This window comes from Pseudomonas sp. AU12215, from assembly GCF_001675465.2.
Taxonomy (GTDB): Bacteria; Pseudomonadota; Gammaproteobacteria; order Pseudomonadales; family Pseudomonadaceae; genus Pseudomonas; species Pseudomonas nitroreducens.
This window is the reverse complement of record NZ_MACM02000140.1, coordinates 1-113,472: the sequence shown is the minus strand read 5'-3', so window position 1 is coordinate 113,472 and position 113,472 is coordinate 1. Positions and strand designations below refer to the sequence as shown.

Here is a 113,472-nt window from a genome sequence, read left to right as displayed (position 1 = left end):
GGTCACCAGGGTCACGCGGGCGCCGGCCTCGGCGGCCGCCTCTGCCAGGGCGAAGCCCATCTTCCCGGAGCTGTGGTTGGTGATGTAGCGCACCGGGTCGATGTTTTCCTGGGTCGGCCCGGCGGTGATCAGGATGTGCTGGCCGGTCAGTGCCTTGAACTCGAAGCAGTCGGCGGCCAGTTGCGCCAGCTCCTCGGCTTCGAGCATGCGCCCGGGGCCGACGTCGCCGCAGGCCTGGCTGCCGGCAGCGGGGCCGAAGAAGTGCAGGCCACGGCTGCGCAGCAACTCGGCGTTGACCTGGGTGGCCGGGTCGCGCCACATGGCCTGGTTCATTGCCGGGGCGAGGGCAACCTGTGCATCGGTGGCCAGTACCAGGGTAGTCAGCAGATCGTTGGCCACGCCCTGGGCCAGACGCGCCATGAGGTCGGCGGTGGCGGGGGCGATCAGGACCAGGTCGGCCCAGCGGGCCAGCTCGATATGCCCCATGGCCGCTTCGGCGGCGGGGTCGAGCAGGTCCAGGTGCACTGGATGACCGGAAAGGGCCTGAAGGGTGAGCGGGGTGATGAACTCGCGGCCGCCCTGGGTCATCACGACACGCACCTCGGCGCCCTGGTCGCGCAACCGGCGGACCAGTTCGGCGCTCTTGTAGGCGGCGATGCCGCCGCCGACGCCCAGAACGATGCGTTTACGATAGAGCCGCTGCATAGGCCAGCCTTAAATACGGAAATGGATGACGCGCGCTGAAGCCGACGACGCCTCCCCAGGCCTCCGGCTGCGCGAAGCGAGGGGGCTAAGATAGCACAGCGCCTGCGCGGGAACAGCGGGCGGCCTGACCGGGAGGTTCCTTGAGTATTCGTGACTGGCCTGCGGCGGAGCGCCCGCGGGAAAAGCTTCTCGAACGGGGCGCGGCGAGCCTGAGCGACGCCGAGTTGCTGGCGATCTTCCTGCGTACCGGCGTGGTCGGCTGCAGTGCCGTCGACCTGGCGCGGCGGCTGCTCAGCGAGTTCGGCAGCCTGCGGGCCCTGCTGGAGGCCGACCTGGAATCGTTCTGCAGTCACCTGGGGCTGGGCGTCGCCAAGTTCGTGCAACTGCAGGCCGTGCTGGAAATTGCCCGGCGCCACCTGGCGGAACAGCTCAGTCGCGATTCGGCGCTGGAAAGCCCCCAGGCCGTGCGTGACTTTCTCAAGGCGCGGTTGCGGCATGAGCACCACGAGGTGTTCGCCTGCCTGTTCATGGACAATCGCCACCGGGTGCTGGACTTCGAAGTGCTGTTCCACGGCTCCATCGACAGCGCCAGCGTCTACCCCCGGCAGATCGTCAAGCGCGCCCTGGCGCACAACGCCGCCGCGCTGATCCTGGCGCACAACCATCCCTCGGGGATCTGCGAGCCGAGCCACTCCGACCGCCTGCTGACCCGCCGCATCATCGAGGCGCTGGCGCTCATCGACGTACGCGTGCTGGATCACTTCATTGTCGGCGACGGCGAGCCGCAATCAATGGCCGAGTTGGGGATGGTCTGAGATGCGCCGCTGGATGTCGCGCAGCAGGCGTCGGCGAATCAGCCCGCTGACCGGGCGGATCGCCAACCAGTAAGGTGTGAACAGCAGGCGGCTGCGGCGGTCCGGGCAGTGCACGCGGGTTTCCGTTCGGACCTGGGTGTAGCCGTCCCGATCCGCTGGCTCGCAGGAAAAGTGCAGCATCAGCCTGGCTGTGCCGGGCTCGGCGAAGCGCCGGAAGGCTTCGCCGTCCGCGCACGAACGCAGGCCGAAGTCGCTGCGCCAGAAGCGTCCAACCAGCCCATAGCCGATTTCCCGGTCGGCGTGGCGACCCAGCAGGGTGAACTCGTGCAGGCCGAAGCGCGGGCGATCAGCCAGCGCGTTTCGTAACCCCAGGCGCAGGGCGAGCCGCGCCGGTGCCTCGCGGATCTGCAGAAAGCGCTGTACCAGCGGGTCCTGCTCGGCGGTGAGCTGGGTCACTGCGTCCAGCACCTGGCCGGGTGACGCCCGCATGTTCAGCGTGTGCCGCTCGGAGAACTGGAACTCCGGTAGCAGATGATTGAGCAGGACGTCGCTCAAAGCTGCACCTTGGAGAAATCCTGGCGACCGAAGGGGCTGACTGAATAACCCTTCACGTTCTGGCGGGTGAGCGCCGAGGCGGTCGGATGTGCCAACGGCAGCCACAGCGCCTGGTCGTGGATGATCTGCTGGGCCTGGTGGTACAGCGCGCTGCGCTTGGTCTGGTCGGCGACTGCCTTGCCCTGGCTGATCAGGCCGTCGAGCTTCTCGTCGCAATGACGGGCGAAGTTGAGGCCGGACTTCACGCTGGCGCAGGAGAATTGCGGGGTGAGGAAGTTGTCCGGGTCGCCGTTGTCGCCGGCCCAGCCCATGAACAGCAGGTCATGCTCGCCGGCCTTGGCGCGGCGGATCAGCTCGCCCCATTCGATCACGCGGATCTCGGCCTGGATGCCGATCTGCGCCAGGTCCGCCTGCAGCAGTTGTGCGCCGACACTGGGATTGGGGTTGAGCAGGCTGCCGGAGGGGCGGGTCCAGAGGGTGGTCTTGAAGCCGTCCTTGTGTCCGGCTTCGGCCAGCAGCGCGCGGGCCTTGTCCAGGTCGCGCGGGTAGCCGGGGATGTCCTTGGCGTAGCTCCAGGTGTTGGGGGGGTAGATGCCGTCGGCGACGGTGGCACTGCCGGCGAACACGCTCTTGAGGTAGGTGCCCTTGTCGAAGGCAAGGTTGATCGCCTGGCGCACCTTGGGGTTGTCCAGCGGCGGGTGCTGGCTGTTGATGCCGACGAACGCGGTCATGAAGGCCGGGGTCTGCTCGACCTTGAGGTCGGCGCTCTTGGTCGCCGCCTCGACGTCCAGGGGCTTGGGCGACAGGGCGATCTGGCATTCGCCGCGCTTGAGCTTCTGCAGGCGCACACTCGCGTCCGGGGTGATGGCGAACACTAGGTTATCCACAGCCGGCTTGCCGCCGAAGTACTCGGCGTTGGCGCTGTAGCGCACCACGGCGTCCTTCTGGAAGCGCTTGAAGACGAAGGGGCCGGTGCCGATCGGCTGGGCGTTGAGCTTCTCCGGGGTGCCGGCCTTCATCAGCTGGTCGGCGTACTCGGCCGAATAGATTGAGGCGAAGCCCATGCTGAGCATTGCCAGGAAGGTCGCGTCCGGATGGTTGAGGGTGAAGCGCACATGGCGCTCATCGACCCTCTCCACGGCTTTTACCAGGCTCGGCAGCTGCATCGACTGGGCATGGGGGAAGCCGCTCTGCGCGACCTTGTGCCAGGGTTGGGCCGAGTCGAGCATGCGCTGGAAGCTGAACACCACGTCGTCGGCGCTCAGCGTGCGGCTGGGCTTGAAGTAGTCGGTGTGATGGAAGGCTACGCCGTCGCGCAACTGGAAGTCGTAGGTCAGGCCGTCATCGGAGACCTTCCAGCTTTCGGCCAGGCTCGGTACTACGGCGCCCTTTGCAGCATCGAAGTCCACCAGGCGATTCATCAGTACGTCGGCCGAGGCGTTGGTGGTGGTCAGCGAGTTGTACTGGACCACGTCGAAGCCTTCGGGGCTGGCTTCGGTGCAGACACTCAGCGAGGCGGCACTGGCGAGGGCGGGAGAAAGAAAGAGGGCGAGAAGGGCAAGACGCATGACGGACTCCGTGTAAGCTGGCAAGATGCCCATCCGCGAGGCTGGGCGGGTCATGCAAGGCTGTTGGCAGCCTCGAAGGAGCTACCCTAGACCAAGCCGCTGCCCGTCACAACGATGACAGGCGACGAACGGCACCAGTGCCGCGGCCCGCGGGGGCTGGCGTCGGCTTTTCCGAGTCATGCTTTCCCTTGCAGCGTGAAGTGACTTTCTGATATAAAGCTGCGCTCTTTTCTGGGGCCCTGCCTGATCCTGCGACTCGATCGCGGCGAAGCGGCAGTTAAGACCCCGGTGAAACTGAGAATCCTATTGAGTTAAGCAGCCAACCCATGCCGGGTTTGGCATGTGGTTTACAGAGGGCTGAGCCATGTCGAGAGTTTGCCAAGTGACCGGTAAGGGTCCGGTTACCGGGAATAACATTTCCCACGCACACAACAAAACCCGTCGCCGTTTCCTGCCGAACCTGCAGCATCACCGTTTCTGGGTTGAATCCGAGAAGCGCTTCGTGCGTCTGCGCGTTTCCGCCAAAGGCATGCGTATCATCGACAAGCGTGGCATCGAGGCCGTTCTGAACGACCTGCGCGCCCGCGGCGAAAAATTCTAAGGAGCTGCAGTCATGCGCGAACTGATCCGTTTGGTGTCCAGCGCCGGTACCGGCCACTTCTACACCACCGACAAGAACAAGCGTACCAAGCCTGAGAAAATCGAGATCAAGAAATACGATCCGGTTGTTCGCAAGCACGTGATCTACAAGGAAGCCAAGATCAAGTAATTGATCTTCGCCCTTGTGAAGAAACCCGCCCCTTGTGGCGGGTTTTTTCTTGCCCGCGGTTTCTGACGGAACCGCAGGCAAAAAAAGCCCGCCGATCGGCGGGCTTTTTCATGTTCGGTGGATCAGGCCTTCTGCTCGAAGATCACGTAGACCTTGCGGCATGGCTCCAGCACTTCCCAGGTGCCACTGAAGCCGGCGGGGATGACGAAGCGGTCGCCGACGCGCACGGTCTTGGCGCCGCCATTGGCGTCACGGATCACCGACACGCCCTGAAGAATCTCGCAGTACTCGTGCTCGGTGTAGCTGACGTTCCAGTGGCCGGGCTCGCCTTCCCAGATGCCCACGTTGAACTGGCCGCAGTCGCTGGCGTAGTGGTTGCGCACGTTCTGCGCCGGGTCGCCCTTGATGATGCGGTCCGGGGCGGGGCGGTAGTGTTCGGGGGCGGTGGTGGCCTGGGCGAAATCGACGATCTGCTCGACGTTCATGGCGGTCTCGGTTCTTTAGAGTTGTAGGCGAGAGTGCGTGCGGGCACGCGCAGCGCTGTTGGTTATTTACTCCGAAGCGGCTGTCGGAAAACCATCAGCCGACGAATCAGGGCAGTCTATGTTTAATAAAACGAACGTGACAAGGCCATTTGGCCGCTTAGTGTAAAAAATATTGAAAATTGGCTGCCTCCGGTTTAGGGTTGCCAACAGCATGCGTTTGCTCCGCCTTGCGGAATATTTGACAGCGCGCCCACGCCGGGCGCCTGCACCTGAATAAGTACATTAATAAGAGGACACGTTGTCATGGGTACCCTCACTCGCGCCGATTGGGAAGCTCGCGCCAAGGACCTGAAGATCGAAGGCCGCGCCTTCGTCAACGGTGAATACGTCGACGCCGCATCCGGCGCCACCTTCGACTGCATCAGCCCTGTGGATGGCCGCTTCCTGGCCAAGGTCGCCAGCTGCGACCTGGCCGATGCCGAAAGTGCCGTGCAGGTTGCCCGTGCTGCCTTCGACTCCGGCGTGTGGTCGCGCCTGGCCCCGGCCAAGCGCAAGAAGGTCATGATCCGCTTCTCCGAGCTGCTGCTGGAGAACGCCGAGGAACTGGCCCTGCTGGAAACCCTCGACATGGGCAAGCCGATCAGCGACTCGCTGAGCATCGACGTATCCAGCGCCGCCAACAGCCTGCGCTGGAGCGGTGAGGCGATCGACAAGATCTACGACGAAGTCGCTGCCACTGCCCACAACGAACTGGGCCTGGTCACCCGCGAGCCGGTCGGCGTCGTCGCCGCCATCGTGCCGTGGAACTTCCCGCTGCTGATGACCTGCTGGAAGCTCGGCCCGGCGCTGACCACCGGTAACTCGGTGATCCTCAAGCCTTCCGAGAAGTCCCCGCTGACCGGTATCCGTATCGCCCAGCTGGCCATCGAGGCCGGCATCCCGAAAGGCGTGTTCAACGTCCTGCCGGGCTTCGGCCACACCGTAGGCAAGGCCCTGGCCCTGCACATGGACGTCGACACCCTGGTGTTCACCGGTTCGACCAAGATCGCCAAGCAGCTGATGATCTACGCGGGCGAATCCAACATGAAGCGCGTCTGGCTGGAAGCCGGCGGCAAGAGCCCGAACATCGTCTTCGCTGACGCGCCGGACCTGAAAGCCGCTGCCGAAGCCGCTGCCAGCGCCATCGCCTTCAACCAGGGCGAAGTCTGCACCGCTGGCTCGCGCCTGCTGGTAGAGAAGTCGATCAAGGCCGAGTTCGTGCCGATGGTCGTCGAAGCCATCAAGGCCTGGAAGCCGGGCAACCCGCTGGACCCGGAAACCAACGTCGGTGCGCTGGTCGACACCACCCAGATGAACAACGTGCTGAGCTACATCCAGGCTGGCCACGACGACGGCGCCAAGCTGGTGGCCGGCGGCAAGCGCACCCTGGAAGAGACTGGCGGCACCTACGTCGAGCCGACCATCTTCGACGGCGTGACCAACGCCATGCGCATCGCCCGTGAAGAGATCTTCGGCCCGGTGCTGTCGGTCATCGAGTTCACCGATGCCGAAGAAGCCGTGCGCATCGCCAACGACACTCCGTACGGCCTGGCCGCCGCGGTGTGGACCAGCGACCTGTCCAAGGCCCACCTGACCGCCAAGGCGCTGCGCGCCGGCAGCGTGTGGGTGAACCAGTACGACGGCGGCGACATGACCGCTCCGTTCGGCGGCTTCAAGCAGTCCGGCAACGGCCGCGACAAGTCGCTGCACGCGTTCGACAAGTACACCGAGCTGAAAGCCACCTGGATCAAACTCTGATCCTCGGCTGAAGCAGGTCGGCCCCGATCCAGGGGCCGGCTCTGACAAAGAGCCACACCCGCGGCCGGGTTTCCCTCAGGGAAACCCGGCCGCTGTGCATTGCGCATCGGGCACCCTCGCGCCTGGCGTGCGCTCCGGATGGAACGGGAGAAAGACAATGCGTTGGGGTCCTTATTTTGCTGTGTGTGCTGCCGTGATCAGCATCGGTCTGGCCCTGGGCCTGACCATGCCGCTGGTTTCTCTGCGCCTGGAGAGCTGGGGTTACGGCAACTTCGCTATCGGCGTCATGGCGTCCACGCCTGCGGTGGGCGTACTGCTGGGCGCAATGATCGCCGGCCGCCTCGCCGCGCGTGTCGGTACACCGCTACTGATGCGCATCTGCCTGATTTCCGGGGCCTTCTCGGTGGGCCTGCTGGCGTTGCTGCAGAGCTATCCGGTCTGGCTGATCCTGCGCCTGCTGATCGGTGTGCAGCTGACCGTCGTGTTCATCCTCGGGGAGAGCTGGATCAACCAGCTGGCCATCGAGAAGTGGCGCGGCCGCCTGGTCGCCCTCTATGGCACCGGCTATGCGCTGAGCCAGCTGTCCGGCCCGGTGCTGCTGACCTTCATCGGCACCGCCGACGACCGTGGTTTCTGGTTCAGCGTCTGCCTGCTGGTGGGTGGTTCCCTGTTGCTGCTCGGCCGCACCGGCGCGCCCAAGGTCGACCCGCACAGTGCCAACGGCCGCGGGCTGTTCAGCTTCTGCGCCCAGCTTCCGGCGATTGCCTGGGCGGTGGTGCTGTTCGCCGGCTTCGAGGCCATGATCCTCACCTTGCTGCCGGTGTATGGCATCCAGCAGGGCTTCACCCAGGCCGTGGCACTGGCGATGGTGAGCACCGTGGTGGTCGGCGATGCACTGCTGCAACTGCCCATCGGCTGGCTGGCCGACCGCATCTCCCGGCAGACGTTGTTCAAGGGCTGCGGCATCGTGCTGTTCCTCAGCAGCCTGGCCATGCCTCTGCTGCTGCAGCACATCGCCATCTGGCCGATCCTGGTGCTTTTCGGTGCCAGTGCAGGCGGGCTGTTCACCCTGTCGCTGATCCTGATTGGCGAGCGTTATCGCGATGATGCGCTGGTTCGCGCCAACGCGCATGTCGCTCAGCTGTGGGGGATAGGCTGCCTGATCGGCCCCCTGGCGACCGGCGCGGCCAGCCAGTGGATCAGCGGCCATGCACTGCCACTGGTGATGGCGCTGGGCGCTGCGGGGTTCGTGGTGCTGGTGTCCTATCGCGGTTTGCCGCCGGTGATGCGCGCGACCGACGCCGAGCTGCAGCAGGAGCGCTCCTAGAGCATCTTCTCCAGCCCGATGGCGCCGGCGATCCATACGTTGAGCCGGCGCCAGACGTTGCCCGGCTCACGGTCCAGCGCCACCCGCTTGCCGCCACGCTCCTCGATCCAGATCAGCTTCGGCGGCTCGCTGCCCGGCGCTATCTTCACCTGGTAGCTGACGCTGGGCGACATGCTCGCCAGCGCCAGGCGGCGCACCTGGTCGGCCAGTTCCGGGCTGTCGACTATAATGCCGACCTCGGTGTTCCACAGCACCGAGCGCGGGTCGAAGTTCAGCGAGCCGACGAACACCTTCTGCTGGTCGAACACCGCCGCCTTGCTGTGCAGGCTGGCACTGCTCGACCCGCGCACCATCCACGGCGCTCCGGAGAGGCGCTGGTCCGGGTCGGCGCGCAGCTCGTAGAGCTTCACCCCGTGCTCCAGCAGCTCCAGGCGGTAGGGCGCGTAACCGGCGTGCACGGCCGGCACGTCGGTGGCTTCCAGCGAGTTGGTCAGCAGGCGCACGCTGACGCCGCTTTCGGCACGCTGGGTCAGGTAGTCGACGCCGGCGCTGGTCGGCACGAAGTAGGCCGAGACCAGGATCAGCTCCTTCGACACTTCGTCGAACAGCGGTTGCAACTGGGTGCTGAGCAACTGCTCGCCTTTCGGATCGCCCTGGTCGAGTACCTTCAGTGGCGTATCCCAGACCGCCTTTCCCGGCGCCCAGACCAGGTCGTCCAGCCAGTTCTGCAGATGCGGGCGGTCACTGTTGCGATTCAGCCGGGCGATATAGCTGGAGCTCTTCACCCGCTCCTTCGCCAGGTAGTGATCCAGCTTGCGGCGCATGCGATTGAGCTCGTCGAGATCCGGCTCGCCCCACAGGTAGTCCTCGATGGGCCGGCTGATGCGGCTGTTCCAGTACTGGTCGAAGCTCTGCCCCAGCGATTGCGCTACCGGGCCGACACCCATCAGGTCGAGGTCGCTGAAGTTCATCTCGGCCTTGGCGTCGAAGTACTCGTCGCCCAGGTTGCGGCCGCCGACGATGGCCACGCTGTTGTCCGCCAGCAGCAACTTGTTGTGCATTCGCCGATGCTGCTCGGAGAGGTTGAACAGCCGACCGAGGTTGCGCGTGACGCCGGTACTGCGGCCCAGGTGCAGCGGATTGAACAGGCGCACCTGAATGTTCGGATGGGCGGCGAGGGCGCCCAGTTCGTAGTCCCAGCCATCGCTGCTGGTGTCGTCGATCAGGATGCGCACGCGCACGCCGCGATCTGCCGCGTGCAGCAGTTCGCGGATCAGCGCGCGGGTGGTGAGACCGTCGTGGACGATGTAGTACTGGACGTCGAGGCTGCGCTGGGCCTTGCGGATCAGTTCGGCGCGGGCGAGGAAGGCGTCGACGCTGGACGCCAGCAGGTGGAAGCCGGACTGGCCGGGATGGGCGGCGGCGCGCTCGCTGATCTGATTGTCCAGCCGCGTGCCCTGCACCGGCAGCACGTGCGAGGGCTCGGGCGGCGGCGCGCTGGCGCAGCCACCCAGGGCCAGAAGGATCAGCAGGAGCAGGCGTGGAAGCAAAGAGGAGTCTCCGACAAGCCCGCCGGTGACGGGCTGCGGAAGATTCTAGCCGCTGCAGCGCGCAGGGGTCAGCCGCCGAGGGTTTCCTTGAAGCGGTACCAGGCCATGCCCAGGGCCAGCAATGGCGAGCGCAGCAGCTTGCCGCCGGGGAAGGTGATGTGCGGCACCTTGGCGAACAGCTCGAAGCCGCTGCCCTGCTGGCCGGCAATGGCCTCGGCGAGCAGCTTGCCGGCCAGGTGCGTGGCGTTCACCCCGTGGCCGGCATAGGCCTGGGCGAAGTACACATTGGGCTGGTCCGGCAGGCGGCCGATCTGCGGCAGGCGGTTGGCGCCGATGCCGATCATGCCGCCCCACTGGTAGTCGATGCGCAGGTTTTCCAGGTGCGGGAAGACCTTGAGCATCTTCGGTCGCATATAGGCGGCGATGTCCGCCGGGTCGCGCCCGGAGTAATGGCAGGCGCCGCCGAACAGCAGGCGGTTGTCGGCGGAGAGACGGTAGTAGTCCAGCGCCACACGCTGGTCGCACACGGCCATGTTCTGCGGCAGAAGCGCATGGGCCTGTTCGGCGGACAGCGGCTCGGTGGCGATGACGTAGCTGCCGGCAGGCAGCACCTTGCCGTCGAGGTAGGGATTCAGACGGTTCTGGTAAGCGTTGCAGGCGATCACCAGGGACTTGGTGCGCACACTGCCCTGGGCGGTACGCACGCGCACTTCGCTGCCGTAGTCGATGCCGGTGACGGCGGAGTTCTCGAACAGCTTCACGCCCAGGCTCTGCGCCGCGGCCGCTTCGCCCAAGGCGAGGTTGAGCGGGTGCAGGTGGCCCGAGCCCATGTCCACCATGCCGCCGACATAGAGGTCGGAGCCGACGATGGAGCGCATTTCCTCCTTCGGGACCATGCGCAGTTCATGGCGGTAGCCGAGGCCCTTCAGTTCGTCGAAGTCTTCCTGGAAGCCTTCGACGTCGGAAGGCTTGTTGGCCAGGTCGCAGTAGCCCCAGGTCAGGTCGCAGTCGATGGCGTACTGCTCGACGCGGCGACGGACGATTTCCACCGCCTCCAGGCCCATCAGCTTGATGGCATGGACGCCTTCGGCGCCGATCACCGGCTCGAATTGCTCCAGGCCATGGCCGACGCCGCGGATCAGTTGGCCGCCGTTGCGGCCGCTGGCGCCCCAGCCGATCTGGTGGGCTTCCAGCAGGATCACCGAGAACCCGCGCTCGGCCAGTTCGATGGCCGTGTTCAGCCCGGAGAAACCTCCGCCGATGATGCACACGTCGGCCCTTTCCTCGCCGGCCAGGGGCGGTACTTCGAGGCGCCGATTGACGCTCGCGGCATAGTAGGACGGGGCGTGGCGGTCGGTGTGTACCGGCTGGTGAACGCGGGCGTTCATGTGCGATATCCTGATTTTTGTGTTGTTAAAATTTTACGCAGGATAAACGCCGACTTCCCGCCCAGCCAATAGGCAGCGGCGCAAAAAACGCCGGGAAGTCGTAAATAAACTCGATGAGCCTGCCGCGAACGGCGGGGAGTCAGTCCGGCTATTTAGTCGGGGATGGGCAGGGTGAGGCTTTCCTTCACCTCTTCCATCACGATGTAGCTCTTGGACTCGCGGACATGGGGCAGCTTGAGCAGGATGTCGCCCAGCAGCTTGCGGTAGGAGGCCATCTCCGAGATGCGCGCCTTCACCAGGTAGTCGAAGTGGCCTGACACCAGGTGGCACTCCAGCACGTGGGGCAGCTTGAGCACCGAGCGGCGGAAGTCCTCGAAGGTGTCTCCGGATTTGTAGTCCAGGCTGATTTCGACGAACACCAGCAGGCTTGCCTTCAGGTATTGCGGGTTCAGCCGGGCGTTGTAGCCCATGATGATCCCCTCGCGCTCCAGCCGGCGCACGCGCTCGGTGCACGGCGTGGTGGAGAGGCCGACGCGCTCGCCCAGTTCGGTGAAGGAGATGCGACCCTCTTCCTGCAGGATGCGCAGGATATTGCGGTCGATCTTGTCCAGTTCGCGGCGGCTTTGGTGCTGGGTTCTCATGGGAAAGACTCTGGGATGAGCTTTGGGGGAATATCGGCAATATAGTCGGTTGTGTAGGGAATATCACTGGCAACCCTTGAACTTCCCGCGCCGGGCGGCCAGCCTGTAGGCCAGAGTTCTGCCGTTTCCGGCTGCAATCGCCTGTTTTTTCCGGAGCCTTCGCATGTCGTTCCCCCGCCTGCGCACCGCCCTCCTGCTGCTGTTGCTGCTCCTGGCACTGGCGGTTGGCGCGGCGTGGCTGGCGGTTCCGCGGCTGCTGGCCAATGCCGGGGTGAGCATCGAGCAGTGGCAGGGCCTGAGCGTTTCGCGACAAGGGCTGACCCTGGAACAGATGGCTCTTCAGCGGCAGACACCCGATGGTGCGCGGTTGGCCATCCAGTTGCGCGAGGTCCGTGTCGGCTGGCCCGAACATGCCGATGGCCGCTGGCGCTTGAAGGAGCTGGCCGCCGGCAGGATCGATGTCCGCCAATGGCCGGGAGAGCGCGCGGAAGGCGAGGACGCCGCGCTGCCGGACCTGGCCCAACTCAATCGCTGGCTGGCGTTGCTGCCCGGACGGCTGGCGCTGGAACAGGTTTTCCTCGAGCTGCCCTGTGCCCGCGAGCAGCGTTGCACCCTCAACGGCAGCGCCCACTGGCAGCAGATCCCGGGCGGCGCCGCGGCGCTGGGCGGCGAGTTGCGCCAGGGCGGGCAGCAGCTCGCCTTCAATGGCCTGTTGCAGCCCGGCGACGGGCAGTGGCGCCTGCAACTGGACAGCTTCCTCGACAACGAACAGCTGCTGTCGCTGGATTCGATCTGGGCGCCGGGCGCCCGCCAGCTCAGCGGCAGCCTTGCCAGCCCCGCCGTGCCGCCGGTGCAGGCGGTGCGCAACTGGCTGGGCATGTGGTTGCCAACGCCGAACCTGCCGCTGCCTATCCCCGAAGCCGGCCGCCTGCGCCTGAGCTGGAATACGCAGCTGGCTGGCAACGCCGCGTGGCCGGACTGGCCCGGCCTGCGCGATGGCCGCGGCAACATCGATCTTTCCCTGCAATTGCCGCAACCCTGGCCGCTGCCGGGCCTGGGCAACCTGCAGGGCGACCTGCGGCTGATCGCCAGCGGCACCGACCTTGGCTGGCGGCCCTCGGTGCTCAGCGGCGATCTGCGCCTGTCCGACCTCTACGGCGACTGGCTGCAGGCGCTGCCAGTGGGCCTGCGCCCGGCACGCCTGACGCTGCACATGGAGCCCGGCGTGGATGAAGAGGCCGGTAGTGTTCGCGCCGACCTGCACGCCGTGGGCGCCGCCGACTTGCGCCTGCGTTCCCGCGTGGCATTGCTGGAAGCGACGCCGCTGGCGCTGCAGCTGATGGATTCGCGGCTCGAAGGCAAGGTCCCGCACCTTGAACTGGCCGGCTTGCGTGGCGACAGCAGCCGCTTCGACCTGCGCTTCGAGGGGCGCATCGACCAGCAGTCCGCCAACGTCGCCTTCGCCGATGGCGCGCAACTCCAGGTCGGCACCCTGGCCGGGCCGCAGTCGCTCAAGGCGAGCAAGCTCAGCGCCGTTCTCGGCAAGGGCGCACTCGACCTGGGCTATGCGGCCGACGCGCCGGCCACCCTGCAACTGAATGCGCCGCTGAAACTGGCCGTGGGCGAACTGCGCCAGCCCCACGTCAAACCGCTTTCCTGGAATGCCCTCGGGACGCTGGCGGCGAGCCTCGACAGCCAGCAGTTCAAGGGCCGCCTGCTGAACAGCGGCGGGCTGAATGCCGAAGTCGATCTGAACAATTCCGCCAAGCAGGGCGTTGCGCTGGTTGCGCGCCAGCTGGAGTTCTTCCTGCGCACCGGCAACCCGCTGGAGAAGTCCCTTGGCGACTGGCCGGCGCTGCTCAGCCTGAACAACGGCAAGGCCAGCTTCGACCTGAACTGGCGCCTGCCACCGGGTAGCGCGCCGCAGAGCCTGGGCCTGAACGTGCGCGGGCAAGGTCTGGAGGGCGTGTACGACCGCAGCGAGGTCCATGGCCTCGACCTGCAGGCGAAGTTCGCGCTGAACGGCTCGCAGATGGGGCTGCAGTTGCCGCAGGTGAAAGTCGCCTCGCTCAACCCCGGCGTGACACTGGGGCCGCTGTCGCTGCAGGGCAACTACAGGGGCTCGCTGGACGCACCGCTGGCCGGGCGGGTCGACTGGCAGCAGGCGGAGCTCGGTATGTTCAACGGTCGCGCATGGCTACCGCCGGGGGCCGTGGATCTTTCCGCGCGCCGCGAGGGTCTGACGCTGAAGCTGGAAGGGTTGGCGCTGGAGGCGATCCTGGCGGCCTACCCGGCGGAAGGGCTGTCCGGCAACGGCGTCATCGACGGCAACCTGCCGCTGGGCCTGCGCGAAGGCAAGCTGGTCATCCACGGCGGGGAAGTCGCCGCACGGCAGCCGGGCGTGCTGCAGTTCCGTTCGGAGAAGATCTGCTCCCTGGGCCAGAGCAACCCGGCCATGCAACTGGTGGCCACGGCCATCGACGATTTCCGCTACGACAAACTGAGCAGCCGCGTGGATTATGATGAATCGGGCAAGCTGCTTCTCGCCCTGAGCCTGAGCGGGCGCAACCCGGCGCTGGAGCAGGGCCGGCCGATCAACCTCAACGTCAACCTGGAGGAGAACGTGCCCAAGCTGCTCACCAGTCTGCAACTGAGCGACCGGGTCAGCGACACCATTCGCAAGCGCGTGCAGGAACGCCTGCGCAACGACCCGGCCGCCGCGCCATGACCGCAAGGAGAACCCCGATGCGCCTTCGCGCCGTTTTACCCTTCCTGCTCCTGGCAGGCGTCGTCCAGGGCTGCACGCCTACCGTGCAGTTGGCCGCGCCCAAGGAGCCGATCAACATCAACCTCAACGTGAAGATCGAGCACGAGATCTATATCAAGGTCGACAAGGCGCTCGACGGCATCATCAACGAGAACAGCGGCCTGTTCTGAGAAGGAGCCTTTGCATGAGATTGCACCGCAAACTGGGCGTCGCGCTGGTCGCCCTCTGCCTGAGCCTGCCGGTCATGGCCCTGAGCCTGGAACAGGCGATGTCTGCCCTGGGTGGCGCCAAGTCTCAGGGGCTGGTCGGTGAACAGACCGACGGCTACCTGGGCGTCGTGAAGAATGGCGGTGACGCCGCCGATATCGCCGCGCAGATCAACGCGGCACGCCGCGCCGAATACCAGAAGGTTGCCGGGCAGAGCGGCGCCAAGCTGGCTGACGTCGAAGCGCTGGCTGGCAAGAAGGCCATCGAACGTACGCCATCGGGGCAGTACGTGCAGGTCAATGGTCAGTGGGTACGCAAGTAGCCGCGCCAAGGGGAATTTCCTGCTCGCCGCCACCTGTGGCGGCGAGTTCGGGGGCTTGCGGCGGGAGCAGGTAATTCCCGTCGGGGAATGGTCCGGCGCGAGAAGTTCTGGCCAATCCCATTTCGTTCGCTATTTACTCTGGATCTGATGAAATTTTCACCAGATCATCGACCATTCGGTCTCGGCTGAAAATGCCGTAATCCTGGTGGATGTCCCTCCGTAAAAGCGACTTTTGCCAGGAATTTTCGTCAAATACCGCATCGCAATCAGTGAATATCGCTGAGCCCGACTTCCTATACTGCGCGCATCTACGTTCAGAATAAGAAACGTCTGCGCCCCTGGCGCGACGTAGGAGGCAAAGATGCGCGTTCTGGTGCTTGGCAGCGGTGTGATCGGTACCGCCAGTGCTTACTATCTCGCCCGTGCCGGCTTCGAAGTGGTCGTCGTCGACCGCCAGCCCGGCCCGGCCCTGGAAACCAGCTTCGCCAACGCCGGCCAGGTGTCGCCTGGCTACGCCTCGCCCTGGGCCGCCCCGGGCATCCCGCTCAAGGCCATGAAATGGCTGCTGCAGACCCACGCCCCGCTGGCCATCAAGCTGACCGGTGACCCCAGCCAGTACAGCTGGATGTGGCAGATGCTGCGCAACTGCAACGCCAAGAGCTACGCGGTGAACAAGGAGCGCATGGTGCGCCTGTCCGAGTACAGCCGCGATTGCCTCGACGAGCTGCGCGCCGAGACCGGCATCACCTACGAAGGCCGCTCTCTGGGCACCACCCAGCTGTTCCGCACCCAGGCGCAGCTGGATTCCGCCGCCAAGGACATCGCCGTCCTGGAAAGCACCGGCGTTCCTTATGAAGTGCTGGACCGCGCCGGCATTGCCCGCGTCGAGCCGGCCCTGGCCAAGGTGGCCGACAAGCTGGTCGGCGCCCTGCGCCTGCCCAATGACCAGACCGGCGACTGCCAGATGTTCACCACCAAGCTGGCCGAGATGGCCAAGGCCCTGGGCGTGGAATTCCGCTTCGGCCAGGACATCCAGCGCCTGGACTTCGCCGGTGACCGCATCAACGGCGTCTGGGTCGATGGCCAACTGGTCACCGCCGACCGCTACGTGCTGGCGCTGGGCAGCTACTCGCCGCAGATGCTCAAGCCGCTGGGCATCGATGCCCCGGTCTATCCGCTCAAGGGTTACTCGCTGACCGTGCCGATCACCAACCCGGACATGGCGCCGACCTCGACCATTCTCGACGAGACCTACAAGGTCGCGATCACCCGCTTCGACCAGCGCATCCGCGTCGGCGGTATGGCGGAAATCGCCGGCTTCGACCTGTCGCTTAACCCGCGTCGCCGCGCTACCCTGGAAATGATCACCACCGACCTCTATCCGGAAGGCGGCGATGTCAGCCAGGCGGAATTCTGGACCGGCCTGCGCCCGGCTACCCCGGACGGCACCCCAATCGTCGGTGCCACCCGCTATCGCAACCTGTTCCTCAATACCGGCCACGGCACCCTGGGCTGGACCATGGCGTGCGGCTCGGGCCGTTACCTCGCCGACCTGATGGCCAAGAAGCGTCCGCAGATCAGCACCGAAGGTCTGGATATCTCCCGCTACGGTTCCACTTCGGAGGCCCAGAATGGCCATCCAGCGCCTGCACACTAATCAGCGGATGAGCCAGGTCGTCGTCCACAACGGCACGGTGTACCTCGCCGGCCAGGTGGCGGACGACCTCACCGCCGACGTCGAGCAACAGACCCGCGAAGTCCTCGCCAGCGTCGAGCGCCTGCTCGACGAGGCCGGCACCGACAAGTCGCGTGTCCTCTCGGCAACCATCTACCTCAAGGACGTCGCCGCCGACTTCGCCGGCATGAACGGCGTCTGGGACCAGTGGGTCCCGCAGGGCTGCGCCCCGGCGCGCGCCACCGTCCAGGCGGCGTTGTGCTACCCGGAGATCCTCGTCGAGATCTCCATCGTCGCCGCACTGCCCTGATCGTTTTTGCGTGGCCCGGCCGGAGCGCCGGGTTTTTTTCGTCTGCAGTTTCGTACCACGTTGATAAAAAGAGAGCCTCGCCATGCGTCCCGCCCGTGCCCTGATCGATCTCGCCGCCCTGCGCCACAACTACCGCCTGGCCCGTGAAGTCACCGGCGCGCGAGCGCTGGCCGTGGTCAAGGCCGACGCCTACGGCCACGGTGCAGTGGTCTGCGCCCGCGCCCTGGAAGGCGAGGCTGACGGCTTCGCCGTGGCGTGCATCGAGGAAGCGCTGGAGCTGCGCGAAGCCGGCATCCGTGCGCCGATCCTGCTGCTCGAAGGCTTCTTCGAGGCCAGCGAACTGGAACTGATCGACGCCCATGATTTCTGGTGCGTGGTGCACTCGGCCTGGCAACTGGAGGCCATCGAGCGTGCCCGCCCCAGCAAGCCGCTGACCGTCTGGCTGAAGATGGACTCGGGCATGCACCGCGTCGGCTTCTTCCCGCAGGACTACGCCGCCGCGCTGGCGCGCCTGAAGGTGCTGCCCCACGTGGCCAAGGTCGTGCTGATGAGCCACTTCTCCCGCGCCGACGAACTGGACTGCGTCCGCACCGAAGAGCAGGTCGCCGCTTTCCAGACCGTGCGCGAAGCCGCAGGCCAGGGGCATGAGATCAGCCTGCGCAATTCCCCCGGCATCCTCGGCTGGTCCGAAGTGCCCAGCGACTGGGTGCGCCCCGGCATCATGCTCTACGGCGCCACTCCGTTCGAGCAGGCCCATCCGCTGGCGGACCAACTGCGTCCGGTGATGACCCTGGAATCCCAGATCATCAGCATCCGCGAGCTGCCGGCCGGCGAGCCGGTGGGGTACGGCGCGCGCTTCATCGCCGACCGCCCGGTACGCGTCGGCGTGGTCGCCATGGGATACGCCGATGGCTATCCGCGCCATGCGCCGGATGGCACGCCGGTGTTCATCGAAGGCAAGCCCAGCCGCATCATCGGTCGCGTGTCCATGGACATGCTCACCGTGGACCTGACCGACCTGCCGCAGGCAGGCCTGGGCAGTCGCGTCGAGCTCTGGGGCCCGAACGTCCCCGCCAGCCAGCTGGCTTCCCTGTGCGGCAGCATTCCCTACCAGCTGTTCTGCAACCTCAAGCGCGTCCCGCGGGTCTATAGCGGCGAGTGACGGATACCGCCCGTAAAGTTTGCGCAGGATCGTCGGGCGATCTGTTGTAAATACTGAACGGTGTTGCCATGATACGTGGCACTTGGAACCCGCTCGGCTCAAGCCGCTGCGGGTTCTGCCTTTCAGAGCCTGCCTGATCACAAGAATAAGGAGGACCCCACCCTTGGACGTCGGTGCTCGTCTGCAAGCCATCCGTAAGCTCAAAGGTTTGTCCCAGCGCGAACTCGCCAAACGGGCGGGTGTGACCAACAGCACAATCTCGATGATCGAGAAGAACAGCGTCAGCCCCTCCATCAGTTCGCTGAAGAAAGTGCTGGGTGGTATTCCGATGTCCCTGGTCGAGTTCTTCTCCCTCGATCTTGAGCAGAGCAGCAACACTCCTGTGGTCTACAAGGCGGACGAGCTCAGTGACCTGTCCAGTGGCTCGATCATCATGAAGCTGATTGGCAAGGACTACCCCAGCCGCGCCATCACCCTGCTCGACGAGACCTATCCGCCGGGTTCCGACACCGGTGACGACATGTATGCCCACGAAGGCGAAGAGACCGGCGTGCTGGTCGAAGGCCGCCTGGAACTGACCGTCGGCGACGAGACTTTCGTCCTCGAATGTGGCGACAGCTACTATTTCGACAGCACCAAGCCGCACCGCTTCCGTAATCCGTTCGAAGCCCCGGCACGACTGATCAGCGCGACCACACCGGCAAATTTTTGAACAGCCGGTAGGACCGGCCAGATCAGCTGCGACCTAATGCCGCAAAGGCCGGCAAGGTGGCGCAATTGTTTCGAGCTTCCCGGCTTTGCCGTTATACTTGCGCCCGCTCGCGCGGCCCGAGACTGTGACTGCACCGCGACCGGGCGTGATAAGCCACGATGAGGGTGAAAGGGTGAACCTGATTAGAAAAATCCTGGCAGCCCAAGCTGCCGTGCTGGCCCTGTGGGCAGTGAGCGTTCAGGCTGCGACCAATGATGACGCCATTGCCAAGCGTCTCGAACCTGTCGGCAAAGTCTGCGTCCAGGGCAAGGAATGCGAAGGCGTTGGCGCCGTCGCTGCTGCCGGTGGTGGCGGTGCCCCGCGTTCGGGCGAAGAGATTGTCGGCAAGGTCTGCACCAACTGTCATGGTACAGGCCTGCTGAATGCACCGAAGATCGGTGACAAGGCCGAGTGGAGCAAGCGGGCGAAAGAGCAGGGTGGTTTGGATGGCCTGCTGGCCAAAGCTATCTCCGGCTTCAACGCCATGCCGCCCAAGGGTACTTGTGCTGATTGCTCCGATGACGAGCTGAAAGCTGCGATTCAACACATGTCCGGCCTGTAACAGCCGACCTGTGCGAAAAAGCCGCCCAAGGGCGGCTTTTTCATGCCCGCGATTTGTCACCTCGTGAGTCGCGGGAGCAACTTTTGCGTAAAGCCGGTCCAAACTCCTGTCGTGGACAACGAACCCGGAGGGATGCCCGGTGCAATCCTGCTCGATCGAAACCGCTGTCGAAGAACTGCTGCACCGCCTGGACGGGCACATCCGTCTCGGGCTTCCCCTGGGCCTGGGCAAGCCCAACCGACTGGCCAATGCGCTGTATCGGCACATGCGCGAGAACCCGCGCCGGCAACTGACGTTCTACACGGCGCTGTCCCTCGGTCGCCCGCAGGCCGGCGGCGAACTGCAGCGGCGCTTCCTCGACCCCTTCGTCGAGCGCATCTACGGCGACTACCCCGAACTGGACTACCTGCACGACCTGCGCAGCGGCAACGTGCCGGAAAACATCCGCGTCGAAGAGTTCTACCTGCAGCCCGGCAGCCTGCTGGACAGCGCCCCGGCACAGCAGAACTACATCAGCTGCAACTACAGCCACGTGGCGCGGGACATCAACGCCAAGGGCGTCAATGCCGTTGCCCAACTGGTTGCGCGCGACCCGGCGCGGCCGGGCAAGCTGAGCCTGGCGTGCAACCCGGACATCACCCTCGACTTGCTGCCGATGTTGCAGCGTCGCCGCGCGGCGGGCGAAACCATCGTCATTATCGGTGTCGTCCACGACCAGTTGCCGTACATGCCTGGCGATGCCGAAGTGGATGAGGATTTCTTCGACCTGCTGGTGGATTCACCGGGCGACAACAGCACGCTGTTTTCCACCCCCAACCTGCCAGTGGGCCTTCAGGACCACTGTATCGGCCTGCACGCCAGCGCCCTGGTGCGCGACGGCGGCACCCTGCAGATCGGCATCGGCTCCATGGGCGATGCCCTCACCTCGGCGCTGCTGACCCGCCAGCGCGACAACGATGGCTATCGTGCGCTGCTCGACGGCCTCGACTCCACCGCCCGTCACGCCGGGCTGATCGAGCGCGACGGCGGGCTGGGCGCTTTCCAGCACGGGCTGTATGGCTGCAGCGAAATGTTCGTACCCGGCCTGCTGGCCCTGGCCGAGGCGGGTGTGCTCAACCGCCGGGTAGCGGCGCGCCCCGGCGCCGCACCGACCGAGCCGGGCGTCTGGCTGCACGGCGGCTTTTTCCTCGGTCCGCAGGCCTTCTACCGGCGCCTGCGCGAGATGCCCCGCGAGGAGCGGGCCGGTATCGGCATGACCGGCATCGGCTTCGTCAACAACCTGTACCGCGACGAGGAGCTCAAGCGCGAGCAGCGCCGGGATGCGCGCTTCATCAACAGTGCCTTCACCGTCACCCTGCTCGGCGCCGGCGTGGCCGACCAACTGGAGGACGGCCGGGTACTCAGCGGTGTCGGCGGGCAGTACAACTTCGTCGCCCAGGCCCATGAGCTGGAAGGCGGGCGCTCCATCCTGATGCTGCGCAGCTGGCGCGAGTCCGAGGGTGAGCTGAGCTCCAACATCGTCTGGAGCTACGGCCACACGACGATTCCCCGACACTTGCGTGACATGGTGGTGACCGAGTACGGCGTCGCCGACCTGCGCGGCCGCAACGATGCCGAGGTGATCGCCGCCATGCTGTCCATCGCCGACTCGCGCTTCCAGGATGCGCTGATCGCCCAGGCCCAGGAGGCCGGCAAGCTGCCGAAGGACTTCGAGCTGGACCAGCGCTATCGCGACAATACCCCGGAGCGCTTGCGGGACGCGACGCGACAGTATCGTCATCTGCTGCCGGAGTTCCCGTTGGGTTGCGACTTCACCGAACAGGAGCGCGAGTTGCTGCGCGCGTTGGGTTGGCTCAAGAGCAAGCTGAAGCTGAGCGAGATTCTCGAGCTGGGCAGGGCGACCCTCGATGCGCCGGCGCCGGAGGCCTACCCGGCGCACCTGGAACGCATGGGGCTGGCGAATCCGGAGGGGCTGCGCGAGGAGCTGTACCAGCGTCTGGTGCTGGCCGGCCTGAAAGCCAGCGACGAACAAACCTTGTAGGACGCGCTGAACTGTCAGGCATGAAAAAAGGCGGGCCCTGTCGGCACCCGCCTTTTTACAGCGCAGGATCAGTCTTCGAGGAATTCGACCTGACCGTTGGCCAGGGACTTCACCCGGGCCAGGGATTCCACGCGGTAACCCTCGCTTTCCAGCAGGGAACGGCCTTCCTGGAAGGACTTCTCGATGACGATACCCAGCCCGGCGATGCTGGCGCCGGCCTGCTGGATCAGGTCGATCAGCGCCTTGGCGGCGTGGCCATTGGCGAGGAAGTCGTCCACCACCAGCACGTGGTCGGCGGCGGTCAGGTGCTTGGCCGAGATGGCGATGGTGCTTTCGGTCTGCTTGGTGAAGGAGAACACCTTGGAGATCAGCAGGTCGTTCTTCAGCGTCAGCGACTGGAACTTGCGGGCGAAGATCACCGGGATGCCCAGCTCGAGGCCGGCCATGATCGCCGGGGCGATGCCCGAGGCCTCGATGGTGACGATCTTGGTGATGCCCTGGCTCTTGAAGCGTTCGGCGAATTCATGGCCGATCTGCTTCATCAGCGCCGGGTCGATCTGGTGGTTGAGGAAGGCGTCTACCTTGAGGACCTGTTCGGAAAGAACGATGCCTTCGCTGCGAATTTTGTCTTTGAGAGTGTTCACGGGGGTGCTTCCGGAGCGGCTGTCGCTGATGAAGCGCGTAATTCTACAACGCTAGTGGCCATCTGCGCGACGTTCCGACCAATGCAATTGCTGATCGAATGGACAGTTTTTCGATGGGCGGGAAGCGTGGGGTTGCCTGCCGCGGAATCTGTCCTGGGGCTTGGCCCTCTCCCTAACCCTGGCTGCGCGCCCCGCTCCGAAGGGAGAGGGGACAGTTCGGCATCAGGGGGGAGTGGTGGTGTCAGCTGGCTCGGATAGCTCCCTCTCCCTTGAGGGAGAGGGTAGGGGAGAGGGGGCCCGGCACAAAACCGACCGGTAACACCCGGCAAGATCAGCGCTTGAGCATCGCCCGGATATCCGCCAGCGCCGAATTGCCCTTGGCCACCTTCACCTCCTGCGGCGCGTCCTCCTGGCCTTCCCAGACCAGGTCTTCGGGCGGCAGTTCGTCGAGGAAGCGGCTGGGCGAGCAGTCGATGATTTCGCCGTACTGCTTGCGCTTGGCGGCGAAGGTCATGGCCAGGTTCTTCTTCGCCCGGGTGATGCCCACGTAGGCCAGGCGCCGCTCTTCCTCGATGGTGTCGGCTTCGATGCTGGAGCGGTGCGGGAGGATTTCCTCTTCCACGCCGAGAATGAACACGTAGGGGAATTCCAGGCCCTTTGAGGCGTGCAGGGTCATCATCTGCACGCCGTCGGCGCCTTCTTCCTCTTCCTGCTGGCGCTCGAGCATGTCGCGCAGCACAAGCTTGGCGATGGCCTGCTCGATGGTCATGTCGCCTTCTTCGTCGCGCTCCAGGGTGTTCTTCAGCGCTTCGATGAGGAACCAGACGTTGCCCATGCGGAAATCGGCGACCTTGTCGCTGGAGGCGTTCTGCCGCAGCCAGTTCTCGTAGTCGATGTCCATCACCATGCTCCGCAGCGCGCCGATCGGGTCGCTGCCGGCGCATTGCTCGCGGACCTTGTCGATGAAGCGCTTGAAGCGCTGCAGGCGCTCGATGTAGCGGGCGTCCAGGTGTTCGGACAGGCCGAGTTCGCCGGAGGCGTTGAACATCGAGCATCCGCGCTCGGTGGCGTAGTTGCCGAGCTTCTCCAGCGTGGTGGAGCCGATCTCGCGGCGCGGCACGTTGATCACCCGGAGGAAGGCGTTGTCATCGTCCGGGTTCACCAGCAGGCGGAAATAGGACATCAGGTCCTTCACCTCCTGGCGTCCGAAGAAACTGGTGCCGCCTGACAGGTGATAGGGAATCTGGTGATGCTGGAGTTTCAGTTCGATCAGCTTCGCCTGATAGTTGCCCCGGTAGAGGATGGCGAATTCGCTGTAGGGCCGCTGCGTCTTCAGGTGGATGGTGAGGATTTCCATCGCCACCCGCTCGGCCTCGGACTCCTCGTTGCGGCAACGGATCACGCGGATCGGGTCGCCCTCGCCCATCTCGCTCCACAGCTGCTTCTCGAACACGTGGGGATTGTTGGCGATGAGGATGTTGGCGCATTTGAGGATACGGCTGGTGGAGCGGTAGTTCTGCTCCAGCATCACCACCTTCAGCGAGGGAAAGTCATCCTTGAGCTGCATCAGGTTTTCCGGGCGCGCGCCGCGCCAGGCGTAGATCGACTGGTCGTCGTCACCCACCACGGTGAAGTGCGCGCGCTGCTGCACCAGCATCTTCACCAGCAGGTACTGGCTGGCGTTGGTGTCCTGGTATTCGTCCACCAGCATGTAGCGCACGCGGTTGCGCCACTTGTCGAGGATCTCCGGGTGCTCCTGGAACAGCTTCACCGGCTGCAGGATGAGGTCGTCGAAGTCCACCGCGTTGTACGCCTTGAGCGTGCGCTGGTAATGCAGGTAGACCATGGCCGCGGTCTGTTCCTTGGGGTTGCGCGCCTTTTCCAGCGCCTCTTCCGGAAGGATCAGGTCGTTCTTCCAGCTGCCGATCAGGTTCTTGATCTCGTCCAGACCGTCATCGCCGGAATATTCCTTCTGCATGATGTCGGTCATCAGCGCCTTCACATCGCTCTCGTCGAAGATCGAGAAGCCGGGCTTGTAGCCCAGGGCCGCGTGTTCCTTGCGGATGATGTTCAGGCCCAGGTTGTGGAAGGTCGAGACGGTCAGGCCCTTGCCTTCGCCCGGGCGCAGCAGGGTGCTGACGCGCTCCTTCATCTCGCGGGCGGCCTTGTTGGTGAAGGTCACGGCGACGATGTACTGGGCGCGGATGCCGCATTGCTGCACGAGGTAGGCGATCTTGCGGGTGATCACGCTGGTCTTGCCGGAGCCGGCGCCGGCCAGCACCAGGAGCGGGCCGCCGACGTAGTTCACGGCCTCTTGCTGCCGGGGATTGAGTCGGGACATGAAGGCGGGGGTCTTTAGTGAAGCGGGGGCGTATTCTAGCAGGCCCTGCCGGGCGTCGGGGTGCCGCTCGGAATAGCGGCGATCTGTGACACGATCGTACTTATGTGTTTTGGATAAATCTGTACATGTATTAGGCTTGTGACAGCATTACTTGAAGAAAACTCTTAAGAGTTTCTCTGAAGTTTCGTCTACATCCACTGGATGTCCGGATGGCGTTGCTTCAAAACCGGGGGAAATGGGCGCAGGGATGGTGCCTGGAGTTTCCCCTCTTTCTAGAGATACATGGGGGTCGCTTGGCAGCGTCGGTCGAACCAACGCGCCTGCTCCTGCTGGCGGAAGCGCCGCAGTGGGCCCAGCTACTGCGCGGGCATCTGGCCGCGTTGGGGCCGGGCTATTCGCTGATCACGGCCCCGTCCTGGCAAGCCGCCAGCGCCCTGTTCGACGAGGATCAGGTCGGCCTGGTGCTCGCCACGCCCGCCAAGTTGCCGTCCGCCCACCAGTGCCACCTGCCGCTGATCCTGCTGCTGGAGCGCGAGCCCGCGGAAGAGCCCGTCGGCGTCGCCGACTACCTGGTGGCCGAATCCCTCGGTGTCGAAGTCCTGCGCCGTACCCTGCGCTACGTGCGCGAGCGCACTTCGCTGCAGAACACCCTGCAGAGCCTGGCCGAGCAGGACCCGCTGACCGGCATCGCCAACCGCCAGGGTTTCCAGACCCTGCTCGCCGCCCGGCTGAGCGAGAGCGAAGGGCGCGGCCTGGCGCTGGGCCACCTGGACCTGGACAACTTCCGCCACGTCAACGACGCCCTCGGCCACCAGGCCGGCGACCGCCTGATCCTGCAGGTGGTGGCACGGCTGAAGGCGCACCTGGACAACGGCGACCACATCGCCCGCCTGGGCAGCGACGAGTTCGCCCTGCTGCTGGACACCCGCCGCGATCCGGCACGGATGGATAAGGTCGCCGAACTGATAGTCGAGTCCCTGGGCGAACCCTACTGGGTCGAGGGCGAAAGCCTGCTGCTGGGCTGCAGCCTGGGCATGGCCCACGCCCGCGCCGGTGAAGCCGCCGACCCGTTGCTGTGGCACGCGCACATCGCCATGCAACAGGCCAAGTCGCGCCAGGGCTGCACCTTCCACATCTTCGATGAGCGCATCAACCGTGGCGCCCGCAGCCTTGCCGACCTGGAGAGCGAACTGCGCCGGGCGCTGCGTCGCGACGAGCTGGAGCTGCACTACCAGCCGCGCCTGGACCTGCACAGCGGGCAGATCGTCGGCCTCGAGGCCCTGGTGCGCTGGCGCCATCCCGAGCGCGGCCTGCTGACGCCGGGCGACTTCGTGCCGCTGGCCGAGGAAAGCGGGCTGATCGTGCCGCTGGGTTACTGGGTCATCTCCCGCGCCCTGCGCGACATGCAGTGGCTTCGCGGGCGCGGCCTGCCGCCGCTGCACATGGCGGTGAACCTGTCGTTCCGCCAGTTCCAGGACAGCCAGTTGCTGCCGACCCTGGAGCGACTGATCCGCGAGCGCGGCGTCGACGCCCAGTGGCTGGAGTTCGAACTCACCGAGACCGCCGTGATGCGCCGCAGCGACCAGGTCCTGCAGACCATGCAGGCCCTCGGCCGGCTGGGCGTGCGCTTCTCGCTGGACGATTTCGGTACCGGCTTCTCCTCCTTCGTGCACCTCAACAGCCTGCCGATCACCCTGCTGAAGATCGACAAGAGTTTCGTCGGCGGCATGCACGTGCGCCCGGAAAACCTGCAACTGGTACGGGCCATGATCAACCTGGCGCACAACCTGAACCTGGAAGTGGTCGCCGAAGGCGTCGAGACCGCCGCCCAGCAGGATGAGTTGCGCCAGTTCGGCTGTGACCAGGTCCAGGGTTACTGGATCAGCCGCCCGCTGCCTTTGCCGGAGCTGGCGCGTTTCCTGGTCTTTGGCGCTAACCGTGCGCTGCGCCTGCAGGACTCGGTCAGCTAGCGACCAGCTCCGCGGCCGGCAGGCTCGGACGCAGCAATCGCGATGTCTTCGTCTCAAAGGCCAGCGTCAGCCCGATGGCCGCGCAGGCCAGGCCCGACGCCAGGCCCCACCATACGCCACTCGGTCCCCAGCCCAGCGGGAAGGCCAGCAGCAGCGCCATCGGTACGCCCACCAGCCAGTAGCCGGCCAGCCCGACCAGGAAGGTCGTGCGCGCATCCTTCAAGCCACGGATCGCCCCCATGGCGATGCATTGGGTACCGTCGAACAGCTCGAACCACGCGGCGATGGCCAGCAGGCCGACGGCCAGTTGCACCACGTCGCGGTTGGCTGGGTCGTTGTGGTCGATGAACAGGCCGATGACCAGCTCCGGGGCCAGCCAGAACAGCGCGGCGAAGGCAAACATGCAGCTGGCGCCGAAGCCGATGCCCAGCCGCCCGGCGCGTCTCGCCTCGAACAGCCGGCCCGCGCCGTAATGCTGGCCGATGCGGAAGGTCACCGCGTAGGAAAGCCCCATGGGCACCATGAAGGCCACATATACCGACTGGATGGCGATCTGGTGCGCCGCCAGCGCGGTGCTGCCGATCACGCCCATGCACAGCGTCGCCACGGTGAACATGCCCGACTCCACGGCGTAGGTGCCGCCGATGGAAATGCCCAGCCGTAGCGATTCGCCGATCACCTTGAAGTCCGGCTTCGACAATCCCTTCAGCAGCGGGTAGGGCGCGTACGCCCGGTGCCAGCGCAGGTACAGGGCGAAGATCACCGGCAACGCATTCATCACCACCGCGGTGACCATGCCGATCCCCGCCAGCCCCAGGCGCGGCAGGCCGAACAGTCCTTCGATGAAGGCGTAATTGAGGGCGAAGTTGGCCAGCGCGCCGATCAGGCTGATGGCCATGACCGGGCCGGGCCGCTCGATGGCGCTGGTGAAGCCGCGCAGCACCATGAAGGCCATGTAGCCGGGCAGGGCGAAGACGATGCTGTGCAGAAAACTCATGGTGCCGGCGACCGTTTCCGGGGCCTGGCCGAAGGCGATCAGGATCGGCCCGAGGTTCCACAGCAACAGGCCCGCCAGCAGCGCCAACGCGGCGCCGATCCACAGGCCGGCCTGGGTGGCTTCGACTACGCCGCGGGCGTCTTTTGCGCCATGCCGGATCGCCACCAGGTTGCCGGTGGCCGCCACCACGCCTACGCAGAAGGTCGAGATCAGCGCATAAGTAGATGCACCCAACCCACCGGCGGCCAGCGCCTCGCGGCCGAGCTTGCCCATCATCACGGTGTCGGTGAACACCATGGCGACGTAGGCCAGTTGGGCGGCAATCAGCGGGCCGGCCAGGCGCAGGATGGCGGCGAGTTCGTCACGGTACGGGCGTTTCATGAGTCAGGCTCAGCAAGCGGCAGGCGCCGCATCGATAGGAATGGCCCATTCTCCGGCCGTTATGGACGCGGGCACAAAAGGAAAAATGCGATGCCATCCATGAGTCATACTCATGTTTAAGACAGCCGGAGCCCGCCATGAACCGCCAGTTGCCGCCCCTTTACGCCCTGCGCGCCTTCGAGGCTGCCGCGCGGCACGCGTCCTTCACCCGCGCCGCCGAGGAACTGGCGATCACCCAGAGCGCGGTGAGCCGGCACATCAAGACCCTGGAAGAACACTTCGCCTGCCGGCTGTTCCAGCGCCGCGGCCGCCAGCTGGAGCTGAGCGAAACCGCACGGATGCTGCTGCCCGGCCTGCGCGACGGCTTCGATGCGCTGGAGCGCGCCTGTGCCAGCCTGCGCGCGGACGAAGGCGTGCTGCGGCTGAAGGCGCCGTCGACCCTGACCATGCGCTGGTTGCTGGCGCGGCTGAGCAAGTTCCGCATGCAGAACAGTGATATCGAGGTGCAGCTGACCAGCGCCTGGATGGACGTGGATCGCGTGGACTTCGTGCATGAGCCCTTCGATTGCGCGGTGCTGCTGAGCTCGGGGCACTTTCCGCCGGACTGGGAGGCCGCCTTGCTGTTTCCCGAATGGCTGATTCCCGTCGGCTCGCCTGCGCTGCTGGCGGATGGCGCCTGGGACGCCGAGCGGCTGGCCGGCGCCGAACTGCTGCACCCCACCCCCGACCGTCGCGATTGGCGGCGCTGGTTGCAGCGCATGGGCCTGGGGGAGCAGGTCTCGCTCAAGGGCGGACAGGTATTCGATACCCTCGAGCTGGGCATAGTCGCCGCGACCCGCGGCTACGGTGTTTCCATCGGCGACCTGGTGATGGTCGCCGAGGATGCCAATCAGGGCCGCCTGGCACTGCCCTGGCCCAGTGCCGTCGCCAGTGGCGAGAGTTACTACCTGGTCTGGCCCCGCGCACGCCGAGACCAGGGGCGCCTGCGGCGGCTGCGCGAATTCCTCCAGGCGGAGATGCAGGCGATGCAGATGCCAGCGGTGGACTACTTCGAATGACCTGTCGCTGCGGATAATCTGTCAGCCGTTGCCTTCGCCGGGAATCCCATGAACTCCATCGACCACCTCATCCAGCTCGCTGGCCTGCGCGGCAGTCTCGACCTGCGTTGCCGCTTCCTCGGCGACTGGGCGCTGGACCACGAGCCCTTGCCCGAGGGGACGGCGCAGTACCACGTGGTGCTGTCCGGCAGCTGCCGGGCGGAAATGCCCGACGGACAGGCCCTGGACCTCAAGGCAGGCGACGTACTGGTCCTTCCCGACGGTGCAGCCCACCTGTTGCGCAGTCAAGGCGCTCGTGTGGCCGCGCAGTCGCCGGAAGTCCACGAGGCGGGCCTGTTGCCGGTCCATCGCCTTGGCACGGGCGAAGGCGAGCTGGACATGCTTTGCGGCAGCTTCCATTACCAGCGCGGCTCGCTGCTGATCGGCTCCTTGCCGAGCGTCCTGAAGGTGTCCTGCCAGGACAATGGACTGGGCGATGCCGTGGCCGCGCTGGTCGGCCTGCTGCGCGCCGAGGCGGACGGCAACCAGGCCGGTGCGCGCTTCCTGGTCGATGCATTGTCCTCGGCGCTGTTCACCCTGATCCTGCGCGTCTACCTGCAGGAGCACACCCCCAGCAGCGGCACCCTGGCATTGCTCGCCGACAGGCGCCTGAGCCGCGCCTGGCAGGCGATGCTCGACGAGCCTGCCCACGAATGGACCATCGAGGCCCTGGCCGAACGGGCGAACATGTCCCGCGCCACTTTCACGCGCCTGTTCACCCAGGTTGCCGGGCGGTCGCCCTGGGCGCTGCTGACCACAGTGCGCATGGAATTGGCCTACCGCCTGCTGAGCACCTCGCAGCTGCGCCTCTGCGACATTGCCGCCCAGGTCGGCTACCAGTCCCAGGCCTCCTTCACCAAGAAGTTCAGGGACACCTACGGCGAGGCCCCCGGCCGCCTGCGCCGTGCGGTGAACTAGACCAGTCGTCGCTGCCGGCAAAGCCGCGTGGCGCGTATGGATATGTCCTGCCGCCTTCGCGACGGTTCGCGTCGCTGCCGTCGCAGAGCTGAAACAGCGCTTTGCTAGGGTCATTGCTGGACTAGTCCAGCGAGGGCCCGTTTCGGGCCTTCCCCATTCCAACAACACCACTCGGGGGAATTCCATGAAGCCCATGCGCACCTTGCTCGCCGGCCTGATCCTGGCCGGCCTCGCCAGCACCACGTTTGCCGCCACTGAGCTGAAGCACTGGCCGGCGCCCGCCGCCAAGCAGCTCGACGCCTTGATCGCTGCCAATGCCAACAAGGGCGCCTTCGCGGTCTTCGACATGGACAACACCAGCTACCGCTACGACCTCGAGGAATCGCTGCTGCCCTTCCTGGAAATGAAAGGCGTGCTGACCCGCGAGAAGCTCGATCCCTCGCTCAAGCTGATCCCCTTCAAGGACGTGAACGGCCACAAGGAAAGCCTCAACAGCTACTACTACCGCCTCTGCGAAGTCGACGACCTGGTCTGCTACCCCTGGGTCGCCCAGGTGTTCTCCGGCTTCACCCTCAAGGAGCTCAAGGGCTATGTCGACGAGCTGATGGCCTACGGCAAGCCGGTGCCCAGCACTTATTACGAAGGCGATGTGGTCAAGACCCTCTCGATCAACCCGCCCAAGGTCTTCACCGGCCAGACCGAGCTGTACAACAAGCTGATGGAGAACGGCATCGAGGTCTATGTGATGACCGCCGCCCATGAGGAACTGGTGCGCATGGTCGCCAGCGATCCCAAGTACGGCTACAACGTGAAGCCGGAGAACGTCATCGGCGTCACCACCCTGCTCAAGGACCGCCAGAGTGGCGCGCTGACCACCGCGCGCAAGCAGATCAGCGAGGGCAAGTATGATCCCAAGGCCAACTTGGACCTGGAAATCACCCCCTACCTGTGGACTCCGGCGACCTGGATGGCCGGCAAGCAGGCGGCGATCCTCACCTACATCGACCAGTGGAAGAAGCCCATCCTGGTCGGCGGCGATACGCCCAGCAGCGACGGCTACATGCTCTTCAACGGAACCGCCGAGAACGGCGTGCACCTGTGGATCAACCGCAAGGCCAAGTACATGGACCAGCTCAACGGCATGATCAAGAAGAATGCCGAGGCCCAGGCCAAGCTCGGCCAGCCGGTGACCGCCGACAAGAACTGGGTGATCGTCACGCCCGAAGAGATTCAGTAAACGCCTCCGCAGCTATGACCGGGCTACCGCAGAATTGAGCCAGCGCGGGTCGGATTCACACCTGGTAGGTCCGGGGATGCAACAGTGAATGGCAGCAGGTCGAAAAGCAAACGCCCGACAGGTACTGCCGGGCGTTTGCCTGTTGCCGATGCTACGGCGTCATGGCCCCGGTCTTACACCAGTGCAGCCTCATGGTGCAGCGGCAGGACCGACTGCAGGTCCAGCGAGCTATTGAAGACTGAGTGGTAAGACCCGGTATCCGACTGGTTCTGAACGTTGGCCGCATGATTGGCGGAGAAGCTCAGTGAGTCCTGGCCGATCTGCAGCAGGTCGGACATCTTGAGGGAGGCAAGCTTCTGCGCGTTCTGAACCGATGTGGTCAGGTCAGACTGCGCGGTGGCCCCGGACTTGTCGGCGCTGAACAGCGAGCTGTGACTGAAGTCGAGCACCTTGCTCAACCCATCCTGCAGCTTGACGTCCAGAGCGGACTGGCCGGCAGCGCCGTTCTTGCCAATGGCGGCAATACCATCGAGCACGGAGTTGGAGGTCTTGTTGCCGTCCTGGGTGGCAACGCCGAGGTCGGTCTGGGCGGYAGCACCCGTTTTGTCAGCGGTGAACAGCGAGCTGTTGGCGAAGTCCAGAGCCTTGGTCAGRCCATCCTGCAGTTTCACACCGAGGGTGGATTGGCCGGCGGCGCCGTCCTTGCCGATGCTGGCGATGCCATCGAAMACGGARCTGGAGACCTGGGTGCCATTATGAGTGACTACGCCGAGGTCGGAWTGGGYAGCAGCGCCGTTCTTGTCGATGGTGAACAGCGAGTTGTTGGCGAAGTCCAGAGCCTTGGTCAGGCCATCCTGCAGTTTCACACCGAGGATGGACTGGCCGGCGGCGCCGTCCTTGCCGATGCTGGCGATACCGTCGAATACGGAGCTCGAGGCCTTGGCGCCGTCCTGAGTGGCGACGCCAACGGTGGTTTGCGCCACGGCGCCCTCTTTGCTGGCAGTGAAGACTGAGCTGGTTGCCATATCAACGATCTTGCTCAGGCCGTCCTGCGCCTTGACCGCCAGGTCCATCTGGCTGGCAATGCCTGTCTTGCCGGCATTGACGACACTCTCGAGCACAGTCGTGCTGGTCTTGGTGCCGTTCTGGGTCGTGACACCCAGGTCGATCTTGCCGGCGGTACCCGTCTGGCTGGAGTTCACCAGGGAGTTCAGCGCCAGGTCCAGAACCTTTCCCGCGGCGTCTGTGGCCTTGACTGCGACGGCGACCTGGGAGGTGCTGCTGCTCTTGTCAACGGCGGTGCCGATGCTGATGTCTGTTGTTTTGGTCGAAACGCTGATGTTCAGCTTGTTCGAGCCGGAGCTCGAGGTGTTGCTTCCCAGACCAAAAATGCTGAGCAGTCCCATTTATCAATTTCCTTTCAGATAAAGCGAAAAAGCCGTAGGACGAAGAGTTCGTCTTGCGGCGGCGCGTCGATTTCAATGGCGCTTCGCCTATCGTAATGAGACTCCCCCAGGGGTATCGCATCGCGCGGTAGAAACAGAAGATTCCTAATCTTACAGTCAAGATTTCGTGGCGTGGAGGTAATTAAAAGGTGTGCCTGTCGCTGTCTTCCATCGATCGAAATCTGTTGTCGTGACGTTTGGAGAGGAGATTGCGGTGAGTCGATGAAGGGGCTTCGTTGTCTATCCGGCCTGCTCGCCTGTTCCTTCTCCAAGACGGTAGCGCCCGGCCTGCGCAYCGGCTGGGTGGTRCCGGGCGYTACCTGGATCGCATCCTSCACTTCAAGTACATCGCCAGTGGCACCTGCGCGCCGCAGCCGCAGATGGCCCAGGCCAAGCTCGGCCAGCCGGTGACCGCCGACAAGAACTGGGTGATCGTCACTCCGTAGAGCATCCAGTAGCACGGAGGTGTGCGGCCTGGAATCAGCTGTCGTATCAGCCTTGGCGGATGTTCGATGCCTCCAGCAAACGCCTGGCATCTTTCACCAGGCGTTCGCTTTGGGGGAACAAAGCACCCTTATCAGGCAATGACTACTTCGTGGTTCAGTGGCAGGATAGATTGAAGCTCTTGGATGTCGGCAAATGGCACCACATGGTGTGAACTGCCGGCATCCGTCTGGCTCTGGCTGACCTGCCCCTGGGGGATTGGTAGCGAAAGGGCTTCCTGACCGACTTGCAGAATGTCTGCAAGGCTGAGCGAGGTCAGTTTAGATGCGCTGGTTTGAGCCGCCGTGTCGCTGCTGTCCGCGAGGGTGAGACCGTCGCCGCTGAACAGATGCTCCAGTAAGCCGCCTGCGTATTTGACCCCGCCCTGCCCTTTGCCGTCCAACTCTGACTGAGCATGGGGGCCCTCTTTGCCAATGAGGTTATCCATATTACTCAAGGTATCTTGGAATGCTGTGCTCTGGTCGGTCGGTACAAGGTGGCTGATCGTGCTCTGCAGGGCAGCGAAGTCGTAGTGAGTCTGGGAGCCCGGTTCGGACAGGTCGAAGATGGTGCCGTGCCGCAGGTTTTCCAGGTGATTCAAGCTATCCTGAATTGTGGCCACCAGGTCGGCGGGCGTGAGTAAGCCGATCTTGCCGCGGAGGAGGGAGAGATAGTCGTTGAGTTTATCAGTCAGTGCGTTTGGGTCGAGTATCGGTCCATTGACGATGCTGCTGTTCAGATGGTTCAGGCTGTCCTGAAAGACAGTACTCAGCTCGGTCGACCAAGTGTTGATCTTGCTCAGTAGGGTAGCGAGAGCGTCATGAATCTGAGTGGCCGGATCGGACAGCTCAAAGAAGGTGCCGTTGCCCAGATGATTCAGGTGGTCCTGCATAGTGGCAACCAGGTCGGCGGGAATAAAGGAGCCGATTTTGTTGCGGAGGAGGGAGAGATAGTCGTGGAGCGTGCCGGCGAGTGCGTCCGGGTCGAGCGTCGGCCCATTGACGATGAGGCTATTCAGATAGTTGAGATTGTCCTGGAAGATGGCGCTCAACTCGGTCGGCCAAGAAGCGATCTTACTCTGTAGCGTAGCGAGAGTGCCATGAATCTGGGTGCCCAGCCCGGATGGATCGAAAAGGACCCCGTTACCGACGAAGTTACCCAGATTACTACTCTGGAGCTTGCTGTTCAGTTCGGCTGTGCTATTGGCGAAGAAGCTTACGAAGCTCTCCTGAATCTTGCTTGTTACGTCAATCGGGTTAATGGTGTTCAGTCCGAGCACAGTTTTGAGGTCGTTCTGCGCTGGCTGGACGAGATCAGTCTTGTTTATGGTGAGTAAGTTGCTGAGGACGCTGGTGGCAGATTTCAGGCTGTCCTGGACAGAATGGCCGATTGCGGGGCCGCTCACCGCGCTGGAACTATTGCCCATGTCACCGACTGCCTTGCTGATCGACCCCAGCAACGTGTTGCCGTTGAATTTCGGGGTAATGCTCGCATTGGTGGCCGTCGAGAGTGTCTTGATGCCAGCACTGATGCTGGAAGTGATACTAGTCAATGGGTACTTCTGGTTGATGTTTCCAAAGCCCTGACTGCTGAATAGATTCATTGAGCGCTCCACTTGATCATGATGCGGAATATATGGAATTGATGCATTTTATTGCGTGCAGCTTAATTGGCTGTTTATACGAAAACTGTACGCAGGGAAATGCCGAACTCAGCATACGTGGCAGTAATAAGATTAGGTATCGAAGCTAGAGTTTCGGACATTTCCTAATGGCATCGAATATTTTTAAGACATCTGCATGGCTATTGGAGAGCTCGGTTTCCCACGGCTCCTTACCTTTGTTGGGGGGGTTAATTGGCTTGAACAAACTTTTCATTGGTTTTGCATAGAGTGGAGGGCGGGGCTATTGTAATAATTCAAAGAATCTGTCTGCGTTGCTGGCTGATGGGGTGATCAGGTAGAGATTTGCTAGAGTTGTAGCTATCGAATTTGTTAGGGCTTTGATAGACGCTTAATTATTTTTTCTTTATCGCATGTGGTGATTTTGTCTAGGTTGTCTAGGTTAAGGCATGGTGGTGAACTCTTATTCTTGGATGGTGTTGTAAGTTATGATTTAATTTTCGGCTTAAGAGGCGGGTATAATTTAATAATTGATATCTTCTGAGCTTAATCAAAAAAGTCGCTGCTACAGCCGCTAAAAATCTCAGAGGAGAAATTTTGCGGTTTCGCTCTGGATTTCATTGCAAGTGATGCAGCGCGCCTGACAGGTTCGAGTGCGCGTGCAATCAACGATGTCTATCAGGGTATTCGACGTCGGCTGGCCGAAGAATGTGAGCAGGCTTTGCCGTGCTAAGGCGTGATCGAAATCGATGAGCCCTACTTCGGCCCGCATATGGTTCCCAGCAAGCACGGTCGAGAAGCTCTGTGGAGAATGATTGTCTTTGGCCTGGTCAAACGTGGCGAAACGGTCTACATCCCAATCGTTCGGGACTGCTGTAAAGCCAAGCTGCTATCCGGAGGCGAGTAGTCCTCAATAGCGTGATCCTGTCAGATAGCCTGACTAGCTATGACGGGCTTATGCCAAGCATTGGCGAGTGCGCCATCCATATGGCGAGTGGCGAGGCCGCTGCCATTAGCAATACGAGCGCGTTGCTAGGGCCTATGTCCAAGCTGATTCAGCCCGTACTCTAAGCTGGCAGCAGAAAGCTCGCCCATCTGGCTGTGCTTCAGGCGCCCCTGGGCGTCGTAGAACAGGGTGGTGGGCATGCCGTAGGAACCGGTGAGCTGGCCCAGGCGGTTGCCGCTGTCGAGCAATACTGCCGCTTCGCTCAGGCCCTGGTCGCGCAGGAAACGCTGCACGGCTTCGGCGTTCTCACCCTGGTTGACCAGCAGGAAGCGCACATCGCTGCGCTGCTTCTGGGCGGCCTCCAGCACCGGCATTTCGCGCCGGCACGGTGGGCACCAGGTGGCCCAGAGGTTCACCACCATGGGCCGGCCATCCCGCGCGCGCAGGTCCACGGCCGCCCCGCGCAAGTCCATCACCGTGAGTTCGGGAAGCTGCTGGCTGCGATCCAGCGCCGAAGTCACTGCCTTGCCGCCGCCCCACAGGCATACGCCGACCACGGCGGCGACGGCCAGCGGGCGACGCAGTGCGGCCCTGCGCCAGGCCAGCACGGCGCCGATCAGCGCAGCGGCGATCACGCCCGGTAGCGCGAGAAACCCGCCATCGCGGATATCCACAAGGCTCAGGGGCGTCGCCGCGTACTGCTCGGCATAGCGCGCAACGAATGCCAGCCGTGCCGCCAGCAGTCCGCCGAGGAACATGGCGAACAGCGCACCTTCTGGATTGGCGCCGCGCCTGCGCCCGGCCAGCCAGCCGGCCAGCAGCGCACCGAAGAAGCCGAGGTAGAGCAGGACGTGGGGCAGGGGAATGGCCAGTGGGCCTAGGGTCAGACTGGTCAAGGCAGGAGCCCGGCAAAAGGAAACCAAGGTACAGCAGGGCGCGGCCATGCGGCAGCGCCGGGCTGTGGATAAATGTTTCGCCTCAGGCCGGCAGCGGCTCGGCCTGCTGCTCGCGCAACTCGGCGGTGAGCCGCCCGGCGCAGGCGCCGACCTTGCGCACGGCCGCTTCGATCAGCGGCAGGTCGCGGTTGGAGTAGTTCATGCGGATGCAGTTGCGGTATTTGCCCGAGGCGGAAAAGATGTTGCCCGCCGCTACCTGTACGTTGTCGCGGCGCAATTCGTGGTTCAGCCGCACGCTGTCGAACTGCGGGTCGAACTCGACCCAGAGCATGAAGCCGCCGCGCGGCCGGGTGACTCGCGCGCCTTCGGGGAAGTAGCGGCCGACCCACTCGGTCATCAGGTCGCGGTGGCGCTGGTACTGCGTGCGCATGCGGCGGATGTGCGGCTCGTAGTGGCCGCCGCCGACGAACTCGGCCAGGGCCATCTGCGGCTGCGGCGCGCAGGTGCCACTGGCGATGTACTTGAAGTGCAGGATGCGATCCAGGTAACGCCCCGGTACCACCCAGCCGGTGCGCAGGCCGGGCGCGACCGTCTTGGAGAAGGAGCTGGCCAGCAGGACGCGGTCGTCGGTGTCGAAGGACTTGATGCTGCGTGGGCGCGGGAAGGCGTAGGCCAGTTCACCGTAGACGTCGTCCTCGAGGATCGGCACGTCGTAGCGCGCGGCCAGCGTCAGCAGGGCGCGCTTACGGGCGTCGGGCATGATGTAGCCCAGCGGATTGTTGCAGTTGGGGGTGAGCAGGATCAGCTTCACCGGCCACTGTTCCATCGCCAGTTCCAGCGCTTCCAGGCTGATGCCGTTGGTGGGGTCGGTGGGAATTTCCAGCGCCTTCAGGCCATACGCCTTGAGCGCCTGCATGGCGCCGTGGAAGCTCGGCGAGTCGATGGCGATGATGTCCCCCGGTTCGCAGATGGCGCGCAGGGTGATGGCCAGCGCTTCCTGGCACCCGGTGGTGATGACGATCTCGCTGGGCGGCACCTGGCAGCCGGAGTCGAGCATCAGCCGGGCGATCTGCTCGCGCAGCGGCAGCGAGCCCTGGATGCCTTCGTAGCCCAGGCTCTGCAGGTCGGTCCGCCGCGCGGCATGCACCATCGCGCGTTGCAGCGGCTTGAGCGAAGGGCTGGCGATATCCGGCGTGCCGCGCCCGAGCTGGACGAAATCGCCGCCCGGCGCGCGGCGCACCTGTTCCAGAACCTGGTCCCACTGCGACACATCCACCGGCCGCTGTGCCGGGCGAGTCATCGCCGGCATCGGCGGCAGTTCGCGACGTTCCGGCACGAAGTAGCCGGACTTGGGCCGCGGCTCCACCAGGCCGTCATCTTCCAGTACGCGATAGGCCTGCTGCACGGTGCTGATACTGACGCCATGTTCTTCGCTTAGCGCGCGCACCGAGGGCAGGCGGTCGCCAGGGCGATACAGGCCTTGCTCGATGCGTTCGCCGAGGGTGGCGGCCAACTGCGCGTAGCGTTTCATGACAGATCTCCCGTGCCGGGTTGGTTCGGCTCGATGCAGTACAGATCGGGAAAAAATACGCCATTCAGACCGATTTCGCCCGGTTCTGTATGGAAAAAACTCTGTCGTGTTGAATCTGTAATGATTTTCCCCGATTCGTCACGCTAGCCCCACGTCCGAGGAACCCGACTGGAGGAGTGACGACATGAGCGGCCTGAGCGATGTGCGGCTGACCCTTTATCAACAGGAACTGCTGGAGATCCCCGGCACCCGCGTGGCGCCGCGTGAGCACGGCGAAAGCCGCTGGCAGCAGTTCTGGCGCCGCGTGCGCACCCGCAAGCAACTGCTGGAGCTCTCCGACGAGCAACTGCGCGACATTGGCATCAGCCGCGAGCAGGCGAAGCTGGAAGCGATGCGGCCATTCTGGCGCTGCTGATCACCTACAGACCAATCAGGGAGCACTTATGAGCGAGACGCGCGCTGCTGCGTTTGAACGGATCGCCGCCGAGCTCGGCTACGACTTCAGCGGTGAAATGAAGATCGGTGGCAACTACGTGCCTTTCCTCATCGAGGGAAACCAGGTGCACCTGAGCGGGCAGATTCCGCGAGTAGGCGATGAAATCGTCGTCACCGGTCGGGCGGGCAGTGAGGTGTCGCTGGCCGACGCCCAACGGGCCGCCAAAGTCTGCGTGATGCGGGCGCTGGCGCTGCTGCGACAGGCGCTGGGGGATCTCGAGCGGGTGCGCAAGGTGCTGCAGCTCAATGTGTTCGTGCAGTCGGCGGAGCACTTTACCCAGCACAGCGAGGTGGCCGACGGCGCCTCGGCAGTCCTGTATGAGGTGCTGGGCGTGGCCGGCGTGCACACGCGCACGTCGGTCGGCGTCTATCAGTTGCCGAAGAATGCGACGGTCGAGCTGAATCTCCTCGCCATCGCCGAGGGCCTGCCGCGCTAGTGCCCCGCACGGTATTGCAGCGCTTCGGCCAGGTGCGGGCGCGCGATGCGGTCTTCCTGCTGCAGGTCGGCAAGGGTGCGGGCGACCTTGAGAATCCGGTGCAGGGCGCGCAGTGACAGGTTCAGGCGCTCGCCGGCCTTTTCCAGCCAGGCCTGGTCTTCCGGGCTTAATGCACAATATTGGTGCATTTTCTTCAGCGTAAGAAACGCGTTCGCGCAGCCCTGGCGGGCGAGTTGGCGCTGGCGGGCAGCGGCGACCTGAGTGGCCAGTTCCGCGCTGCTGGTGCTGGGCCCGCTGGGGGCAAGGGTGGTGCTTTCACGGTTGACGGTGAGGTGCAGGTCGATGCGGTCCAGCAGTGGCCCGGAGAGCTTGGCGCGGTAGCGCTGGATCTGTTCCGGCGAACAGCGGCAACGGCCGCTGGGGTCGCCGAGATAGCCGCAGGGGCAGGGGTTCATCGCTGCCACCAACTGGAAGCGTGCCGGGAAGCGCACACGGCCGCTGGCGCGGGCGATGACAATTTCGCCCCCTTCCAGCGGTTCGCGGAGAACCTCCAGGACCTTGCGATCGAACTCCGGCAATTCATCCAGGAACAACACACCCTCGTGCGCCAGTGTGATCTCGCCCGGCTGCGGGCGGCTTCCCCCGCCGACCAGCGCCGGTGCGGAGGCGGTGTGGTGCGGTTGTCTGAAGGGGCGCTGTGGCCAGTGAGTCAGCGGCCCGCGACCTGCCACGGAATGGATCGCCGCAACCTGCAATGCCTCGTCTTCGTTCAGCGGCGGCATCAGACCGGGCAGGCGGCTGGCGAGCAGGGTCTTGCCGGTGCCGGGCGGACCGCTGAACAGCAGGTTGTGCGCCCCGGCAGCGGCGACCAATAGCGCGCGCTTGGCGGCGGCCTGACCCTGGACTTCCGACAGGTCCGGATAGGGCGGCGTTACCCGCATCAGGCCGTTCGCCTCATAAGGACGCAGTCGCTCCTGGCCGCTGAAGTGCGCGGCCAGTTCCAGCAGGTGGCCGACGGCGTAGACGGTCAGGCCGCTGGCGAGGCTGGCCTCTTCGGCGTTCTCCTTCGGCACCACCAGGGCGCGGCCGGCGGCGCGGGCAGCCAGGGCGGCGGGTAGTACTCCGGGGACCGGGCGCAAAGTGCCGGACAGCGCCAGTTCGCCCAGGCATTCCAGTTCATCCAGCCCGGCAGCGTCGGCCAATTGGCCGCTGGCGGCGAGGATGCCCAGGGCAATGGCCAGGTCGAAGCGCCCGCCATCCTTCGGCAGGTCGGCCGGGGCGAGGTTCAGGGTGATGCGTCGGTTGGGGAAATCGAAGCCGGCGTTGAGCAGGGCGCTGCGCACGCGGTCCTTGCTCTCTTTCACGGCGCCTTCGGGCAGGCCGACCAGGGTCAGGGAAGGCAGGCCGTTGGCCAGGTGTGCCTCGACGATGACGCCGGGCGCTTCCACGCCGACCTGGGCGCGGCTATGGATGATGGCGAGGGACATGGATCACTCCTGGATCGCATGCCGCCCGCCAGGAGGGGATTACTCGGCGGGTTCGGCGGCGGGCGGCGAGAGCTTGGCTTCCATTTCCGCGACCTTGGCTTCCAGCGCCTCGAGGCGCGCGCGGGTACGGGCGAGGACGACCATCTGGCTGTCGAATTCGTCGCGGCTGACCAGGTCGAGCTTGCTGAAGGCGCTCTGCATCAGAACCTTGAACTGGGCTTCCAGCTCGGCCTTCGGCAGGGGCGATTCGCCACCGAACAGACGTCCGGCTTGTTGGCTGATGGCATCGAGGAAGGCTTTGGGCGGCAGCATGGTTCATGGGTTCCGGATTGAATCAGAGCGCAGTCTATCACGCAGCCGCCGCCGGCTGCGGCGTGCGGGGTTGCACGCTTTTTGAGCAGTGTGCCCGCCCGCCGTGCGCGCTTTCGGTGCGCCCGGGCGGCACTGGCGAATCGCCAGAAACTCCTTTTTTAAGCCAAGTGCCTGATGGCGCGGGCATTTCCACGAACTGGCAAGCTTCATGCTTTGGGGCATACATGGCGTGCACCGATGCAGTTCCGGTGCGGCAGGCGAGGCAGGGGATCGCTTCGATCAACGCAGTCGGAGTGCTGAGGTAGGGCGGCCGGCGCATTACAAAAGCCAGACACTGCGCTTAGACTTGTCTCCGGGTTCGTTCTTCCTGGGGCGGGTCCACCAAAACACGGGAGAGAGTTACATGAAGCTAGTCACAGCCATCATCAAGCCGTTCAAGCTGGACGACGTTCGTGAGTCGCTGTCCGAGATCGGCGTGCAGGGCATCACTGTGACCGAAGTCAAAGGCTTCGGCCGGCAGAAGGGCCACACCGAGCTGTACCGTGGCGCGGAATACGTTGTCGATTTCCTGCCGAAGGTGAAGATCGATGTCGCCATTGCCGATGACCAGCTGGATCGTGTTATCGAAGCCATCACCAAGGCCGCCAACACCGGGAAGATCGGTGACGGCAAGATCTTTGTCGTAAATCTGGAACAGGCCATTCGTATCCGTACCGGCGAAACCGGCACCGACGCGATCTAAGCCAAGCCCACACCGAACCCCACGCCCCAGGAGAAACAACAATGACTCTGCGCAAATACGCAGGGCTAGGCGCCCTATTGCCCCTCGCAATGCCCGGTCTGGCCTTGGCCGACGAGGCTGCGGCCCCCGTCCTGAACAGCGGTGACACCGCCTGGATGCTGATTTCCAGTGCCCTGGTGCTGCTGATGACCATCCCCGGCCTGGCCCTGTTCTACGGCGGCATGGTGCGCGCCAAGAACGTCCTGTCGATCATGATGCAGTGCTTCGCGATCACCGCGCTGATCAGCATCCTCTGGGTCGTCTACGGCTACAGCCTGGCCTTCGATACCGTCGGTATGGAGAAGGGCGTGGTCAACTTCGCCTCCTTCGTCGGCGGCCTGGACAAGGCCTTCCTCAGTGGCCTGACCAGCACCGGCCTGACCTCTGCCGCGGCGCTGTTCCCGGAAAGCATCTTCGTGATGTTCCAGATGACCTTCGCGATCATCACTCCGGCCCTGATCGTCGGCGCCTTCGCCGAGCGCATGAAGTTCTCGGCCATGCTGATCTTCACCGCGCTGTGGTTCACCCTGGTCTACGCACCGATCGCCCACATGGTCTGGAGTGGTGACGGCGGCCTGCTGTGGGACTGGGGCGTGCTGGACTTCGCCGGTGGCACCGTGGTGCACATCAACGCCGGTATCGCCGGCCTGGTGGCGTGCATCGTGCTGGGCAAGCGCAAGGGCTACCCGACCGCTGCCATGGCACCGCACAACCTGGGCTACACCCTGATCGGCGCCGCGCTGCTGTGGGTGGGCTGGTTCGGCTTCAACGCCGGTTCCGCCGCTGCTGCCAACGGCACTGCCGGCATGGCCATGCTGGTCACCCAGATCGCCACCGCCGCCGCCGCCCTGGGCTGGATGTTTGCCGAGTGGATCACCCACGGTAAGCCGAGCGCCCTGGGCATCGCTTCGGGTGTGGTTGCCGGCCTGGTGGCCATCACCCCGGCCGCCGGTACCTGCGGCCCGATGGGCGCCATCGTGATCGGCCTGGCGGCCGGCGTGATCTGCTTCTTCGCCGCTACCAGCCTCAAGCGCGCCGTCGGCTATGACGACTCCCTGGACGCCTTCGGCGTGCATGCGGTCGGCGGTATCGTCGGCGCCCTGCTCACCGGCGTGTTCGCAGCGCCGGCCCTGGGCGGCTTCGGCACCGTGACCGACATCGGCGCGCAGCTGTTCACCCAGTTCAAGGGCGTGGCCTTCACCATCGTCTACACCGGTATCGTCAGCTTCGTGATCCTCAAGGTCCTGGACCTGGTCATGGGCCTGCGCGTCACCGAGGAAGAGGAAACCGTGGGTCTGGACCTCTCCCTGCACAACGAACGCGGCTACAACCTGTAAGGGTTCGCGCAAGTTCGACGAAGGGCGCCCTCGGGCGCCCTTTGCTTTTTCGATCAGCACGCTAGAATGCGCGCGCATCACCGTTAGCGACGGAGAAGTGCCCGCCATGTGGCAGCAGAAGTCCATCACCCTGCGCCCTCGCCCGCGAGGTTTCCACCTGGTCACCGACGAGATCCTGGCCGCGTTGCCGGAGCTGTCGAAGTGCCGGGTAGGCCTGCTGCACCTGCTGTTGCAGCACACCTCCGCCTCGCTGACGGTCAACGAGAATGCCGATCCCTCGGTGCGTCGCGATTTCGAGCGGTTCTTCAATCGCCTGGTGCCCCAGGGTGAAGGCGGCTACGAGCATGACTACGAGGGGCCGGATGACCTTCCGGCGCATTTCAAGTCGAGCCTGCTGGGCTGTCAGCTGACGCTGCCGATACAGCAGGGAGGCTTGGCAATGGGCACCTGGCAGGGTATCTATCTGGGCGAGCACCGTGACCACGGCGGCCCGCGCAGGATAGTGGCGACCTGGCAGGGCGAGCTTGTATGAATTTTTTCCGGCGGCGTTCGTCAAAGCGCGCAGCTGGGCTATAACTAACGTGCTTTGCAGCACCACAGAGGTTGAACGATGAGCGACGAAGAACTGGAACAGGACGAGCTGGACGGCGCTGACGAGGATGATGGCGAAGAGCTCGCCGCAGCCGACGACGGCGACGCCGAAGCAGACAGCGGCGATGGGGATGAAGCCCCTTCTTCCAAGGGCGGTGGCAAGAAAGCCAAGGCCGCTGCGGAAGAAGAGGAACTGCCCTCGGTCGAAGCCAAGCAGAAGGATCGTGATGCACTGGCTCGCGCGATGGAGGAATTCCTCACTCGCGGCGGCAAGGTGCAGGAGATCGAGCCCAACGTCGTGGCCGACCCGCCCAAGAAGCCGGATAGCAAATACGGCAGCCGCCCTATCTGATATCTGACGCAATACGAAAAGCCCCGTCGCTCCGTCTGGAGCGGCGGGGCTTTTTCATGTCCGATTATTGCGGCGTGCCGTGCTGTAGGAGCGAGCAGGAGTATCAGAGCTTCGCCAGGACGCCCGGCAGCTCTGCCAGGTTGTGGATGATCGCGCTGGGCGCTTCTTCGCCGTCCCATTGCTTGCGTGCGGGGTTGAACCAGATCGCCTTCATGCCCGCGCGGCGCGCGCCGGCGATGTCATCGCTGGGGTGGTCGCCGATGTGCACGGCGTGTTCGGCGGCGACGCCGCCGCGCTTGAGCGCTTCCTGGAAGGGATGCGGATCGGGCTTGCCGACGCCCAGTTCTTCCGCGCACAGGGCGAACTGGAAGTAGTCCGCCAGGCCCAGCCGGCGCACGTCGGCGTTGCCGTTGGTGAGCACGCCGAGGATGAAGCGGTTGGCCAGTTGCTCCAGGGTCGGATGCACCTCGGGGAACAGCGCCACCTGGTGCCGCGCCTGGAGGAAGGTCTGGAAGCCGGCCTCGGCCAGCTCCGTCGCCTCGGGCTGTGGATAACCCGCGTCGAGCAGCGCGTGGAACAGGATGCGCCGGCGCAGCTCACTCAGGCGGTGCTTGAGCATCGGGTCCTGCTCCATCAGCCGCGAACGGATTGCCCACAGGTGCTCGATGGGCACCGGGCCGAGCTGTGCAGCGTGCACCGCGAGCCAGTCACGCAGGGTGGCTTCGGCGCTGTTCATCACCGGGGCGACGTCCCACAGCGTGTCGTCGAGATCGAAGGTGACCAGACGGATACTCATTCTTCTGCTCCGGGTTTACGGCGTGCCCGCGGGTGCGCCTGGTCGTAGACCGCGGCGAGGTGTTGGAAGTCCAGGTGGGTGTAGATCTGCGTGGTGGCGATGTCGGCGTGGCCGAGCAGCTCCTGTACCGCGCGCAGGTCCTGGGAGGATTCGAGCATATGGCTGGCGAACGAATGCCGAAGCATGTGCGGGTGCAGGTGCTGGCCCAGCTCGCGCACGCCGGCCTCGCGCACCCGCAGCTGGATGGCGCGCGGTGTCAGGCGCTTGCCGCTGCGGCCGATGAAGACGGCGTTGTCCTGCGGCGATACGCTGGCCCGTAGTGGCAGCCAGGCTTCGATGGCCTGCCGCGCGGCGCGGCCGACCGGGAGTTCGCGAACCTTGTTGCCCTTGCCGTGGACGCGTACCAGGCCGTCTTTCAGGTCCAGCCATTCCAGGTCGAGGCCGACCAGCTCGGAGAGGCGCAGGCCGGAGGAATAGAACAGCTCCAGCAACGCCTGGTCGCGACGGGCGATGAAGTCGTCCTCGACGCCGCCGTCGAGCAGTTGCGCGGTGCGGTCGGTATCCAGCGTGCGCGGCAGCTTGCGGGCGCCCTTGGGCGCGGCGAGGCCGTCGGCGGGATCGTGCCGGCAGCGGCCTTCGCGGATCAGGTACTGGTACAGCCCGCGGGTGGCCGACAGCAGGCGCGCCAGGCTGCGGCTGGCAAGGCCCTGCTGGTGCAGGCGGGCGACGAACAGGCGCAGGTCGCGCACCTGCAGCGCCGACCATTCGTTGATCGAGGATTTCTCGCACAGCGCGGCGAGCCGCGCCAGGTCGCGGCGGTAGCCGTCAAGCGTGTGCACGGACACCTGGCGCTCGCTGCGCAGGTGTTCCAGATAGGATTCCAGATCGGCTTCGAGCGACACGCGGAAAGCTCCCAGTGATACAGCCAGGCTGGCAGCTTACCGCGTAGCGAGGGTCAGCGTACCGAGCGCAGTGGCGTGGAGAAGCGCGGCAGGGTGCGCGCGAGGACTTCGGCGACGTAGCCGAGGAACAGGGTGCCCAGCGAGCTCTTGTAGTGCTGCGGATCGGGGCTGCCGATCGCCAGCACGCCGTGCAGACCCTGGAAGGTGAGCGGCACGACGGCGGCGGAGCCGACCTGCTCGCGTTCGCTTTCGCAGAACAGGAAGGCCAGCTCGTGGGGGCGCAGCACGCCGCAGACGGTCTTGCCGCCGGACAGCAGGCCACCGATGGCCTGGTGCGCTTCGGCGCTGCTCACCGAGCGGCCCACCGGCAGGTTGTTGTCGCTGAACAGGATCAGGCTGACGTAGGGCACGAGGAATTCGTGGCGCAGGCTGTCTTCCACCGTGCTGACGATTTCCTCGAGGCTGGTGGCGTCGAGCAGATCGAGCACCAGGCGGCGGGTCTTGTCGAACAGGCGATCGTTGTCGCGGGCTACGTCCATCAGTTGCGACAGCCGATGGCGCATCTCGATGTTGCGCTCACGCAGCAGGCGCACCTGGCGTTCCACCAGCGACACGGCATCGCCCGGCTGGTGCGGAATGCGCATCTCCGGGATCAGCTCGTCATGGTCGACGAAGAATTCAGGGTGCCGGCGAAGATAGTCGGCGACCTGTTCGGCTTCGAGCGTAACGGTGGGGTCCTGGGGGATATCGGTCATAAGCGTCCCGGTTCAGCGCCTGTCCAATGTCTGCCTGCGCTTTGCTCATACGGCGTTGGAAACAGGCTCAAAATGCTCATCTACTCTTCGTAAACTGCGCTTTCTCGCCTGTTTCCGCCTTGTCTGAGCTGCGCTCGGCAAGACCTTGACAGGCTTATAGACGTACCTGGCCTTCGAACACCCGCACGGCGGGCCCGGTCATCATAACGGGCTGACCCGGTCCTGCCCACTCGATGGACAACCGTCCGCCGGGAAGGTCGATCTGTACCGGCGATTGCAGCCAGCCCTGGCGAATGCCGGCGACGGCGGCGGCGCAGGCGCCGGTGCCGCAGGCCAGTGTCTCGCCGGCGCCGCGTTCCCAGACGCGCAAGCGTGCCTGGTGCGGATTGACGATCTGCAGGAAGCCGATGTTGGCCTTCTGCGGGAAGCTTTCGTGGACTTCGAGTTTCGGGCCCAGGGTGCGTACCGGTGCGCTGTCGACGTCATCCACGCGCAGCACGCCGTGCGGGTTGCCCATGGAGATGGCGGCCAGCTCGTAGCGCTGCCCGTCCACTTCCAGGGGATAGCTCAGCGCCTCGCTCTCGGCCTTGAACGGCACCTGCTCGGGCACCAGGCGCGGCGGGCCCATGTCGACGGTGACCTGGCCATCGTTGGCGATGGTCAGCTCGATCATGCCGCCCTTGGTTTCCACGCGGATGGTCTTCTTCGCGGTCAGGCGCTTGTCGACCACGAAGCGCGCGAAGCAGCGCGCGCCGTTGCCGCACTGTTCGACCTCGGTACCGTCGCAGTTGAAGATGCGGTAGCGGAAGTCCGCGTCCGGTGTGCTCGGCGGCTCGACGATCAGCAGTTGATCGAAACCGACTCCGAAATTGCGGTCGCCCCACTGTTTGACGTGGCGTGGCTGCACATGGGCGTGCTGGCTGACCAGGTCCAGGACCATGAAGTCATTGCCCAGCCCGTGCATCTTGGTAAAGCGCAGAAGCATCGTCGTCTCGGCCTCAGTCCGGCAGCAGGCTTTCGCCGGCGAACAGCTCTTGTCTCTTGCGGCAACGCACCCCGTGCGCAGCCGAGCTATCCACCAGCACCTCGGCGGCGCGGCCCCGGGTGTTGTCGTTGGAAATCATGACGAAACCATAGGCGCCGGCCGGATGAACGGCCAGCAGGTCACCTTCTTTCCGGGCGGGGGCGCGAAGCCGGGCGGGGAAGTCGCCGGTTTCGCCCGGCGGCGTGCCAAAGCGCTCGGCAATCGCCGACGCTGGCACGTCTGCCGCGAGCAGTCGCCCGCCGCGGACGTCGAAGGCGTCCATGGGAACGCCCTCAGAGACCGTAGCGGTCCTTGCTGTGTTCGTTCTTGGCCTTTTCGTCGTCCGGCAGGTACAGCGGGCCTTTCTGCCCGCAGCCAGCAATGGCGGCGGTCAGCAGGGCGATCGCGACGAAGGGAAGCAGCAGTCGCTTCATGGCGGAATCCTTTAAATAAAGCGTCGATTGGGCCGGAGTATACCGGCCCCCCGCCGGCTTGCCTATGCGAGCCGGCTCCCGCCTGGCGGGGCTTTCGGCTTGCGCCCGGCGGGCCGCTGGCCATATGATGGTGGGCAAAAAATGGAAAGCTCGATGGACTATCGCGATCCTCTGCCCAGTTCGGTGTCGGTGGCCTACCTGCAGGGCCTTGTGGAGCATCTGCAGCGCCACGGCGTGGAGCCGACGCAGTTGCTGGAGACGGTGCATCTGGAGCCCTCGATCCTCGCCCAGCGTGACCAGCGTATCGCCGCCAGTGCTTACCTCGAACTGGTTGGCGCCGGCGTGCGCCTGAGTGGCGACGACAACCTCGGCCTGCATCTGGGCGAGGCGGTGCGCCCCGGCTACTACGGCGTACTCGGCTACCTGATCATGAGCTGCGCGACCCTTTCCGACGCCCTGCATCGCCAGGCGCGCTATGCCGCGCTGGTGGGCAACCTGGGCCGCGTCGAGCTGGCCGACGAGCCGCCGCGCGACGGTTGCGAGCCGTTGGTCAAACACTGCTGGGAGGCGCTGCTGCCGCAACAGCAACGGCAGATGAGCGAGGAGACGCTGGCCGGCTGGGTCAGCTTCGGCCATTGGGTCAGTGGCGTGGACGAGGCGCCGTTCGAAGTCCGCTTCAGGCACAGCGCCCCGGCGGACGTCAGCGAACACGCCCGCATCTTCCGCTGCCCGGTACTCTTCGATCAGCCGGACAATGCCCTGGTCTTTCCCAAACGCCTGCTGGCGCTGCCGCTCGGCCAGGCTGACGCTCAGGTGCAGCGCACCCTGGATGCCTACGCCGAACGCCTGCTGGTGGAGATCAACAAGGGCGACAGCGTGCTCGACCGTGCGCGCCGGGAGCTGGCGCGCCAGTTGCCGGAGCAGGGCGCCGACCTGGAGCACCTGTCGCTGACGCTCGCCCTGAGCCCCCGCACCCTGCAACGCCGCCTGCGCGATACCGGCCTGTCGTTCAGCCAACTGGTGGACGAAACCCGCCAGCAGCTGGTGCTCCACTATTTGCGCGACCCGGCACTGGATACCGCCGATATCGCCTATCTGCTGGGCTTCAGCGAAGCCAGTTCGCTCGCCCGCGCATTCCGGCGCTGGACGGGGCAGAGTCTGGGCGAATACCGGCGTAAACTGGTGCCTTTGACTGATCCCGAGGACGATGCATGAGCACTTTGAGCGAAGCCCGCTTCCATGACCTGGTGGACGCCGTACAGGTAACGGTGGAGGACGCCTTCGACGACAGCGATCTGGACCTGGACCTGGAGAACTCCAGCGGCGTGCTGACCGTGCGCTTCGAGAACGGCACCCAGCTGATCCTCAGCCGCCAGCCGGCGCTGCGCCAGCTGTGGGTGGCGGCGCGCTCCGGCGGCTTCCACTTCGACTACGACGAATCCGGCTCGCTGTGGATTTGCGACAGCACCCGCGAACCGCTGGGCGCGCTGCTCAATCGCGCCACGCTGGAACAGGCTGGCGAGGATGTCGACTTCCCCGGCATCTGAGGGGCAGGCGAGCGTCGCTTCGCCCTGCTGCCGGCGCTGCTGCCTGGACGACGCGGATGTCTGCGTCGGCTGCGGCCGCACCCTGGGCGAGATACTGGAATGGAACGAGGCGGACGGCGAGCGTCGCCGGGCGATTCTGGCGGACTGCGAAAAGCGCCGAAACAACCACTCGCCGAAGTGGTGACTGGTCGGTGTTGCTTATTTTCTGTGCTGTGTTAGTGTCCGGGAAAACCCCGCCTTGGGCGGGGTTTTTCTTTTTTCGGAATTCATTGCGCGTTCGTTTCCCGAACGTCTTTACTGCCAGAACACCCAGGGCCCCGAGCGCGCGAGCGTCCGGGGCTCTCCTGTAAGGAGACTGCCAACCATCATGACCACGACTCCCATCACCGTCACCCGACTCGACCTGCAACGTCTGGAGCGCATGCTCGACAGCCTGGATGAGTACGGCCCCGCTGCCGAGGCGTTGGAGGCCGAGCTGGCCCGTGCCACGGTCGTCGGCCACGACGAGATACCGCCGGGCGTGGTCACGATGAACTCCACCGTGCGCTGCCGCGAGGAAAGCAGTGGCAAGGAGTACCACCTGACGCTGGTCTACCCGGCCAATGTCGGCGGGGAAGGCAAGGTGTCGATCCTGGCGCCGGTCGGCACCGCGCTGCTCGGCCTGACCACCGGCCAGAGCATCGACTGGCCGGCGCCCAGCGGCAAGACGCTGAAGCTGACCCTGCTGGAAGTCGAATACCAGCCCGAAGCGGCCGGCGACTTCGATCGCTGAGTTCCCTTCCGGGACTTTCCCTCCCCGGGCGTCCGGTCCGGCCTTCAGGCCTCGGCCAGCGCCCGGTTCAGCGCCTGTTCCAGGCTCTGCTTGTAGCGCAGGAAGTGCACCGTCTGCAGCTCGCCGCCCTCGCGCATGGCCGAGAGGTCCAGGTCGGTGATGTAGCAGGGGTAGCGCTCCTGTCCCCGGCGCCGGTCCAGGATGTGCCTGGCCACGGCCTGGAACAGCTCGTTACCGAACTCCAGTTCCGAGAACTCGCGGTGGTTGCAGAACAGCGTGGTGCGCGCGCGCTGGCCTTCTCCGGGTTCGACGATCGCCTGCACGTTGTAGAACGGCAGCGCTTCCAGCGGCTGCGGCGTATTGCGCCGCTCGATGCGTTGCGCGCGCTGGTGACCGTTGGTCACCACTTCGTAGAAGAGGATGTCCGCACCCACCGGTCCCTGGCTTTCCAGTAGCGAGATCACGGCGTTGCGGCGGTACTGCACCGACTGCAGGAAGCGCTGCAGCGGCAGCAGCAGGCCTTCCTCGGTGTCGTACTCCTGGCGCCGCCGCCAGAGGGCGTTGCGCTCATCGAGGATGGTGATTTCCGCGCTGCCTTCGTCCAGGCGGTAGAACACCTGCACGGTATTGGCCCGGCCCAGCGGCAGGATCATGGCGAGGTCGTCGCCTTCCAGCGCGTGCCGGTCCAGCTGCAGGAAGCCGCTGTCGTCCTGGGTGTCGCCCAGGTGCTCGACGAGCGCCGGCAGCCCTTCGATCACCCGGTGGCTGACGCTGCCGGGCACCAGGTGCAGCAGGTGGAAATGCTGGCGCACCTGCAGCAGGTAGCGCCCGCCCTTGCCGCTGGCGAGCTGCGCATGGGCATCGCGGAACAGGTCTTCCACGCGCTGGGCGATGGCCGCGGCGCGGTTGCGGCAGAAGCAGCGCACCAGCAGACGCGGCGGCGGGGCGTCGGTGGGCAGCGTGTTGAGGAACTCGCGCAGGCAGTCGAGCAGCGCGTGGGGTCCCGAGTAGCGGCTGACCAGCAGTTCGTTCCAGCTGTTGAGGGTGATTTGGTCGAGGGTCAGCACCAGGTTGTCGCGCACCCCGGAGTAGCCGAGCGAGTCGGTGCGCTCGGTGGTCATGTGCACGTTCATCTGGCTGTGCTGGCGCAGCGGGTCGATGCCGACGTTCACCAGCAGCAACACCTGCGACGGCACCGCACTGCGCAGCAGGGCGCTTTCCGGCACCTCGTCGAGCGGCAGCGGGACGGCCTGCTGCAGGCTGCCCAGCAGGTTCTGCAGTTCGAACTCGCTCAGGTCGCTGGCGCCCGGCTGCAGGGACAGCCGCGTTGTCGCATCGACCACGCCGTTGCGGTGGCTCCAGGCGAGCAGGTCCATGAGGTCACGGGCGCGACGTAGCGGGGCGAAGTCGGCCATCTCCTGCAGCGACAGGTTGCCGCCATACAGCGCCCAGAACGGAGGTTTGCCGGCGTCGCCACCCGGCAGCTGGGCGAGGGTGAGGATGTCTTCGGCCATGTCCGGGGCGATACCCGGGTTGATGAATTCGACCTTGCCGGCCTTGCGCTCGAAGGCGGCGTACAGGCGTCGTCCGAGGATGCCCATGTCCCGCGGGTTGATGCCGCTGGCGGCCTGCTGCAGGCGGGCGAACTGAGAAAGGAAGCGGTAGCTATGGGTCAGCTCGTTGACCAGCGCGCGGCGTTCCAGCAGCACCTGGCGCACTTTCCACTGGCTGCGGCTGTCCAGTTGGGCGAAGGCGCGGTTGTCCCACTTCCACTCCGCCGAGACGCGCTCCATCACCTTGCGCTGCCAGCTCTTGTGGCCCTGGCGCGGCGGCCGGCCGAGCTTCTTGCCGACCTTCAGGTAGAGGCAGCGGCGGATCAGTTCCAGGCGCTCGGTTTCCCCGCGCGCCTTGAGGTATTCCTCCAGGCGCCGGTAGAGCATCACGTAGGGGTCGAGATCCTCCACGTCCAGGCGGCCGGCGTAGATCGCCTGCTTGTAGCGCAGGCTCAGGCAGGAAACCTGCGGGTGTTCGCTGGCGTAGACCTCGGTGAGCAGCAGCTTGAGCACCGATTTGTAGGGCGACTCGATGCCCTTGAACAACTGCCACATGCCGGCGCCGATGAACTCGCCGGGCGGGATGCGCGCCAGGTGCCCGAGATCGAGGACGTCCTCGGCGCGGATGAAGCGTTTGCTCAGCAGTGTCTGGCAGTACTCTGCGTAGCGATTCTCCTCATAGACCGGTACCAGCCACCACAGCGGCGTGCGGCCGCCAAGCCAGATGGCGGTGCGGTAGAACTCGTCGAGCAGCAGGTAGTGCTGGCTGGTGCCGCAGTCGTCGGAGGTCAGCCGCGCCTCGCGGGCGCCCTGGGTGTAGTGCTGCGGGTCGACGAGGAAGCAGTGCACCTCGGCGCCCAGGGTCGCGGCCCATTGTTCGAGCAGCTCGCATTTGCGGCGCAGTTCCGCCAGCTCCCGCTCGGAGAGGTCGGGGGCGTGGCAGACCCACAGGTCCAGGTCGCTCTGTTCGGCCTGGGCGACGGTGCCCAGGCTGCCCATCAGGAACAGCCCGTGGATCGGCAGTGGCGGGTTGCCGCGACGGGGCTTGTAGCTGAAGGAGCGGGTCAGGCGCTGGGCTTCGGCGAGGACGTCGTCCTCCGGGACGAAGTTCGACAGCCCTGCGGGGGTGCTGGCCGATACGTAGCCGGGCAGCAGCGGGTGGTTCACGTCCAGCAGCAGCGGCAGCAGCTTGAGAACAAGCTGCTGCCGCGTGGAAAGCGCTTCACTGGCCCGTTGCAAGCGCGCGGAGTTGACCTTCAGGAAGCGCTGACGCAGCTGCGTCAGCACCTTTCGGTCGATGCCGTCGTCGATGTCCGGGCGAATTTCGGGAGTGAGCGTCATGGCGTACTGCTGCCTGGCCAGCGGCGCCGCATCAGGGAATGCGGCGCTCGGAAGTGTGCCAGTTTATCGCCCGCTCGCAGGGGAACTTGAGGTCAGCCGCGCAGGATGCCGAGCAGGACCTGAGCGTGTTCGGCGGCGTCGAGGCCCAGGCTGGTCAGATAGCCTCCGTCCTGCTGGTCGATCAGGCCTTTGGCATGGAGTCGGCCGGCGGCCGCCACGGCCTCGGCGGAAGCGTCGTGATGCACTTTCAACCCGGCCTGGCTGTTCTCCAGGTCGTAGAGCGCCAGCAGATCAAGTTCCTCAACCATTTCTTTGGTGAAAGCCATTCTTCTAACTCCCGATGGTCAATGAGGCTCCAGTGTAGTCTCAAGTCCGACCGGTTCGGCAAGCGGTCTTATGCCGCTGCCTCATTCGGCAACAGTGCCGTCGGGCAGGGTCGGCAGTGCGCGCAAGGCCTGTTCGTACCATTCGCCGTTGAACGGGCGGTCTTCGGCCAGCATCGACTCGATCTCGTGGGCGAGCACGAGGGCCATCAGGTGCAGTGCATCCTCGCGCTCGTAGCCGACCAGCGTCAGCTTGTTGAACACCGCGCGGGCGGCTGCCGGGCTCTCGCTTTCAATCTGGTTCTCGATCGCCTGGATCAGGGTGTCTTCGGCGAAGGACTCTTCGGCATCGTCCTGGTCAGTCATCACATTGCTCTCCGCTGGACTTGTGAAGCCGCCTGAAGTTGGCCAACCTGCGGGACAACTTCAGGTGCGTAAAAGGATTGTCGGGCGACATGATCACCTATTACACCCTCGTCGGCGACCGCCTGGTTCGCCACAACGGCAGCGAGTGCCATGGCATGCCCAAGGACACGCTCTGGATCGACCTGTTCCGGCCCACGGCGGAAGAGGAAAAACTGCTGGAGTCGATCATCGAGGTGGATGTGCCGACCCAGGAGGAGATGGCCGAGATCGAGGACTCCTCGCGCTTCTACGAGAGCAAGGGCGCGCTGTACATGACCACCACCGTGGTCGGTGGCATCCGCGAGCACAAGCCGAGCACCTCGGAGGTCACCTGCGTACTGACGCCGCACTGGCTGGTGACGGTGCGCTACACCGACCTGCTGGCCTTCCGTACCTTCGAGTCGCGCACCCAGCGCGGCGGCTGCGAGGGGCGCAGCGACCAGTTGTTCGTGACCCTGATGGACAGCGTGGTGGACCGCATCGCCGACGTGCTGGAGAACGTCCAGAAGCAGCTCGACAGCCTGGGCACCAGCATCTTCCGCGAGGGCCCGGCCAACGAGAAGGCCGACCTGCAGGAAGTGGTCAAGCAACTCGGGCGCAAGAACTCGCTGCTGTCCAAGCTCAACGAGAGCCTGCTGAGCATCAGCCGGCCGCTGAGCTATTTCCGCCAGGGCAGCAACGGCTGGATCAGCGACGAAGTGAAGCTGGGCATGAAGTCGGTGGAGCGCGACGTCCGCTCGCTCAGCGAGTACCAGACGAAGATGGCCGGGGAAATCACCTTCCTGCTCGATGCCACCCTGGGCCTGATCAACATCGAGCAGAACAGCATCATCAAGGTGTTCTCCATCGCCGCGGTACTGTTCCTGCCGCCGACCCTGGTGGGTACGGTGTACGGCATGAACTTCGCGCACATGCCCGAGCTTGCGTGGCTGGCCGGCTACCCCATGGCGCTGGTGGCGATGGTGATCTCGGCGATCATTCCCTACTACTGGTTCAAGTACAAAGGCTGGCTGTAGCCGGTTGCTGGGTGGATTGAGGCGAGCTCGCTCGATGAGATTGATGCCGGTCAAGAAGGCTCGCCCCGCTGGGGCAGAGAGTGGGAAGTCCCCTGACCACTCAATGTCTCACCGGAGGAGACCATGTCCGAGACCGTCACCCGCAGAACCGCCGCGGTACGCCGTGCCAACAAGACTGCCAGCCGGGCGCCGGCCGCCGCCAAGCCACCGATGACCGATGGCGCGGAGGAAATCCGTGCCCAGAGCCATGGCCCGGTTGCGCTGAAAGTGGCCATGGCGCCCCGCGGCAGCAACGAGGACTCCACGTCCGCCGAGCTGCCGGCCCTCTACCCTTACCGCAAGCGGCTGCAGCGCAGGGAATACGAACATCTCAAGGAGCAGTTGCAGGTCGAGCTGCTGAAGGTGCAAAGCTGGGTGAAGGAGACCGGCCAGCGCGTCGTCGTGCTGTTCGAGGGCCGTGACGCCGCGGGCAAGGGCGGCACGATCAAACGCTTCATGGAGCACCTCAACCCGCGTGGCGCGCGGGTCATCGCCCTGGAGAAACCCAGCGACGCCGAGCGCGGCCAGTGGTACTTCCAGCGCTACATCCAGCACCTGCCCACGGCCGGGGAGATCGTCTTCTTCGACCGCTCCTGGTACAACCGCGCCGGCGTCGAGCGGGTGATGGGCTTCTGCTCGCCGCGCCAGTACCTGGAGTTCATGCAGCAGACACCGGAGCTGGAGCGCATGCTGGTGCGCAACGGCATCCTGGTCTTCAAGTACTGGTTCTCGGTGAGCCGCGAGGAGCAACTGCGCCGTTTCGTCTCGCGCCGCGACGACCCGCTCAAGCACTGGAAGCTGTCACCCATCGACATCCAGTCGCTGGACAAGTGGGATGACTACACCCAGGCCAAGGAAGCGATGTTCTTCCACACCGACACCGCCGATGCGCCCTGGGTGGTGATCAAGTCCGACGACAAGAAGCGTGCGCGCCTCAACTGCCTGCGGCACTTCCTGCACACGCTGGATTACCCCGGCAAGGACGAGAAGATCGCCCACGCGCCTGACCCGCTGCTGGTCGGCCGGGCCGCCGACCTGGACCGTGACGAGATGCAGGCGCCGCCTGTGGTGGAGAGTGCTGCCGCGGTACCCGAGGCGGAGCCGGAACCCGAGGCGATCCCGGCCTGAGGCGCTACTGCTGGCTGATCAGCATGAGCTGGCCGGAAACGGCGCGGGCGTTGCGGTCGACGATGATCGGGGCCCAGGGACGGCCGGAAGCGCTGACGCCGCTGTTGCTCTTGCTGTTCATGTCCAGCAGCGCCTTGCTCAGGTATTCCCAGCGGGTGCGCAGTTTCTTGGTCGCATCGCTATCGGGCAACTGATCGATGCGCTGGGTCAGCAGCGGCACCAGCAAGCTCTCGTCCTGGCCGAGGTATTCCTGCGGCTGCTCGCGGGCCAGCTCCAGGCCGCTGATGTACGCGCGGCCCAGGTACTGGGTGGCCAGGTACTCGACGCGCACCGGCAGTTCCCACAGCGGAATCTGATTGGCGTCGGCGCTAGCCGGCACGAAGCGCTCGACCTGGTTGAGCAGCTCGCGCAGGGCACGGCTCAGGTCCTGGTTGTAGCGCCAGGGCAGGTCTTCTTCCTTGGGGCCGTAGGAAACGCCATTGCGAATCTGCGTTACGAATTCCGCATGGGCCTTCTTGAGGGCGTCGTCGGCCTTGGGGTAGCCCTTGACCGCCTTGTCCAGGGTGGCCAGGTCCTTCTCCAGCTGGGCGGCGTGGGTTTCCTGGAAGCCTTCGCCGCGCAGCAGCAACAGGCTGTTGATCGAGCGGCAGGTGTAGACCTGCAGGGTCTGCAATTGCAGTTCCTCGCTGGGCAGGTTGGCCTGGGCGGCGAGGGAGAGGAGTCCGAAACAGCACAGCAGGAAACCGCGATAGACATCGAGCTTTCGGAACATGGCGGAGGCGTCCTTCTTGTTATTGTGAGCTGCCTGATTCGCCCGGGCGCGTGTTCTCTGGCGCCAGAAATGCAGCTATCCCTAGGCTAGCTGCGAACCTTGCCGCTGCAACCGTCCGAAAGAGTGATTTGTGCAGTTGAACCGGTGCCGGCGGAAGGTTCGGGAGGGGGAGGACTGCTCTGGGGAGAGCCGAACCTCCGCCGGGCTTTGCGGGGCAGACGGGCGTCAGAAGCGCCAGTAGGCCGAAAGGGTGGTCTGGTCGAGGTCGATGTCGCCGATGTCCAGGTACTCCTGCTCCAGGCGCACGCCCAGGCCGCCGATCACATCCATTTCACCGCCGAAACCGTAGAGCGCGTCCACGTCGTCGGATTTGCCGGCGGCATCGTCATCAGCGTGCCAGGCATGCACGCCGGCGATGCCGTACAGGCGGATGCGCTGGCCGATGGGGACGCCCAGGTGGACGTTGGCTTGCAGCGACTCGCCGTCGAAGTGCTTCTTGCCGTCGCTCATGTCACCGAAGTCGACCACTGCGCCTTCCAGGGACAGGTAATTGTTGAAGCGGTAGCCGGCGTACAGCTTGTAGCTGTTGTCGTGGTCATCGAAGGACCGCTCGTCGATCTCGAGGCGGGTCACGCCGCCACCGACGTAGAGGCCGCTGTCGTCGGCCATCGCCAGGGCCGGAGCGGTCAGGGCGAGGGCGCAGAGGAGTTTCGAAAGGCGCATAGGATTCCCTTGCGGCCGGCGCGTGGCGCTGGCCGCCTTGCTGTCATGCTGAAGGTTCGGGTACCGGCTCGGCGCTGACGGATGGGGGCCAGCGCGGCGGCGGGTGCATTAGAACGAGGGGGCGACGGGCTCGACCATCGTAGGTTGTCGAGACTCGCCTGGCTTTTTTTCTAGACGGGCCGGCAGAGGTCAGACGTGGGCCGCCTGGCGCAGGCGTTCGCGGTCGAGGATCTCGATGCCGCCGTAGCTCAGGCGCACGATGCCCTGGGCTTCCAGGTCCTTGAGGATCTGGTTGGTGGTCTGCCGTGACAGCGAGAGCATGGCCGCCAACTGCTCCTGGGGCAGGTGCAGCTCGCGCTTGGCAGTGGCCGACTCGCCGTAGCCCTCGGCGATCATCAGCAGGCGCCGGGCCAGGCGCGGCGCGGCGGGCAGCAGCGACAGCTCTTCCAGTACGGCGAAGGTGATGCGCAGCTTGTGGCTCATCAGCAGGGCGAAGTCGCGCCAGTATTCCGGGTGCTGCGCCAGCAGCGCCTGCAGCGGCGCCAGGGGCACCTGCAACAGCACGGTGGCACCTTCGGCGTAGGCGTCGTGGGTGCGCGGCTGGCCGTCGAACAGGCAGATCTCGCCGAACCAGTTGGGCGCTTCCACCAGGGCCAGCAGCGCTTCCTTGCCGCTCTCGCCGACCACGCTGACGCGCATCGCCCCATCCACCACGCAATACAGGCCGCACGGCGCGTCGCCACGGGCGAACAGGCGCTGGCCGGCGGGCAGGCGGCGCACCAGGGCGGCTTCGCACAGGGCCTGGCGCAGACCCTCGGGCAGGGTCTGGAACCAGCGGCCTTCCGGCAGGCGGGCGAGGTAGGGCTTGGCGTCGGTCATGGGTAATGTCGGCTAGCTGACAGAGTGGCGAGGCGCACATCGCCATGATGCCAGTACCTTGCGGGAGAACAACAATGAAAACGCTCGTCGACCACCTTGCCCAATATGCCGCCTACCATCGTGACCGGCGGAACATCGTCAGCCATTTCATCGGCATCCCGATGATCGTGCTGGCCATCGCTACCCTGCTGTCGCGCCCCGGCTTCGAGCTGGGCGGCCTGCTGGTCTCACCGGCCACGCTGCTGGCGCTTGCCTCTGTCGTTTTCTACCTGCGCCTGGACCTGCGCTTCGGCCTGCTGATGACTGCGCTGCTGGCGCTGTCGCTGTGGATCGGCGCCGCATTCGCAGCCGGCACCACGGCATCCTGGCTTGCCTGGGGGATCGGCCTGTTCGTGGTGGGCTGGATCATCCAGTTCGTCGGCCACTGGTATGAGGGGCGCAAGCCGGCGTTCGTCGATGACCTCACCGGGCTGATCGTCGGCCCGCTGTTCGTCGCTGCCGAAGCGGCCTTCCTGCTTGGCCTGCGCGACGAAGTGCGCCACGCCGTGGAAGAGCGCGCCGGCCCCACCTGCATCCGCGAGAAGAAGGCGACCGCCTGATTCAGCTCATTCTGTGTCGCTGAGCTGGCGCAGGATCCGGGCGCTGTCGGGGTCGGCCGGGAAGAAGGTTTCCAGCGCCAGCTCCGACAGCGTCACGTCCACCGGCGTGCCGAACACCGTGATGGTGCCGATCAGGCTGCAGACGCCCAGCTCCGTCTGCAATTGCACCGGGATCAGCACCATGTCGCCGCTGGCTGCCTCGTCGTAGGGCGGCGCCGGATAGGCGGCCACCTCGTCGCGCAACGCCGCCAATGCCGGGTCGCCGCTGGCCTCGTAGTCGCGCTGCAAGCGCTCCACTACATGCGCCTTCCACGGCCCGAGATTGAGGATGCGCGGCGCCAGGCCCTTGGGGTGCAGGCTCATGCGCAGCACGTTGATCGGCGGCTGCAGCAGCTCCGGGGCGACGCCGAGCAGAAAGATATCCACCGTGCGGTTGGACGCCAGCAGATTCCAGTGGCGGTCCACAACCATCGCCGGGTTCGGCTCGTGGGCCTTGAGCAACTGGTCGATGGCCTGTTTCGCCACGGTCAGCGCCGGATCGTCCAGGCCTTTCTCCGAATACACCGGGGCGTAGCCCGCCGCGCTGAGCAGGCGGTTGCGCTCGCGCAGCGGAATGTCCAGTTGCTCCGCCAGGTGCAGGAGCATCTCGCGGCTGGGCAGGGCGCGTCCGGTTTCGACGAAGCTCAGGTGGCGCGTGGAGATATCCGCGTCGCAGGCGAGGTCGAGCTGGCTGAGTCGGCGGCGCTGGCGCCATTGGCGGAGCAGGGCGCCGACAGGTTGGGCTGGGCTGTTCATGGGAGGCAACGATAGACCTCCCGCTTCGATGCGGCCATTACCTGGCAGGTAATCGACGGGCTTACGCCAGGGGCGGATTCTTCAGCCACACGCTGCCAACCGGTGGCGACACTTGAAGGAGCTTTGCCATGACTTTGCTGCAACCGTCCCCGCTGCTTCGCCTCACCCTGAAAGTCGACGCCCTGGCCGGTGGCGCCATGGGCCTGCTGATGGCCGTGGCTGCACAACCGCTGGGCGAGCTGCTGGGCCTGCCCTTCGTTCTGTTGCTGGTGGCCGGCATCGTCCTGTTGCCGCTGGCGCTGGTGCTCTACTGGATGTCCAATCAGCCGGCGCTGTCGCGCACCGGAGTCTGGGCCGTGATCGCGCTGAACGCGCTGTGGGTGGTGGAGAGCGCTGCCCTGCTGGTGACCGGCTATGTGCAGCCGACCGCCCTGGGCTATGCCTTCGTCATCGGCCAGGCGCTGGTGGTCCTGCTGTTCGCCGAACTGGAGTTCTTCGGCCTGCGTCGCTCGGCTGTCCTGGCGCTGTGATGTTCGCGAGCTAGAACTAGGCGTCCCCCTCGCTCCTACAGGGCTGCATCGGTGGGCTTTTCGTAGGAGCGAGCTTGCTCGCGAACCGCTTCCTGCCGGCGGATAACCTGTTCCAGGTTATGCGCCCTACGGTACTCGAGAACCGCTTTACGCCAGCGCTTCGCGAACGAAATCCAGACGATCCTGGCCGAAGAACATCTCGTTGCCGACGAAGAAGGTCGGCGCTCCGAACATGCCGCGCTTGATCGCCGCTTCGGTGTTGGCCTTCAGCGCATCCTTCACTTCCTGCTCGGCGGTCAGCGCCAGCAGCGCCTGCGGGTCGAAGCCCGCCTCGGCCAGCAACGGGCCGAGCACCGCCGGGTCGCCCAGGTTCAGCGCATCCACCCACATACCCTTGAACACGCAGGCCAGCAGCGCCTCGAAACGCTCCGGCTGGCGCAGTTGTACGCCGGTGGCGGCACGCATCAGGGTGAGGGTGTTGATCGGGAAGTGCGGGTTCATCTTCATCGGCACGCCATAGCGGCGGGCGAAGCGGGTCATGTCGATCAGCGTGTAGCGACCCTTGGCCGGCACGGCGATGGGCGAGGCGTTGCCGGTGGCCTGGAACACGCCGCCCAGCAGGACCGGGCGGTAGACCAGCTCGGCGCCGGATTCGGCGCAGATGCCCGGCAGTTGGGTATAAGCCAGGTAGGACGTCGGGCTGCCGAAGTCGAAGTAGAACTCGACGGATTTGCTCATGAGTGGCTCTCTCTTTTTATGTGGGTTCGCAAAATCGGCATATGACCTTGCGAGCTAGCGCCAGGCTAGGCGGAATTCAGCAGAGGCGCGGAGTTTACGTTTGTAGATGAGCAGCCCCTGCTGGACTCCAACGACGCCTGGCCGACGCGCAGCTAGTCGTCTGCCGATTTTTACCAGCGCTCGATCCAGGGGCGGAGATCGAGTTCGAAGGTCCAGGCATCGCGCGGTTGCGAATGCAAATACCAGTAGCTGTCGGCGATGTGCTCGGGGTCGAGGATGCCGTCCTGGTCCTTCTGCGCGTACTTCTGCGGGAAGTTCTCGCGGATGAATTCGGTGTCGATGGCGCCGTCCACCACCACGTGGCCGACGTGCAGGCCCATCGGCCCCAGTTCGCGGGCCATGCTCTGGGCCAGGGCGCGGATGCCGTGCTTGGCGCCGGCGAAGGCGGCGAAGCCCGAGGCGCCGCGCAGGCCGGCCGTGGCGCCGGTGAACAGGATGGTGCCGCGCTGGCGCTTGACCATGCGCTTGGCCACTTCGCGGCCGGTGAGGAAGCCGGAGAAGCAGGCCATCTCCCAGATCTTGAAGTACTTGCGCGCGGTCTCTTCGAGGATGCTGCAGGGTACGTTGGCGCCGATATTGAAGACGAAGGCTTCGATGGGGCCGATGTCGCGCTCGATGGTCTCCACCAGTTCGATCACCGCTTCTTCCTTGCGGGCGTCGGAGGCAAAGCCGTGGGCCTCGCCGCCTTCGGCGCGGATGGCATCCACCAGCGGCTGCAGTTTGTCCGCCGAGCGCCGGGTGACGCAGGCGACGTAGCCTTCGCGGGCGAAACGGCGGGCGATGGCGCCGCCGGTGGCATCGCCGGCGCCGATCACCAGGACGACTTTCTTGTTCGACATTCTCGTTTCCTCTGGGGTGCGCGAAATTTGGTAAACGGTCGTTAGGTAAACGAACGTTATGTTAATATTCGACGCATCGTCAACCGCTTCGACGGAGGCGCTCCATGCGCTACTCAGCAACCCACAAGGAAGAAACCCGCCAGCGCCTGCTCGACAGCAGCGGCTCGCTCGCCAAGCAGGGCGGTTTCGCCACCACCGGCGTGGACGGGCTGATGAAGGCCGTGGGGCTGTCCGGCGGGGCGTTCTACAACCACTTCGGTTCGAAGGACGAACTGTTCGCCGCCATCGTCGAGCGCGAGCTGAGCCAGAGCGTCGAGCGCCTCGCGGCGAAGGGCAAGGTGCTCGACCGCGCGCGCCTGGAGCGCGGGTTGAAGCGCTACCTGAACGTCACCCATGTGCAGGATTCGGCTGCCGGTTGCGCGATTCCGGCGCTGGGCGCGGAGATTGCCCGCGCCGACGAGTCAGTGCGACAAAGCGCCGAGGATGCGCTGGTGGAATTGCAGCAGGCCTGGGCTGAGGTGCTGGGTTCGGCGGAAGACGCCTGGGCATTGCTGGCGCAGTGCGTCGGCGCGCTGGTGCTGGCGCGCATGGTGGCCAGCGAACAGGCACAGAAGGCGATCGTCGAGTCGAGCCGGGATTTCCTGCTACAGCATCTGGACGAAGCTGTGCGGGATTAACACTTACAGGAGCGAGGGGACGCCTCGTTCTTGCTCGCGAACAAACCCTCGCTCGGGGCCGGGTTCGCGAGGCCGAATCCGTTCCCTTCGGATAACGGCATTCCCCACATCCCTGTGGGTCACAAGCTCGCTCCTACAGAAAAGCAATCCGGCGCGAGATCAAATACCGCGAACTGCGAGGTCCGCGCCCAGCAGCAACAGCCCGCCGAAGAAGCAGCGGCGGAACGCCAGCGGGCTGATCCGCGAACGCAGCCAGGTGCCCAGGTACATGCCTGCCAGCGCCGGCAGCAGGGCCAGTAGGGACAAGCCGAGCACATCCGCCTGCAACAGCGAGCCGTGCTGGCTGAGGGTGATCGCCAGGGCCAGCGTCGAGACGGTGAACGACAGCCCCAGTGCCTGCACCAGATCGTCCTTCTCCAGGTCGAGGGCCTGTAGGAAAGGCACGGCGGGAATCACGAAGACGCCGGTCACGGCGGTGACGCCGCCGGTGATCAGACCGATCACCGGCGATAGCCAGCGCTCGTGCTGCGGCGCCACGCTGAAGCGTTGGTTCGACAGTCCCAGCAACGCATAGAGGATCAGCGCCACGCCCAGCAGCGGCGTGGCTGCCGGCCAGTTTTCCCCCGCCAGGAGCCAACCCACCGCCAGCGTTCCGACGACGATGCCGAGCAGCATCCCCCACAACCGTTTGAACAACCCGAGGAAGCGCGGGCCGGCAGCCAGCTGCCAGATATTGGTGACGGTGGAGGGGACGACCAGGATCGCGGCAGCCTGCATCGGCGGCATCACCAGCCCGAGCAGCCCGACGGCGACCGTGGGCAGGCCGAGCCCGACCACGCCCTTCACCAGGCCGGCGAGGAGGAAGGTGAGGACGATCAGTTCGAGGTGTTGCGGGAGGGCGTCGAACATGGCCGGGCCTTGTTGAAAGCAAGGCCGGCAGGATACGAGGGATTGGCAGTCAGGGGAAAGCGCGGGTGGCTCTCTGTAGGAGCGAGGAGGACGCTCAGTTCTTGCTCGCGAACCCGGCCCCGTAGCGGAGATGTTCGCGAGCAAGCTCGCTCCTACAGAAAAGCGGTTTGCCGGATCAGATGTTGGCCACCGGCTGATACGCCTTCGGCTTGAAGTACAGCGTCTCGCCACGTTCCAGGCCAGTCAGGCTGTCGTGGTCCTTCACCACTTCGGCCTCGATCAGCTCGTCCTGGCCGTCGACCTTGAGGGTCACGCGGGTGATCGCGCCCAGCGGGCGGATGTCGCGGACCTCGGCGGCGCGGTGCTCGGCCACTTCGGAGCGCGACAGCGAGATCTCGTGCGGGCGGAACAGCACGTGCTCGTCCCCGCCGAGGTGCAGGCGGTTGGAGTCGCCGAGGAAGTGGTAGACGAAGTCGCTGGCCGGGTTCTCGTAGACCTCGCCCGGCGAGCCGATCTGCTCGATCACGCCCTTGTTCATCACCACGATGCGGTCGGCGACTTCCATCGCTTCTTCCTGGTCGTGGGTGACGAACACGCTGGTCAAGTTGATCTCCTCGTGCAGGCGCGCGAGCCAGCGGCGCAGCTCCTTGCGCACCTTGGCGTCGAGGGCGCCGAAAGGTTCGTCGAGCAGCAGGATCTTCGGCTCCACCGCCAGGGCGCGGGCCAGGGCGATACGCTGGCGCTGGCCGCCGGAGAGCTGCTCCGGGTAGCGGTCGGCGAGCCAGTCCAGCTGCACCATGTTCAGCAGTTCGTGGACCTTCTCGGCGATGCGCGCTTCGCTTGGGCGTTCCTTCTTCGGTTTCATGCGCAGGCCGAAGGCGACGTTGTCGAACACTGTCATATGGCGGAACAGCGCGTAATGCTGGAACACGAAGCCGACGTTGCGATCGCGCACGTCGTGCTGCGAAACGTCTTCGCCGTGGAAGACGATTTTGCCGGCGTCCGGGGTTTCCAGGCCGGCGATGATGCGCAGCAGGGTGGTCTTGCCGCAGCCGGACGGGCCGAGCAGGGCGACCAGCTCGCCGCTGTGGATGTCCAGGTTGATGTCGTTCAGCGCCTTGAAGGCGTTGAAGTTCTTGCTGACGTTACGGATCTCGATGCTCATGGCTGGGCTCTCACTTATTCATCGTCAGCTTTGACTTTGGTGCGGGACAGGCGCGATTCGCTCCACTGCTTGAGCAGCAGGATGACGAGGGCCATCAGCAGCAACAGGGTGGCAACGCTGAAAGCGGCGACGTGGTTGTACTCGTTGTAGAGGATTTCGACGTGCAGCGGCAGGGTGTTGGTGACGCCGCGGATGTGCCCGGAGACCACCGACACGGCGCCGAACTCGCCCATGGCCCGCGCGGTGCACAGCACAACGCCGTAGATCAGGCCCCATTTGATGTTCGGCAGGGTCACGTGCCAGAACATCTGCCAGCCGTTGGCGCCGAGCAGGCGCGCGGCTTCTTCTTCCTGGGTGCCCTGTTCCTGCATCAGCGGGATCAGTTCGCGGGCGACGAAGGGGAAGGTAACGAAAATGGTGGCCAGGACGATGCCGGGCACGGCGAAGACGATCTGGATGTCGTGCTCGCTCAGCCACTCGCCAAAGTAGCCCTGGGCGCCGAACAGCAGCACGTAGATCAGGCCGGCGATCACCGGCGAAACCGAGAACGGCAGGTCGATCAGGGTGACCAGGATGCTCTTGCCGGGGAACTCGAACTTGGTCACGCACCAGGCGGCGGCGACGCCGAACACCAGGTTCAGCGGCACCGAGATGCCCACGGCGATCAACGTCAGCTTCAGCGCGGCCAGTGCGTCGGGCTCCAGGATGGCTTCGAAGAAGGTGCCGAAGCCCTGCTTCAGCGCCTCGCTCAGCACCACGCACAGCGGTAGCAGCAGGAACAGCGCGAAGGCCAGCCAGGCCAGCGCGATCAGGGCGCGGCGGCCCCAGACATTACCCCGGCGAGCAGCGTTGGCAGCGGCCGCGGCGGAAAGGCTTGCGGTACTCATGGCGCGCTCCTCAGGGCGTTTCGATGCGGCGCTGCAGCAGGTTGATCAGCAGCAGCAGGACGAAGGCGACGACCAGCATCAGCACGCCGATGGCGGTGGCGCCGGTGTAGTCGTACTGGTCCAGCTTGACCATGATCAGCAGCGGCAGGATCTCGGTCTTCATCGGCATGTTGCCGGCGATGAAAATCACCGAGCCGTACTCGCCGACGCCGCGGGCGAAGGCCAGGGCGAAGCCGGTCAACCAGGCGGGGAGCAACGCCGGCAGCAGCACGTGACGGAATACCTGCAGCGGCTTGGCGCCCAGGCAGGCGGCGGCTTCTTCCACTTCACGCGGTATGTCCGCCAGCACCGGCTGCACCGTGCGCACCACGAAGGGCAGGACCACGAAGGTCAGCGCCAGGGTGATGCCCAGCGGGGTATAGGCGATCTTCAGGCCGATCTCGGTGGCGAAGCGCCCGACCAGGCCGTTGGGCGCATACAGCGCGGTGAGCGCGATGCCGGCCACGGCGGTGGGCAAGGCGAAAGGCAGGTCGATCATCGCGTCGATGATCTTGCGGCCGGGGAAGCGGTAGCGCACCAGCACCCAGGCCAGCAGCGTGCCGATCACGCCGTTGATCAGGGCGGCGATCAGCGCGGTGCCGAAGCTCAGCTTGAGCGCGGCGATGACGCGCGGCGCGGTGATGATGGTCCAGAACTGATCCCAGGAAAGCTGGGTCGTCTTGAGGAACATGGCCCCCAGCGGAATCAGCACCAACAGGCTGAGGTACACCAGGGTGTAGCCCAGAGTCAGCCCGAAGCCGGGTATGACCGGGGAGATGCGTCGCGACATTGTCTGTCCTTTCTCGTGAACGCGTTAAGCCCCCGCCATGGGGCGGGGGTTTTCGTTCCGGCGGGCTGTGCACCGCACGCCGGATCGGACCGCCCGGCGCAGTGCCGGGCGGGTGGCGCATCACTGCGCCTGGTAGATCTTGTCGAAGATGCCGCCGTCGTTGAAGAACTTCGGCTGTGCGGATTTCCAGCCGCCGAAGTCCTTGTCGATGGTCACCAGGTTCAGTTTCGGGAACTGGCTGGCGAACTCGGCAGCGACCTTGGCATCACGCGGGCGGTAGAAGTTCTGCGCGGCGATGCGCTGGCCTTCTTCGCTGTACAGGTACTTCAGGTATTCCTCGGCGACCTTGCGGGTGCCTTTCTTGTCGACGGTCTTGTCGACCACGGCCACCGGCGGTTCGGCCAGGATCGAGATGGACGGAACGACGATCTCGAAGTTCTCGCCACCCTGTTCCTTCTTGGCCAGGAAGGCTTCGTTCTCCCAGGCCAGCAGTACGTCGCCAATGTTGTTGTTGACGAAGGTGATGGTCGAACCGCGGGCGCCAGTGTCCAGAACCGGGACGTGCTTGTACAGGTTCTGCACGTATTCTTGGGCTTTCTCGTCGCTACCGTATTGCTTCTTGGCCCAGGCCCAGGCGGCCAGGAAGTTCCAGCGGGCGCCGCCGGAGGTCTTCGGGTTCGGGGTGATGACTTCCACGCCCTGCTTGGTCAGGTCGCCCCAGTCCTTGATGCCCTTGGGGTTGCCCTTGCGGACCAGGAACACGATGGTCGAGGTGTAGGGCGTGCTGTTGTCGGGCAGGCGTGCCTGCCAGTCGGCGGGAAGCAGCTTGCCCAGCTTGTTCAGTTCGTCGATGTCGCCGGCCAGGGCCAGGGTCACCACGTCGGCCTTCAGGCCGTCGATCACGGCGCGGGCCTGCTTGCCCGAGCCACCGTGGGATTGCTGCACGGTCAGGTCATCACCGCCCTGGGCCTTCCAGTGCTTGATGAAGGCGGCGTTGTAGGCCTGGTACAGCTCGCGGGTCGGGTCGTAGGAAACGTTCAGCAGTTGGGTGGCGGCGGATACCGGGCCGGCAATCAGGGCGCTGGCCAGTGCGGCCAGGGCGAAACGGCGGATGGACATGTGCAGCTCCTGAAAAAATGCAGTTCTTTATGTTTGTTGGGCAGGGTCTTTCGGGGGAGGGGCGTTGTCAGCCACGCATTCGCGGCTGACAGCTGCAGTACCGGTGGGGCAGTTTGCTCATGGCGAGGCTCCGGTGGTCCAGTCATGCCCCTTGATAAAGGGACGAAAGGCTCAGGCGGGCTTGCCCGGGCTCTGTTGCAGGCGGAATTTTTCCTTGCGCTCGATCTGCACGACCTGGCCGTTGTGCACGGTGATCTCGACGGCGCCGAAACGCAGGCCACGCAGGGCGCTCTGCACTTCGCGCAGGATGTTGGCTTCGTCCTGGCCGTCCAGGCTACGGAGGGTTGCGCTCATGGGTATCTGCTCCTAATGGGTTGACCACCGGCCGATTCACCAACGGCGCGTGCGGTGTGAGCGCATAGTAAGCAGGAGCTGGATATTCTTAAAAATACTGTTTAAGAATTTTTATATATCAGAAAGTTTTTAGCCTGTTTTAGGCCGTGTCGCGCGGCAATTGCGGCAGCAGGAGCTCGGCCGGCTGCGGGGCGCCGTACCAGTAGCCCTGGCCGAAATTGCAGGCATGGGTGAGGAGGAAGGCGGCCTGGTCCGGGCGTTCCACGCCCTCGGCGACCACCTGCAGCCCCATGCTCTGGCCCAGGGCGATCACTGCGCAGGCGATGGCGGCGTCCTCGGAGTCGTCCGGCAGACCAGCGACGAAGCCCTGGTCGATTTTCAGCTTGTGTACCGGCATACGCTTCAAGCGCATCAGCGAGGAATAGCCGGTGCCGAAGTCGTCGATGGCCAGGTGCACGCCCAGCAGGCGCAACTGGCAAAGCAGTTCCAGCGCCTGGTCGAAATTTTCCATCACCGCGCTTTCGGTGACTTCCAGCTCCAGGTGATGCGGTGCCAGGCCACTCTGTTCCAGGGCCAGGGCCACGCGTTCCTCCAGGCCGCCGCGGCCGAACAGTCGGCTGGAGACGTTCACAGCGATGAAGTCCAGGTGGATTCCGTCGTCCAGCCACTGGCGCATCTGCCGGCAGGCGCGCTCCAGTACCCAGGCGTCGATGGCGGTGATCAGGCCACTTTCCTCGGCCACCGGGATGAATTCGCTGGGGGCAATGAGGCCGTGTTGCGGGTGCTGCCAGCGCACCAGCGACTCGACGCCGACCATGCGGCCGCTGGCGAGGTCGTGTACCGGCTGGAAATACAGGCGCAGTTCGTCGTGGTCCAGCGCATGGCGCAGCGCCGACTCCACCTGCACGTGGGAGCGCGCGCGGGCGGTCAGCTCGGGGGTATAAAAGGCATAGAGGTTGCGTCCGCTGGCCTTGGCCTGGAACAGCGCGGCGTCGGCGTGCTGCATCAGGTGATCGACGTTGCGTGCATCCTCGGGGAACAGGCTGACGCCCAGGCTCACCGACATATAGATGAGCTGGCCATTGACCTCGAAGGGCGCGCTCATCGCCTCCAGCAGGCGCTGGGCGAGGCTGCTGGCGTGATGCGGCTGCTGGCTTTCGAGGACCACGGCGAACTCGTCGCCGCCCAGGCGCGCCAGGGAGCAGCGCTCGTCCAGGCAGTCTTCCAGGCGCTCCGCCACGGCGCGGATCAGCAGGTCGCCGATGTTGTGGCCGAGGCTGTCGTTGATGTGCTTGAAGTGGTCCAGATCGATGCTCAGCAGCGCGCCGCCGCTGCCTTCACGTTCGGCGCGGGCCAGCGCCTGCTCGATGCGCTCGCGCAGCAGCAGGCGGTTGGGCAGGCCGGTGAGCGGGTCGTGGTGGGCGAGGAAGTCCAGCTCGTGCTGGGAGCGCTTGAGGCTGCTGAGGTCGGAGAACACTGCCACATAATGCGTCAGTTCGCCTTCGTCGTTGCGCACGGCGCGGATGTGCTGCCACTGCGGGTATACCTCGCCGCTCTTGCGGCGGTTCCAGATTTCGCCGCTCCAGACACCCTGTTCATGCAGGGCGGTCCACATGCGCTGGTAGAAGGCGGCATCCTGGCGGCCGGACTTGAGCACCGAGGGCTGGCCGCCGAGCACGTCTTCGGCGCTGTAGCCGGTGATGCGCGAGAAGGAGGGGTTGATGTGCACGATCACGCCGCGAGCATCGGTGACCAGCAGGCCTTCCTGGGTCGCCTCGAACACGGCGGCGGCCTGGCGCAGGTGGTCTTCGTTGCTGCGCTGGTGGGTGATGTCGCGGTTGATACCGGTCAGGCGCAGGGGGCGGCCGTCTTCGGCGCGGGTCAGGCGGCCGCTGCTGCGGACCCAGCGATAGCTGCCGTCGCCGTGGCGGATGCGGTAGACGCACTCCAGGTGGGTGCGCAGGCCCTGGATGCAGTCCTGGTGGAGGGCGAGGATGCGCGCGCGGTCGTCCGGGTGCAGGCGGTTCTCCCAGAGCAGCAGGTCATCGCTCAGGTGCTCCAGGGGCAGGCCGATCAGGCTGGCATAGCCGGGCGAGTAGTAGACGCGCTGGGATTCCAGGTCCCAGTCCCAGATGCCGTCCTCGACCACCGCGAAGGCGCGGCTCAGGCGCTGTTCGCTGTCGGTCAGCGCGGCAAGGGCGGCGTGCTGCCGGCGAAAGTGCCGCCAGAGCAGAAAGAACAGCAGCAGGAAGGTAATCGCGAGGAAGACGTACTTCTTCAGCTCCAATGCCCGCGCCAGCGAGGCCGGGTCGCGCAGGACATTTTGTAACCATTGGTCACCCAGCCAGACCCATAGGGTGGCGGCGACCAGGTACAGGAAGCTGATGCGCAGGGCGCTGAGGCGTGGATTCATGCGGTAGTGGGTTGGAATTATTGGCTGAGCAGTATAAATGATGGCCACTTGGCCTTGTTCGTATCTAAAAGACCGGATGGTAATCCGGACCCGCTTAGTGATAATGCGGGCTGGCTTTTCCCGGCAACGCATGCCCAGCAAGGCGTTGCCCACACCCCTTCCGAGGTACAGTATCGCCTATGTGGTACAACGGTTTCCTTGATCTGTCGCCGTGGCAATTGGTGGCGGTCACCCTGATCCTGACCCATATCACCATCGTCGGTGTCACGGTCTACCTGCATCGCTATTCCGCGCACCGGGCGCTCGAACTGCACCCGGCTCTGAAGCATTTCTTCCGCTTCTGGCTGTGGCTGACCACGGCCATGAACACCCGCGAGTGGACTGCCATCCATCGCAAGCACCACGCCAAGTGCGAGACCGCCGAAGACCCGCACAGCCCGGTGTTCAAGGGCCTGGGCACCGTGCTGCGTACCGGCGCCGAGCTCTATCGCAAGGAGGCGGAGAACGCCGACACCCTGCGTATCTACGGCAAGAACTGCCCGGAAGACTGGATCGAGCGCAACCTCTACTCGCGCTTCCCCATCGGCGGCGTGGTGCTGATGGCGATCATCGACCTCGCCCTGTTCGGCGTACTCGGCATGACCGTCTGGGCCGTGCAGATGATGTGGATCCCCGTGTGGGCGGCCGGCGTGATCAACGGCCTGGGCCACGCCATCGGCTATCGCAACTTCGAGTGCCGCGACGCCGCCACCAACCTGGTGCCCTGGGGCATCCTGATCGGCGGTGAAGAACTGCACAACAACCACCACACCTACCCGAACTCGGCGAAGCTGTCGGTGAAGAAGTGGGAGTTCGACCTGGGCTGGGCCTGGATCAAGGTGTTCAGCTTCCTGCGCCTGGCCAAGGTGGCCCGCGTGGCGCCCATCGCCCACCGCGTGGAAGGCAAGGGCAGCCTGGACATGGACACCGCCATGGCGATCCTCAACAACCGCTTCCAGATCATGGCCCAGTACCGCAAATTGGTGATCGGCCCGCTGGTGAAGCAGGAACTGGCCAAGGCCGACGAGTCGGTGCGCCACCTGTTCCGTCGCGCCAAGCGACTGCTCTCGCGGGAAACCAGCCTGCTGGAAGAGCGCCATCACGCGCGCATCCAGGACCTGCTCGCGCAGAGCCAGTCCTTGCAGGTGATCTACGAGAAGCGCCTGGCGCTGCAACAGATCTGGGTGAAAACCAGCGCCAACGGCCACGACATGCTCGCCGCGATCAAGCAGTGGGTGCACGAGGCGGAAGCCAGCGGCATCCAGTCGCTGCGCGAATTCGCCGAGCAGCTGAAGACCTACTCCCTGCGCCCTGCCGTCTGAATGGCGGAAGCGTCCTAGGACGTTGAGAGATGCGTCTCAAGAAAAGCCCGCCGTTCGGCGGGCTTTTCGTTTAATTTGCAGCAGCCTGGCGTAGTTTGCGGTCATAGCCCCGGTCAATGAACGGGAGGACGCTGATACATGGATGAGAATAAATTGCCGGCCGATCAGGAAGAGGCCCTGCTGGCATTGCTGCACAGTCGCGCCGAGGTGACGCGCCTGAAGGAGCGCGAACAGCTTTTCAGCGCACTGCTGGCCAGTGTGAACTCGGTGCTCTGGGCCTTCGACTGGCAGGCGCAGCGCATGGTCTATGTCAGCCCGGCGTACGAGCGCATCTTCGGTCGCTCCGCGGCGCTGCTGCTGGCGGATTACAACGAGTGGCGCAACTGCATCTATCCCGATGACCTGGACTACGCCCAGAGCACCCTGCAGGAAGTACTCGAGCGCGGCGCCATCGAGCAGCGCGAGTACCGGATCCTGCGGGCCGACGGCGAGGTGCGCTGGCTCAGCGACAAATGCTTCGTCAGCCAGCACAGCGATGCCGGCCTGCCGCTGATGATCGTCGGCATTGCCGAGGACATCACCGACAAGAAGCACCTGGAAACCGAGCTGCACCGTCTGGCCACCACCGACGTGCTGACCCAGAGCAGCAACCGCCGCTACTTCTTCGACAGCGCCGAGCAGGCCTTCCGCGACTGCAAGGCGACCTCCACGCCGCTGGCCTTCCTGCTGCTGGACGTGGACGACTTCAAGAAGATCAACGACGTCTACGGCCACCAGGTCGGCGACGTGGTACTGCAACGCATCGCCCAGAGCGGTGCTGGCGCGCTGCGCCGCGGCGACCTGTTCGGGCGTATCGGTGGCGAGGAGTTCGCCGTGCTGCTGCCCGGCTGCGACGAGAACATGGCGCGGCAGATCGGCGAGCGCCTGCAGCGGGAAGTGCAGCGTCTGCGCTTCAACGAGGCCGAGCATTTCTTCAGCGTGACCATCAGCCAGGGGCTCACCCTGTTGCAGCCCGATGACCAGAATCTTTCCGCGCTCTACAGCCGCTCCGACGCGGCGCTGTACCAGGCGAAACGCACCGGCAAGGACCGCATAGTTCAGGGATGAAACACATCCGCCGTGTCCGCGGCGGATACATTAATACTTTCCGACTAATACTTTTAATGCAGATTCGAAGGTGTACGTTTATGCTGTCAAAACGCCTGTGTCGGGTTTATGGCGCCTTATAAATCAATAAGTTACAAAGACTGATTTGCCTTCTGTCGGATTCCTGGCGTAGTGGCGCTTCCTACGTTGACATGCCTTTGTTCCCCCCTCTATTACTATCCACATAGCAATATCGTGTGGTGTCCGGATGAGACACCTCAGGGAGTAGTCGCAAGAGCAGTAAGGTCAAGGAAGATTCTGCCCCCCTCTTCTTCCTGTCATTTTCCTATCGCTGCCTGACAACTTTCGCCAGCCTTCTTTGCTGCGGAAGCGCGATAGCTTTTTGCTGTTGTTTTTCCAGATTTTCGGAACAGGCCGAAGGGCGGTAGCTTTGCCCAGCGAAAACTAGCGGCCACTCCAGGGACGAACAGTTGATTGTCGTTGTTTGAATCGGGTCGTTCGAACTCGGGCGGTAGCCTTGTCTTCGAATTTTGTGAAAGGCCCGGTACAGAGCTTCTCCTGGATTGGAGTCAGTGACGATGGCCGCTCGAAGAATGGATAACGACGGAACTTTGCGTTCCCTCGAAGCAGGCAGAAAGAACAGCCCGTTGCACTCGGAAAGTGTTTCTTTCACGGGGCTGCGAAAGTCTGGCGTCAAACTTTGCGGTATTCATGAGCAATATGCATTCGCCCGCTTAGTTAATTTGGCGATGAGTTATGCCATGTATCCATGGTGTAACGATTCTGAACTTTCGTCGAAACTTTCCCTGCGTCATTCAGTGCCTGTTTCATTGTCGAAACACTCACTTCCATTTATCCCCGAAGTTACCTCGCCGGCATCCGCCATCCATTCCGAAGACTCTCCCGCCACCTTCTCGACGAGGGTGCGCGTGCCTGCGGCTGCGCCGCGAGTGACGGAATTCCGGCGCGAGCGCTGCCACCCTGCCGGCCGACAGTGCCGGTATCACGAAAGCCGCGCGCCCCGTCGCGCTGGGAGTCAAGGCTGATGGCCGAGCAATCTCTTCGTTCCAACTATGCCTGTGTGGTCGGCGGCGCCGGCCCGGCAGGCATGGGGTTCCTCTTCAACGCCTACAAGACCGGCGCGCTGGCGAGCCTCGCCCGTGATGGCCTGCTGGTCGTGGACGCTGCACTGGCGGTCGGCCGTGGCCGCCTGGGGGACTATCACATCACCGCGAACTCGGTGGGCGATGTGTTCCTCGACTGCCTGCGCGATCCGGCGTTGTTGCCCATCTTCGCGCCGCTGGCGCATTCGCCCGCGTTTCGCGCGCTGCAGAACGATCCCCATGGTGCGCCGATGCTCACGCAGGTGGGCGAGTTGCTGGCCCATGCCTCGACCCTGTTCATGCGCTACGTCACCGAGCACCTGGGCGTCGAAGTGGCGCTGGGTACCCGCATCGAGAAGATCACCGCGCAGGACGACGGCAGCTTCCAGCTGGCGCTGCGCAGTGGCTCCCATGGCCTGCAGATCGGCGCCGGCACACTGGTGATGAACCTCGGCGGGCGGCAGAACCGCGAGTACCTGAACTGGAGCCTGGCCGAGCAGGACCTGCACCTGGCCCACGACGGCCCGACGGTTTACTCCTCCGACGCGCTGCTCAGCCTGAACCCTGCCGAGCTGGTGGAGCTGTTCGGCGACCGGGTCACCCCGGGCACCCGCTTCACCGTGGTCGGCGGCTCCCACAGTGCCTTCTCGATTCTCGACAACCTCGCCTGCGCGCTGGACTGCCTGGGGCTGGAGCAGATCACCCTGCTGCACCGCGCGCCGATCCGCCTGTTCTTCGAGAGCGTCGAGGAAGCCCGCGCGGCTGGCTACGTGGTCGACGAGGGCATGGATGTCTGCCCGGTCTCAGGCCGGGTCAACCGTTCCGGCGGCCTGCGCTACCGCGCCCACCAGGTCGGCACCGACGTACTGGCCAACGGGATCGTCAGCGGCACGCGGGTGAAGGTCGAGCTGCTGTGTCTGGAGGACCGCTCGCCCGCCGTGCGCGAGCGTCTGGCGCAGGTCTGCAGCGAAGACGGCGTGATCGTCCAGGCCATCGGCTATCAGCCCTGCCTGCCGGCGCTGCGCCGCGCCAACGGCGAGCCGCTGCAGGTGCGCGAGAGCAAGGGCGGACTGGATTCGGACGCCGCCGGCTGCCTGCGCGATCTCAATGGCCGGCCGATTCCCGGCCTCTACAGCTTCGGCCTCGGCTCGGGCCTCGCGGCCAATCCGATGCTGGGCAGCGAGCGCTCCTTCGACAGCCGCATCTATGGCGTCTGGCAGTTCCACCATGACGCCAGCGGCCGGGTCATCGAGGCCCTGCAGGAGCACCTGGCCAGCCGCGCGACGTCAGCCGTGCAACCCATGGAAAGCGGCATCGACGACGCGCCTTTCGCGCTGTCGGCGCTGGGCTGAGCGGCGCGCACGCCGGCTGCGAGCTAACGGATTTTCCATCCAACAGAGGGATGCGACCGTGATCAATGTGACCAAGACCTACCTGGGCAACCTGGACAAGTTCAAGGCCTATGTGGAACAGATCTACGCCTCCGGCTGGATCACCAACCACGGCCCCTTCGTCACGGAGTTGGAAGAGCGCCTGCAGGATTACTTCGGCGTTCGCCATGTGATTCTCACCAACAACGGCACCATCGCCCTGCAGGTGGCCTATCGTGCCCTGGGCGTGACCGGGAGTGCCGTCACCACCCCCTTCAGCTTCGTTGCCACCAGCAGCACGCTGCAGTGGGAGAGCATCCGTCCGCGCTTCGCCGATATCGATGCGCGGACCTGGAACCTCGACCCTGCCCGCATCGAAGCCAGCCTTGCGCCGGATACCACCGCCATCGTCGCCACCCACGTGTTCGGTAATCCCTGTGCGGTGGAGGAGATTCAGGCGGTGGCCCAGCGCAACCGGTTGAAGGTGATCTACGACGGCGCCCACGCCTTCGGTTCGCGCTACCGCGACCGCTCGGTCCTGGCCTGGGGCGATGCGACCACCCTGAGCTTCCACGCCACCAAGCTGTTCCACACCATCGAGGGCGGCGCCATCGTCACCTCCGATGACGAGCTGGCGAAGCAGATCCGCCTGATGTGCAACTTCGGCATTGCCGGCGTCGACCAGATCGTCGGCCTGGGGATCAACGCCAAGCTCAACGAGTTCTCCGCGGCCATGGGCTTGTGCGTGCTCGACGAGATCGACGACATCCTCGCCCAGCGCGAGGAAATTGCCGCCCGCTACACCGCGTCGCTCAGTGGCTACTACGACCTGCAGGCCAGCGAGAGTTATGCCCGGCTGAACAACAGCTACTACCCCATCGGGCTGCGTGACGAAGCCCAGGTGCTGCGCGTGCGTACTGCGCTGAACGAGATCGGCGTCAACCCGCGGCGCTACTTCTACCCGTCGCTGGACACCCTCGATTACCTCGCCCCGCAGGTGCCGCAGGTGCAGTCCCGCGAACTGAGCCAGCGCATCCTCTGCCTGCCCCTGTACCCGGGCCTGCCGCAGGAAATCCAGCGCGCCGTGATCGAAGTGCTGCTGCTGGAAAGCGGCCGCGTCGCGGTCGCGGTGTAAGGGGACGATGATGCGCACCGCACGCTCGCTGTCGATGGTCCGCAACACCCTGCTCAACTATGCAGGGCAGGCGTACGCCATCGTCATCGGCATCCTGATCCAGCCGTTCTACCTCGGCCACCTGGGCGCCGAGGCCTACGGCCTGATCGGCTTCTTCGCGGTGTTGCAGACCTGGTTGCTGCTGCTCGATGTCGGCTTGTCGCCGGCGCTGGTGCGCCAGGTGGCCCACGGCCGTGGCGCCCGTGGTCGTAACGTGAGCGGCGAAGGTCAGGACCAGGCACGCCTGCTGCGTTCGTTCGAGCTGATCCTGCTGCCGCTGACGGCCGCCAGCACCCTGGCCGTGTTCGGCGGCAGCGGCTGGATCGCCGGGCAGTGGCTGAACGTGCAGCAGTTGTCGCCGGAACTGGTGGCGCAGTGCATCAGCCTGATGGGGCTGCTGGTCGCCCTGCGTCTGTACGCCACGCTTTACCGCAGTGCACTGCAGGGCCAGGAACTGCACGCCTACATCAATGGCGTGAACGTGTTCATCACCACCCTGCGTTACTTCGGCGGCCTGTTGCTGGTGGCGCACATCAGCCAGGACCCGCTGGTGTTCTTCCAGTTCCAGGTTGCGGTATCGCTGATCGAGGCGCTGCTGCTGGGCGGCAAGGCCTACCTGTGGATGGACGTGCGCCTGCTGACCCGCTTCTGCTGGGACACGGTGCGCCCGGTGCTGCCCTTCGCCCTGGGCATGTCGCTCACCTCCTGTCTGTGGATCGTGCTCACCCAGCTGGACAAGGTCCTGCTGTCGAACCTGCTGCCCCTGCAGCAGTACGGTTATTTCTCCCTGGTGGCGCTGATTTCCGGCGGCATTCTCAGCCTGGTCAACCCGCTGGCGCAGTCGCTGCTGCCGCGCATGACCATGCTGGTCGCCGAAGGGCGCCACGACGACATGCAGCAGCTCTATCTCAAGGCGAACCGCTTCGTCTGTGTGCTGCTGTTCCCGATGGTCGCGGTGATCGCCGCTCATGGTCATGACCTGGTCCTGGCCTGGAGCGGCGATGCCGTGGCCGCCAGTTGGTGCCGGCCGATCCTCGTCTGGTACGTGCTGGGCGCAGGCCTGCTGGCAGTCGCCAGCTTCCAGTTCTACCTGCAGTACGCCCATGGCCAGCTGCGCATGCACGTCTGGTACAGCGTCGTTTCCACACTGGTGAGCGTGCCGCTGGTGATCGCCAGCGCCTACCTGTACGGCGTCGTTGGCGTGGCGCTGTGCTGGTTCGGCCTGCGCCTGGTGTCGTTCCTGATCTGGCCGCTGATCGTGCACCGCACCTTCGCTCCGGAACTGCACGGCACCTGGCTGCGCGACACCCTGCAGATCGCCGCGCTCAGCGCCGCCGGCCTGCTGCTCAGCGAGCCCTTCTACGCGCTGCTGGCCCGCTCGGGTGAGCGCCTGTGGCTGCTGGCGGCGCTCGCCGCGTGCGGCCTGATCACCCTGTTCCTCGTTGGCGCGGGCTCTGCCCCGGCTCTGCTGCGCCTGTTCAAACCGTCCCACAAGCCGAGTGTCTAGACATGGATATCCGCTCCGAGCTGCAGATCCTCTCCAACTGGCCGGAAGACCCGAAGCCTCTCTTGAGTGTCGTTTGCCTGGCCTACAACCAGGTCAACTACATCGGCCGCACGCTGGACAGCTTCCTGGAGCAGGTCACCGACTTCCGCATCGAAGTGCTGGTCAACGATGACGCCTCCACCGACGGCACCAGCGAAGTGATCGCCGACTACGCGGCGCGCTATCCGCACATCATCAAGCCGATCTTCCACAAGGAAAACCAGTACTCCAAGGGCCTGTCCCACGGCCTGCCGGTGTTCCGCAAGGCGCGCGGCCGCTACATCGCCTACTGCGAGGGCGACGACTACTGGACCGACCCGCGCAAGCTGCAGATCCAGGTCGATTTCCTCGAGAAGAATCCCGACTACGTCATCACCTACCACGACGCCTACACCTTCAACGAGGACGGCGTGATCAAGCCGATGCAGCTCACCGGCAAGTTCCGCCGCGATGCCAGCCGCCTGGAGCTGCAGCAGGCGCGGGCGATCTCCACGCTGACCACGGTGTTCCGCAACGTGCTCACCGAGATGCCCGAGGAGCTGCTCACCACGCGCATGGTCGACCTCTGCTGGTGGTCGCTGCTGGGTGCCTACGGCAAGGGCCGCTTCATGGAGGAAATCCGTCCCGCCGCCTACCGCGTGCACAAGGGCGGGATCTTCTCCATGCAGGCCGACCGCGTGCAGCAGCACATGACCCTGCACACCTACTACTGCCTGTCGCGCTACTACCAGCGCCTGGGGAACCAGGAGCTCAACGAGTATTTCCTGATGCAGGTCTGCCGGATGTCCATGGCCGCCATTTCGCCCATGCGCAAGGTGCAGGCGTTCCTGATGTTGATCGGCAACCACGGCGTCAACCTGCTCAAGCGGCTGAACCCGATTCAGGCGCGCTGAGCCGCGCTACCTCAATGGAGGATGGAAGTCCATGAGTGTCATGCCCCGCTCGTCCCTGGAAACGCTCCAGGACACCCGCATCGATGTCGCCGGCCTGCTGCGCCTGCTGTTCGATCACAAGAAGATGATCCTCGCCGTCACTGGCCTGTTCGCCGTACTCGGGCTCTTCTATGCAGTGGTCGCCACGCCCATCTATGTCTCCGGCGCGATGATCCAGATCGAGCAGAAGAAGAACGGCCTCAACGGCACGCCCGAGGTGATCAATCGCCCCGACTCGGTGTCGATCGCCTCCACCGAGATCGAACTGCTGAAATCCCGCGCGGTGCTCGGCAAGGCGGTCGAACTGCTGAAGCTGGACATCGTCGCCAAGCCCAAGCGCCTGCCGCTGATTGGTGACTACCTGGCGCGGCGCTACCAGCCGGAAGCCGGCCAGACCCTCGCTGCACCCTGGCTGGGCATGGGCGCCTACGGTTGGGGCGGCGAGCAGATCAAGGTGTTCTCCCTCGACGTGCCGGAGGAATACCTGGGTGAGCCGCTGACCCTGGTGGCCGACGGCGGCGACGCCTATCACCTGCTCAACGCCGATGGCCAGCTGCTGCTGCGCGGCGAGCTGAAGAAACCGGTGCTGGAGAAAGGCTTCAGCATCGAGGTGGACGAACTGGTGGCACGCCCCGGTACCGAGTTCATTGTGGCGAAGAACCGCCTGCTGACCACCACCCTGAACTACCAGAAGCTGCTCAAGGTGGCCGAGGCGGGCAAGGACTCGGGGATCATCTACATGACCCTGGAGGACCCGAACCCGCTGCAGGCTGACCGCATCCTCGACAAGATCAGCCAGCTCTACGTGCTGCAGAACGTCGAGCGCAGTTCCGCCGAAGCCTCCCAGCGCCTGCAGTTCCTGCGCTCGCAGCTGCCGGTGGTGCGCATGGACCTGGAAAAGGCCGAAGCCGCCTACAACGCCTACCAGACCACGGCCAAATCTGCCGACATCAGCGTCGAGACCCGTGGCGTGCTGGACCAGGTGGTGGGCATCGACAACCAGCTCTCCGAGCTCAAGCTCAAGCGCGCCGAGTACGACCGCCTGTACACCCCGACCCACCCGACCTACCAGGCCCTGCTCAAGCAGATGAGCAGCCTGGAAGACCGCAAGGCGCAACTGCAGAAACGCATCCAGACCCTGCCGGCGACCCAGCAGGAGCTGCTGCGCCTGTCCCGTGACATGCAGGTCACCCGGCAGACCTACACCACCCTGCTGAACAAGGCCCAGGAGCAGGACATCATCCGCGCCGGCACCATCGGCAACGTGCGGGTGATCGACACCGCCCAGGCCAACGTCGAGCAGCCGGCCAAGCCCATGCGCAAGGTCATCGTGCTGCTCGCCACCCTGCTCGGCTTCTGTGTCGCCCTGGGCATCCTGTTCCTGCGCCAGGCCTTCTACCGTGGGGTGGAGAATCCCGAGGCGATCGAACAGCTCGGCCTTTCCGTGCTCGCCGCGATTCCCTATTCGCGGCAGCAGGAGCGCCTGGAGAAGGAGCGCAAGGGCGACATCCTCGGCCATACGCCGAAACTGCTGGCCGCCTCCACCCCCGGCGACCTGGCCAACGAGGCCATCCGCAGCCTGCGCACCAACCTGCACTTCGCCCTGCTCGAAGCGCGCAACAACGTCGTGATGCTCACCAGCCCCGCGCCGGGAGCCGGCAAGTCGTTCGTCTCCAGCAACCTGGCCGCCATCGTCGCGCAATCGGGCCTGCGCACCCTGCTGATCGATGCCGACATGCGCAAGGGCTACCTGCACCGGGTGTTCGGCCTGACCCCGCGCCACGGCCTGTCCGACGCGCTGAGCGCGCACCGCCCACTGAGCGAGGTGATCCTGCCCACCGAGGTGCCGGAGCTGGACTTCATTTCCTGTGGCTTCGCCGCACCGAACCCGTCCGAGCTGCTGATGCACGACAACTTCGCCCAGCTGCTGCGCGATGCCTCGTCGATGTATGACCTGGTGATAGTCGACACCCCGCCGGTGCTGGCGGTGACCGACGCCGCGCTGGTCGGCCGGCTGTGCGGCATCTGCCTGCTGGTGACCCGCTTCGGCCAGAGCCCGGCCAGCGAGATCGACACCGCGCGCCGCCGCCTGGGGCAGAGCGGCATCCACCTGCAGGGCGCGATCCTCAATGGCGTGAAGCGCAAGGCCTCCACCGCAGCCTACGACTACGGTGCCTACGCCTATCGCTACGACGCCAAGGACTGAAACCGCAGGCAGGGAAGGAGTACCGACATGGTCCATATCGTCAGCCTGATGCAGCCGTACCTGTTCCCCTACCTGGGGTACTTCCAGCTGATCGCCGCGAGCAGTCTGTTCATTCTCGGCGACAGCCTGCAGTACACCCGGCGCGGCTGGATCAACCGCAATCGGGTGCTGGTCGGCGGCAAGATCTGGCAGTTCAGTTTTCCTCTGGAACAGGGCTCGCAGACCCAGGCGATCAACGAACGACGCCTGAGTGACGAGATGCGGCTGACCAACCAGCGCTTGCTGCACACGATCCGCCATGCCTACCACCGTGCGCCGTGCTACGAGCAGGTGATGCCGCTGCTGGAGGAAATCCTCGAACACCCCGAGCGCAACCTGTCGCACTTCGCCGAGCACTCGATCCGCCGCATCTGCCAGTACATGGAGATCGACACGCCGATGACGCGTGTCTCCGAGCTGGACCTGGCCGACGACATCGGGCGCGACCAGCGCCTGATCGAAGCGGTGAAGCAGACCGGTGGCGACGTCTACCTCAATCCCGAAGGTGGCCGCCACCTGTACTCGCCGGACGTGTTCAACGCCCACGGCCTGGAGTTGCAGTTCCTGCGCATGGAGCCGGTGAGCTACCCGCAGTTCGGCCCGGATTTCGTCCCCAGCCTGTCGATCATCGACGTGCTGATGTTCAACCCGCCAGACGAACTGCAGCGCCTGCTGGGCCGCTACACCGTGGAGCGGCCCGCGCCCTCCTCGGACATCCTCGGAGAGTACGAATCATGAGCGCCGTCGCCATCTCCACTGCCGGGCAATACCGCTGGTACCTGATCCAGACCAAGCCGCACCAGGAGCTGCGCGCCGAGGAGAACCTCGGCCGCCAGGGCTTTTCCTGCTACCGCCCGGTGGTGGGGCAGGGCGGCCGGGCGCAGCCGCTGTTCCCCGGCTACCTGTTCATCCGCCTCGATCAGCAGCACGACAACTGGTTCCCGATCCGCTCCACCCGTGGCGTGGCGCGCCTCGTCAGCTTTGGCGCGCAGCCGCTGGCAGTGGCCGACGACCTGGTGGAAGGCATCCGCCAGCGCCTGGCCGCCATGCCGGAGCGCCGTGCCAGCGGCTTCCACGAAGGGCAGATGGTGCGCGTGAAGTGCGCAGGCGATTGCGAAGTGGATGCGATCTTCCTCTGCGAGGACGGCACCGAGCGCGGGTTGATCCTGCTCAACCTGCTGCAACGCGAACAACGCATCCGGGTCCCGCTCAGCCAGCTCTCGGCGGTGGTTGGCAACGACGGCTGGCGCGCCTGAGGCGCTCGACTCTCACAGGATCAACTGCAAGGAGGTGTGGCGAGATGAATGGATCGACCGTGCTGGTGACGCTGACCTATGGCGACCGCCTCGAGTACTTGGAAGAGCTGCTGGCCCGCGCCTTCCGCGAGAAGGACATCACCCGCGCCATCGTCGTCAGCAATGCCTCGGTGGCTGAACTGGACCAGTTGTTCATGCTCTGGCCCAACCGCGTGCAGGTGATCGAGCTGGACAGCAACACCGGCTCGGCCAATGGCTATGCCGTGGGCATCGAGGCCGCGCTGAAGAGCGGCTGCGACTTCATCTGGCTGATGGATGACGACAACGCGCCGACGCCGGGCTCGTTCCCGCTGCTCAAGCAGCGCCTGATCGATTGCGCGCTGCGCCATGGCACCGACAACACGGCCGTGCTGGGCTTCCGCCCGACCCACCAGGCCGACGTCGCTTCCGGAGTGCCGACCCGTTTCATCACGCCGCCGCGCTCCAGCTACTTCGGTTTCCACGTTCGCCAGCTGCCCTACAAACTCTGGCGCCGCACGCCCTGGGGCAAGCCGAAGCCGCGCCCGGCGCAGCCGCTGCTGGAGCTGCCGTTCGCCTACTACGGCGGCCTGCTCGGGCATGCCGATCTGTTCCGCCGCATCGGCCTGCCGCGCCGCGACCTGGTGCTGTACGCCGACGACACCGAATACACCTTCCGTATCGGCAACCTGGGTGGCCACCTCTACCTGGTGCCCGAGGCGGGCCTGGATGACCTGGAGAACTCCTGGAACATCAAGGCGCGCACCTCGAACATCTACGAGACCTACCTGCTGGGCAGCTCCGACCTGCGGGCCTACTACGCCGCGCGCAACCAGGCGTGGTTCGACAAGAACCTGTGGGTGACCTCGCCGCTGATGTATCGCTTCAACCGCTGGGTGTTCATCCGCCTGCTGCACTTCTTCGCCCGCCGCCACCAGCGCGAAAGCCGCCTGGCCCTGCTGCTGCAGGCGATCCGCGATGGCGAAGCCGGTGCGCTCGGCATGAACCGGGCCTACCCGCTATGAGACTGCTGCTGCTCAACACCCTCTACGCCCCGCACATCGGCGGCGGGGCGGAGGTCATGCTGCAGCACATGGCCGAGGGCCTGCGCGCACGCGGCCATGAGGTGCAGGTGCTCTGCACCGGGCCGGACGCCGGCCTGCAACGCGAGACGGTGAACGGCGTGCCGGTGCTGCGAGCCGGCCTGCGCAACCTTTACTGGCCCTTCGACGACAAGAGCCAAGGCGCGCTGAAACGCCTCGCCTGGCACGGGCTGGACCGCTACAACCGCGGCATGCGCAGTGTGCTGGCGAAGGTGCTCGAAGAGGTCGAGCCGGACGTGGTGATCTGCCACAACCTGTCGGGCTGGTCGATCTCCGCCTGGGATGCGATCCGTGCCGCCGGCCTGCCCATCGTGCAGGTCCTGCACGACCAGTACCTGACCTGCCCGCGTGGTGTGCGCTTCAACAAGGGCCGCCATTGCGAGCAGCAATGCGCCCCCTGTGCGTTGTTGCGGCGCTCCCATGCTGCGGCTTCGAGCGATGTCGACGCGGTGGTCGGTGTCAGTCGCTACCAGCTCAATACGCTGCTCGACGCCGGTTACTTCTCCGGCAGCCAGACCCACGTGGTCTACAACGGCTCGCCGATGGCAGAAGTGCCTGTCGCGCCGCCGGCTTCCGGGCGCCGCCCGTTGCGCTTCGGCTTCATCGGTGCGCTGACGCCGAACAAGGGCGTGGAGTGGTTGATCGAGCAGTTCCAGGCGCGCGGCGACGATGCCTCGCTGCTGATCGCCGGACGCGGCGACGCGGCCTACGTGAACCAGCTGAAGTCCGCCGCCGACCCCCAGCGCGTGCACTTCGTCGGCTACCGCAAGGCCTCCGAGTTCTTTGCCGAGATCGACGTCGCCGTGGTCCCCAGCCTGTCGCCGGAGTCCTTCGGCCTGGTGGCGCTGGAGGCCTGCGCGCATCACCTGCCGGTAATCGCCTCGCGCATGGGCGGGCTGGTGGAAGTCGTCCAGGACGAGATCAACGGCCTGCTCTGCTCGCCCGACCAGCCCGACTCGCTCGGTGATGCCATCCAGCGCCTGGCCCGGGACCCGGCGCTGCGCCAGCGCCTCGCCTCGCGAGCCCATGAATACGTGGCGCCGATGCTCAGCCTGGAGCGGATGCTCGACGAGTACGAAACCATCCTGCGCCACACCCTGCTTACCCGCGGAGTCCAGCATGGAACTGCAATCCCCGTATCCACGCTTTGAGCTCGACCGTCGTGTGACCTTCGACCGCTCGTTGCTGGCGCTCGGGGTGCTGGTGGCATTGCTGCTGGTGGAGACCTTCAACGGCGCGCTGCGCTTCTATACCGACCAGGCCGGACTGTCGGCGATCGTCTACCTGCCCAAGGTGGCCTGCATCATCGCCGTGGCCTGGGAGTTGATCACCCGCCCGCAGCAGCGCGGGCTGTGGCTGTTGCTGATCCTCGCCGCGGCTTCGCTGCTGCTCGGGCGGCTGCATGGCGCCGAGTTCAAGAGCGGCTTCTTCGCCGTGTTCATCTACGCGCCGCTGCTGTTCGGCCTGCTCTGCGGCCCCTACCTGGAAATGCATCGCAAGGCGGTGGGCTGGATCATCGCCTTCTGCCTGGTCGCCTCCCTCATCGGCATCGCGCTGGACCTGCTGATCAATGTGCCGTGGAAGGGCTACACCTACTCCATGGGCGGCGTCGAGGTCAGCGCCAACCGCTCCTGGAGCGCTTACGGCCTGGATCGCATCGCCGGGTTCTCGCGGATGTCCTCCAGCCTGGCGATGATGCTGGCGGTGTTCAGCCTCTACCTGGGGTCGTTCCGCCTGCCCCTGCTGGCACGCGGTCTGCTCTACGCGGTGGCGCTGGTGGGCATCGTGCACACCACCAACAAGTCCTCCGCCGGCGCCTTCTTCCTCGCCCTGATGGTGATGAGCATTGCCCGCCAGCGCCTGCTGTTCCTGTTCGCCGCGCTGCTGGTGGTTCTCGGCGCGCTGCTGCTGCCGCTGTACGGCCTGTATGCGCAGGTCGACCCCTACCTGGCCAGCGCCACTGGCGACAACCTGATGGGGTCGATGGTGGATCGCCTGGTCAACACCTGGCCGAACCTGATCAAGGTGATGGACTACAACGGCTGGATCTACACCGGCGCCGGGCTGGGCATGACCGGCAGCGCCTATGCCGCCTTCCCGATCTTCGGTGTCGAGCAGCTGGCGGTGGCCGATAATTCGCTGCTCTACCTCTGGTGCCTGTTCGGCGTGGCCGGCGTCGCCCTCTACCTGCTCGGGGTGCCGATGCTGATGCGCCTGCAGCGCCAGCCCGGCCAGGAAGCCCGCGCGCTGCTGGGGATCGCCTATTGCATCCTGCTGATCGGCTGGACCAGCGACGTACTCGAATCGCCCATACCCAGCCTGTTCCTCGGCCTGGCCATCGGTCGCGCCCTGCGCCTGCCGGGTGAGGCCGCGCCGCAACCGGCGCCGCGCACCCTGCGCCTGCAGGGTGGCATGCTCAGCCTGCTGGCCTGCGCGCTGCTGATCGGTGGCCTGCTGCAGTCGCCGCGCACCCTGGCCAACCAGGCGCCGGTGGAAAACCCCGGTGCAGCGGAATTCATCGTCGGCGCCAGCACCCACCAGAACATCCGCGCCGGCAACCGTGATGGCATCAATCGCCTCGGGCGCGAGGCCGGCATCACCTCGTTCCGCGACGACGCCTACTGGTCCAGCGTCGAGCGCGAGCGCGGCAAGCTGGCCATCGATGCCGCGTGGCGCGCACAGCTGCGCAGCACGCGCAGCCTGGGTATCAGCACGCTGCTGATCCTGGGCAACGAGAACCAGTTCTACGGCAATGCCAAGCCGCGCGACGACGCCTCCCGCGAGGGCTACCTGCGCTACGTGCGCTACGTGGTCCGCAGCTTCAAGGGGCAGGTCGCCTTCTACGAAGTGTGGAACGAGTGGGACTCGGAAAACGCCACCGACAAGGACTTCAGCGACGATTACCTGACCCTGGTGCGCGCCGCCGCCAAGGTGATCCGCGAGGAAGACCCGCAAGCCAAGGTGCTCGCTGGCGCCGTCACCCTCAAGGGCATCCGCCAGGGCTTCGCCGAACGCATCGCCGGTGGTGGCGTGCTCGATGTGGCCGATGGCATCTCGCTGCACCCGTCGGTGTATTGCGAGGGCGAGATGTCCACGCCCGAGGCCTGGCTCAACTGGTTCCAGGGCGTCAACCAGAAGCTGGAAAACGCCGCCGGCAAGCCGGTGCCGCTGTACTTCACCGAATTCAGCTGGCCGGCCCACGAAGGCGATTGCGGCATCAGCCGCGAACGCCAGGCCGCGTACCTGGCCCGCGCCTATGTGCTGGTGCGCAGCCTGCCCAATGTGAAGGGCGCCTGGTGGTATGACCTGGTGGACGACGGCATCGACCGCACGGACATGGAACACAACTTCGGCCTGCTCACCGCCAGCGGCCAACCCAAGCCGGCCTACCACGCCATGGCCAGCGTCGCCGACATCATCGGCCGCTACCGCTTCGTCGGCCGCGTGCCCAACCAGGACCCGAACGTCTACCTGCTGCGCTTCGCCAAGGCCAGCGAGGAAATCCTGGTGGCCTGGACCCTGGGCCACGAACAGACCCTGAACATCACCAGCAAGCCCGGCAGCATCGACACCCTCTGGCGCCTGGACGCCGTCGATGGCATCGCCCGCCGCGAGGGCCGGCCGGTGCCCTGGCAATGCCCCGCAGACGGCGGCGATTGCCAGGCCAGCATCCGCATCGACGAGTCGCCCACCCTGGTGCGCAGCGCGTCGGCCCCGCAACTGTCGCTGCGCTGACGCCTCGCGGAGAACCCTTCATGATCGTGATCAACGCGCGTTTCCTCACCCAGCAGTTGAGCGGTGTGCAGCGCTTCGCCGAGCAGATATCGCTGTCGCTGGCACGCCTGCGCAGCGACCTGCACTTCGTGGCGCCGCCAGGGGAAATCCTTCGCCCGGAGATCGCCCGGCAACTGAACGTCGAGCAGGTCGGGCGCAACGGCGGGCACCTCTGGGAGCAGGTCGACCTGCCGCTATGGCTGGCGCACCACGGCCGGCCGCTGCTGGTCTCGCTGTGCAGCACGGCGCCACTGGCGTACTCGCGGCAGGTGATGACGCACCACGACATTACCTACGTGCGCCACCCGGAAAGTTTTTCCTGGAAGTTCCGCGCCCTGTACCGCGTGATGATTCCCCTGCTGCTGCGCCGCTCGCTGGCGCAGGTCACGGTCAGCGAATTCTCCCGCCAGGAGATCGCCACGCACTATGGCGTCGACCCCAAGGGCATCCATGTGATCGCCAACGCGGTGTCCGCCGAGTTCTGTACCGGCCTGGAACCGGCGACGCCCGAGCGGCCCTATGTACTGGCGGTGTCCTCGCCGGCCACGCACAAGAACTTCCAGCGGCTGATCGAAGCCTTCCGCCTGCTGGGTGAGCTGGACGTGGAGTTGCGCATCGTCGGCGCCGCCAACCGCAGCTTCGTCGACGCGCAGCTGCAGCAGAGCGGGCAGGGCGATCGCGTGCGCTGGCTGGGACGGCTGGACGACGACCAACTGATCGAGCAGTACCGCCACGCGGCCGTCTTCGCCTTTCCGTCGCTGTATGAAGGTTTCGGCATTCCACCGCTGGAAGCGCAGGCCTGCGGCTGCCCGGTGGTGGCCGCCAGCAGCGCCTCGATTCCCGAAGTGCTGGGCAACTCGGTGCTGTATTTCGACCCCCTCGACCCGCCCGGCATCGCTGCCGCCCTGCGCCGCGTGCTGCTCGACCACCAGCTGCGCGCCGACCTTTGCCGGCTGGGGCAGGAGAATGTCCTGCGCTACTCCTGGGACATCTCCGCCCTGCGTCTGTCGAGCCTGATCGACACCTTTCTGATGGAGCGCTCGGGCTACCCGGCGCGCTTCGACGCCAAACAGATCGCCAAGCAAGGAGGCAGATCATGAAGGGCATCATCCTCGCCGGCGGCTCCGGCACCCGCCTGCACCCGATCACCCTGGGCGTGTCCAAGCAGCTGCTGCCGATCTACGACAAGCCGATGGTGTACTACCCGCTCTCGGTACTGATGCTCGCCGGCATCGACGACATCCTGCTGATCTGCACGCCCACCGACCTGCCGAACTTCCGCGCCCTGCTGGGTGACGGCGAGCAGTTCGGCGTGCAGCTGCAGTACGCCGCGCAGCCTTCGCCGGATGGCCTGGCCCAGGCCTTCCTGATTGGCGCCGAGTTCATCGGCGATGACTCGGTATGCCTGGTGCTGGGCGACAACATCTTCTACGGCCAGGGCTTCACCGAAACCCTGCGTGAAGCGGCGGCGCGCACCCAGGGCGCCACCGTGTTCGGCTACCAGGTGGCGGACCCGGCGCGCTTTGGTGTGGTCGAGTTCGACGACCAGGGACGCGTGCTCTCCATCGAAGAGAAACCGCGCGTGCCGCGTTCGAACTACGCCGTCACCGGCCTGTATTTCTACGACAACCGTGTGGTGGAGATGGCCCGCCAGATCCGCCCTTCGGCCCGTGGCGAGCTGGAAATCACCGACATCAACAACCTCTACCTGGAGCGGGGCGAACTGCACGTGAGCCTGCTCGGTCGCGGGTTCGCCTGGCTGGACACCGGCACCCACGAATCGCTGATGGAAGCCGGCCATTTCGTGCAGACCATCGAGCAGCGCCAGGGACTGAAGGTGGCCTGCCTTGAGGAGATCGCCTTCCAGCAGGGCTGGCTCAGCGAAACGTACCTGGCCCTGCAGGCCGAGCGGCTGAGCAAGACCGGCTATGGCCGTTACCTGCAGCAGTTGCTGCTGGACAAGCGACAGTGAATTCGCACCCGGCGAACCCGAGGCGGGTTCGCCGGCCCTGCGTCCGTTAACGGACTGCGATAACGAAGCAGCGGCACAAGGAGCGATGCCGGACATCGCGAGGTCATCATGCCCAACAAGACAAAAGGAATTCTGCGTGCGCACCAGTCACTGATCTCGCTGGCGCACCGCCTGAGCGACATCCTGGTGATCGTGCTCAGCGGGGTGATTCTGCTCAGCGCCGGCAATGGCGTACTGGACGCACAGATCTGGGTCTCGGTGCTGCTCTGCGTCATGCTGTTCCACTGGCTCGGCGAGCTGAACCAGCTCTACGGCTCCTGGCGCGGCGAGTCGCTGCTGCGCGAGTCGCTGAGTGTCACCCTGTACTGGTCGCTGGCGTTCTTCGCCGTGCTGCTGCTGGACATCTCGCTGCGCCACGTGGAGCTGGAGGAGCCGCGCCGGCTGGGGTGGTTCGCCGCCGCGCTGCTGATCATGTGCGGCTATCGCCTGGCCATCCGCATGTTGCTGCGCGTCGCCCGGCGCCATGGCTTCAACAGCCGCAACGTGGCCATCTACGGCACCGGAGAGGTCGGTGCTAGGCTCGCCGAAACCATCCTCAATGCCCCGTGGATGGGGCTGCGCCTGATCGGCTTCTATGACGACCGCCCGCAGCAGATGGAGCTGGGCGAGCGGGTGCCGGTAAAGGGGGATCGCCTGGCGCTGATCGAAGCCGCGCGCTCGGGGCAGATCGACAAGGTCTACCTGACCCTGCCCCTGTCCCGCGAGCCGCTGCTCAACGAGCTGATCCGCGAGCTGTCCGATACCACCGTGTCGGTGTACCTGATCCCCGACCTGTTCATGTTCGACCTGCTGCACGCGCGCAGCGAAAGCATCAACGGCCTGGCCACCATCAGCATCTTCGACACGCCCATGGATGGCCCCAACGCCGTGCTCAAGCGTATCGAGGACGTGGTGCTGGCCTCGCTGATCCTGCTGCTGATCGCCGTGCCCATGCTCTTCATCGCGGTGGCCGTGAAGCTCAGCTCGCGCGGCCCGGTGCTGTTCCGCCAGACCCGCTACGGCATGGATGGCCGGCCGATCCGCGTCTGGAAATTCCGCAGCATGACGGTGATGGAAGACGGCGCCGCCGTCACCCAGGCCTCGCGCAACGATTGCCGCATCACCCCGCTGGGCGCCTTCCTGCGGCGCACCTCGCTGGATGAACTGCCACAATTCTTCAACGTCTTGCTCGGCGACATGTCCGTGGTCGGCCCACGCCCCCACGCCGTGGCGCACAACGAGCAATACCGGCGTCAGGTCAGCCGCTACATGCTGCGTCACAAGGTCAAGCCGGGCATCACCGGCTGGGCCCAGGTGAACGGCTGGCGCGGCGAAACCGACACCCTGGAGAAGATGCAGAAACGCATCGAGTTCGATCTGGACTACATCGAGAACTGGTCCGTCTGGTGGGACCTGAAGATCGTCCTGCTGACCCTGTTCAAGGGTTTCGTACACCGCAACGCCTACTGAGTTTTCACACTCGTTTCAAGGAAGGATTGCCATGAAAAACCTGCTCGCTTTCAGCTTTGTAGTCGGCAGTCTGGCGCTACAAGGCTGCGTGTTCTCCCCCGGTCAGTACATGACGGATTCCGATGTCCAGCGCGAGGCGCAGAAGCAGGGGATGAACATTACCCTCGTGCCTATCACGCCACAGGTGCTGCAGCGCCAGGAGGCCTCGTTCGCCGCCAGGCCCGGTGTGCCCGCGGAGCTGCTGAACTACCGCCCGCCGCAACAGGACTACGTGATCGGCGGCGGCGACGTACTGCTGGTGACCGTCTGGGACCACCCGGAACTGACCAGCCCCGGCTCGACCCAACAGATGGAAGCCAACGGCCGCGTGGTCGGCGCCGACGGCAACATCTTCTTCCCCTACGCTGGCGTGGTGCGAGCCGAAGGGCAGACCCCGGCACAATTGCGTTCGAGCCTGGCCCGCCGGCTGGCGAACAAGGGCATCGTCGACCCGCAGGTGGATGTCACCGTGCTGCGCTATGCCAGCCAGCACGTGGTGTTCTCCGGCGCCTTCCAGAACGGCGGCCAGGTCGAGCTGAACAACACGCCCACGACTCTGGTGCAGGCGGTCAGCAAAGCGGGAGTGATTGCCGGCGAGGCGGACCTGTCCGGACTGACGCTCAAGCGTGACGGCCGCGAATACGTGATCGACGTCGACGCGCTGAACCGCTCCGGCTCGACGCTCAGCGGCATCTACCTGAAGAACGGCGACCAGGTTCACCTGCCCTACAACGACCGCAAGAAAGTCTATGTGGTCGGCGAGGTGGAACGCCCGCAGGTCGTGACCTACCGCACCACCGGCCTGTCACTGCTGGAAGTGCTGGGCAACGCCGGCGGCCTGGCCCCGGAAACCTCCGATGGTGACTCCGTGTACGTGATCCGCGGCAACCCGCAGCAGGCCGATGGCAAGGGGCAGGGTACCTTCCAGGCGCAGGTCTTCCACCTGGAAGCCAAGCGTCCGACCGCCTACGCCCTGGCCAAGGACTTCGCCATGCAGCCGCAGGACGTAGTGTTCATCGGCCCGGCCAACATCACTCGCTGGAACCGCTTCATCAGCCAGCTGCTGCCGTCGGCCTCGATCGTCGCCACCAGTGCGGCAGTGGGCAACTGACGCCCAGGCCTGATACCGGCGGGAATGCCAGGCTTCCGCCCACAGCAGTCGCGAATATTCCTACGGCTGTGGGCGGTTCTTTGGAATCGACTCTTCATCACCGACTGGCCATCATCGCCGCCATCCGGTGCCGAGCAGCACCACTCCTACTGGCGGAAGCGATTCCGCCGCTCTCCTTTGGGGTCTTCCCCTAGCACAAGGCCCCGAACCCGCCCGCGTTGCAGCGCCGGCGGGTTTTTTTTGCCTGGCGTTCCACCGTGTATGGATTCCTACGCCGGAGTTGCCTTTGGAGGTACCTCCAGCGATGAGCAGTCGAACGCGGCTGAGAGGTGTATCATATATTCCATAAAGACATTACATATTAAGAATTAATTCTTTTTGGATTTATGAAGGTTCTTTTATCGTTGCCCTGCGTTGCCGCGAGCTGTCTCGGACAGAGCGGAAGGGGTTGGCGGTTTGCCGCCGGCCAGAGGTGATGGGGTGGCGGTTTTCCGCTGATCCGGCCCTGGGGAATGGCTCGAGAGTCGAGCCGGAGGCCGGAAAGACGGGAGTGTCGGACAGGGTAGGCCGGTTGGCCTGGGGATTGCCTTGTCAGGTGGCGAATGCCCAGCGCATCGCCACAACAACAAGACACGAGAATCGATCCATGCCCTTCCCATCTTCTGCCGTATCCCTGTCCGCCTGCCTGCGCGTCGCTCCAGCCTAGCGGGGCGTCGAAACAACCAACGAATCCTGCATGCCCGTCGTGCTCGCCACGTCGCGGCCGCTGCCTGCCATTCGGTCGGACTCCCGGGGGAGCCAGTCGTTGTTGCGAATGGCGTGTTTCCAAGATCAATAAAATGGGGAAATTCCAATGAAAAGCCGCACTCTCACGCAATCGGGCCTCGCGCTCGCCATCGCTGCCGCAGGCCTCGCGCAATCCGCCGTCGCCGCTGGGTTCATCGAAGACAGCAAGGCCAGCCTGACCCTGCGCAACTTCTACATCAACACCGACAACCGCAACGGTCCCGCCAATCCGAGCAAACAGGAAGAGTGGGGCCAGGGCTTCCTGCTCAACTACACCTCCGGCTTCACCGAAGGTACCGTGGGCTTCGGCGTCGACGCCCTCGGCCTGCTGGGCGTCCGTCTCGACAGCGGTAAAGGCACACACTACAACCCGACCAGCTCGAACTTTTCCGGTACTGTCTTCCCCACCGATGGTGACGGCCGCGCGGTCGACGATTTCTCCCACCTGGGCGCCACCGGCAAGGTGAAGGTTTCCAGCACCGTGCTGCAATACGGCACCCTGCTGCCCAAGCTGCCGGTCGTGACCTACAACGACGGTCGCCTGCTGCCGCAGACCTTCGAAGGCGGCCAGGTCACCTCCAACGAGTTCAAGGACCTGACCCTGCTCGGCGGCCAGCTGGAGCACATGAAGGGCCGTAGCTCCAGCAACAACGAAGGGCTGTCCATTGCCGGCGCCAATAACGCGCGCACCGGCGAATTCGTCAACAAGTTCTACTACGGCGGCGCCGACTACAAGCTGACCAAGGACCTGACGCTGCAGTACTACTACGGCAACCTGCAGGACTTCTACAAGCAGCACTTCCTCGGCCTGCAGCACAACTGGGCGATCGGCCCGGGCGTGCTGAAGAGCGACCTGCGCTACTTCCACAGCAGCGACGACGGCAAGAACGGCCACGACAAGAACTACTACACCAGCGGTTACTACGGCAACGGCGTAACCAAGGGTGAAGTCGACAACCGCGCCTGGAGCGGCCTGTTCACCTACACCGTCAGCGGCCACAGCTTAGGTGCCGGCTACCAGCAGCTCAGCGGCGACAGTGACTTCCCGTTCATCAACAACGGCGACGGCGCCACGGCCTACCTGATCACCGACGTGCAGATCGGCAAGTTCCTGCGCGCCGGCGAGCGCACCTGGCAGGTGCGCTACGGCTACGACTTCGCCCAGGCCGGCCTGCCGGGTCTGACCTTCCAGACCCTGTACCTGCACGGCGATAACATCGACACCAAGTACGGCGACAAGAGCGAGTGGGAGCGTGATATCTCCCTGGCCTATGTCATCCCGGACGGCACCCTCAAGGGTCTGGGCTTCACCTGGAAGAACGCTGCCCTGCGCAGTGGCCTGCCGGTCAGCGGCTCGGGCACTGCGACCCAGCGCGACCAGGACGAAAACCGCCTGATCGTCAGCTACACCATCCCGCTGCTGTAATTCTCTCAGGCTGAAAAAGCCGCCGTTCTCGCAAGAGACGGCGGCTTTTTCATGTCGCCGCCCACCTTCGGACGTTGCTCTTCGTAGGAGCGAGCTTGCTCGCGAACAAGTCCCGTCGCGAAGTCGTTCGCGCGCAAGCTCGCTCCTACAGAGGCATTCCTCTGCCAATGAAAAAGGCCGTCGTTCCGGTGGGAGCGACGGCCCTTTTCTTCAGCAAATCAGCTTCAGCGAATCAGCGCTTCTGCGGCGCCGGCTGCTGCTGGGTGATGCAGTGGATGTTGCCGCCGCCCAGGAGAATCTCGCGGCCCGGCACCATCACCACTTCGTGTTCGGGGAAGATGCGCTTCAAGGTGGCTTCGGCCTCTGCGTCCGCCGGATCGTCGAAGCGCGGCGCGATGATGCCGCCGTTGACGATCAGGAAGTTGACGTAGGAGCCGGCCAGGCGGATCGACGGATCGCGCGGTTGGGTGCCGATCACCAGGTCGATGCCTTCGCACTCGGCTTCGGTCGCGTGGATCGGGCCGGGGATGACCATCTTGTGCACGGTGAGCTGGCGGCCCTTGGCGTCGCGGGCGGTTTCCAGCACGCGCATGGCGGCCTGGCAGCGCTCGTAGTTCGGGTCGTTCTGATCGTCGGTCCAGGCCAGCAGGACTTCGCCGGGGCGCACGTAGCAACAGAAGTTGTCGACGTGGCCGTCGGTCTCGTCGTTTAACAGACCGTCCGGCAGCCAGATCACGCTGTCGATGGCCAGGTGCTCGCGCAGCACGGCCTCTATCTCTTCGCGGCTCATGTGCGGGTTGCGGTTGTGGTTGAGCAGGCATTCCTCGGTGGTGATCACCGTGCCTTCGCCGTCCACATGGATCGAGCCGCCTTCCAGCACGAAGCCTTCGGTGCGGTAGCCGTCGCAACGCTCGATGCCGAGGATCTTGCTCGCCACCTGGTCGTCGCGGTGCCACGGGAAGTACAGGCCGCCTTCCAGGCCGCCCCAGGCATTGAAGGTCCAGTCCACGCCGCGTACTTCGCCGTCGTTATTGGTGACGAAGGTCGGGCCGGTGTCGCGCACCCAGGCATCGTCGTTGCTGATTTCCACCACGCGGATGTTGGCCGCGTCGGCCAGCTGGGCGCGGGCGTTCTCGTACTGGCCGGCGGAAACGCCGATGGTCACAGGCTCGAAGCGGGCGATGGCGCGGGCCACGGCGCTGAAGGCGGCCTGCGCGGGCTTGCCGCCCAGGCGCCAGTTGTCCGGCCGCTCGGGCCAGACCATCCAGGTCTGGGTGTGGGGTTCCCATTCCGCCGGCATGCGGAAGCCATCGGCGCGGGGAGTGCTGGTCAACGTAGTCATGGGGCGATCCTGGGGGCTGCTTAGTTGGGGACGTAGGGCGCTATGCGCGTCGCCCCATCCTGCGCTTTGGGTTGTGTCATTCGAGAGTGCATCACGAGCGGCCAGTATAGGTCGCTGCGGGCAGTGTCTGATTTTATATCCGATAAAAATCGATTTATGAAGCGAATTTTTCTCGAATATTGCCCGTGTATTCGGATTTTAATCGGATATAAATCGATTTATTTCAGGGGTGAGGGGCGCTTCGGCAGGCAGGGCGGCAGGTACAGCGAGAGGTAGGCATCGATCACCCGCATGCCTTCTTCAGCCAGGCGTTCGGTAATCAGCCCGTGACGCTGCACGGAGAGGGCGTAAACGCGATCACCCAGTTCGATGGCGAGGCTGAATACCTCGATATCCTGCGGCAGTGGTGGCAGCTCGAAATGCCGCTCGAACAGGGCGCGCATGGCCTGGCCGAGTTGCACGTCATGCTGGCTGTCGGCCTGGGTGACTTCGGCAAGGCCGTGGCTGGCGAGGATCAGCTGGCGTGCGGCGGCGTCTTCGGCGTACACGGCCAGGGTACGTTGTTCGACCAGTCGTGCGAGGTCGCGCCAGTCGCGCAGGGCGGCGTGATCGACGGGCTGTTCCAGGCAGGCACGGAAGGCGGCGTGGACGTCATTGGTCAGGCCCTGCAGCAACGCCGGGACGCTGGGGAAGAAGTGATAGACGGAAGAAGGGGGAATGTCCGCGCGTTCGGCCACTGCGTAGATCGATAGCCCCGCTGCGCCGCTTTCGGCCAGCAGGGCGCGGGCCGCGTCGAGGATCACGGCGATTCTTGCCTGGCTGCTGGCGCGAGGTTTGCGGGTGGGAGCGGGCATGGCTGTCTCCGGAGCTGGGCAGCTATTGGACGCCAGCTCCGGTGCGCTCGGCAAGTCAGCTGCCGCCGTCGCGCAGCTTGGCCCAGACTTCGGTGATCACCGGGGCGGTCTTTTCCGGCGCGGTTTCCAGGGCAAACAGGCGGCGCTTGGTTTCCTGGTCCGGGTACAGGCCCGGCTGGTCGCGCAGGGCGGCATCGAGGAACTGCGCGGAGTCCTTGTTGCCGTTGGGGTAGAGGGTGGCGGCGGTGATCTGCGCGGCGACCTTGGGTTGCATCAGGTAGTCGATGAACTTCAGGGCCAGGTCCGGATGCTCAGAGGCGCTGGGGATCACCAGGTTGTCGATGAACAGCACCGAGCCTTCCTGCGGCACCACGAAGCGCACCGGCTGGCCGGCGTTGGCGGCGCCCAGGGCGTCGCCGACCCAGGCCATGGCGACGCACAATTTGCCGGCGTTGAGGTCCTGGATGTAGCGCTCGCTGTCGATGTAGCGCAGGTTCGGGCGCAGCTGTGCGAGCACTTCGCCGGCGCGGCGGATCTGCGACGGAGCGCTGCGGGCGAAGTTGCGGCCCTGGTAGTTCATCAGCACCGAGAAGGCTTCGTCCGGAGCGTCCAGCAGGCTCATGCCGCAGGCCTTCAGGCGCTGGCTCTGCTGCGGGTCGAACATCACGCTCCAGCTGTCGGGCAGCTTGCCGCCGTAGGCCTTTTCCGCTTCGGGTTCGTTGATTGCCAGGCCCACGGCACCCCACAGATAAGGGATGGCATGCTGGTTGTTGGGGTCGACGGCGGCCAGCTTGCTCAGCAGCTGGGTGTCGAGGTGGCTGCGGTTGGGCAGCTTGGAGAAATCCAATGCCTGGATGCGCTTGTCGCGGATCAGCGCCGGCAGGTCGTTGTGCGAGGGCACAGCGACGTCGATCTTCTCACCGCTCTCCAGGGCCTTCTTGACCTCTTCGGCGGTGCTGTAGGTCTTGTAGTCGACACGGATGCCGGTGTCCTTCTCGAAGTCCTTGAGCACTTCGGGGGCGATGTAGTCGTTCCAGTTGTAGACATGGATGACCTGCTCGGCCCAGGCAGACAGCGGGCACAACAGCATCAGAATCACGGCGTACAGGCGTGGCATTGGCGATCTCCCTGAATGAACCACGTAATCAGCGGATGCGGCATTCGCCGCTCGATAGCGCGACAGCAAAGACACGACAGACGCGATGGCGCCCGGGCGGGCGGATGGAGACATCGCGAGCAGGAAGGAACGACGGATGTGACTCGCCCTGGCGCCCCTCCTCGCCGTTGCGATGTCGCAGTTCCCCGGGTGTGCCAGAGGCACAAGGAAACGCCGGCACGAGGGCCGGCGTTTCGTTTACCACTTATACGGTGTGCAAGTACCAGTTGTACTCGAGATCGGAAATCGAATACTCGAACTCCTGCATCTCATGCTCCTTGCACGCGACGAAGATGTCGATGTACTCGGGGCTGATGTACTTGTTCATCACGTCGCTGTCGTCCAGCTCGCGCAGGGCATCGCGCAAGTTGTTCGGCAGGCTCTGTTCCAGCTGCTCGTAGGCGTTGCCTTCGATCGGCGCGCCCGGCTCGACCTTGTTGGTCAGGCCGTGGTGGACGCCGGCCAGTACAGCCGAGAGCAGCAGGTACGGGTTGGCGTCGGCACCGGCGACGCGGTGTTCCAGGCGCACCGCTTCCGGTGCTCCGGTCGGCACGCGCAGGGCGACGGTACGGTTGTCCAGGCCCCAGCTCGGCGCGTTCGGCACGAAGAAGGCCGAACCGAAACGGCGGTACGAGTTGACGTTCGGGCAGAGGAACGCCATCGACGCCGGCAGGGTCTCGAGCACACCGCCGATCGCGTGGCGCAATGCGGCGTTCTGCTCGGGATCCTCGCTGGTGAAGATGTTCTTGCCGTCCTTGTCGAGCAGCGAGACGTGGACGTGCAGACCGTTGCCAGCCTGACCCGGGTAGGGCTTGGCCATGAAGGTCGAGTCCATCTCGTGGTCGTAGGCGACGTTCTTGATCAGGCGCTTGAGCAGGACTGCGTAGTCGCAGGCCTTCAGAGCGTCGTCAACGTGGTGCATGTTGACTTCGAACTGGGCCGGTGCGCTTTCCTTGACGATGGCGTCGGCGGGGATGCCCTGGGCGCGGGCGCCGTCGATGATGTCCTGGAGGCAATCAGCGTATTCGTCGAGGTCGTCGATGGAGTAGACCTGGACCGATTGCGGGCGCTTGCCGGAGATCGGCGAGCGCGGCGGCTGCGGCCGGCCGTTCACGTTCTCCTGGTCGATCAGGTAGAACTCGAGCTCGAAGGCCGCGACGATGGTCAGGCCGATGTCGGTGAACTTCTGTACCACCTGACGCAGTACTTCACGCGGGTCGGCGAAGAACGGCGTGCGTTCTTCCATCTCGTGCATGGTCATCAGCAGTTGCGCGGTCGGGCGCTTCTGCCAGGGCTCCATGGAGAGAGTATTGGGGATCGGGAAACAGACGCGGTCCGCGTCGCCAATGTCCAGGCCGAGGCCGGTGCTTTCCACGGTGGAGCCGGTGATGTCGAGAGCGAAGAGAGAGGCGGGGAGGTTGATGCCCTTCTCATAGACTTTGGGCAGGTTGGTGCGTTCGATGCGCTTGCCGCGGACCACACCATTCATGTCTGCAATAAGGAGGTCGACGAACTGGACCTCGGGGTGTTCCTTCAGGAACTCACTCGCTTCTTCGAGCGACACGGCACTCTGGGGTACCGACATGATGTCACACCTTTATTGTTAAAAATTTCAATCATTCGAAAGCTGAGGTGTGAGTCAATCCGAATTGGCAAGGGTTGTCAATGTCGCACCAAAGTGGGGCGCATCAGTCCTGATGGGCCGTTTTTGGGGCGTTTCGAGCCGCTTTTGATCCGCGGAGAGCCTTTGCTGGCGGGCTGTTCAGTGGGGCGTGTTTGATTTTTTACATGGCTATTGTGTAAAAAAATGAACAAGGCTAAGCTCGGCCTCAAGCCCATAACACTTACAAACACGGGTGTCCCATGTCTCGCCTGCCGTTAATCGGCGTGTCCGCCTGCATCAAGCAGATCGGTTCCAAACCCTACCATGTTGCTGGCGACAAATACCTCAGAGCGCTGATCTCCGGGGCCTCGGGCATTCCTTTGATCATTCCCTCCCTGGGCGATGCCATCGACCAGGAAGACATGTTGGCCGCGTTCGACGGCCTGCTCTTCACAGGCTCGGCGTCGAACGTCGAACCCCATCATTATAGTGGCTCCGCCAGCGTTGCAGGCACCCCCCATGATCCCGAGCGCGACAGCACGACGCTGCCGCTGATTCGCCGCGCCGTCGCGGCCGGGATTCCGGTGCTGGGCATCTGCCGCGGCTTCCAGGAAATGAATGTCGCCTTCGGCGGTTCGTTGCACCAGAAGGTGCACGAAGTCGAGGGCTTCATGGACCACCGCGAACCTGCCGGTGAGCCGATCGAAATCCAATATGGTCTGCGGCATGTCGTCGACGTGCAGCCGGGCGGCGTTTTCGCCGGTATCGGGCTACCCTCGCAGTTCCAGGTCAATTCTATTCACGGCCAGGGCGTTGATCGTCTGGCGCCCGGCCTTCGTGTAGAAGCTCTGGCGCCTGACGGGTTGGTTGAAGCCTTCTCCGTCGAAGGTGCGGCCTTCGCCGTCGGGGTGCAGTGGCACCCGGAATGGCAGGTCGAAACGAACCCCAACTATCTCGCTATCTTCCAGGCATTCGGCAAAGCCTGCAGCAAGAGGGCGGGGAACCGCTGAGTCCGGCGTTGGGGCCGGGCTCTCAAACCCTGAGGTCTTTATGACTAGCAAGCTAGACCAGCTCAGTGGCTGGTTGAAGGAACGCAAGATCACTGAAGTGGAATGCATGATCGCCGACCTGACCGGGATCGCCCGGGGCAAGATCGCGCCGACTGCGAAATTCCTCAACGAGAAGGGCATGCGCCTGCCGGAGAGCGTTCTCCTGCAGACCGTGACCGGCGACTACGTCGAGGATGACATCTATTACGACCTGCTGGACCCGGCCGACATCGATATGGTCTGCCGCCCGGACGAGAATGCCGTGTTCCTCGTCCCCTGGGCCATCGAGCCGACCGCGATGGTCATCCACGATACCTACGACAAGCTGGGCAACCCCATCGAGCTGTCGCCGCGCAACGTCCTCAAGCGCGTCCTCCAGCTATACGCCGAAAAGGGCTGGAGGCCGATCGTGGCTCCGGAGATGGAGTTCTATCTGACCAAGCGCAGCGACGACCCCGACTACCCGCTGCAGGCTCCGGTGGGCCGTTCCGGCCGCCAGGAGACCGGTCGCCAGTCCTTCTCCATCGACGCGGCGAACGAATTCGACCCGCTGTTCGAGGACATGTACGACTGGTGCGAACTGCAGGGCCTGGATCTGGACACCCTGATCCATGAAGAAGGCACCGCGCAGATGGAGATCAACTTCCGTCACGGCGATGCCCTGGACCTGGCCGACCAGATCGTGGTGTTCAAGCGCACCATGCGCGAGGCCGCTCTCAAGCACAACGTGGCCGCGACCTTCATGGCCAAGCCGATGACCGGCGAGCCGGGCAGTGCCATGCACCTGCACCAGAGCATCGTCGACATCAAGACCGGCAAGAACATCTTCTCCAACGCCGACGGCAGCATGAGCGAGCTGTTCCTGCATCACATCGGCGGCCTGCAGAAGCTGATTCCCGAGGCGCTGCCGCTGTTCGCGCCGAACGTCAACTCGTTCCGCCGCTTCCTGCCCGATACCTCGGCGCCGGTGAACGTGGAATGGGGCGAAGAGAACCGCACCGTGGGCCTGCGCGTACCGGATTCCACCCCGGACAACCGGCGCGTGGAAAACCGCCTGGCCGGCGCCGACGCCAACCCCTACCTGGCCCTCGCCGCCAGCCTGCTGTGCGGCTACATCGGCATGGTCGAAGGCCTCAAACCCAGTGCGCAGGTCAAGGGCCGCGGCTATGAACGGCGTAACCTGCGCCTGCCGCTGACCATCGAGGCTGCACTGGAGTGCATGGAAGGTAGCAAGACCCTGGAGAAATACCTGGGTGACAAGTTCATTCGAGGCTATGTCGCGGTGAAGCGCGCCGAGCACGAGAACTTCAAGCGAGTAATCAGTTCCTGGGAGCGCGAGTTCCTCCTGCTTTCTGTCTGATCGGCGTGGGGGCCGGCGCGTGGCCGGGCCCCGTGTTTCTTAGAGAAGAGGTTTTATCAAGATGACTAACCAGACCAGCGCCAACACCCAACACTGGCAGGCGCTCAGCCGCGATCACCACCTGGCTCCGTTCACCGACTACAAGCAGCTGAACGAGAAGGGTGCGCGCATCATCACCAAGGCCGAAGGCGTGTACCTGTGGGACAGCGAGGGCAACAAGATCCTCGACGGCATGGCTGGCCTGTGGTGCGTGAACGTCGGTTACGGTCGCAAGGAACTTGCTGAAGCCGCCTACAAGCAGATGCAGGAACTGCCCTACTACAACCTGTTCTTCCAGACCGCACACCCGCCGGTACTGGAGCTGTCCAAGGCCATCGCCGACATCGCTCCCGAAGGCATGAACCACGTGTTCTTCACCGGCTCGGGTTCGGAGTCCAACGACACCGTGCTGCGCATGGTCCGCCACTACTGGTCGATCAAGGGGCAGCCGCAGAAGAAAGTGGTCATCGGCCGCTGGAACGGCTACCACGGCTCCACCGTCGCCGGCGTCAGCCTGGGCGGCATGAAGGCGCTGCACGAGCAGGGTGACCTGCCGATCCCGGGTATCGAGCACATCGCCCAGCCTTACTGGTTCGGCGAAGGCGGCGACATGGACCCGGAAGAGTTCGGCGTCTGGGCTGCCGAGCAGCTGGAGAAGAAGATTCTCGAAGTCGGCGAAGACAAGGTCGCCGCCTTCATCGCCGAGCCCCTGCAGGGCGCGGGTGGCGTGATCGTTCCGCCGAAAACCTACTGGCCGAAGATCCGCGAGATCCTCGCCAAGTACGACATCCTGTTCATCGCTGACGAAGTGATCTGTGGTTTCGGCCGTACCGGCGAATGGTTCGGCAGCCAGTACTTCGGCAACGCCCCGGACCTGATGCCGATCGCCAAGGGCCTGACCAGCGGTTACATCCCCATGGGCGGTGTGATCGTTCGCGACGAGATCGTCCATACCCTGAATGAGGGTGGCGAGTTCTACCACGGCTTCACTTACTCTGGTCACCCGGTAGCCGCTGCGGTGGCGCTGGAGAACATCCGCATCCTGCGCGAAGAGAAGATCGTCGAGCGAGTGAAGAGCGAAACGGCACCGTATTTGCAACAACGCTGGCAAGAGCTGGCCGACCATCCCCTGGTAGGCGAAGCCCGCGGGGTAGGCCTGGTGGCAGCACTGGAGCTGGTGAAGAACAAGAAGACCCGCGAGCGCTTCGAAGGCAAGGGTGTCGGGATGCTGTGCCGCGAGCACTGCTTCCGCAACGGTCTGATCATGCGCGCGGTGGGAGACACTATGATTATCTCGCCGCCGCTGGTGATCGAGAAATCGCAGATCGATGACCTGATCACCCTGGCGCGCAAGTGCCTCGATCAAACCGCCGCAGCCGTTCTGTCTTGAGTCTTTCACCAGACCTTTGACAGACTGCGCCTGTGCGTTGGCCAGGCTCACCGGGTGGTGACGGAAGGAGATGTCCACGCCACCCGGAACATCAAAAAAACAAACGGAGCTACCCGCATGTTCAAGACCTTCGGCAAATCCCTGCTCGCTGTAACGCTGGCAGGCGCTGTGGCTGGTATGGCGCAGGCTGATGACAAGGTGCTGCACGTCTACAACTGGTCGGACTACATCGCGCCGGACACGGTCGACAAGTTCACCAAGGAAACCGGTATCAAGGTCGTCTACGACGTCTACGACAGCAACGAAGTGCTGGAAGCCAAGCTGCTGGCCGGCAAGTCGGGCTACGACATCGTGGTGCCGTCCAACTCCTTCCTGGCCAAGCAGATCAAGGCGGGTGTGTATGTGCCGCTGGACAAGTCCAAGCTGCCGAACTGGAAGAACCTGAATCCGGACATCATGAAGACCCTGGAGATCAGCGACCCGGGCAACCAGTACGCGATCCCCTACATGTGGGGCACCATCGGCATCGGCTACAACCCGGACAAGGTCAAGGCCGCGCTGGGCGACAACGCCCCGGTGGACTCCTGGGACCTGGTGTTCAAGCCGGAAAACATTCAGAAGCTGAAGGCCTGCGGCGTGAGCTTCCTCGACTCGCCGACCGAAATGATCCCGGCAGCCCTGCACTACCTGGGCTACAAGCCCGATAGTCAGGACCCCAAAGAGCTCAAGGAAGCCGAGGCACTGTTCCTGAAGATTCGTCCGTACATCTCCTACTTCCACTCCTCCAAGTACATTTCCGATATCGCCAACGGCAACATCTGCGTGGCCATCGGTTACTCGGGTGACGTGTACCAGGCCAAGTCCCGCGCTGAAGAAGCCAAGAACAAGGTCACTGTGAAGTACAACATTCCGAAGGAAGGTGCTGGCGCGTTCTTCGACACCGTTGCCATTCCGAAGGATGCCGAGAACCAGGAAGCCGCGCTGAAGTGGATCAACTTCCTGCTCGAGCCGGCTGTCATGTCCGAGATCACCAACGTCGTGCAGTTCCCGAACGGCAACGCCGCGGCCACCCCGATGGTGAACGAGGCGATCCGCAACGACCCGGGCGTGTATCCGACTCCGGAAACCATGAAGAAGCTGTACGCCTTCCCGGATCTGCCGGCGAAGACCCAGCGTCTGATGACCCGCAGCTGGACCACCATCAAGTCCGGCAAGTAATCGGGTAGTCGCTGCCGCCTGACGCGGCAGCGGATGGTCCGGGACAGCGGCGGGGGAGTGCCCTTCCTCGCCGCTACCGGCAGCAACAAACAGCTTCCATCGGTGGAATGGCTGCGCAGGCCCTGGCGCTCTCGTGCTGATGAAGGGTTCGGCGCTATCCACGGACCGGCCGTCGAAACCCCGGCAGCAACCGACTGAAGTAGTAAAAAACAACGAGAGGACTCACGTGTGCGCATTCCCTTCCGCAGAACCCTGATCGCTGCAGTCTCCGTCCTCGGCCTGACCTCGCAGGTGCAGGCGCAAGAGACCGTCCACATCTACAACTGGTCGGACTACATCGGTGAAACCACCCTCGCCGATTTCGAGAAGGAAACCGGTATCAAGCCGGTGTACGACGTCTTCGACTCCAACGAAACCCTGGAAGGCAAGCTCCTGGCCGGTCGCACCGGTTATGACGTGGTCGTGCCGTCCAACCACTTCCTCGGTCGCCAGATCAAGGCCGGTGCGTTCCAGAAGCTGGACAAGAGCCAGCTGCCGAACTGGTCGAACCTCGACCCGCACCTGATGAAACAGCTCGAGGCCAACGACCCGGGCAACGAGTACGGCGTGCCGTACCTGTGGGGCACCAACGGCATCGGCTACAACGTCGACAAGGTCAAGGCCGTGCTGGGTGTCGACAAGATCGATTCGTGGGCTGTGCTGTTCGAGCCCGAGAACATGAAGAAGCTCAGCCAGTGCGGCGTCGCCTTCCTCGATTCGGGCGACGAGATGATGCCGGCTGTGCTCAAGTACCTGGGGTTGGACCCCAATAGCACCAATCCGGACGACTACAAGAAGGTGGAAGAGAAGCTGATGGCGGTGCGCCCATACGTCACCTACTTCCATTCCTCCAAGTACATTTCCGACCTGGCCAACGGCAACATCTGCGTGGCGGCCGGTTTCTCCGGTGACGTATTCCAGGCCGCCAACCGCGCCAAGGAAGCCGGCAAGGGCGTGAACATCGCCTACGCCATTCCCAAGGAAGGCGCCAACCTCTGGTTCGACATCCTCGCCATTCCGAAGGATGCCTCCAACCCGAAGGCAGCCCATGCGTTCATCAACTACCTGCTCAAACCCGAAGTGATCGCCAAGGTCAGCGATTACGTCGGTTACGCCAACCCGAACCCCAAGGCTGGCGAATTCATGGATGAGTCCGTGCGCAACAATCCTGAGGTGTACCCATCCCAGGAGGTTCTCGACAAACTCTTCGTGCAGCATGAGCTGCCGCCGAAGACCCTGCGCCTCATGACCCGTTCCTGGACCAAGATCAAGTCAGGCAAGTAAGGCGGATTTCCCCCAATCCGTCCGCGCGGGCACGGAGCGTCGGAGAGCCCCTCGAAAGGTTTTCCGACGCACGTAAACTGCGCCAGCCCTGAGTAATACCAAGCATGCCCGGCCGCGGGGGCCGGGCCTCTATGATTTGGGAGTTGTGGTAATGGCAATAGCCTCCGGTGCCTACAAGAAAGCCTTGAGTGGCGACCAGAAACCGAAAGAGGTTCTGGTAAAAATCGACCGGGTCAGCAAGCAGTTCGACGAAACGCTGGCTGTGGACAGCGTGACCCTGGACATCAAGAAGGGCGAGATCTTCGCCCTGCTGGGTGGTTCGGGTTCGGGCAAGTCGACCCTGCTTCGCATGCTGGCTGGTTTCGAGCGTCCCACTGAAGGTCGCATCTTCCTCGATGGCCAGGACATTACCGACCTGCCGCCCTATGAGCGGCCGATCAACATGATGTTCCAGTCGTACGCCCTGTTCCCCCACATGAGCGTGGCGCAGAACATCGCTTTCGGCCTCAAGCAGGACGGCCTGCCCAAGGCAGAGATCGACAAGATCGTCGACGAGATGCTCAAGCTCGTACAGATGACCCAGTACGCCAAGCGCAAGCCGCACCAGCTCTCCGGTGGCCAGCGCCAGCGCGTGGCCCTGGCCCGTTCCCTGGCCAAGCGTCCGAAGCTGCTGCTGCTCGACGAGCCCATGGGCGCGCTGGACAAGAAGCTGCGTTCGCAAATGCAGCTGGAACTGGTGGAGATCATCGAGCGCGTAGGCGTGACCTGCGTGATGGTGACCCACGACCAGGAAGAGGCCATGACCATGGCCCAGCGCATCGCCATCATGCACCTGGGTTGCATCGAGCAGATCGGCAGCCCGATGGACATCTACGAGACGCCGGCCAGCCGCCTGATCTGCGAGTTCATCGGCAACGTCAACCTGTTCGACGGCGAGATCGTCGAAGACCTGCAGGACCACGCGGTGATCGCCTGCCCGCAGCTGGAAAACCCGATCTACATCGGCCACGGCATCAGCACCCGTGCCGAGAACAAGCGCATCACCTACGCGCTGCGCCCGGAAAAGGTCATGGTCAGCGCGCAGAAGCCCGCCGACCTTGAGCACGAAGGCTTCAACGTTGCCCAGGGCACCGTGCATGACATCGCCTACCTGGGCGGCCACTCGGTGTACTACATCAAGCTGGCTTCGGGCTTCATCGTCCAGGCCTTCATGGCCAACGCCGAGCGCCACGTGGCGCGTCCGACCTGGGACCAGCCGGTTTACATCAGCTGGTACGACGACAGCGGTGTGGTACTGCAATCATGAACATCAGCAAATCGCTCATGAAACGCCTGCCGAACGGCCGGCATGCCGTGATCGGTGTGCCGTTCTTCTGGCTGTTCCTGTTCTTCCTGCTGCCCTTCGCCATCGTGCTGAAGATCAGTCTGGCAGCCGCAGACGTGGCCATTCCGCCGTACACCGAAGTGTTCCAGTACGCCGACCAGACCCTCCAGGTCGTGATGAACCTGGGCAACTACCTGATGCTGACGGACGACCCGCTCTACATCGACGCCTACCTGGGCTCGCTGAAGATGGCGGCGATCAGCACATTCCTCTGCCTTGTGATCGGTTATCCGATGGCCTACGCCATCGCCCGCGCCAGCAAGGAAATGCAGACCGTCCTGCTGCTGCTGATCATGATGCCGACCTGGACGGCGATCCTGATCCGCGTGTACGCCTGGATGGGCATCCTGTCCAACAACGGCCTGCTCAACAGCTTCCTGATGTGGCTGGGTATCATCAATGAGCCGCTGACGATCCTGAACACCAACTTCGCGGTGTACATCGGCATCGTCTACTCGTACCTGCCCTTCATGGTCATGCCGCTCTACGCCAACCTGGTGAAGCACGACATGAGCCTGCTCGAAGCCGCGTCCGACCTCGGCGCGCGCAGCTTCACCAGCTTCTGGAAGATCACCGTGCCGCTGTCCAAGAACGGCATCATCGCCGGCTGCATGCTGGTGTTCATCCCGGCGGTGGGCGAGTTCGTGATTCCGGAACTGCTCGGCGGCCCCGAGACGCTGATGATCGGCAAGGTGCTGTGGCAGGAGTTCTTCAACAACCGTGACTGGCCGGTGGCGTCTGCCCTTGCCGTGGTGATGCTGGCCATCCTGATCATTCCCATCATTCTCTTTAACAAGAACCAGGCTAAAGAGCTGGAGGGCAAGGTATGAGTTTCTTCAAGGCAATCTGCCCATCATTCTCTTTAACAGACTCTTTACCCACGAGCCTGGCTAAAGAGCTGGAGGGCAAGGTATGAACAAGCGTTGGTCGTTCTCCAACATCATGCTGGTGTTGGGCCTGCTCTTCATCTACGTGCCGATGATCATCCTGATCATCTACTCCTTCAACGGCTCCAAACTGGTGACCGTGTGGGGCGGCTGGTCGGTGAAGTGGTATGTCGGCCTGCTGGACAACCAGCAGCTCGTTGGCTCGGTGTTCCGCTCGCTGGAGATCGCCTGCTACACCGCGATCTCCTCGGTAGCCCTGGGTACCCTGGCCGCCTTCGTGCTGACCCGCATCCCGCGCTTCCGTGGCCGTACGCTGTTCGGCGGCATGGTCACCGCGCCGCTGGTCATGCCCGAGGTCATCACCGGTCTGTCGCTGTTGCTGCTGTTCGTCGCCATGGCCCAGCTGATCGGCTGGCCGCAGGAACGCGGCATCGTGACCATCTGGATCGCCCACACCAGCTTCTGCTCGTCCTACGTAGCGGTGGTGGTGTCGGCACGCCTGCGCGAACTGGACCTGTCCATCGAGGAAGCGGCCATGGACCTGGGCGCCAAGCCCTGGAAAGTGTTCATGCTGATCACCATCCCGATGATCGCCCCGTCGCTGGCGGCGGGCGGCATGATGTCCTTCGCCCTGTCGCTGGATGATCTGGTACTGGCCAGCTTCGTCTCCGGTCCTGGCTCCACCACCCTGCCGATGGAAGTGTTCTCCGCCGTGCGCCTGGGCGTGAAGCCGGAGATCAACGCCGTCGCCAGCCTGATCCTGCTGACCGTTTCGCTGTTCACCTTCTTCGCCTGGTACTTCACCCGTCAGGCCGAGGAACGTCGCAAGCGTGCGATCCAGGAAGCCATGGAGTCCAACGCGACCGACTGGCAGAAGGGTTCGACAGCCACCGCCTGACGCCGTCTTGTCGGCCGGTAGTATCCGGCGATTGTCGAACCACGGGCCACCTTCGGGTGGCCCGTGTTTTTTGCTCACACGTTATTCCGAAGTGCTTGGAAGACTTGGGTTTATCGGAAAAATCCGTGGGTAGGAAAGCGCAACTCCCAGCGGATTGCGATCTACGCTTTAAACGTTCGGTTGCGCTTTCCGGTCTCCCCCGAACCAGGACCGGGGCGCGCCGCCGGCAAACTTCCAGTGACGCCTTTTGGCACTCCGTGCGGGAGACGGCGCCCAATACAACACCCCGATCGTTATCCCTTGGGGAAATAACGCGCCAGGGAGCTTCGGCATCTCCCGCAACACTCTCTACATGCACCCATGAAAAACCCCGCAGGAGCGGGGTTTTTCATTTTCGGCAGGCAACTCAGCGACGGACGGGGATCAGCCGCAGAATGCCCTTGGTGTTGGCCTTCACCTCGTTGTCCTCGTAGTGCTGCGGCAGGTACTGGCCTTCGATGTAGGCTTCGGCCTGGTCGTCGTAGTGCTTGTCGAAGGGCACGCCGCTCTGGCCCACCGGGTTGATGCCCAGGCTGTGGGCCGGGTCGGCGAAGTCGATCAGGCGACGGGTGGACGGGCCGTAGAGCACCTGCCAGGGTGCCGGGCCGACGCGGGCGGAGAGGTTGTTCGGTACCTCGTGGCCACCCGGCGCGGCGAATGGGCCGACATTGAAGAGGCGATCCAGCGGCTTCTGCTGGCCCAGCGGGTGGCCGTGGGTCAGGGTGTGCGCCTTACCCCACAGCCACTGTTTCGAGTCCTGGCCGAGGGTGGTGCGCAGATGCGCCAGGCTGTCTTTCCAGGCGGCCTTGACGATATCCGCGCGAGTTTCCTTCTGCGGCGTCTTGCGGTTGTCCCACCAGGGCGAGCTCTCGTCGGCGGCCAGGCGCGGCAGGGCCACGTCGAGCACGCGGGTGGACAGCAGGTTGTCGAAGAAGGCGTCGCCCATCTCGTCGCGCATGGCGCCGTCTGCCACCTGGTAGAGGAGCTGGTTGAACAGCGTGGCGGTCACGGAGTCCAGCGGATGGTCGCCCTGCCAGTTGGCCAGGCTCTCCACCAGCGCCTTCTCTTCGTCGCTTGCCGCGGCTTCACGCAGGATCGGCAGCAGCGGCTTGAGGAAGCGCGGGCCATAGCCGGTGGCGGTGTCCAGTTGCAGCGCCTGGCTGTTCTGCAGGTCCCATTTCACCGAATCGTCGGACAGGCGCTTGTTCAGTTGCTGACCGCGGTCGGGCAGGTTGTAGTAGCCCGGCACCGGGCGACCGTTGGCCGGTACCGGCTGGAAGTTGGCCGAGACGATGTAGCCGCGCGCCGGGTTTTCTTCCTGCGGGTTCTCGCTGAAGGGGTAGAAGCCGGTCTTGTCGGCCTGGCCGCTGGCGCCGTCGAGCAGGAAGTTCGGGTTGACCCCGTCCGGGCGTACCGGCAATTGCGCCGATGCCCACCAGCCGATGTCGCCGCGGGCGTTGGCCCATACCACGTTGAGGCCCGGCGACTGGATCTTCGAAGCCGCCGTGCGGGCCTTGGCCAGGGTATCGGCGCGGTTCAGCTCGTAGAAGGCATCGAGGATCGGGTTCTGGGTTTCCAGGAAGGCCCACCACATGGCCACCGGCGTCTTGCCCGAGGCAGTGCCCAGCGCGTCATTGACCAGCGGACCGTGGGGCGAGCTGCGCAGGGTGATCTTCACTGGCGCCTCGCCTTTCACGGCGATGCTCTGCTCCTCGCTCTTCAGGTCCACCCACTGGCCGTGGTACCAGACCTGGTTGGGGTTGTCCGGGTTGACCTTCTCGGCGACCAGGTCGACGTCGTCGTTCTGGAACATGGTCAGGCTCCAGCCGAACTGCAGGTTATGGCCCAGCGAGGCGAACGGGTTGAGCGCCTGGTAGTGGCCGTACAGCTCGAACCCCGGCGCGCTGGCCTGCATCTCGTACCACACTGCCGGCACGGCGAAGCGGATGTGTGGGTCACCCGCCAGCAGCGGCTTGCCGCTCTTGGTGCGGCTGCCGGACACGGCCCAGGCGTTGCTGCCTTCGAACTGCGGCAGGCCGGCCTTCTCCAGGGCCGCGTGGCTGAGCTGGGCGATGGCGCTCATGTCCTGCCAGTCGGCGGCGGCCAACGTGGACGGCGTGAGGACGCCGTTGGGGTGCCAGTCGAGGTCGAAGACTTTCAGGTAATCCGCGCCCAGTTGGTCGCGCACGTAGGTCAGCACCGGTTCGGTACGGAAGGCGGCGGCGAAGCTGTAGGCCATGTAGCCGGCGACGCTGACGGTGTCCTCGGGCGTGAAGGGGCGCTTGGGTATGCCGAGGATGTCGAACTCCACCGGGCGCGGGTGGCTGTCCTGGAACTGGTTGACGCCATCGAGGTAGGCGACCAGGGCCTTCCAGGCCGGGGAATTCTTGTCCTGCGTCTTCACATACTCCGCCGCGTGGTCGCGGATGCGCAGGCTACGGAACATGCGGTCGGTGTCCACCAGCTTGGGCCCGAGCACTTCGGCGAGCTCGCCGCGGGACAGGCGCCGCAGTATTTCCATCTGGAACAGCCGGTCCTGGGCATGCACGTAACCGATCGCCCGGTACATGTCCTCCTCGCTGCCGGCCTTGATGTGCGGCACGCCACGCTCGTCGTAGCGAACCGTGACTTCGCTGGCGAGGCCGGCCAGCGGCAGTTGTCCGTCGCGTACCGGCTGCTTGCCGTGCAGGTACCAGCCAGCGCCCGCCGCGGCAGCGGCGACAACGACAGCGAGGACAGTCAAAGTGCGTTTCATGGGGCAACTCCTTGTTGTTATGCGGCGATTCTGCAAAGGAAGTCGCATGGCGTTCATTGACCAAATGCCTCATGGCTGGAACTCTTCGGTCAATCCCAGGAGGAAGCATGTCCGCCCCAGAGCTGAATTTCCCGGCAGCGCCAGCCATGACTCAGTCCGCCACCCTGCGCCGCCAGTTGTACGAGGCGCTGTCCGTGCTGGGCTTCGATCCGACCGACATCTACCGCCAGGCCTTGCAGAAGGTCCGCCTGCCGCCGCCGGCGCAGAGTGGCCGGCTGGTACATGACGATGCCCCGCTATTCTGGACGACCCTCGACGACATCACCGGCGATCCCGACATCGGCCTGCACCTGGGCGAGGCGATGAGGCCGCGTCTGCTCGATGTGGTCGGCTACCTGCAGATGGCCAGCGGCGACCTGCGCGAGGCGCTGCAGAGCTTCCTGCGTTTCCAGCACATTCTCTCCGGTGGCTTCGCCGCACAGATGCATGAAGAGGGCGACCGGGTACGGCTGATCCTCGACCTCAACTACCTGGGCATCAGCAACCTGCGGCAGCAAATGGAGTGCCTGATGCTGCTGTTTCTCAAGCAGCTGGCGCTGATCACCGACGATGAGTTCCGCGTCCAGGCCGTGGAGTTCCGCCACCCCCAGCCACGCCGCCTGAGCGAGCACCGGCGGCTGTTCGGCCTGACGCCCAGCTTCGGCAAGCCCCATGACGCCTTGCTCTTCGACCGGGCCCTGCTGGCGAGGCCTTCGCGTACCGGCAACCCGGTGCTGCACCGCCTGCTCACCGAGCATGCGCGAGAACAGCTGGGCACGCTGGACGAGAACGACCTGCTCAATCGCCTGCGCTACCTGATTGGCATCCGCCTGGGGGAGGGGGACTGCACCCTGCAAAGTTGTGCTCGCGAACTGGGCGTGCGCGCAGGGCTGCTGCAGCGCAACCTGGCGAGCCGGGCGCAGACGTTCAGGGAGGTGCGAGAGGAAGTGCGCCGACAGCGTGCGGCGCAGTTGCTGGAGCAGGGCGTGGCGATTCGCGAGGTGGCGCGGGCCTGCGGGTTTGCCGAGGTGTCGCCGTTCTATCGTGCCTTCAGGCGCTGGTATTCGGTGCCGCCCGAGCGCTATCGCCAGCGCCTGCGAGGCGGCACCGAAGGCTGAGGGCTACTCGGCCAGCGGGATTTCGCGGCTGACTTCCAGCAGCGCCATCGCGTCCAGCTGGTCTTCGATCTGCAGGAAGCGCAGCGCGCGCTGCGGCGAGACTTCCTTGGCGATGCGCTTGAGGTATTTCTCCTTGAGTTCCTGGCGGTCGTCCTGCAGCTCCAGCACCTGTTTCTGCAGTTTCGCTGCCTCGTCGTTGCTCACCGAGCCGGTGTTATAGCTGTTGGCGTAGTCGATGATGATCGCCAGCGTCTGCTTGCTCAGCTTGTCCGCCTCGGTGCGGTAGCTGTTGTAGATCGGCCAGAACTTCTCGGTCTCCTGCGGGGTGAGCTTCATGTTGGCTTCGACGATGCGCTTGCGCTTGTAGTCGATGTCGGCGATGCGGTTGTTGATGGCCTGCTTGTGCTGCTCCATGACTTGGCTGCTGCTGGGGGTATCTTCGGCGTGGGCGGCCAGGGGCAGGACGAACCCGGTGGAGAGAGCGGCGCAGAAGGCGAGGGCGGAATGAAGACGCATGCGAAAAGCTCCTTGGTGACGATCAGCCCTTCATGGGCCGGCGAACCAAGTGTAGTCACGGATTGGCCATCGTCTTCGTTGATGCGGCTCAGTGCTTCGTTTCATCCCACGGGCAATAGCAGCCCACGGCCAGGGTGTGGGTTGCGTTGACCTGGCGCCCCTGCACCAGCGCGTCGAGGATCGGTTCGATGAAGCTGTTGCCCGAGGTGCACACCGCCCCTTCGCTGTAGGGCCCGAAATAGGCCAGCTCGCCCTGGGCGTTCCAGATCGCCACGGCGGGGCTGGCCGGCAATTGCCCGGCGCCGGGCAGTGAGTCCAGCGCGCGCATGGCGCTGAGCGTGTCGGGCAGGTGGCCGCGGGTGCCTGGCTTCTGCACGGCGAAGAATTCCACGCCCTGCGGGCCGAAGCGCTGGATCAGCTCGGCGAGGTGCTGCTGGTTGCCGACGTTGCACGGGCAGGCCGGGTCCCAGAAATGCACCAGGCGGATCTTTCCGGGACCGGCCAACTGCGCGGGCAGCATCAGGTGGTCGCCGGAGAACAACTGCGGCTGATGGCTGAATGGGCGGATGAAGCGGTTCTCGTACCACCAGTAGGTGGCGAGCAGCGCGCCCAGGCAGAGCGCGGCAATCAGCCAGGTGAGCAGCACAAGCA

103 protein-coding genes and 2 pseudogenes (1 of these 105 only partly in view) are annotated in these 113,472 nt (G+C 64.7%); 60 read left to right on the top strand and 45 right to left on the bottom strand.

What is annotated here, in order from left to right:
- On the bottom strand, positions 1–705 hold the 5' portion of the coding sequence (coaBC, locus tag A9513_RS19715; RefSeq protein WP_024762068.1) for a bifunctional phosphopantothenoylcysteine decarboxylase/phosphopantothenate--cysteine ligase CoaBC. Its footprint begins 504 nt before the window's first position; the window shows 705 of its 1,209 coding nt (coding positions 1–705); it begins with the start codon at positions 703–705; the stop codon falls past the left edge of the window.
- Between the two features lie 140 nt (positions 706–845).
- Here coaBC and radC point away from each other — a divergent pair, with 140 nt between their 5' ends.
- Positions 846–1,520, top strand: coding sequence for a DNA repair protein RadC (radC, locus tag A9513_RS19710; RefSeq protein ID WP_024762069.1), 675 nt, complete (start codon positions 846–848; stop codon positions 1,518–1,520).
- Here radC and A9513_RS19705 read toward each other — a convergent pair.
- Together A9513_RS19705 and A9513_RS19700 are read right to left on the bottom strand one after the other, a co-directional pair.
- Entirely contained in the window at positions 1,494–2,075 is a 582-nt protein-coding gene (locus tag A9513_RS19705; RefSeq protein WP_226045648.1) for a DUF2867 domain-containing protein, read from the bottom strand. The genes radC and A9513_RS19705 overlap by 27 nt on opposite strands.
- A complete protein-coding gene (locus A9513_RS19700; protein WP_024762071.1) occupies positions 2,072–3,643 on the bottom strand; it encodes an ABC transporter substrate-binding protein in 1,572 nt (523 codons plus the stop codon). Before A9513_RS19700 ends, A9513_RS19705 begins: the two co-directional genes overlap by 4 nt.
- Before the next feature lie 364 nt (positions 3,644–4,007).
- On the opposite strand from A9513_RS19700, the gene rpmB reads away from it, so the two are divergent.
- Positions 4,008–4,244, top strand: coding sequence for a 50S ribosomal protein L28 (rpmB, locus tag A9513_RS19695; protein WP_009614118.1), 237 nt, complete (start codon positions 4,008–4,010; stop codon positions 4,242–4,244).
- A 12-nt stretch (positions 4,245–4,256) separates the two neighbouring features.
- A complete protein-coding gene (gene rpmG / locus A9513_RS19690) occupies positions 4,257–4,412 on the top strand; it encodes a 50S ribosomal protein L33 (RefSeq protein WP_017520721.1) in 156 nt (51 codons plus the stop codon).
- Positions 4,413–4,534: 122 nt separating this feature from the next.
- On the opposite strand, the gene A9513_RS19685 is transcribed toward rpmG, so the two are convergent.
- Positions 4,535–4,897 carry a cupin domain-containing protein gene (locus tag A9513_RS19685; protein WP_024762072.1) on the bottom strand — a complete coding sequence of 121 codons (363 nt, stop codon included), beginning with the start codon at positions 4,895–4,897 and terminating at the stop codon, positions 4,535–4,537.
- 303 nt (positions 4,898–5,200) lie between these two features.
- Between A9513_RS19685 and A9513_RS19680 the strand changes: the two genes are divergently transcribed.
- Positions 5,201–6,694, top strand: coding sequence for an aldehyde dehydrogenase (locus tag A9513_RS19680; protein WP_024762073.1), 1,494 nt, complete (start codon positions 5,201–5,203; stop codon positions 6,692–6,694).
- Between the two features lie 157 nt (positions 6,695–6,851).
- Positions 6,852–8,021, top strand: a complete 1,170-nt coding sequence (locus A9513_RS19675; protein ID WP_037009710.1) for an MFS transporter — start codon at positions 6,852–6,854, stop codon at positions 8,019–8,021.
- On the opposite strand, the gene A9513_RS19670 is transcribed toward A9513_RS19675, so the two are convergent.
- The 3 genes from A9513_RS19670 to dadR form a co-directional block, all read right to left on the bottom strand.
- Positions 8,018–9,571: a phospholipase D family protein gene (locus A9513_RS19670; protein ID WP_024762074.1), complete on the bottom strand. Its 1,554-nt coding sequence runs from the start codon at positions 9,569–9,571 to the stop codon at positions 8,018–8,020. The genes A9513_RS19675 and A9513_RS19670 overlap by 4 nt on opposite strands.
- 68 nt (positions 9,572–9,639) lie before the next feature.
- Positions 9,640–10,959, bottom strand: coding sequence for an FAD-binding oxidoreductase (locus A9513_RS19665; protein WP_065085352.1), 1,320 nt, complete (start codon positions 10,957–10,959; stop codon positions 9,640–9,642).
- A gap of 152 nt (positions 10,960–11,111) precedes the next feature.
- Positions 11,112–11,600, bottom strand: coding sequence for a transcriptional regulator DadR (gene dadR, locus A9513_RS19660; RefSeq protein ID WP_015479539.1), 489 nt, complete (start codon positions 11,598–11,600; stop codon positions 11,112–11,114).
- A gap of 163 nt (positions 11,601–11,763) precedes the next feature.
- Here dadR and A9513_RS19655 point away from each other — a divergent pair, with 163 nt between their 5' ends.
- The 9 genes from A9513_RS19655 (at position 11,764) to A9513_RS19615 (ending at position 21,397) form a co-directional block, all read left to right on the top strand.
- The gene (locus A9513_RS19655) at positions 11,764–14,328 is read left to right on the top strand and encodes a YdbH domain-containing protein (protein WP_065085351.1); all 2,565 of its coding nucleotides are present in this window, start codon (positions 11,764–11,766) and stop codon (positions 14,326–14,328) included.
- A gap of 17 nt (positions 14,329–14,345) precedes the next feature.
- Positions 14,346–14,537, top strand: a complete 192-nt coding sequence (locus A9513_RS19650) for a YnbE family lipoprotein (RefSeq protein ID WP_024762075.1) — start codon at positions 14,346–14,348, stop codon at positions 14,535–14,537.
- Between the two features lie 14 nt (positions 14,538–14,551).
- Positions 14,552–14,896, top strand: coding sequence for a YdbL family protein (locus tag A9513_RS19645; protein WP_065085350.1), 345 nt, complete (start codon positions 14,552–14,554; stop codon positions 14,894–14,896).
- A 361-nt stretch (positions 14,897–15,257) separates the two neighbouring features.
- Complete coding sequence (gene dadA, locus A9513_RS19640) at positions 15,258–16,553, top strand: D-amino acid dehydrogenase (RefSeq protein WP_024762077.1); 1,296 nt, start codon at positions 15,258–15,260, stop codon at positions 16,551–16,553.
- Complete coding sequence (locus tag A9513_RS19635; RefSeq protein ID WP_024762078.1) at positions 16,528–16,881, top strand: RidA family protein; 354 nt, start codon at positions 16,528–16,530, stop codon at positions 16,879–16,881. Before dadA ends, A9513_RS19635 begins: the two co-directional genes overlap by 26 nt.
- Positions 16,882–16,963: 82 nt before the next feature.
- Positions 16,964–18,043: an alanine racemase gene (gene alr / locus A9513_RS19630; protein WP_065085349.1), complete on the top strand. Its 1,080-nt coding sequence runs from the start codon at positions 16,964–16,966 to the stop codon at positions 18,041–18,043.
- A gap of 163 nt (positions 18,044–18,206) precedes the next feature.
- Complete coding sequence (locus A9513_RS19625; RefSeq protein ID WP_024762080.1) at positions 18,207–18,755, top strand: cupin domain-containing protein; 549 nt, start codon at positions 18,207–18,209, stop codon at positions 18,753–18,755.
- Between the two features lie 172 nt (positions 18,756–18,927).
- A complete protein-coding gene (locus tag A9513_RS19620) occupies positions 18,928–19,356 on the top strand; it encodes a cytochrome c5 family protein (protein WP_024762081.1) in 429 nt (142 codons plus the stop codon).
- Between the two features lie 265 nt (positions 19,357–19,621).
- Positions 19,622–21,397 (top strand): acetyl-CoA hydrolase/transferase C-terminal domain-containing protein, encoded by a 1,776-nt coding sequence (locus A9513_RS19615; protein WP_141678462.1) that lies wholly within the window; start codon positions 19,622–19,624, stop codon positions 21,395–21,397.
- 68 nt (positions 21,398–21,465) lie between these two features.
- Here A9513_RS19615 and A9513_RS19610 read toward each other — a convergent pair whose 3' ends face one another.
- On the bottom strand, positions 21,466–22,041 hold the full coding sequence (locus tag A9513_RS19610; protein ID WP_065085347.1) for a xanthine phosphoribosyltransferase: 576 nt from the start codon (positions 22,039–22,041) through the stop codon (positions 21,466–21,468).
- A gap of 331 nt (positions 22,042–22,372) precedes the next feature.
- Positions 22,373–24,382: a DNA helicase Rep gene (gene rep, locus A9513_RS19605; RefSeq protein WP_038803556.1), complete on the bottom strand. Its 2,010-nt coding sequence runs from the start codon at positions 24,380–24,382 to the stop codon at positions 22,373–22,375.
- 293 nt (positions 24,383–24,675) lie between these two features.
- Between rep and A9513_RS19600 the strand changes: the two genes are divergently transcribed.
- On the top strand, positions 24,676–26,352 hold the full coding sequence (locus A9513_RS19600) for a bifunctional diguanylate cyclase/phosphodiesterase (RefSeq protein WP_065085346.1): 1,677 nt from the start codon (positions 24,676–24,678) through the stop codon (positions 26,350–26,352).
- Here the strand turns inward: A9513_RS19600 and A9513_RS19595 are convergent.
- Positions 26,345–27,730, bottom strand: a complete 1,386-nt coding sequence (locus A9513_RS19595; RefSeq protein WP_065085345.1) for a NorM family multidrug efflux MATE transporter — start codon at positions 27,728–27,730, stop codon at positions 26,345–26,347. The genes A9513_RS19600 and A9513_RS19595 overlap by 8 nt on opposite strands.
- Positions 27,731–27,867: 137 nt before the next feature.
- Here A9513_RS19595 and A9513_RS19590 point away from each other — a divergent pair, with 137 nt between their 5' ends.
- The 3 genes from A9513_RS19590 (at position 27,868) to A9513_RS19580 (ending at position 30,982) form a co-directional block, all read left to right on the top strand.
- On the top strand, positions 27,868–28,788 hold the full coding sequence (locus tag A9513_RS19590; RefSeq protein WP_065085344.1) for a LysR substrate-binding domain-containing protein: 921 nt from the start codon (positions 27,868–27,870) through the stop codon (positions 28,786–28,788).
- A gap of 48 nt (positions 28,789–28,836) precedes the next feature.
- Positions 28,837–29,745 (top strand): AraC family transcriptional regulator, encoded by a 909-nt coding sequence (locus A9513_RS19585; RefSeq protein WP_065085343.1) that lies wholly within the window; start codon positions 28,837–28,839, stop codon positions 29,743–29,745.
- Positions 29,746–29,929: 184 nt separating this feature from the next.
- The gene (locus A9513_RS19580) at positions 29,930–30,982 is read left to right on the top strand and encodes a hypothetical protein (protein ID WP_024762088.1); all 1,053 of its coding nucleotides are present in this window, start codon (positions 29,930–29,932) and stop codon (positions 30,980–30,982) included.
- A gap of 173 nt (positions 30,983–31,155) precedes the next feature.
- Here the strand turns inward: A9513_RS19580 and A9513_RS19575 are convergent, their stop codons facing one another.
- Positions 31,156–32,388: a hypothetical protein gene (locus A9513_RS19575; protein ID WP_065085342.1), complete on the bottom strand. Its 1,233-nt coding sequence runs from the start codon at positions 32,386–32,388 to the stop codon at positions 31,156–31,158.
- Positions 32,389–32,676: 288 nt separating this feature from the next.
- Here A9513_RS19575 and A9513_RS35665 point away from each other — a divergent pair.
- Positions 32,677–32,822, top strand: a pseudogene (locus tag A9513_RS35665) (PLP-dependent aminotransferase family protein); the annotation flags it as partial.
- A 182-nt stretch (positions 32,823–33,004) separates the two neighbouring features.
- Here the strand turns inward: A9513_RS35665 and A9513_RS19565 are convergent.
- The 3 genes from A9513_RS19565 to A9513_RS19555 form a co-directional block, all read right to left on the bottom strand.
- On the bottom strand, positions 33,005–34,513 hold the full coding sequence (locus A9513_RS19565) for a hypothetical protein (protein WP_065085340.1): 1,509 nt from the start codon (positions 34,511–34,513) through the stop codon (positions 33,005–33,007).
- 1,050 nt (positions 34,514–35,563) lie between these two features.
- The gene (locus A9513_RS19560) at positions 35,564–36,373 is read right to left on the bottom strand and encodes a TlpA disulfide reductase family protein (protein ID WP_065085339.1); all 810 of its coding nucleotides are present in this window, start codon (positions 36,371–36,373) and stop codon (positions 35,564–35,566) included.
- Positions 36,374–36,455: 82 nt separating this feature from the next.
- Positions 36,456–37,904 carry a PLP-dependent aminotransferase family protein gene (locus tag A9513_RS19555; protein WP_065085338.1) on the bottom strand — a complete coding sequence of 483 codons (1,449 nt, stop codon included), beginning with the start codon at positions 37,902–37,904 and terminating at the stop codon, positions 36,456–36,458.
- Between the two features lie 184 nt (positions 37,905–38,088).
- Here A9513_RS19555 and A9513_RS19550 point away from each other — a divergent pair, with 184 nt between their 5' ends.
- Positions 38,089–38,319, top strand: a complete 231-nt coding sequence (locus tag A9513_RS19550; RefSeq protein WP_024762090.1) for a DUF1127 domain-containing protein — start codon at positions 38,089–38,091, stop codon at positions 38,317–38,319.
- Between the two features lie 28 nt (positions 38,320–38,347).
- Positions 38,348–38,836, top strand: a complete 489-nt coding sequence (locus tag A9513_RS19545; RefSeq protein ID WP_065085337.1) for a RidA family protein — start codon at positions 38,348–38,350, stop codon at positions 38,834–38,836.
- Here A9513_RS19545 and A9513_RS19540 read toward each other — a convergent pair.
- Entirely contained in the window at positions 38,833–40,323 is a 1,491-nt protein-coding gene (locus A9513_RS19540) for a YifB family Mg chelatase-like AAA ATPase (protein WP_065085336.1), read from the bottom strand. The two genes, A9513_RS19545 and A9513_RS19540, sit on opposite strands and share 4 nt — an antisense overlap.
- Positions 40,324–40,362: 39 nt before the next feature.
- Positions 40,363–40,635 (bottom strand): accessory factor UbiK family protein, encoded by a 273-nt coding sequence (locus A9513_RS19535; protein ID WP_024762093.1) that lies wholly within the window; start codon positions 40,633–40,635, stop codon positions 40,363–40,365.
- A 403-nt stretch (positions 40,636–41,038) separates the two neighbouring features.
- On the opposite strand from A9513_RS19535, the gene glnK reads away from it, so the two are divergent.
- The 4 genes from glnK (at position 41,039) to sutA (ending at position 43,696) form a co-directional block, all read left to right on the top strand.
- Complete coding sequence (gene glnK, locus A9513_RS19530; RefSeq protein WP_003457590.1) at positions 41,039–41,377, top strand: P-II family nitrogen regulator; 339 nt, start codon at positions 41,039–41,041, stop codon at positions 41,375–41,377.
- Between the two features lie 41 nt (positions 41,378–41,418).
- On the top strand, positions 41,419–42,753 hold the full coding sequence (locus A9513_RS19525; protein ID WP_037011554.1) for an ammonium transporter: 1,335 nt from the start codon (positions 41,419–41,421) through the stop codon (positions 42,751–42,753).
- Positions 42,754–42,859: 106 nt separating this feature from the next.
- On the top strand, positions 42,860–43,285 hold the full coding sequence (locus A9513_RS19520) for a secondary thiamine-phosphate synthase enzyme YjbQ (protein ID WP_024762094.1): 426 nt from the start codon (positions 42,860–42,862) through the stop codon (positions 43,283–43,285).
- 78 nt (positions 43,286–43,363) lie between these two features.
- Entirely contained in the window at positions 43,364–43,696 is a 333-nt protein-coding gene (gene sutA / locus A9513_RS19515) for a transcriptional regulator SutA (protein ID WP_037011556.1), read from the top strand.
- A 103-nt stretch (positions 43,697–43,799) separates the two neighbouring features.
- Here the strand turns inward: sutA and A9513_RS19510 are convergent, their stop codons facing one another.
- From A9513_RS19510 to A9513_RS19485, 6 genes and pseudogenes are all read right to left on the bottom strand, one after another.
- Positions 43,800–44,492 (bottom strand): HAD family hydrolase, encoded by a 693-nt coding sequence (locus A9513_RS19510; RefSeq protein WP_024762096.1) that lies wholly within the window; start codon positions 44,490–44,492, stop codon positions 43,800–43,802.
- On the bottom strand, positions 44,489–45,394 hold the full coding sequence (gene xerC / locus A9513_RS19505) for a tyrosine recombinase XerC (RefSeq protein WP_065085335.1): 906 nt from the start codon (positions 45,392–45,394) through the stop codon (positions 44,489–44,491). Before xerC ends, A9513_RS19510 begins: the two co-directional genes overlap by 4 nt.
- A gap of 53 nt (positions 45,395–45,447) precedes the next feature.
- Positions 45,448–46,149 carry a DUF484 family protein gene (locus tag A9513_RS19500; protein ID WP_024762098.1) on the bottom strand — a complete coding sequence of 234 codons (702 nt, stop codon included), beginning with the start codon at positions 46,147–46,149 and terminating at the stop codon, positions 45,448–45,450.
- A gap of 154 nt (positions 46,150–46,303) precedes the next feature.
- Positions 46,304–47,134, bottom strand: a complete 831-nt coding sequence (dapF, locus tag A9513_RS19495; RefSeq protein WP_024762099.1) for a diaminopimelate epimerase — start codon at positions 47,132–47,134, stop codon at positions 46,304–46,306.
- 13 nt (positions 47,135–47,147) lie between these two features.
- Positions 47,148–47,366, bottom strand: a pseudogene (locus tag A9513_RS19490) (diaminopimelate decarboxylase); the annotation flags it as partial.
- A gap of 100 nt (positions 47,367–47,466) precedes the next feature.
- Positions 47,467–47,607: a lipoprotein gene (locus tag A9513_RS19485; RefSeq protein WP_017520757.1), complete on the bottom strand. Its 141-nt coding sequence runs from the start codon at positions 47,605–47,607 to the stop codon at positions 47,467–47,469.
- A 153-nt stretch (positions 47,608–47,760) separates the two neighbouring features.
- On the opposite strand from A9513_RS19485, the gene A9513_RS19480 reads away from it, so the two are divergent.
- From A9513_RS19480 to rnk, 4 genes are all read left to right on the top strand, one after another.
- Complete coding sequence (locus tag A9513_RS19480; RefSeq protein WP_037011560.1) at positions 47,761–48,822, top strand: AraC family transcriptional regulator; 1,062 nt, start codon at positions 47,761–47,763, stop codon at positions 48,820–48,822.
- Positions 48,819–49,154, top strand: coding sequence for an iron donor protein CyaY (gene cyaY, locus A9513_RS19475; RefSeq protein WP_024762102.1), 336 nt, complete (start codon positions 48,819–48,821; stop codon positions 49,152–49,154). Before A9513_RS19480 ends, cyaY begins: the two co-directional genes overlap by 4 nt.
- Positions 49,132–49,338: a DUF1289 domain-containing protein gene (locus A9513_RS35100; RefSeq protein WP_081753917.1), complete on the top strand. Its 207-nt coding sequence runs from the start codon at positions 49,132–49,134 to the stop codon at positions 49,336–49,338. Before cyaY ends, A9513_RS35100 begins: the two co-directional genes overlap by 23 nt.
- A 183-nt stretch (positions 49,339–49,521) precedes the next feature.
- Positions 49,522–49,926: a nucleoside diphosphate kinase regulator gene (rnk, locus tag A9513_RS19470; RefSeq protein ID WP_024762103.1), complete on the top strand. Its 405-nt coding sequence runs from the start codon at positions 49,522–49,524 to the stop codon at positions 49,924–49,926.
- Between the two features lie 44 nt (positions 49,927–49,970).
- On the opposite strand, the gene A9513_RS19465 is transcribed toward rnk, so the two are convergent.
- From A9513_RS19465 to A9513_RS19455, 3 genes are all read right to left on the bottom strand, one after another.
- Positions 49,971–52,820, bottom strand: a complete 2,850-nt coding sequence (locus tag A9513_RS19465) for a class I adenylate cyclase (RefSeq protein ID WP_065085334.1) — start codon at positions 52,818–52,820, stop codon at positions 49,971–49,973.
- Positions 52,821–52,912: 92 nt separating this feature from the next.
- The gene (locus tag A9513_RS19460; protein ID WP_017520761.1) at positions 52,913–53,146 is read right to left on the bottom strand and encodes a TIGR02647 family protein; all 234 of its coding nucleotides are present in this window, start codon (positions 53,144–53,146) and stop codon (positions 52,913–52,915) included.
- Between the two features lie 81 nt (positions 53,147–53,227).
- A complete protein-coding gene (locus A9513_RS19455) occupies positions 53,228–53,509 on the bottom strand; it encodes a hypothetical protein (protein WP_024762105.1) in 282 nt (93 codons plus the stop codon).
- Between the two features lie 89 nt (positions 53,510–53,598).
- Between A9513_RS19455 and A9513_RS19450 the strand changes: the two genes are divergently transcribed.
- Positions 53,599–54,564: a magnesium transporter CorA family protein gene (locus A9513_RS19450; protein WP_024762106.1), complete on the top strand. Its 966-nt coding sequence runs from the start codon at positions 53,599–53,601 to the stop codon at positions 54,562–54,564.
- Positions 54,565–54,774: 210 nt separating this feature from the next.
- Positions 54,775–55,731 (top strand): polyphosphate kinase 2, encoded by a 957-nt coding sequence (gene ppk2, locus A9513_RS19445; protein ID WP_065085371.1) that lies wholly within the window; start codon positions 54,775–54,777, stop codon positions 55,729–55,731.
- 4 nt (positions 55,732–55,735) lie between these two features.
- Here the strand turns inward: ppk2 and A9513_RS19440 are convergent, their stop codons facing one another.
- The 3 genes from A9513_RS19440 to A9513_RS19430 form a co-directional block, all read right to left on the bottom strand.
- A complete protein-coding gene (locus tag A9513_RS19440) occupies positions 55,736–56,503 on the bottom strand; it encodes a hypothetical protein (RefSeq protein ID WP_065085333.1) in 768 nt (255 codons plus the stop codon).
- Between the two features lie 225 nt (positions 56,504–56,728).
- Positions 56,729–57,226 (bottom strand): outer membrane beta-barrel protein, encoded by a 498-nt coding sequence (locus A9513_RS19435; RefSeq protein ID WP_065085332.1) that lies wholly within the window; start codon positions 57,224–57,226, stop codon positions 56,729–56,731.
- A gap of 189 nt (positions 57,227–57,415) precedes the next feature.
- On the bottom strand, positions 57,416–58,105 hold the full coding sequence (locus A9513_RS19430; protein ID WP_065085331.1) for a Crp/Fnr family transcriptional regulator: 690 nt from the start codon (positions 58,103–58,105) through the stop codon (positions 57,416–57,418).
- Between the two features lie 74 nt (positions 58,106–58,179).
- On the opposite strand from A9513_RS19430, the gene A9513_RS19425 reads away from it, so the two are divergent.
- On the top strand, positions 58,180–58,704 hold the full coding sequence (locus A9513_RS19425; protein ID WP_065085330.1) for a DUF962 domain-containing protein: 525 nt from the start codon (positions 58,180–58,182) through the stop codon (positions 58,702–58,704).
- A 6-nt stretch (positions 58,705–58,710) separates the two neighbouring features.
- Here A9513_RS19425 and A9513_RS19420 read toward each other — a convergent pair whose 3' ends face one another.
- The gene (locus A9513_RS19420) at positions 58,711–59,499 is read right to left on the bottom strand and encodes a helix-turn-helix domain-containing protein (protein WP_065085329.1); all 789 of its coding nucleotides are present in this window, start codon (positions 59,497–59,499) and stop codon (positions 58,711–58,713) included.
- 128 nt (positions 59,500–59,627) lie between these two features.
- On the opposite strand from A9513_RS19420, the gene A9513_RS19415 reads away from it, so the two are divergent.
- Positions 59,628–60,029 (top strand): hypothetical protein, encoded by a 402-nt coding sequence (locus A9513_RS19415; RefSeq protein ID WP_065085328.1) that lies wholly within the window; start codon positions 59,628–59,630, stop codon positions 60,027–60,029.
- Between the two features lie 147 nt (positions 60,030–60,176).
- Here A9513_RS19415 and A9513_RS19410 read toward each other — a convergent pair whose 3' ends face one another.
- Complete coding sequence (locus tag A9513_RS19410) at positions 60,177–60,767, bottom strand: 2-hydroxychromene-2-carboxylate isomerase (protein ID WP_065085327.1); 591 nt, start codon at positions 60,765–60,767, stop codon at positions 60,177–60,179.
- Between the two features lie 170 nt (positions 60,768–60,937).
- The gene (locus A9513_RS19405) at positions 60,938–61,666 is read right to left on the bottom strand and encodes an SDR family oxidoreductase (protein WP_024762115.1); all 729 of its coding nucleotides are present in this window, start codon (positions 61,664–61,666) and stop codon (positions 60,938–60,940) included.
- Between the two features lie 104 nt (positions 61,667–61,770).
- On the opposite strand from A9513_RS19405, the gene A9513_RS19400 reads away from it, so the two are divergent.
- Positions 61,771–62,343 carry a TetR/AcrR family transcriptional regulator gene (locus A9513_RS19400; RefSeq protein ID WP_065085326.1) on the top strand — a complete coding sequence of 191 codons (573 nt, stop codon included), beginning with the start codon at positions 61,771–61,773 and terminating at the stop codon, positions 62,341–62,343.
- Positions 62,344–62,502: 159 nt separating this feature from the next.
- Here the strand turns inward: A9513_RS19400 and A9513_RS19395 are convergent, their stop codons facing one another.
- The 7 genes from A9513_RS19395 to A9513_RS19365 all read right to left on the bottom strand — a co-directional run bounded on the left by A9513_RS19395 (position 62,503) and on the right by A9513_RS19365 (position 70,019).
- Complete coding sequence (locus A9513_RS19395) at positions 62,503–63,252, bottom strand: sulfite exporter TauE/SafE family protein (RefSeq protein ID WP_024762117.1); 750 nt, start codon at positions 63,250–63,252, stop codon at positions 62,503–62,505.
- A gap of 175 nt (positions 63,253–63,427) precedes the next feature.
- Positions 63,428–64,417, bottom strand: a complete 990-nt coding sequence (locus A9513_RS19390) for a sulfate/molybdate ABC transporter ATP-binding protein (RefSeq protein ID WP_065085325.1) — start codon at positions 64,415–64,417, stop codon at positions 63,428–63,430.
- Between the two features lie 14 nt (positions 64,418–64,431).
- Complete coding sequence (gene cysW, locus A9513_RS19385) at positions 64,432–65,304, bottom strand: sulfate ABC transporter permease subunit CysW (protein ID WP_065085324.1); 873 nt, start codon at positions 65,302–65,304, stop codon at positions 64,432–64,434.
- A 10-nt stretch (positions 65,305–65,314) separates the two neighbouring features.
- Entirely contained in the window at positions 65,315–66,133 is an 819-nt protein-coding gene (gene cysT, locus A9513_RS19380) for a sulfate ABC transporter permease subunit CysT (protein ID WP_017520777.1), read from the bottom strand.
- Between the two features lie 120 nt (positions 66,134–66,253).
- Positions 66,254–67,252, bottom strand: coding sequence for a sulfate ABC transporter substrate-binding protein (locus tag A9513_RS19375; protein WP_024762120.1), 999 nt, complete (start codon positions 67,250–67,252; stop codon positions 66,254–66,256).
- 171 nt (positions 67,253–67,423) lie between these two features.
- Positions 67,424–67,606 carry a sulfur starvation response protein OscA gene (oscA, locus tag A9513_RS19370; protein ID WP_017520779.1) on the bottom strand — a complete coding sequence of 61 codons (183 nt, stop codon included), beginning with the start codon at positions 67,604–67,606 and terminating at the stop codon, positions 67,424–67,426.
- 139 nt (positions 67,607–67,745) lie between these two features.
- Positions 67,746–70,019, bottom strand: a complete 2,274-nt coding sequence (locus tag A9513_RS19365; protein ID WP_024762121.1) for a bifunctional diguanylate cyclase/phosphodiesterase — start codon at positions 70,017–70,019, stop codon at positions 67,746–67,748.
- Between the two features lie 179 nt (positions 70,020–70,198).
- On the opposite strand from A9513_RS19365, the gene desA reads away from it, so the two are divergent.
- The 17 genes from desA (at position 70,199) to A9513_RS19280 (ending at position 93,851) form a co-directional block, all read left to right on the top strand.
- Entirely contained in the window at positions 70,199–71,380 is a 1,182-nt protein-coding gene (desA, locus tag A9513_RS19360) for a delta-9 fatty acid desaturase DesA (RefSeq protein WP_024762122.1), read from the top strand.
- Between the two features lie 138 nt (positions 71,381–71,518).
- The gene (locus A9513_RS19355) at positions 71,519–72,487 is read left to right on the top strand and encodes a sensor domain-containing diguanylate cyclase (RefSeq protein WP_024762123.1); all 969 of its coding nucleotides are present in this window, start codon (positions 71,519–71,521) and stop codon (positions 72,485–72,487) included.
- Positions 72,488–73,532: 1,045 nt separating this feature from the next.
- Positions 73,533–74,942 (top strand): hypothetical protein, encoded by a 1,410-nt coding sequence (locus A9513_RS19350; RefSeq protein ID WP_024762124.1) that lies wholly within the window; start codon positions 73,533–73,535, stop codon positions 74,940–74,942.
- A gap of 58 nt (positions 74,943–75,000) precedes the next feature.
- Positions 75,001–76,095, top strand: coding sequence for a DegT/DnrJ/EryC1/StrS aminotransferase family protein (locus tag A9513_RS19345; protein WP_024762125.1), 1,095 nt, complete (start codon positions 75,001–75,003; stop codon positions 76,093–76,095).
- 10 nt (positions 76,096–76,105) lie between these two features.
- Positions 76,106–77,641: a lipopolysaccharide biosynthesis protein gene (locus tag A9513_RS19340; RefSeq protein WP_024762126.1), complete on the top strand. Its 1,536-nt coding sequence runs from the start codon at positions 76,106–76,108 to the stop codon at positions 77,639–77,641.
- Between the two features lie 2 nt (positions 77,642–77,643).
- Entirely contained in the window at positions 77,644–78,573 is a 930-nt protein-coding gene (locus A9513_RS19335; protein ID WP_024762127.1) for a glycosyltransferase, read from the top strand.
- A gap of 31 nt (positions 78,574–78,604) precedes the next feature.
- Positions 78,605–80,818: a polysaccharide biosynthesis tyrosine autokinase gene (locus A9513_RS19330; RefSeq protein ID WP_037011021.1), complete on the top strand. Its 2,214-nt coding sequence runs from the start codon at positions 78,605–78,607 to the stop codon at positions 80,816–80,818.
- Positions 80,819–80,845: 27 nt separating this feature from the next.
- Complete coding sequence (locus A9513_RS19325; protein ID WP_065085323.1) at positions 80,846–81,595, top strand: WbqC family protein; 750 nt, start codon at positions 80,846–80,848, stop codon at positions 81,593–81,595.
- Positions 81,592–82,113 carry a transcription/translation regulatory transformer protein RfaH gene (gene rfaH, locus A9513_RS19320; protein ID WP_089285854.1) on the top strand — a complete coding sequence of 174 codons (522 nt, stop codon included), beginning with the start codon at positions 81,592–81,594 and terminating at the stop codon, positions 82,111–82,113. Before A9513_RS19325 ends, rfaH begins: the two co-directional genes overlap by 4 nt.
- Before the next feature lie 44 nt (positions 82,114–82,157).
- A complete protein-coding gene (locus A9513_RS19315; protein ID WP_065085322.1) occupies positions 82,158–83,156 on the top strand; it encodes a glycosyltransferase in 999 nt (332 codons plus the stop codon).
- A complete protein-coding gene (locus tag A9513_RS19310; protein WP_065085321.1) occupies positions 83,153–84,385 on the top strand; it encodes a glycosyltransferase family 4 protein in 1,233 nt (410 codons plus the stop codon). The genes A9513_RS19315 and A9513_RS19310 overlap by 4 nt, the downstream gene beginning before the upstream one ends.
- Positions 84,354–86,969, top strand: coding sequence for a hypothetical protein (locus tag A9513_RS35095; protein WP_083196171.1), 2,616 nt, complete (start codon positions 84,354–84,356; stop codon positions 86,967–86,969). The genes A9513_RS19310 and A9513_RS35095 overlap by 32 nt, the downstream gene beginning before the upstream one ends.
- A gap of 20 nt (positions 86,970–86,989) precedes the next feature.
- Positions 86,990–88,108 carry a glycosyltransferase family 1 protein gene (locus A9513_RS19300; RefSeq protein ID WP_065085320.1) on the top strand — a complete coding sequence of 373 codons (1,119 nt, stop codon included), beginning with the start codon at positions 86,990–86,992 and terminating at the stop codon, positions 88,106–88,108.
- Positions 88,105–88,980 carry a glucose-1-phosphate thymidylyltransferase RfbA gene (rfbA, locus tag A9513_RS19295; protein WP_065085319.1) on the top strand — a complete coding sequence of 292 codons (876 nt, stop codon included), beginning with the start codon at positions 88,105–88,107 and terminating at the stop codon, positions 88,978–88,980. Before A9513_RS19300 ends, rfbA begins: the two co-directional genes overlap by 4 nt.
- A 108-nt stretch (positions 88,981–89,088) precedes the next feature.
- Positions 89,089–90,489: an undecaprenyl-phosphate glucose phosphotransferase gene (locus A9513_RS19290; RefSeq protein ID WP_024762135.1), complete on the top strand. Its 1,401-nt coding sequence runs from the start codon at positions 89,089–89,091 to the stop codon at positions 90,487–90,489.
- A 31-nt stretch (positions 90,490–90,520) separates the two neighbouring features.
- Entirely contained in the window at positions 90,521–91,639 is a 1,119-nt protein-coding gene (locus tag A9513_RS19285) for a polysaccharide biosynthesis/export family protein (protein ID WP_024762136.1), read from the top strand.
- A gap of 853 nt (positions 91,640–92,492) precedes the next feature.
- Complete coding sequence (locus A9513_RS19280; protein ID WP_065085318.1) at positions 92,493–93,851, top strand: OprD family porin; 1,359 nt, start codon at positions 92,493–92,495, stop codon at positions 93,849–93,851.
- Positions 93,852–94,083: 232 nt separating this feature from the next.
- Here A9513_RS19280 and aguA read toward each other — a convergent pair whose 3' ends face one another.
- From aguA to A9513_RS19260, 4 genes are all read right to left on the bottom strand, one after another.
- Complete coding sequence (gene aguA, locus A9513_RS19275) at positions 94,084–95,193, bottom strand: agmatine deiminase (protein WP_065085317.1); 1,110 nt, start codon at positions 95,191–95,193, stop codon at positions 94,084–94,086.
- A gap of 218 nt (positions 95,194–95,411) precedes the next feature.
- On the bottom strand, positions 95,412–96,047 hold the full coding sequence (locus A9513_RS19270; protein ID WP_038803552.1) for a TetR/AcrR family transcriptional regulator: 636 nt from the start codon (positions 96,045–96,047) through the stop codon (positions 95,412–95,414).
- A 55-nt stretch (positions 96,048–96,102) separates the two neighbouring features.
- Positions 96,103–97,164, bottom strand: a complete 1,062-nt coding sequence (locus A9513_RS19265; protein ID WP_065085316.1) for a polyamine ABC transporter substrate-binding protein — start codon at positions 97,162–97,164, stop codon at positions 96,103–96,105.
- Between the two features lie 244 nt (positions 97,165–97,408).
- Positions 97,409–98,788 carry a glutamine synthetase family protein gene (locus A9513_RS19260; RefSeq protein ID WP_024762139.1) on the bottom strand — a complete coding sequence of 460 codons (1,380 nt, stop codon included), beginning with the start codon at positions 98,786–98,788 and terminating at the stop codon, positions 97,409–97,411.
- Between the two features lie 278 nt (positions 98,789–99,066).
- Here A9513_RS19260 and A9513_RS19255 point away from each other — a divergent pair, with 278 nt between their 5' ends.
- The 8 genes from A9513_RS19255 (at position 99,067) to A9513_RS19220 (ending at position 108,354) form a co-directional block, all read left to right on the top strand.
- On the top strand, positions 99,067–99,816 hold the full coding sequence (locus tag A9513_RS19255; protein ID WP_065085315.1) for a gamma-glutamyl-gamma-aminobutyrate hydrolase family protein: 750 nt from the start codon (positions 99,067–99,069) through the stop codon (positions 99,814–99,816).
- Positions 99,817–99,856: 40 nt separating this feature from the next.
- Complete coding sequence (locus A9513_RS19250) at positions 99,857–101,215, top strand: glutamine synthetase family protein (RefSeq protein WP_024762141.1); 1,359 nt, start codon at positions 99,857–99,859, stop codon at positions 101,213–101,215.
- Positions 101,216–101,276: 61 nt separating this feature from the next.
- Positions 101,277–102,644: an aspartate aminotransferase family protein gene (locus A9513_RS19245; RefSeq protein WP_024762142.1), complete on the top strand. Its 1,368-nt coding sequence runs from the start codon at positions 101,277–101,279 to the stop codon at positions 102,642–102,644.
- A 117-nt stretch (positions 102,645–102,761) separates the two neighbouring features.
- On the top strand, positions 102,762–103,862 hold the full coding sequence (locus A9513_RS19240; RefSeq protein WP_038803551.1) for a polyamine ABC transporter substrate-binding protein: 1,101 nt from the start codon (positions 102,762–102,764) through the stop codon (positions 103,860–103,862).
- A 234-nt stretch (positions 103,863–104,096) separates the two neighbouring features.
- Entirely contained in the window at positions 104,097–105,185 is a 1,089-nt protein-coding gene (locus A9513_RS19235; protein WP_226046622.1) for a polyamine ABC transporter substrate-binding protein, read from the top strand.
- Positions 105,186–105,336: 151 nt separating this feature from the next.
- Complete coding sequence (locus A9513_RS19230) at positions 105,337–106,491, top strand: ABC transporter ATP-binding protein (protein WP_024762144.1); 1,155 nt, start codon at positions 105,337–105,339, stop codon at positions 106,489–106,491.
- Positions 106,492–106,517: 26 nt separating this feature from the next.
- Positions 106,518–107,399, top strand: coding sequence for an ABC transporter permease subunit (locus A9513_RS19225; protein WP_089285861.1), 882 nt, complete (start codon positions 106,518–106,520; stop codon positions 107,397–107,399).
- Positions 107,400–107,481: 82 nt separating this feature from the next.
- Positions 107,482–108,354: an ABC transporter permease subunit gene (locus A9513_RS19220; protein ID WP_037011446.1), complete on the top strand. Its 873-nt coding sequence runs from the start codon at positions 107,482–107,484 to the stop codon at positions 108,352–108,354.
- A 406-nt stretch (positions 108,355–108,760) separates the two neighbouring features.
- Here A9513_RS19220 and A9513_RS19215 read toward each other — a convergent pair whose 3' ends face one another.
- Positions 108,761–111,148: a penicillin acylase family protein gene (locus A9513_RS19215; protein ID WP_065085313.1), complete on the bottom strand. Its 2,388-nt coding sequence runs from the start codon at positions 111,146–111,148 to the stop codon at positions 108,761–108,763.
- A gap of 107 nt (positions 111,149–111,255) precedes the next feature.
- Here A9513_RS19215 and A9513_RS19210 point away from each other — a divergent pair, with 107 nt between their 5' ends.
- The gene (locus A9513_RS19210) at positions 111,256–112,305 is read left to right on the top strand and encodes an AraC family transcriptional regulator (protein ID WP_037011442.1); all 1,050 of its coding nucleotides are present in this window, start codon (positions 111,256–111,258) and stop codon (positions 112,303–112,305) included.
- Positions 112,306–112,308: 3 nt separating this feature from the next.
- Here A9513_RS19210 and A9513_RS19205 read toward each other — a convergent pair whose 3' ends face one another.
- Both A9513_RS19205 and A9513_RS19200 read right to left on the bottom strand, forming a co-directional pair.
- Positions 112,309–112,821, bottom strand: coding sequence for a transcriptional regulator (locus tag A9513_RS19205; RefSeq protein WP_037011440.1), 513 nt, complete (start codon positions 112,819–112,821; stop codon positions 112,309–112,311).
- Between the two features lie 88 nt (positions 112,822–112,909).
- Positions 112,910–113,467, bottom strand: a complete 558-nt coding sequence (locus A9513_RS19200) for a DUF6436 domain-containing protein (RefSeq protein ID WP_065085369.1) — start codon at positions 113,465–113,467, stop codon at positions 112,910–112,912.
- Positions 113,468–113,472: the final 5 nt, after the last annotated feature.

Coding starts and splice junctions, on each gene's coding strand:
- A9513_RS19355 (WP_024762123.1), top strand. CDS start 71,519: ATGGATGAGAATAAATTGCCGGCCGATCAGGAAGAGGCCCTGCTGGCA.
- A9513_RS19595 (WP_065085345.1), bottom strand. CDS start 27,730: ATGAAACGCCCGTACCGTGACGAACTCGCCGCCATCCTGCGCCTGGCC.
- dapF (WP_024762099.1), bottom strand. CDS start 47,134: ATGCTTCTGCGCTTTACCAAGATGCACGGGCTGGGCAATGACTTCATG.
- A9513_RS19310 (WP_065085321.1), top strand. CDS start 83,153: ATGAGACTGCTGCTGCTCAACACCCTCTACGCCCCGCACATCGGCGGC.
- A9513_RS19590 (WP_065085344.1), top strand. CDS start 27,868: ATGAACCGCCAGTTGCCGCCCCTTTACGCCCTGCGCGCCTTCGAGGCT.
- dadR (WP_015479539.1), bottom strand. CDS start 11,600: ATGAGAACCCAGCACCAAAGCCGCCGCGAACTGGACAAGATCGACCGC.
- A9513_RS19645 (WP_065085350.1), top strand. CDS start 14,552: ATGAGATTGCACCGCAAACTGGGCGTCGCGCTGGTCGCCCTCTGCCTG.
- A9513_RS19420 (WP_065085329.1), bottom strand. CDS start 59,499: ATGAACAGCCCAGCCCAACCTGTCGGCGCCCTGCTCCGCCAATGGCGC.
- rnk (WP_024762103.1), top strand. CDS start 49,522: ATGACCACGACTCCCATCACCGTCACCCGACTCGACCTGCAACGTCTG.
- A9513_RS19285 (WP_024762136.1), top strand. CDS start 90,521: ATGAAAAACCTGCTCGCTTTCAGCTTTGTAGTCGGCAGTCTGGCGCTA.
- A9513_RS19250 (WP_024762141.1), top strand. CDS start 99,857: ATGACTAGCAAGCTAGACCAGCTCAGTGGCTGGTTGAAGGAACGCAAG.
- A9513_RS19450 (WP_024762106.1), top strand. CDS start 53,599: ATGATCACCTATTACACCCTCGTCGGCGACCGCCTGGTTCGCCACAAC.
- A9513_RS19265 (WP_065085316.1), bottom strand. CDS start 97,164: ATGCCACGCCTGTACGCCGTGATTCTGATGCTGTTGTGCCCGCTGTCT.
- A9513_RS19340 (WP_024762126.1), top strand. CDS start 76,106: ATGCGCACCGCACGCTCGCTGTCGATGGTCCGCAACACCCTGCTCAAC.
- rep (WP_038803556.1), bottom strand. CDS start 24,382: ATGTCCCGACTCAATCCCCGGCAGCAAGAGGCCGTGAACTACGTCGGC.
- rfbA (WP_065085319.1), top strand. CDS start 88,105: ATGAAGGGCATCATCCTCGCCGGCGGCTCCGGCACCCGCCTGCACCCG.
- A9513_RS19655 (WP_065085351.1), top strand. CDS start 11,764: ATGTCGTTCCCCCGCCTGCGCACCGCCCTCCTGCTGCTGTTGCTGCTC.
- cyaY (WP_024762102.1), top strand. CDS start 48,819: ATGAGCACTTTGAGCGAAGCCCGCTTCCATGACCTGGTGGACGCCGTA.
- A9513_RS35095 (WP_083196171.1), top strand. CDS start 84,354: ATGGAACTGCAATCCCCGTATCCACGCTTTGAGCTCGACCGTCGTGTG.
- A9513_RS19480 (WP_037011560.1), top strand. CDS start 47,761: ATGGACTATCGCGATCCTCTGCCCAGTTCGGTGTCGGTGGCCTACCTG.
- A9513_RS19440 (WP_065085333.1), bottom strand. CDS start 56,503: ATGTTCCGAAAGCTCGATGTCTATCGCGGTTTCCTGCTGTGCTGTTTC.
- oscA (WP_017520779.1), bottom strand. CDS start 67,606: ATGAGCGCAACCCTCCGTAGCCTGGACGGCCAGGACGAAGCCAACATC.
- A9513_RS19680 (WP_024762073.1), top strand. CDS start 5,201: ATGGGTACCCTCACTCGCGCCGATTGGGAAGCTCGCGCCAAGGACCTG.
- A9513_RS19585 (WP_065085343.1), top strand. CDS start 28,837: ATGAACTCCATCGACCACCTCATCCAGCTCGCTGGCCTGCGCGGCAGT.
- aguA (WP_065085317.1), bottom strand. CDS start 95,193: ATGACTACGTTGACCAGCACTCCCCGCGCCGATGGCTTCCGCATGCCG.
- A9513_RS19520 (WP_024762094.1), top strand. CDS start 42,860: ATGTGGCAGCAGAAGTCCATCACCCTGCGCCCTCGCCCGCGAGGTTTC.
- A9513_RS19485 (WP_017520757.1), bottom strand. CDS start 47,607: ATGAAGCGACTGCTGCTTCCCTTCGTCGCGATCGCCCTGCTGACCGCC.
- A9513_RS19210 (WP_037011442.1), top strand. CDS start 111,256: ATGTCCGCCCCAGAGCTGAATTTCCCGGCAGCGCCAGCCATGACTCAG.
- rpmB (WP_009614118.1), top strand. CDS start 4,008: ATGTCGAGAGTTTGCCAAGTGACCGGTAAGGGTCCGGTTACCGGGAAT.
- glnK (WP_003457590.1), top strand. CDS start 41,039: ATGAAGCTAGTCACAGCCATCATCAAGCCGTTCAAGCTGGACGACGTT.
- A9513_RS19300 (WP_065085320.1), top strand. CDS start 86,990: ATGATCGTGATCAACGCGCGTTTCCTCACCCAGCAGTTGAGCGGTGTG.
- A9513_RS19390 (WP_065085325.1), bottom strand. CDS start 64,417: ATGAGCATCGAGATCCGTAACGTCAGCAAGAACTTCAACGCCTTCAAG.
- A9513_RS19325 (WP_065085323.1), top strand. CDS start 80,846: ATGGTCCATATCGTCAGCCTGATGCAGCCGTACCTGTTCCCCTACCTG.
- A9513_RS19400 (WP_065085326.1), top strand. CDS start 61,771: ATGCGCTACTCAGCAACCCACAAGGAAGAAACCCGCCAGCGCCTGCTC.
- dadA (WP_024762077.1), top strand. CDS start 15,258: ATGCGCGTTCTGGTGCTTGGCAGCGGTGTGATCGGTACCGCCAGTGCT.
- A9513_RS19675 (WP_037009710.1), top strand. CDS start 6,852: ATGCGTTGGGGTCCTTATTTTGCTGTGTGTGCTGCCGTGATCAGCATC.
- A9513_RS19580 (WP_024762088.1), top strand. CDS start 29,930: ATGAAGCCCATGCGCACCTTGCTCGCCGGCCTGATCCTGGCCGGCCTC.
- A9513_RS19430 (WP_065085331.1), bottom strand. CDS start 58,105: ATGACCGACGCCAAGCCCTACCTCGCCCGCCTGCCGGAAGGCCGCTGG.
- A9513_RS19350 (WP_024762124.1), top strand. CDS start 73,533: ATGGCCGAGCAATCTCTTCGTTCCAACTATGCCTGTGTGGTCGGCGGC.
- A9513_RS19375 (WP_024762120.1), bottom strand. CDS start 67,252: ATGTCCATCCGCCGTTTCGCCCTGGCCGCACTGGCCAGCGCCCTGATT.
- A9513_RS19335 (WP_024762127.1), top strand. CDS start 77,644: ATGGATATCCGCTCCGAGCTGCAGATCCTCTCCAACTGGCCGGAAGAC.
- A9513_RS19365 (WP_024762121.1), bottom strand. CDS start 70,019: ATGAATCCACGCCTCAGCGCCCTGCGCATCAGCTTCCTGTACCTGGTC.
- A9513_RS19500 (WP_024762098.1), bottom strand. CDS start 46,149: ATGACCGATATCCCCCAGGACCCCACCGTTACGCTCGAAGCCGAACAG.
- A9513_RS19260 (WP_024762139.1), bottom strand. CDS start 98,788: ATGTCGGTACCCCAGAGTGCCGTGTCGCTCGAAGAAGCGAGTGAGTTC.
- A9513_RS19205 (WP_037011440.1), bottom strand. CDS start 112,821: ATGCGTCTTCATTCCGCCCTCGCCTTCTGCGCCGCTCTCTCCACCGGG.
- desA (WP_024762122.1), top strand. CDS start 70,199: ATGTGGTACAACGGTTTCCTTGATCTGTCGCCGTGGCAATTGGTGGCG.
- sutA (WP_037011556.1), top strand. CDS start 43,364: ATGAGCGACGAAGAACTGGAACAGGACGAGCTGGACGGCGCTGACGAG.
- A9513_RS19245 (WP_024762142.1), top strand. CDS start 101,277: ATGACTAACCAGACCAGCGCCAACACCCAACACTGGCAGGCGCTCAGC.
- A9513_RS19290 (WP_024762135.1), top strand. CDS start 89,089: ATGCCCAACAAGACAAAAGGAATTCTGCGTGCGCACCAGTCACTGATC.
- A9513_RS19280 (WP_065085318.1), top strand. CDS start 92,493: ATGAAAAGCCGCACTCTCACGCAATCGGGCCTCGCGCTCGCCATCGCT.
- A9513_RS19255 (WP_065085315.1), top strand. CDS start 99,067: ATGTCTCGCCTGCCGTTAATCGGCGTGTCCGCCTGCATCAAGCAGATC.
- A9513_RS19425 (WP_065085330.1), top strand. CDS start 58,180: ATGAAAACGCTCGTCGACCACCTTGCCCAATATGCCGCCTACCATCGT.
- A9513_RS19510 (WP_024762096.1), bottom strand. CDS start 44,492: ATGAGTATCCGTCTGGTCACCTTCGATCTCGACGACACGCTGTGGGAC.
- A9513_RS19330 (WP_037011021.1), top strand. CDS start 78,605: ATGAGTGTCATGCCCCGCTCGTCCCTGGAAACGCTCCAGGACACCCGC.
- A9513_RS19460 (WP_017520761.1), bottom strand. CDS start 53,146: ATGGCTTTCACCAAAGAAATGGTTGAGGAACTTGATCTGCTGGCGCTC.
- A9513_RS19270 (WP_038803552.1), bottom strand. CDS start 96,047: ATGCCCGCTCCCACCCGCAAACCTCGCGCCAGCAGCCAGGCAAGAATC.
- A9513_RS19220 (WP_037011446.1), top strand. CDS start 107,482: ATGAACAAGCGTTGGTCGTTCTCCAACATCATGCTGGTGTTGGGCCTG.
- A9513_RS19395 (WP_024762117.1), bottom strand. CDS start 63,252: ATGTTCGACGCCCTCCCGCAACACCTCGAACTGATCGTCCTCACCTTC.
- A9513_RS19405 (WP_024762115.1), bottom strand. CDS start 61,666: ATGTCGAACAAGAAAGTCGTCCTGGTGATCGGCGCCGGCGATGCCACC.
- A9513_RS19665 (WP_065085352.1), bottom strand. CDS start 10,959: ATGAACGCCCGCGTTCACCAGCCGGTACACACCGACCGCCACGCCCCG.
- A9513_RS19685 (WP_024762072.1), bottom strand. CDS start 4,897: ATGAACGTCGAGCAGATCGTCGATTTCGCCCAGGCCACCACCGCCCCC.
- A9513_RS19545 (WP_065085337.1), top strand. CDS start 38,348: ATGAGCGAGACGCGCGCTGCTGCGTTTGAACGGATCGCCGCCGAGCTC.
- ppk2 (WP_065085371.1), top strand. CDS start 54,775: ATGACCGATGGCGCGGAGGAAATCCGTGCCCAGAGCCATGGCCCGGTT.
- A9513_RS19240 (WP_038803551.1), top strand. CDS start 102,762: ATGTTCAAGACCTTCGGCAAATCCCTGCTCGCTGTAACGCTGGCAGGC.
- A9513_RS19565 (WP_065085340.1), bottom strand. CDS start 34,513: ATGAATCTATTCAGCAGTCAGGGCTTTGGAAACATCAACCAGAAGTAC.
- A9513_RS19540 (WP_065085336.1), bottom strand. CDS start 40,323: ATGTCCCTCGCCATCATCCATAGCCGCGCCCAGGTCGGCGTGGAAGCG.
- A9513_RS19315 (WP_065085322.1), top strand. CDS start 82,158: ATGAATGGATCGACCGTGCTGGTGACGCTGACCTATGGCGACCGCCTC.
- A9513_RS19455 (WP_024762105.1), bottom strand. CDS start 53,509: ATGACTGACCAGGACGATGCCGAAGAGTCCTTCGCCGAAGACACCCTG.
- A9513_RS35100 (WP_081753917.1), top strand. CDS start 49,132: ATGTCGACTTCCCCGGCATCTGAGGGGCAGGCGAGCGTCGCTTCGCCC.
- A9513_RS19550 (WP_024762090.1), top strand. CDS start 38,089: ATGAGCGGCCTGAGCGATGTGCGGCTGACCCTTTATCAACAGGAACTG.
- A9513_RS19410 (WP_065085327.1), bottom strand. CDS start 60,767: ATGAGCAAATCCGTCGAGTTCTACTTCGACTTCGGCAGCCCGACGTCC.
- A9513_RS19525 (WP_037011554.1), top strand. CDS start 41,419: ATGACTCTGCGCAAATACGCAGGGCTAGGCGCCCTATTGCCCCTCGCA.
- A9513_RS19535 (WP_024762093.1), bottom strand. CDS start 40,635: ATGCTGCCGCCCAAAGCCTTCCTCGATGCCATCAGCCAACAAGCCGGA.
- A9513_RS19700 (WP_024762071.1), bottom strand. CDS start 3,643: ATGCGTCTTGCCCTTCTCGCCCTCTTTCTTTCTCCCGCCCTCGCCAGT.
- rpmG (WP_017520721.1), top strand. CDS start 4,257: ATGCGCGAACTGATCCGTTTGGTGTCCAGCGCCGGTACCGGCCACTTC.
- alr (WP_065085349.1), top strand. CDS start 16,964: ATGCGTCCCGCCCGTGCCCTGATCGATCTCGCCGCCCTGCGCCACAAC.
- A9513_RS19650 (WP_024762075.1), top strand. CDS start 14,346: ATGCGCCTTCGCGCCGTTTTACCCTTCCTGCTCCTGGCAGGCGTCGTC.
- cysW (WP_065085324.1), bottom strand. CDS start 65,304: ATGAGTACCGCAAGCCTTTCCGCCGCGGCCGCTGCCAACGCTGCTCGC.
- A9513_RS19635 (WP_024762078.1), top strand. CDS start 16,528: ATGGCCATCCAGCGCCTGCACACTAATCAGCGGATGAGCCAGGTCGTC.
- A9513_RS19230 (WP_024762144.1), top strand. CDS start 105,337: ATGGCAATAGCCTCCGGTGCCTACAAGAAAGCCTTGAGTGGCGACCAG.
- A9513_RS19215 (WP_065085313.1), bottom strand. CDS start 111,148: ATGAAACGCACTTTGACTGTCCTCGCTGTCGTTGTCGCCGCTGCCGCG.
- A9513_RS19465 (WP_065085334.1), bottom strand. CDS start 52,820: ATGACGCTCACTCCCGAAATTCGCCCGGACATCGACGACGGCATCGAC.
- rfaH (WP_089285854.1), top strand. CDS start 81,592: ATGAGCGCCGTCGCCATCTCCACTGCCGGGCAATACCGCTGGTACCTG.
- A9513_RS19555 (WP_065085338.1), bottom strand. CDS start 37,904: ATGAAACGCTACGCGCAGTTGGCCGCCACCCTCGGCGAACGCATCGAG.
- A9513_RS19435 (WP_065085332.1), bottom strand. CDS start 57,226: ATGCGCCTTTCGAAACTCCTCTGCGCCCTCGCCCTGACCGCTCCGGCC.
- A9513_RS19615 (WP_141678462.1), top strand. CDS start 19,622: ATGCGCGAGAACCCGCGCCGGCAACTGACGTTCTACACGGCGCTGTCC.
- A9513_RS19415 (WP_065085328.1), top strand. CDS start 59,628: ATGACTTTGCTGCAACCGTCCCCGCTGCTTCGCCTCACCCTGAAAGTC.
- cysT (WP_017520777.1), bottom strand. CDS start 66,133: ATGTCGCGACGCATCTCCCCGGTCATACCCGGCTTCGGGCTGACTCTG.